Genomic DNA, 115343 nt, shown 5'->3' with positions numbered 1-115343 from the left:
CGCCGCCTCGACGTCGGCGATCACCGGCACGGTGTTGATGAACAGGCCGATCATGGTGTCTGCGCCGTCGAGGTCGGCGGGTCGGCCCGACACGGTCTCGCCGAAGACGACGCGCTGTTCACCGGTGAGCCGTGACAGGACGATCGCCCATGCGGCGTGCAGGACGGTGCCCATGGTGCTGCCGAGTTCCCGGACCCGTCGCTCCAGTGCATCGCGGGTGGCGGCATCGATTTGGATGATGGTCTCGTGGGGCCGGCGCTCCCCCGGTTCGGCACGTGCCGAGTGGTGGGGTGCGACGAGTGTGGGTGAGACGTCGGCGAGTTCGGCGCGCCACGCGGCGTGTGCGGCGTCTCGGTCGCGGGCGTCGAGCCACGCGAGGTAGGACTCCATGTCCGAGGCGGGCGTGATCGCCGGTCGACCGAGGTGGGCGGCGAGCAGGTCGGCGACGACGATCGGTCCGGACCATCCGTCGAGGATGATGTGGTGCGCCGTGATCACGAGGGTGTACGCGGGACCGTGGGCGCCGCGGTGGGAGACGGCGGTGAAGCGGATCTGTCGTGGCTGTGCCAGGTCGAAAGGCCTGGTCCGGTCCTGTTCGGCGAGTTCGGCGACCCGGTCGGCGGCGGCCTCGGGTCCCTCGCCCGTCAGATCGACACCGCGGAAGTCGGGATCGGCGACCGCCGGGTGATCGGCGGGCGGGATGACCACCACCGGCGTGCCGGACGCGGTGCGGGTGAAGGCCGACCGCAGGACCCGTTGGCGCACGAGGAGCTCCCGGACCGCGGGTAGCAGCGCCTCGGGGTCGTGGTCGCCGGCGAACTCGATGACCGACTGGGTGACATAGGGGTCACCTGCCGTGCTCGCGGCCGCACGTTCGGCTTCGTAGAACAGTCCCTGCTGCAGCGGTGTCGCGGGCCAGATCGTCACCGCCGGGCGCGGCCTCCCGGTGAGGTGTGCACAGTAACGGTCGACGAGGGTGTCGATCTCCGGCTGGGTCAGTCCGCCGCCGATGACGTCGGTCTCGCTGGGGCCGGGATCGCCGAGTGCGTCGACGAGCCCGACCAGTGCGGTGAGGGCGGTCTCCCACCGGACGGCGAGCGCGGCGAGATCGGCCCCCGACAGGATCGCCTCCGGTGCGGTGAGCCCGAGCCGCAGCCGGCGTCCGTGCGGCGTCGCCACGGTGCCGACGGTGACGGTGAGCGCGGCGGGCGCGACCATGTCGCCGCGCACCGAGGGCGGCAGGAACGGCGCATCGGCGACGGGCAGGAATTCGGTTGCGCCGTGGCCGGACTCATCACCGTGCGCCGTGAGTGCGCCGAGATAGTTGACGGTGACGGGCGGCAGCGGCACCCCGGCCAGCGGCGAGGAGTCCCGCATCCAGCGGAGGGGTCCGAAGGCGATGCCGTTGTCGGGCGTGCGCGCCTGTCGGTCCTTCAGCGCCTTCACGACACGGGTGAGTTCGCGTCCGTTCACCTCGCCCTCCGCGCTCACGTCGACGGCAACGGGAACGAACGAGGTGAACCATCCGACGGTCTCGCTGAGGTCGGCGCCCGGGGCGATGTGTTCCTCGCGTCCGTGGTTCTCCATGAGCAGCGAGACGGCGTCCGCGGTGAATCCGAGACGGTTGCGGCTCGGCCCGGCTGCGATGGCGGCGACGACCGCGGCGGCGAGGACGGTGTCGGCGCGGGCGCCGAAGGCCTCCGTGACGCGCCCGAGCACCGCCTCGGTGTGGGTGGCGCCGACCGTGTGGGTGTGCGACACCGTCGTCGCGAAGGTGTCGCGCCCGCGGTCCCGCACGTCCTCCCGGACGGCGCCGAGTTGTTCTCTCCACCAGTCGATCTCTTCTTCGCGACCGGCCAGTCCGGCGAGGACCCCGGCCCATCGGCGGAACGACGTTCCGGTGGCGGCCAGGCGCGGTTCGTCACCGCTGCGGTGTTGCCACCAGGCGCGCCCGAGGCCGGAGATGATCGTCGGCCACGACACCGCGTCCACACCCAGGTGATGGACGGCGAGGACCAGGCGTCCGACGGTGTGGGGCGAGGCGGTGTGCGGCCCGGACGTGAGGCGCACACCCACCGCGGCGACGAGGCGACCGTCGGCGGGAGACATCGCGGCGAGCGCACGGCGATGCGCATCGCGCACCGCGTCGTCGAGATCGGTGTCCGTGATCCCGGCGCTGAGGGTTCGTTCCACGATTGCGACCGTGACGTCGTCGGGATTCCCGTCGGCGGCGGTGACCGTGGCGTTGCCGTCCGCATCGACGCGCAGCGTGGCGGTGAGCATCGGGTGCGCGGCGGCGAGCGCGCGGATCACCGCGCGCAGGCCGCTCTCGTCGACGTCGGCGGGCAGGGTGAGCACCGTGGCCTGGGAGAAATCCGCGATGTGCTCGGGATCGTCGGCGAGGTCGAGCATCCACGAGACGCCCGGGGTGAGGGCGACTGCTCCGGTGCCGCCGCCGGGCATTTCATCTAGGACGGCGGCCGGTTCGTGGTGGGCAAGGGCGGCGAGGTCGCGGATCGACCCGGCGGCGAAGACGTCTCGCGGGGTGAGGGTGAACCCGGCGGCGCGCAGCATGGAGGTCAGCCGGATCGACGCGATGGAGTCGCCGCCGAGGGCGAAGAACGACTCGGTCATCGACACCTGCTCCGTGCCGAGGACCGCGGCCACGATCTCGGCGACCACGCGCTCGGCCTCGGTGGCCGGCGCGGCGTCGGCGTCGTGCGGTCCGAGCGTGTCGAAACGCGGTGCGGGCAGCGACCTCCGGTCGAGCTTGCCGGCGCTGCTCAGCGGCGCTTGCGTGAGGGTCACCCACAGCGAGGGGCGCATGTAGGCGGGCAGCGCGTCGGTCACCGCCTGCCGTGCACGCTCGAGTGCCTTCTCCGCGTCGGGTCCGATGAGGTAGCCGACGAGATGGTCGGCGCCGCCCGGCGCGCGGACCAGCGAGACGGCGGCCTGCCGGACGCCGTCCACCCCGGCGAGGACCGCCTCGATCTCACCGGGTTCGATCCGCTGGCCGCGCAGTTTGACCTGGAAGTCGCTGCGACCCCGGTACTCCAACTCGCCGTCCCGATTCCGGCGGACCAGATCGCCGGTGCGGTAGAGCCGGGTGCCGTGGCCGTACGGATCGGCGATGAACCGCTCCGCGGTGAGGTCGCTGCGCCCGGCGTACCCGCGCGCGACCTGCACGCCGCCGAGGTAGAGCTCGCCGACGACACCGGCCGGCACCGGACGCAACCGGGCATCGAGGACATGGGTCTCGGTGTTCCACACCGGACGTCCGATCGGCACGATGTCCCGACTCCCGTCAAGGGTGGCCGACGTGACCTCGACCGCCGCCTCGGTGGGGCCGAACAGGTTGTGTACCCGCACATGCGGCAGCGTCTCGCGCACGGCGTCGACCGTCGCCGGGGGCAATGCCTCGCCCGAGCAGTACAGGTGCCGCAGGCTCGGCAGCGCGCGACCGGCCGCCGGTGTGTCCCGGAGCGTCTCGACGAAGACGGCGAGCAGCGACGGGACGAAGTGCACCGTGGTCACGTGCTCGGCGTCGATGAGGTGCGCAAGCGCGTGCGGGTCGAGGTGCGCGTCGTCGTCCGCGACCACCAATCGCGCACCGGTGAGGAACGGGGTGAAGAGTTCGGGCACCGAGACGTCAAAGGTGACCGGGGTCTTGAGCATCACCGCGTCGTCGGGCCCGATTCCGAATTCGTCGATGCCCCAGCGCAATCGGTTGAGGACTGCGCGGTGACTCACGGTCACGCCCTTGGGACGTCCGGTCGAACCCGAGGTGAACAGCGTGTAGGCGGCGTTGTCGGGCCGCAGTGGCGCACGACGGTCGGAGTCGGTCACGGACGGTGTGTCGAGGTCGACCGGACCGGTGGAGTCCACGATCAGCACGCGGTCGACGAGGCCCGCGACCGAGTCGGCGACACCGCCTGCACCGGCGTCGGCGGCGACCATCCCGATCGTCGCGGCCGCGGTGTCGAGCATGTGCCGCACGCGGTCTGCCGGGGTCCCCGGGGCGACCGGGACGTACTGTGCGCCGGCGGCGACGACGGCGTGGATCGCGAGGACGAGCTCCACCGATCGCGGGATGCAGACGACGACGCCGTTCTCCGGACCGGCGCCGGCCGCCACGAGCGCGCGGGCGAGCACCGCGACGCGTGCGGCGAACTCCCGGTGGCTCAGCGACCGGTCCCCACTACGGATCGCGACGGCGTCCGGTGCGACCTGCCGTCCGGTGAGGATCGCGTCGGCCAGTGTCTCGGGGGGCAACTGCACGGACCGGCCGGTGGCGAGGCGGCGCTGGATCCCCGCCTCCGTGCCGGTGAGGATCGGGATGTCGGCGACCGGGATGTCGGGGTCGGCGGCGATGGCGGCCAGGATGGACACCAGCGCGGCGGCGAGGGTCTCGGCGGTGGCCGCCTCGAACAACGCCTCGGCGTAGGTGACCGTTCCCGTCAGCGCTCCGTCGGGTTCCTCCCGAACCCCGATGGTGAGGTCGAACTTCGCTGTGGTGTCGTCGAATTCGACGAACTCGGCACCGAGATCGCCCATCGCCGCGCGGGTGGTGAGCGAGGCGGCGCCGGTCGTGTGGACGAGCATCACCTGGGCCAGGGGTTCGGCGTTGTCCAACCGCGGCGGGTCGACGGCGTCGACGACGCGCTCGAACGGGACGTCGGCGTGGTCGAAGGCGGCGAGGTCGGCCGAGGTCACCCGGTCGAGGAGCGCGGCGGCGGTCAGGTGCGGGTCGATGTCGACGCGCAGGACGAGGGTGTTGACGAACATGCCGACGAGCTCGTCGAGTTCGGCTCGGCCGCGGCCTGCGACCGGCGTGGCGACGGCGATCTCGGCGGTCCCGGTCACTCTGGACAGGGTGGCGGCGACGGCGGCGTGGACGACCATGAACAGGGTCGCGCGCCGGTCTGCCGCGCGGCGGCGCAATTGACCCACCACCGGGGCGGGCAGCGACCATCGTGTGGTCGCGGCCCGTGAATCCGGGACCGGCCCGCGCGGGTGGTCGAACGGCAGCGGCAACACGTCCGGGAGACCCCGCAGGGTGTCTACCCAGTACGACAGCTGGCGCGCCATCTCCGACGACGGGTCGGCCGGCTCGCCGAGTCGGGCGCGTTGCCACAGGGCGTAGTCGGCGTATTGCAGTGGCAGCGGCGACCAGTCCGGCGCCCGCCCCGACCTTCGGGCACCGTATGCCTCGGCGAGTTCGCGGGCCAGGACCGGGGCGGATTCGCCGTCGGCGGCGATGTGGTGCAGTCCGATCACGAGGACGTGCTCGGTGTCGGAGGTGGTGAGCACCCGCGCGCGAATCGGGAGGTCGCGCGTGACGTCGAACGGCGTCGAGATGGTGGTGACGATCTCCTCGTCGAGCACGTCGTCGGGCATCCCGGCGATCGTGGTGTGCCCCAACGGGACCAGGTCGGGATGCGGGTCGAGGATGAGCTGGTACGGCTCGGCCGGACCGTCCTGCCCGGTATCGGCCGGATGAATCGTCCGCAACACCTCGTGCCGCTCGACGACGTCGTTGATCGCCGCGTGCATCGCGTCGACGTCGACCCGGCCGTGCAGGCGCACGACGATGGGGATCACGTAGGCGGCCGACTCCGGCTCGTACTGGTTGAGGAACCACATCCGACGCTGCGCGTACGACAGCGGGATGCGCGCGGGACGGTCCTGCGCGGCGAGCGCGGGACCCGCTGGGGTGGAGACGTTCCCGGCGGCGTCGAGCGCGTCCGCGAGGGCCTCGACCGTCGGGGCGTCGAACAGGGTCCGGACGCCGAGGTCCACACCGAGTCGCGCGCCGATCCTCGCTGCGACCCGGGTGGCCGACAGCGAGGTGCCGCCGAGGTCGAAGAACGAGTCGAGAGCCGAGACGCCGGGCCCGTCCCCGGTCAGGCCGAGGACCTCGGCGTAGACGGCGGCGACCGCGCGTTCGGTGTCGGTACGCGGTTCGACGTACTCGGCGCCGGTGAACTCGGGGCGGGGCAGGGCGGCGCGGTCGAGCTTCCCGGTCGCGGCGAGCGGGATCTCCTCGATCGGCACGATCGCCGTCGGCACCATGTGCGCCGGCAGATGCCGCGCCGCGTGGGCGGCGAGTTCTCGTGGGTCGGGCGCAGTTCCGTCGACGCCGCGCACCCAGGCGACGAGAACGGTCTCGCCCGACGTCGGGTGGGTGATCCCGGCGCTGGTCGCGAAGTCCACCGCGGGATGCCCGGTCAACACCGTGTCGATCTCGCCGAGTTCGATGCGGAAGCCGCGGATCTTGACCTGGAAGTCGGTGCGTCCGAGGAACTCGAGATCCCATCGTCCGTTGCACAGACGGGGCCGGGCCAGGTCTCCGGTGCGGTACATCCGCTCCCCCGGCGCTCCGAACGGCGCGGCCACGAATCGTTCGGCGGTCAGACCCGGTTGCCCGAGGTAGCCCACGGCGACGGCCGGCCCGAGCAGATACAGCTCACCGGCGACGCCGGGTGGAACCGGGTGCAGGCGCGGATCGAGCACGGCCACCGTGACACCGGCTATCGGGCCGCCGATGGTGACCGGCGCGTCCGGGCGCAACGGCTCGGATGCGGTCGACCAGATGGTCGCCTCGGTCGGGCCGTACAGGTTGAGCATCGTGCGCCCGGCCGCCCATGTGCGGACGAGCTCCGGCGAGCAGGTGTCTCCCGCCACGCAGACGACCTCGAGGTCGGGGTAGGCCGCGGCGGGGACGGTGGCCAGCGCGGTCGGGGTGATGGTGGCGTGCGTGACCGCCTCGTCGACGAGGATCGCCGCGAGCTCCTGTCCGCCGGTGATCCCGGGAGGCACCACGACGAGGGTGGAGGCCTCGGCCACCGCGACGAGCGTCTCGAAGACCGATGCGTCGAATCCCGGTGCGGCGAACCGGAGTACGCGAGACCGCGGGGATAGCCGGAACCTCGCACCTGCGTCGGTGACCAGGTCGGCGAGTCCGCGGTGCGTGACGGCCACCCCCTTCGGCAGTCCGGTGGATCCCGAGGTGAAGATGACGTAGGCGGTGTCGTCAACCCGGATCGAGGGTGAGCGCGCGCCGACCGTCGGTTCGGCCGACTCCGGTGGCGTGAGCAGGTCGTCGATCCCGAACCAGGAGACGGAATCCACCTCGGCCGGCGCGTCCTCCCGGGCGACTAGTCCGACGGTCGCGCCCAGTGTGTCGACCATGTACCGGATGCGTTCGGCCGGTTGGGCGGGATCGACGAGCCCGATCCCGGCACCCGTGCGCGCGATCGCCCAGAAACCGATCACCGCGTCGACCGAGCGCGGTGCAGCCAGGGCGACGACGCTGCCCGGCCCCGCCCCGCGCCGGCGCAGCGCGGCGGCCACCCGACTCGACGCCTCGTCGAGTTCGGCGTAGGTCAGGGCGCGCAGCCCGTCGGTCACCGCGGTGTTGTCGGGGTGCCGAGACACCGCATCCCGGAGCAGGTCCGGCAGGGTACGGGGGTCCCGCGCCAGTGCGGGTGCCGTCATGACCGCGTGTTCCGCGTCGGCCGGTCCGGTCGGCAGATCCCCGATCGGGGTGGCCGGCGCGTCCACGACGGCCCGCGCGATGCCCACCATCCGCTGCGCGAGGGCTTCGACCGTGGGGGTGTCGAACAGCGCTGTCGCATAGGTGATCACCACTGCGGTGTCGGCGTCGCGTGGGCGTCCCGGCGGGTCGATGACGGTCACCTGCAGGTCGGTCTTGGCGGTGGTGACCGGCGTCTCGAGTTCGGCGACGACGAGTCCCGGCAGTTCGACCGTCGGCCGGTCGGTGTTCTGGAAGGCCAGGGCGACCTGGAAGAGCGGCGGGTGTGCGGTGCTGCGGGCGGTGACGATCTCCTCGACGACCGTCTCGAAGGGGAGGTCGGCGTGGTCGAGGGCCTCGACGTCGACGTCCCGGCATGTCTCGAGGGCGGTGACGAACCCGGCGTCGCGCCGTAACCGGGTGCGGAGCGCGAGGGTGTTGACGAACATGCCGATGAGGCCGTCGAGGTCGCGTTCCCCCCGGCCGTCCACCGGCGTGCCGATGACGACGTCGTCGCCCGCTCCGGACCGCAGGAGCGTGACCGCGAGCAGCGCGTGGACGCACATGAACATCGTGGCGCCGTGCCGGTCGGCGAGGTCGCGCAGGCGCGCCCAGGTCTCCCCGTCGATCATCGTGGACAGTTCGGCACCGCGATCGTCGCGGACCGCGTCTCGCGGACGGTCGAGCGGTAGTTCGATCAGCTCCGGCGCACCGGCCAGTTGCGCCTTCCACCAGTCGATCTGGCGCGCGGCGAGCGTGTCCGGGTCGGCGGGATCGCCGAGGACCTCGTGATGCCGGACCGCGTAGTCGACGTACTGGACCGGCAGGGGCTCCCAGTCCGGTGCGTGCCCCTCCACCCGCGCCTGGTGGGCGCGCACGAAGTCGGTGATGAGGGGCCCGAGCGACCCGCCGTCGCCGATGATGTGGTGGATGACCATGACCAGGAGCCACTCGTCGTCGGCGATCCGGATCAGGCGGGCGCGGACCGGCGACTGTCGTTCGAGATCGAAACCGCGCGTGACGATGTCGGTGACGGCGCTCGCAACGGTGGACTCGCCGGACGCACGCAGGTCGACGGGCGGGTCCACCCGCACGTCGTGGCGCACGCCGCTGCCGGGCGGGTCGATGACCTGTTCGGGGACCCCGTCGTCGGCCACGAACCGGGTGCGGAGCGTCTCGTGGCGGGCGATCAGATCGTCGAGGGCCGTGGCGACGGCCCCGGGATCGAGTGCGCCGGGGGCGTCGGGCTTCTCACGCAGGCGCAGGACCGCCGGGATCAGGTAGGCCGCACCCCCGGGATCGAGCTTCTCGAGGAACCAGATGCGCCGCTGTGCCGGTGAGAGCGGCAGCGGTCCGTTGCGATCGACGGGGCGCAGCGGCGGCCGGCGCCGTGTCGCCTCCTCCGCGTCCGCCCCGGCGAGGCGTCGGTCGATGATCGCGGCGAGGCCGCGCACGGTCGGGTCGGAGAAGAGGTCGCGCGCGGAGACCGCGGTGTCGAAGATCTCCGCGGCGCGTGCGGCGACGCGGGCTGCGGTCAGCGAGTTGCCGCCGAGGTCGAACAGGGAGGCGGTGACCCCGATCTCGTCGATGCCGAGTATCTCGCCGACGATCCCGGCGAGGGTGGCCTCGGTGGGGGTCGCGGGCGGCACGTCCGCCGGGGCGTCCTCGACGACGTCCGGGACGGGCAGCCGGTCCCGGTCGAGCTTGCCGTTGACCGTCAGCGGCAGTGCGTCGAGGGTGACGAACAGCGTCGGGACCATGTACTCCGGCAGCGCTTGCGCGAGTCGCGAACGCAGGGTCGCATCGTCCGGGAGTCGGTGGGCCACGGTGGGCACGAGGTAGCCGACGAGGTGCTCGGTGTCGCCGCGCATGCGGATGGCCGCTCCGGCGGCGTCGACGCCGTCGAGGGCGGACATCGCGGACTCGACCTCGCCGAGTTCGATGCGGAATCCACGCAGCTTGACCTGCCCGTCCCGACGGCCGACGAACTCGATCGATCCGTTGCGGACGATGCCGATGTCGCCGGTGCGGTACATGCGGGAGCCGGGCGGGCCGAACGGGTCCGCCACATAGCGGGTGGCGGTCTGGCCATGCCGGTTGAGGAACCCTCGGGTGACCTGCAGGCCGGACACGTACAGTTCGCCGGGGACTCCGTCGGGCACCGGCGCGAGTCGTGCGTCGAGCACGTGCACCCGGGACCCGAGCAGCGGTGTGCCGATGTCGGATGCCGTTGCGGCATAGACGAATCCACGGGTGAGTTCACGCCGCGTCATGTAGACAGTCGTCTCCGTCGGCCCGTACATGTTGTTCAGCTGGGGCCCCGGGACGTCGGCGCCCGGGCGCGTCGGCGACCCGTCCGCTGCGCGGTCGGCCTGCCACTTCCGGACGTGCTCGTAGTCGAGCAGCTCGCCTGAGAAGTGCAGTCGCCGAAGGCGTTCCGGAAGCGCTCGACCGTGCGGCGGACGCACCGCGGCCGCGAACTGATAGAACGACGACGGTGTGAAATTGGCGATCGTGACACCCTCGCGAGCGAACACGTCGACCACGTCGTCGGGTGCGCGGGTGGTCGCGTGGTCGAGGACCACGAGTCGTCCACCGGCGACGAGCGCGGCCCAGATCTCCCCCACCGAGACGTCGAAGGCGTACGAGTGGAACATCGACCAGACGTCGTCGTAGGTGCTGTCGACGAGGATGTCGAGCGCGACGAGCAGCGACACCACGTTGTCGTGGGTGACCACGACGCCCTTGGGGACGCCCGTCGAGCCGGAGGTGTACATGACGTAGGCGGCGCCACGGGGATGGACCCGATCCGGGAGCGGAGGCGCCGGCCGGTCCTCGGCCCACGCGAGCAGGTCGTCGGCGGTCAGGGTGCGGGCGGAGATCTCCGACGACGCGGACCAGGTGTCCACCGTCTCGGCGTCGGCGAGGATGAGGACCGGCTCCGCGTCGTCGAGGATGGTACGCAGGCGCGTGACCGGGTGGGTGCGGTCCAGCGGCAGGTAGGACGCGCCGGTCTTGAGGACCGCGAGGAGCGCGACGACGAGGTCCGCGGTGCGCGGCATCGCCACGCCGACAAGTGTTTCCGGGGCGGCGCCGGCGGCGGCGAGCGCACGGGCGAGACGATCGGTGCGCGCGTCGAGGTCCCGATAGGAGATCGCGGTCCCGCCGAGGTCGGTCAGTGCGATCGCGTCCCCGCGACGGCGCGCCGCCACCCGGAACAGGCCCGGCAGCGACTCGAGGTCGCCGGTGCCGAGGATGTCGTCGATGCGTCGGTCGAGGTCGGTGAGGACGGTCCGCGCGGCGGCGGCGAGCGCGGCCGGAGCACCGCCGGTCCGCGGCAGCAGTGCGGTCACCGTCGCGCGCACCGCGGTACCGGGATCGACGCCCCGGTCCGCGAGGGTCGTCGCCGCGGCGGCGGCCCGGCGGTGGAGATCACGGAAGGTCACCGGTCCGGCGGCGCCCGTCATCGCCTCGGCCTCCGGGGCGTGCGCCGCCGCGAGGGCGAGGCGGCGGAGCGCGGACGGTTGGGAGATCGGTCCCGCCGAGGTGCGCCCCGGAACGTTGCGCGGAACCGAGGTACCCGACGTCACGCGGGTTCCACCCGGTTGCGTGTGCCGCCGTCGGCGGAGTCCGGGACCGGTGATTGCAGGACGCGCACGGCAGAGTCCCGGATACAGGCGAGAACCTCGTCGAGGGTCCGGTCGGCGTCGGCGAGCAGGGTCGTGACCGCCACCGCGAGCGCTTCCCCGGGATCCGCGTCGGGCATCGAGATCGCCATCGCGACCGAGGTCGCCTCCAGGTCGGCGAACGTGATCGCCGCGGCGCCCGGGATGCCTATCTCCGTCTCCGGGCTGCTCGCCGCCACCTGCGACACGAGTTCGTGCAGCGGTCGGTGGTCGGGTTCCGTCCCGGACGCCCCGGCGGACTCGTCGGCGGACCAGATCGTCAGGTCTCCCACCGGTGTGGACGGATGGGCGGCGATGTCGGAGAGCAGTGCCTCGTACCGGTGCGCGAGCCGCTCGGCCCCTGCGGCGTCGAACAGGTCGGTGTCGTAGGCGATCTGGCCGCCGAGCGCACCGTCCCGATCCACCCCGTCGAGATCCGTCGGGTAAACCATGATCTCGAGGTCGACCTTCGCCGGGAACGTGGCCGGCGGCCGCACCCGGACGGTGAGACCGTCGAGCCGCAGATCGGGGAGCTCGAGGTTCTGGTACGAGAGCATCACCGAGAACAAGGGATTCTGCTCTCCCCGGCGTGCAGGGCCGACGCCTGCTCGGGCGAGATGTTCGACGATCTGCTCGAACGCCACCTCGGCGTGCGCGAGGTCGGCGATGTCCTCGGTACGTACCCGACGCAGCAACTCGTCGAAGGGTTCGTCGATCCGGACGTGGGTGCGCAGCGGCACCGTGGTCACGAGCATGCCGACCATGTCGGACAGCGCCGGGTCGTCGCGCCCGGCATACGGGGTGCCGATCACGATGTCGTCCCGACCGGACAGGCGTGCGACGAGCACCGCGAGCGCCGCGTGCAGGACCACGAACTGGGTCGTGTTGTGCACGCGCGCCAGGTGATTCAGGACTCCGGCGGCCTCCGGCGGCACCGCCCACCCGGTGAGGCCGCCGACATGGCGCGGCTGGGCCGGGCGTGGCCGGTCGGTCGGGATCGACGCGGGTTCGCGGACGGTCCCGAGTCGCCGTTCCCAGTAGGTCAGCTGGTGCCGCTCCTCGGTGTTGCCGTCGGGGCGTCGGGCCGACAGCCGTTCGGCCCGCCAGAGCGCATAGTCGGCGAACTGCACCCGTGTCCGCTCGACCATCCGGGACCAGCGGCCGGTCTCCCCGGTGATCCGGGCACGGTAGGCGGTGGTGAGGTCGCGTGCCAGCGGCCACAGCGACCCCCCGTCGGCGTTGATGTGGTGCACCGCGAAGACCAGCACGTGCCGGTCGGCGGCGAGGCGCAGGATGGCGGCCCGGGTCGCCACGGATCCGGTCAGGTCGAATCCCGGTTCGACCACCTTGGCGATCTCGGCGTCGACGAGGTCTTCGGTGGTGTCGACGACCGGTACGTGGAAGTCGCGGACCGCCGTCGCCGGCGGCACGATGAGCTGCACCGGGGTCCCCTCGTGCAGCGGATACCGCGTGCGCAGCGACTCGTGCCGCACGATGACGTCCCCGAGTGCGCCGACGAGCGCCGGGATGTCCAGCGGACCGTCGAGTTCGAGGGTGAGACCCACGTTGTAGGCCGACGACGACGGATCGATCTGGTTGAGCGCCCACAACCCGCGCTGCGTGCCGGTCAGTTCGACGATCTGGGAGCGGTCGCGGGGCGTCAGCATCCGCCCGGTGCCGGTGGCGTCGACGCTGTTGAGGGCCGCGACGAAACTCGCCACCGTCGGGTTCTCGAAGAGCAGCGACAGCGGTACCCGCCGGTCGATGTGCTGCTCGAGGCGGTGCGTCACCTTGGTCGCCGACAACGAGCTGCCGCCGAGTTCGAAGAAGCCGTCGTGCACGCTGACGGTCCGGAGACCGAGGACCTCGGCGAAGATCTGCGCCACCGCGGCCTCGAGCCTGCTTCGGGGGGCCACATATTCGCGGGCCGGCGAGATGTCGACCGTCGGCAGGGCGCGCCGGTCGATCTTGCCGGTGCGGGTGACCGGCAGCTCGTCGAGCACTCGGACGGTGCTCGGGACCATGTGGGTCGGTAGATGAGCCACCGCGTGGTCGACGATCTGTTCGGGCGCCGGGGCGCGTCCCGGCACGCCGGTCACGTACGACACGAGCACGGTGTCTCCGTTGGGTGTCGACACCCCGACCGTGACCGCGTTCTCGACGTCGGGATGCTCGACGAGCACCGCGTCGACCTCACCCGGTTCGACCCGCATGCCGCGGATCTTGATCTGGAAGTCGTTGCGCCCGTGATAGATCAGCTCGCCGTTCGGAGTCACCGACACGAGATCGCCGGTGCGGTACATCCGCGCGCCGACGTCGAACGGATCGGCCACGAACCGGCTCGCGGACAGATCCGGCCGTCCGTGATAGCCACGTCCGAGCGCGCGGCCCGCCAGATACAGTTCGCCGACGACGCCCGCGGGAACCGGCCGCAGGTTCATGTCGAGCACCCTCGCGCCGATGCCGGAGATGGGTCGGCCGATGGTGACCGGCCGTCCGGCGCGCACAGGCTCCGACGCGGTGACCCACACCGTCGTCTCCGCGGGGCCGTAGCAGTTCACCAATGGGTGACCTACCTCGTCCCACCGGGCGGCGAGTTCTGCCGGGCACTCCTCACCGGCGGTCACCATCACCTCGAGGCCGGTGAGACGCTCGGGGTCGACGGTGGCCAGCGCGGTGGGCGTCGCGACCGCGTGGGTCACCCGGCGCCGGATCATGAGTGACTCCAGATCGGGGCCGGCGAACACGTCGGGCGGAGCCACCACGAGTTCGGCGCCCGCGCACACGGCGAGGAGGATCTCGTAGACCACCACGTCGAATCCCGGTGCGGCGAGCTGCAGGACGCGCGACCGCGGGGTGACCCCGAGGATCTCGTGCTGTTCGGCGACGAGTTCGGCAAGGCCCGCGTGGGTGACGACCACCGCCTTCGGACGACCGGTGGACCCGGAGGTGAATTGCAGGTAGGCGGCGTCGTCGACGAGCAGCGGACGGGTGCGGTCGGCGTCGGTGAGTGCATGGGCGCCGCTGCCGACGATGTTCAGTTCGACCTCGAGGTCGTCGAGCACCCACTGCTCGACCGAACCGTTCTCCCCCGCACCGGACACTGCCCCGTCGCCACCGGCGTCGCGGTCGTCGCCGATCACTGTTCCGACCGTGATCAGCAGTGCGGCATCGCAATCGGACAACATCGAGGCGCGTCGCGCCGCGGGCAGCCGCGGATCGAGCACGGCGAACGCGGCGCCACTCATCGCGATGCCGAGGATCGTCAGCACCATCAGCGACGAACGCGGCATGCACACCGCGACGACGTCGCCGGGGCCCAGACCGCGGGCGGCGACGGCGCGTGCGATCTGATTGGCCGCCGCCGCGAGGTCTGCCCAGGTCAGCACGTCCTCTTCGGTGCTCAGCGCGGTCGTGGTCGGGTCCGCGAGCGTGAAGCCCCGAGCGAGCAGTTCGGGCAGGGTCGCCTCCGGCACGCGACCGGTGCGGGGCACGGCGACCTCGCGGAGCACCTCCGGTTCGACGACGTCGATCGAGGCCAGCACCCGGTCGGGTCCGGACACCATCTGCGACAGCACCCTACGGAGCCGGTCGGCCATCGAGCGGACCGTATTCGGGTCGAACAGGTCGGTGGCGTAGGAGAATTCGACGGCGTAGTCGTCGGCGCGCTCGGTCACCGAAACGGTGACGTCGTACTTGGCGGCGGGTATCCGGGCGTCGAGGATCTCCGCCGATCCCGCCCAGCGTGAGAGCTCGGCGAGCTGATCGGGTTGCACGGTGAGCGCGACCTGGAACAGCGGCGAGTGCGACGGCGAGCGCTGGGGTGCGACGGCGTCGACCACGCGCTCGAAGGGGACGTCGGCGTGGCTCATCGCGCGGGCGCACCGGCGATGGGAGCCGGTGACGAGGTCGCGGACGGTCTCGGCCGGTCGCAGGCGGGTGCGCAGGACCACGGTGTTCACGAACATCCCGACGAGGTCGAGGACCGCCGGGTCGTCGCGTCCGGCGACCGCGGTGCCGATGCTGACGTCGTCGGTCGCGGCGAGCCGGCCGAGGGTCAGTGCCAGCGCGGACTGGAAGACCGCGAATGGCGTGACCCCCAGATCTGCGGCCAACGCGCGGATTCCGGCGGTGAGCTGTGGATCAAGGTCGATGTCGAGATGGTCTCCCGCACTGGAGATCACGCGGGGCCGGGGCCGGTCGGTGGGCAACTGCAGGGCTTCGGGCGCACCCTCGAGTTCGGTGCGCCAGAAGTCGAGCCCCTCTTCCAGTGCCGGTGACGGATGGTCCGGCGGGCCCAGGGTATCCGCCCGTTCGAGCGCGACGTCGGCGTACTGCAGGGGCAGCGGCGGCAGCTGCGGATCGCGGCCGGCGCGGCGGCTGTCATACGCCGTCATGAGGTCGTGCAGGAGCGGGCGCAACGACTGGCCGTCGGCGGCGATGTGGTGCAGCACGAGGACCACCACGTCTCCGCCGCGATCCCCGGTGATGAGGCGGTATCGGAACGGGATCTCCTCGGTGAGGTCGAAGCCCGCTCCGGTGATCGCCTCGATCGCCGCGTCGAGCGGGCCGAAGAGGCGGAGCGGCTCGGCCGCGAGCCGGTCGGCGGCCGTCACGGTATCGAGGATGCGCTGCTCGGGTTCGCCGTCGGCGCCGGGGAAGACGGTGCGCAGGATCTCGTGACGGTCGAGGACGTCGACCACCGCGCGGTGCAGGACCCCGGGATCGACCGGGTGGTTCATCCGCAGTGCGCCCGACATGTTGTAGCTGGGATCCTCCGGCGCCATCCGGTTGATGAACCACAGCCGGGTCTGGGCCTGCGACAACGGGATTCGTTCCGGCCTCGGACGTGTCGCGAGGCGTGCGGCGCCGGTCGCGTCGCCGACGAGGGTCGCGCGGGACGCGAGATCGGCGAGGTCACGGCTGTCGAAGACATCGGTGAGCGCGATGGACAGGCCGTGGTCGACGCGCGCGCGGGACACCAGGCGGGCGGCCAGCAACGAGTCGGCGCCGAGTGAGAACAGGTTGTCGGCGATACTCACCTCATCGCGTCCGAGGGCCTCCGCGACCAGTCCGGCGAGGATCTTCTCCGCCGGCGTGCGGGCCCGGCGGAACTCCACCCGATCAGCGGACAGGTCCGGGACCGGCAGTGCCGCGGTGTCGAGTTTGCCTGAGCGGGTGGTCGGGAACGACTCGACGAACACCACCCCGACCGGCACCATGTGTCCGGGCAGGCGGCGCCGGCAGAACGCGCGGACGGTCTCGGCGTCGATCCGGCGCTCGGCGGCGTCTGCTGATTCTCCGGTGACCGAACGGGTTCGGAGATAGGCCACCAGCACCGGACCCGGCCCCAGATCACGTCGCGCGAGCACCGCCACGGCCTCGACGCCGGGCATCGATGCGAGAGTCGACTCCACCTCACCCAGCTCGACCCGCTGGCCGCGGATCTTGACCTGGTGGTCGGTGCGACCGAGGTATTCGAGTTCGCCGTCGGCGGTCCACCGCACCAGGTCCCCGGTGCGGTACATCCGGGCACCGTCCGCACCGAGCGGATCGGCGACGAAGCGGGACGCGGTCTGGACGGGCGCCGCGTGGTAGCCGATCGCGAGCTGCGGTCCGACGAGGCACAGTTCGCCGGCGACGCCGACCGGCACCGGACGCAGATGGCGGTCGAGAACGCGCACCGAGGTGCCGGCGACCGGACGGCCGATGGGGACGACGTCCTCGTCTGCCGTCACCCGGTGTGAGGTGACGTCGATCGCCGCCTCGGTGGGGCCGTAGAGGTTCACCAGTTCCGCGCTCGACCCACGCAGCAGTCGTCGGGCGAGCTGCGCGGACAGCGCCTCCCCGGAGGTGAACACGCGGCGCACGGAATCGGGCAGCGCGGTCGCGGTCTCGTCGCCGGACCGGGTCACGACGTCGAGGTAGGCGTCGAGCATCGACGGCACGAAGTGCAGCACCGTGACACCGGCGGAGGCGATCAGCACGCGTAGGTACTCGGGGTCCCGGTGGCCACCGGGTTCGGCGATCACCATGCGGGCGCCGGTCCGCAAGGGCCACAACAGCTCCCACACGGAGACGTCGAAGGTGGCCGGGGTCTTGTACAGCACCGCGTCGGAGTCGGTGAGGGGGTGGTCGCGCTGCATCCACGCCAGGCGGTGGCCGAGGGCGGCGTGATCGATCTCGACCCCCTTGGGCACGCCCGTCGATCCCGACGTGAAGATGATGTACGCGGGCTGGTGCGGCAGGAGCGCACCCCCCGACATCCGATCGCCGAGGGCGGTCACCACGGCGCGCACGTCGTCCATGCCGGCCGGGCGGCCCGACCCGGCGCCGAGCGCCCCGGACGACCCCGCGCCGAGCGCCCCGGACGACCCCGCGCCGAGCGCCCCGGACGCCCCCGCGCGGTACGCCTCGACGAACTCCGCGTCTATCGCGAACCTCGGGGTCACGATCCCGGTCACCGCGGAGCGCCGGTGCTCGGGTTCGCTCGGGTCGACCGGGACGTACGCGGCGCCGAGCGCCATGACCGCGTGGATCGCGCACACCTGTTCCCACGAGCGGTCGAGCGCGACGACTACCCGGTCCCCGGTGGTGACACCCCGGGAGGCCAGCAGGTCAGCCATCCGCGCGATGGCGCGCGCGGTCTCGAAGTAGGTCATCGTCGTCTGCCCGGCCACCAGGGCCGGCGCGTCCGGCGTCGAGGCCACCCGGCGCAGGAAAGGTGCCAGCACGTGTTCGTCTGCGACACCGTGCGCCGGTCCGCCGTCCCCGAACTGCCGGAGTGTGCCCGACTCGCCGGGCAGCAGCAGATCCAGATCGGTCACCGGCCGGTCCGGATCGGTCACGAACTGGTCCAGCACGTGCAGCAGGCGCCGGCGGTGGGTTCGCAGCTCATGGTCGTCGTACAGCCCGTTGTTGGCGTGCAGTGCGACCTCGAGGGGTGCGTGCGGACCGGCGGCGACGACGTTCAGTGCCAGGTCCTCGATGATCCCGGCGGACAGGACGTGGTAGTCGACCCGGGCGCCCTCGACCGTGATCGGCCGGTCGAAGAAGAGAAGGTTCACCAACGGGCCGAAGGCCGTGCCGGCGGTGTCGCCGAATCCGGCCGCGGCACGGATGTCCTCGGAGCGGTAGCGCTGATGTCGCAGGCCGGCCGTGATCTCGGCGGTGACGGCGCCGGCGACGTCGCGGCAGCTCGCGGTGCCCACGCCGTCGACCCGCAGCGGCAGCATGTTCGACACCATGCCGACGGAGTTCTTGATGCGCGCGGTGGTCCGCGCCGTGACCGGAAGACTCAGGACGATGTCGTCGCCGCCGGACATCCGGGCCAGAAATGCCGCGAAGGCCGCGGTCAGAACCGCGGCCGGCGAGGCGTCGAGCTCGCGGGCACATCGATGCAACCCGGCCGCGAGACCGGCGTCGAGCATCCCCGCCGCGACCACGGTGTCGTGGTTCATACCGGTCAGCGCCGGATGGGTTGCGAGCGTGACGCGTTCGGGAAGGCCGGCCGCACGCTCGGCCCAGAACTCGCGGTCCTTCTCGAAGCGGGTGCTCTGCCGGTACGCCGCGTCGTCGGCCACCACCTCGGCCAGAGTCGCCCGGCGCGGTGCCGAATGATCGACCCCGGAGACCGCCGCGTTGTAGCGCGCAACCGCCTCGTGCAGGCACATCAGGGCGCCATAGCCGTCGAATGCGATGTGATGCCCGCGCATGTACCAGAAGGTCCGGTTGTCGGCGACGCGGAGGAACGCGCCGATCGCGACGGGGCCCGCGCGGAGGTCGACCGGACGCCGGTGATCGGCGCGCATCCATGCGGTCGCCGCCGGGATCGGGTCGGGTTCACCGCGGAAGTCGACCTCGATGACGTCGAACGGCGCAGAGAAGTCCACGTACTGCATCGGGACGCCGTCCACCTCGGTGAACCGGGTGTAGGCGGTCTCGAAATCGCGCGCCCCTTCGATGACCCCGCGACGGAACAGCTCACGATCGAACGGGCGGCCGTCGTCGACGATGTCGAGATAGTGGGCGACCGTGATCGAGTGGGATTCGTCGAGGCTCTCGGCGAACCACATGGCTCGCTGGGCGGCGGTGAGTTCGAGCAGCTCGACATCCGTCGTGCCGCCGTGTTCTCCCCCGCGCCCTGACCCGTTCCCGACCGACGGGATGCCCGCTTCGTTGCGGGTTGCGTTGTCTACCATGCTTGGTCCGACAGTGGTTTCGGCGAAATATGCGTCCGACGACGCTGCTGACTCCACCCCCGAAGCGTTCGTCGAACAGCCACGAATCATACGCTTCACATCACTTTTGAGATCGGAAGTGTTACAGGCCATTCCGCAGGCCGAAGCCGATCCGAGATTCACAATGTCCGACTTGGGACCAGTGGGACCACATCAGTCACTCTGCTTGTCTCAGGTCACTGTGGTCCGTTCCAGATTGTTATCCGCGAGCCGGAATTAGGTCGTTCGACCGACACAGGGCCCGCAGGCGCCGACCCGGTCGCATCGGGCATCCCCGGCGGGGCAAGATTGGGGGATGACGAGCGTGCAGTTGGTCGAGGTCGGCCCCCGCGACGGCCTCCAGAACGAGCAGAAGATCCTGTCGACCGAGGACAAGGTCGAACTCATCGCCCGTGCCGTGGCAGCCGGCGCGAAGCGCATCGAGGCGGTCAGCTTCGTCAACCCCAAGCGGGTCCCGCAGATGGCGGGCGCCGAGGAGGTCATGGCGCAGGTTCCGCGCGCCGACGGGGTGTCCTACATCGGTCTCGTGCTCAACCGGCGTGGACTCGACCGGGCCCTGACCAGCGCGGTCGACGAGATCAACGCGGTCGTCCCGGCGACCGAGGAGTTCAGCCGCCGCAACCAGGGTTGCAGCGTCGAGGAGGGCATCGCCGCAGCCGTCGACGTCGTGCGCGACGCCAAGAAGGCCGGCATCTTCACCACGGTGACCATCGCGGTCTCGTTCGGGTGCCCGTTCGAGGGCGAGGTCTCCCCGGAGCGGATCGGCGACATCGTCGCCCGCCTGACCGACGGCGAGGCCCCCGACGAGATCGGGCTCGCCGACACGATCGGCGTCGGTGTGCCCACCCACGTCCGCACCCTGGCCGCGCTCACCGCCGACCGGGCTCCCGGCATCCCGCAACGCTGGCACTTCCACAACACCCGTAACACCGGATATGCCAACGCGCTCACCGCACTCGACACCGGGGCGAGCGCGCTCGACGCCTCCATCGGCGGTTTCGGTGGCTGCCCGTTCGCACCCGCCGCGACCGGCAACATCGCCTCCGAGGATCTGGTCTACGCCCTCGACCGATCCGGCGTCACCACCGGGGTCGACATGGTCACGCTGATCGAGGCCGCCGAATGGCTGGGACGGGCGCTGGAGAAGAACGTCCCCGCACTCCTCGGGCGCGCCGGGGGCTTCCCGGACGCCCGCTGAGGCGGGGACTCTGCACGATTCGTCGCGCGCGACTAGTCGGTGGTATGCACGATCAGCACGTCGCAGGAGGACTTGCGTGCGACGTCGGCGGGAACCGAGCCGAGCAGACGGCCCGCGATCGAGTTCAGGCCGCGGTTGCCGACGACGAGCAGGTCGGCCTTGACGTCGTTGACGAGCTGCAGCAGCGCGTCGACCGGGGCTCCCTTGACCGGACGCTGCACGACGGTGGCCGCACCGGCGCGGACAGCGCGCTCCTTGGCGGTACGCAGGATCTCCTCGGTCGGGTACGAGCCGGTCACCTGGTAGGCCTCGTCCTTGAGGATGTCGGCGGCCTCTCCGGCGCCGCGCTCGTTGGGGAAGTAGGCGCACGCGATCACCAGCTGCGCGCCCTCACCTGCGAGAGCCCCCGCACGGTCCACCGCCTTCAACGACGACTCCGAGCCGTCGGTACCGACGACGATGGTCTCGTATGCGCTCATCCCAACCTCCGACATGAATTCGCCTCGCTGCCCATCAGCGAGGCGTCACCGTACGTCCCCATACTTCAGGGATCTTCATCGGGACACTAGTTTGCCACGGCGTGTCTGTCCCCCGGATCGTGGCTTTCCGCACATGAACCGGCGTGTCCGACCGTCGACACATCGCCGTGCGCGCGTCGTGCGTGCGGTCATCGCGGTTATTTGATGCCCGCGGCGTCCATGCCGCGCAGTTCCTTCTTCAGCTCGGCGATCTCGTCACGCAACCGGCCGGCGAGTTCGAACTGGAGGTCGCGGGCTGCGCTCATCATCTGTTCGGTGAGCTGGGCGATGAGGTCGGCGAGTTCGGCGCGCGGCATCGTCGACACGTCGCGCTTCTCGATGACCCCGGCGCTGCCGCCCTTGGGCACCTCGCCCTGCGCCCGGCGTCCGCGGCTGGCGTTGCGACCGGAACCACCGACCGCGACGGCCTCGTCCTCGGCCTCGCGGTACACCTGGTCGAGGATGTCGGCGATCTTCTTGCGCAGCGGCTGCGGGTCGATCCCGTGTTCCTTGTTGTAGGCGATCTGCTTCTCACGGCGGCGTTCGGTCTCCTCGATGGCGTTGGCCATCGAGTCGGTGATCTTGTCGGCGTACATGTGTACCTCGCCCGACACGTTGCGGGCCGCACGGCCGATCGTCTGGATCAGCGACGTGGTGCTGCGGAGGAAGCCCTCCTTGTCGGCGTCGAGGATCGCGACCAGCGACACCTCCGGGAGGTCGAGACCCTCGCGGAGGAGGTTGATGCCGACCAACACGTCGTACTCGCCCGACCGCAGCTGGCGCAGCAGTTCCACGCGTCGAAGGGTGTCGACCTCGGAATGCAGGTAACGCACCCGGATCCCGAGTTCGAGGAGGTAGTCCGTCAGGTCCTCGGCCATCTTCTTGGTCAGGGTGGTGACGAGGACGCGTTCGTCCTTCTCGGTTCGCAACCGGATCTCGTGGACGAGGTCGTCGATCTGCCCCTTCGTCGGCTTGACCACGACCTTCGGGTCGACCAGGCCGGTCGGGCGGATCACCTGCTCCACGAACTCGCCGTTGGACTGGCCGAGTTCGTAGGGACCCGGGGTCGCCGACAGGTAGACGGTCTGGCCGATGCGCTCGACGAACTCGTCCCACGTCAGGGGCCGGTTGTCCATCGCCGACGGCAGTCGGAAGCCGTATTCGACGAGGTTGCGCTTGCGGGACATGTCGCCCTCGTACATGCCGCCGATCTGCGGCACGGTCACGTGCGACTCGTCGATGACGAGCAGGAAATCGTCCGGGAAGTAGTCGATCAGCGTCGCCGGCGCGCTGCCCGCGGCCCGGCCGTCGATGTGGCGTGAATAGTTCTCGATGCCCGAACAGAACCCGACCTGCCGCATCATCTCCAGGTCGTAGGTGGTCCGCATCCGCAGACGCTGCGCCTCGAGCAGCTTGCCCTTGGCCTCGAGTTCGGCCAGGCGCTCCTCGAGTTCCGCCTCGATGGACGCCATCGCGCGCTCCATGCGCTCGGGTCCCGCGACGTAGTGCGTGGCCGGGAAGATGCGCAGCGAGTCCACCTGCCGGACCACGTCTCCGGTCAGCGGGTGCAGGTAGTACAGCGACTCGATCTCGTCGCCGAAGAACTCGATGCGGACCGCGAGTTCCTCGTAGGACGGGATGATCTCGACGGTGTCGCCGCGGACCCGGAAGCTGCCGCGGGTGAAGGAGGTGTCGTTGCGGGTGTACTGCACGTCGACGAGCAGCCGGAGCAGTGCGTCTCGGTCGATCTCCTGGCCGACCTCGAGTTGCACCGACCGGTCCAGGTAGGACTGCGGCGTGCCGAGGCCGTAGATGCACGACACCGACGCGACCACCACCACGTCGCGTCGCGACAACAGGCTGGACGTCGCCGAATGGCGCAGGCGCTCGACGTCGTCGTTGATCGACGAATCCTTCTCGATGTAGGTGTCCGTCTGGGCGATGTACGCCTCGGGTTGGTAGTAGTCGTAGTACGAGACGAAGTACTCGACCGCGTTGTTGGGCAGCATCTCGCGCAGCTCGTTGGCGAGCTGCGCAGCGAGGGTCTTGTTCGGCGCCATCACCAGGGTGGGGCGCTGGACCTGCTCGATCAGCCACGCCGTGGTCGCCGACTTGCCGGTGCCCGTGGCGCCGAGGAGCACGATGTCCTTCTCCCCCGCCTTGATGCGCCTGGTCAGCTCGGCGATGGCGGCGGGCTGGTCACCTGCGGGTTCGTATTCGCTGACGACCTCGAACCGGCCGCCCGTCCGCTCGATCTCGCCGATCGGGCGGAACTCGGAATGAGCGAGCACGGGGCGTTCTGCTGCAAAGGCCATGGTGCCAGGGTAAACGCGTCCTACGACACGGGTGTTCCCGCTCGCCGGCGTCCGACGAGCGCCGCGACGAGCACCAGCGCCGACCAGATCGGGATCGGCTGCCCGAGCGTCGCGAACACGATGACGTCGCCGGCCAGGGCGACCGGCGCGGCCGCGATGATCCACGGGCCGGGCACCGGCGCCTTCGCACGGGTGCGACCGGGCACCCGCGGCCACGGTTTGGCGACCGACACCCAACCCTGGAAGGCGATCAGCGCCGCCATCACCGTCGTCGGGACGACGAGCGCCGGGGACACCGTAGGGTCACCGCCCGACGCGACCGTCTCGGCCGCCGCATCGAGCCGTGGGGACAACAGGCCGATCCCGACCCCCAACTGTCCGACGGTGATGACGAACTTCACCAGTACCCAGCGGTGGAGGAAGAAGCCCCAGGGCGTGGTGGACGACAACAAGAAGCCGGACATCGCCGATACGTTGGCGGAGATCACCAGGACCGTCGTGTCGAGCAGGTGCGCGGCGACCGCACCGTCGCCCCCGCCACGCAGCAACAGGACCAGCAACGCGAGGGCCTGACTCATCCAGCTCACCGACGACAGGATGTGAATCCACAACAGCGCCTGCCGCCCGCGTCTCGCGACCGTCGAAGAGCCGCGGCGGGGCCGGCTGTCGACGGCCCTGCGTCCGGCACGGTCGGGATGTCCGGTGCGCGCGGAGGTCATGTCCCGACGATGCACCCGGACCCGACGACCGTACATCGGGAAGAACTCTGGTTTTCACCCTGAGATCCGGGCGCGAGATGACTACATTCTTGTGACATGACGAGCAACAGCGGTCCCGCCGGTGGTCCGGCCACCGCGTCGCACTCGATGCATCCGCCGAAGCGCGAGGTGTTCGACGTCCCGGCGATGACGAACACCGACAACAAGGGCTTCGTGCGCGAGGTCGAGGAGTACCGGGTCACCGACTTCGGGCTCTACATGTCGCGACCCGCGCCCGGACATCCGAGGTTCGACCACCTCGAGTCCTGGTTGCTCCCATCCCTGGGCCTGCGCGCCAACATCTTTCACTACCAGGGTGGCTACCGGGCCGACCAGCGGCTCTACCTCGACATCGGCCGCTTCCACGGACCCGACGCGCAGGGCCGGTGGTACGCCGAGGACTGGTACCTCGATCTGGTCGACGTACCCGGCTCCCCCCTCGAGCTCATCGACGTCGACGAGGTCTTCGAGGCGCACCGCTGCGGGTTCCTCGACAACGAGCAGTGCGTCGAGGCCATCGAGATCGCCACGCGCGCACTCGTCGGGGCCGCCGCGCACGGCAACGTGCAGGCGTGGCTCGACGCCGAGGTCGGAGACGTCGTGTTCTTCTCCGATCACCGGGCCGAACCGGTGTCGTGAGGGTGGCGCAACCACTTTCGTCCACCGACCGTCCCCACGGGAGGGCCGCTCCTCCCGCTCGCGGGTAGCGCCCGCGGGACGGTCCCGCGAGTCCAACGCTGCCCTGGAATCGAGATTGCGCGGAGACGAGGTTGCACGGAGACGAGGTTGCACGGAGACGAGGTTGCACGGAGACGAGGTTGCACGGGAACCGATCTCAGGAGACCTGCGAGGGGGTTCCGCACGCACCTCACGCCTCGGACGGCGTGTTCCCTCAGTAGGCCGGCAGCACGAAGCAGGCCCCGTGCCGGATGAACCGCGGCATCTGGAAGCCGGTGCCGACGGTCACCGTCCTGGTCTTGACCACGCCGTCGAGCGTGGCGGTCAGGACGTGACGCCCGGGTGTCGCCGGCCGCCAGGTCGGCTTGACCTCCTCGGCCGTCGGCTTGCGGTTGTAGACCGTCACCGTCCTACCGTTCACGGTGTCGGTGATCTTCAGGTTCGAGGTCGCCGATCTCGGATCGCCGACCAGCACCGACAACTTATACGCACATCCGGTGCCGTAGGTGGCGTAGTTGGTCGACCCGTTCGACGACGAGCCGTAGCCGGGCAGGGTGTCGACCGCGATGCCCTCCAGCGCGGCGTGCGCCGGAGCGGTCGTCACCGCAGCGGTCACCAAGGCTGCGCCGACGGCTGTCACCCCGACGAGCGAGCGCATCCGATTTCGAAAACCGGCTCCCCACATGGCCGTACTCCTCACGCCTCGTTGCGAACGATCTTCATGTGCTTCGCAAACTAGCAAGGCGCGGCACAGACCGTACCCAATTTGGCAACATTCGTGATCAGATACCGGCAGGCCGGATGTCCGAGGGGTCAGGCCTTCTCGACGACGACCGTCGCCGGGCGCCCCGGGTCGCACGAACGGTGCAGCCCGGGCTCGACGGGTGCGAATCCGCCGACCGCGAGCAGATCGGTCAACTCACCCGCCGCCGCGTCGTCGCGCGCGGTGATCCTCAGTTCCACGGTCGCCACGGCGACGACGTCGACCGCGGTGGCGCGCTCACCGGCGATCGCCCAGAGGCGGTTGACCAGGCGCGCCGACGGACCGTCGGGATTCGGTTCGGCGGCAACCAGTTCGGGGTCGGGTTCGGCGGCCCGGCGGGCGCGGACGTTCGCCTCGAACGGCACCAACCGCCGGTCCCACACCTCCGCAGCCGCTGCCGCGAGGGCGTCGGGCGTGCCGGAGTTGTCCAGCCAGACATCGGCGACCGACCGGCGCTGCTCGTCGGTGGCCTGCGCCGCGATGCGCGCGCGGGCGTCGGCCTCGTCGAGCCCGCGCATCGTGGTGAGGCGGTGGAGCCGGACATCGGCGTCGGCGTGGACGATCACCACGAGGTGGAAGAACGGTGCGGTGTGGTTCTCCACCAACAACGGGATGTCCTGGACGACGATCGCATCCTCCGGAGCGGCGTCGAGGAGTTCCTGCGTGCGCGCGCCGATCCGCGGGTGGGTGATGCTGTTGAGCTTCTTGCGCGACTCGTCGTCGACGAATGCCTTCGCCGCCAGCGCGGGCCGATCGAGGCTGCCGTCGGCGGCCAGGATGTCCGTCCCGAACGCCTCCACCAGCTCGGCGAGGCCCTCGGTCCCCGGTTCCACGACCTCGCGCGCGATCTTGTCCGCGTCGATGATGTACGCGCCCCGCTCGACGAACGTCTTCGCCACTGTCGATTTGCCGGCTCCGATACCGCCGGTCAGCCCCAGCCTGATCACGCCCACCAGTCTGACAAACCTTCCTGGTACCAGGTCACACCGGCACGCGGATCCGGCCGGGGGCCACACATCGCCGGTCGCCGGGATCAGCCCGTGACGGCCGCCAGTTCGATGGTCTCGTGCGGCAGACCGGCCTCGGCGATCTTCTGTCGCGTGGTCAGGTCGACCGCGACGATCCGTTTCGCGCCCGGATCGCTGACATAGGCGATCTCGTCCTGCACGGCCACATTCGGCATCGGCGATTGCCACTCATCGGGTTCGGTCCACTCCCCGATCACCGGGATCCGGGCGGTGCGCTCACCGGTTTCGACGTCGACGAGGTGCAGCGCGCCGTCGGTGCCGAGGACGACCGCGGAACCGCCGGGCCCGCGCTCCAGGGAGCGGAAGCTGTAGGAGCTGCCGAGGTCCACGAGGCGGAGCCGGCCGGTGCGGGTGTCGGTCAGCGAGATCCGGGTGGGCCGTTCGACGTCGGCGTCCGGGTCGCTTTTATAGTCCCCGAGCACGATCGGTGAGGAGTCGTCTCCCGCCTGGTTTCCGATGCGCCCATAGGGATCCGGGCTGTCGACCTTCCGGATGTCGACGCCGTCGACGATGAGGATGCCGTTCTCACACCCGAAGGTCAGACGTCCGTCGGCGGCCGCGGCCTCGCCGTGCACGCCGGGGCATTCGTCGTTGCGTGCGATCTCGTTTCGGGAGGCGTCGAGGATCGCGATGCCGGTGCGCTTCTCCTCGTCACCACGGGTGACGACCACCGTGCCGTCGGCGCGGAAGACCGCGACGCCGTGGTGCGGTTGCGGAAGGGTGAATGCGGTCGAGACCGCCTTGCCGCGCATGAGTTCGGCGGGTTCGACGATGTCGACCCGTCCGGCGCCGTCACTGAACAGCGTGATCCGGGAGTCGTGGACCACGACGTGCCCGGGTTCGTCTGCGCCGAACCGCATCTCGGTGAGCGCGGGCTGTGCGGTCTGGTGATGCCCGTGGTCGCCGTGCCGGCGCGTCCAGGTGCCCATGTCGAGAACCCGGAACCCGCCGGATTCGGAGACCAGGACGTGCCGACCGTCGCCCGCACTGTTGAGTCGGACGAACCCGCCGACGGGGAGATCGGCGACCCGGTCCAGCGTCCGGGCGTCGAGCACGAGGATGCCACCGTCATAGCTGAGCGCGAGACGCGGTGTGGCGCTGGGCTGTTCGACCGGGCCGGACGAGGACGAGGCGACCTCGCGGTCGCGGGAGTCCGCGCCGGAACAGCCCGCCAGGACCACGATGGCCACGGAGACGGCGAGGGCGGATCGGATGAGTCTCGTCGGTGATGTGAACACCGGGACATCGAACCGCTTAATGACAATTATTGTCAACAACGCATCGATACAGAAGCGAGGCGGAGCCAGACGGGTGTGTCACTCCCCTAGAAGCGGCCTCAATCCGTCGAGAAGTCGCGCCAGCCCGAACTCGAACACATCGGCCGGCGCCCCCGGTGCCTGGTACAGTTCGCCGGCCGCGGACCCCACCCGGTTGGCCAGCGGATACACGCCGTCCGGGATCACCGCGTCCAGTTCCGGGGCGACGGCCTCCCACCACTCGGCATCGCTCATCCCGCTCCGCGACGGCGCCGTCCGCGCCGAGACGGCCTCGCGCGCGTTGCCGACCACGAACGACGTGAGGACGCTCAGGATTCGGTCCCGGTCGAGATCCGGGACGTCGGCGGGCTCGAGGGCCTCCAGCTGCCGATCGTACCGAGCCAGCCAGTTGGGGCCGAGCACGTGACGCCACGGCGGGGCGTCGAGCAGCCACGGGTGTGCGAGGAGTTCGTCACGGAGCGCGCGGGCGATGGCCGCCAGCGATGCCGTCGGCGTCGTGGCCGGGGCCGGCATCGGATGATCGGCGGCGACCCGGTCGATCATCAGGGCCACGAGGACATCCCGGGACGGGACGTAGGTGTAAAGGCTCATCGGGCCGATTCCGAGCGCGGTCGCGAGCGCTCGCATGGACACGGCGTCGAGGCCGTTGCGATCCGCGAGATCCACGGCGGTGTCGACGATCTCGTCGACCGAGACCCGCTGCTTCGGCCCGCGGCGCGGACGCGCGTCGGCCTCCGGGCCCGGACGCCACAGCAGCCGCACGAGCGTACGGGCGTCGTCGGCTGGTGACATCGGGACCTCATCTCGTACGGCGTACCGAGTAACGATCGCGCCCACCGTATCAGCACCCGCCCCGCAGAACGGGGCCATATACACACGAGAAGCCCTCCCGGTCTCCCGGGAGGGCTTCTCGTGTGTCCTACTGCGCTGCGGTCATGCAGCGAAGGTGTCAGGCGTTGCCCGACAGCTTCTCACGCAGAGCGGCGAGCTGCTCGTCGCTGGCGAGCGAACCGCCCGAGCTCGAGCTCGAGGAACGGCTCTCCGACGCCGACGAGTAGTCGCTCGGGGCATTGGCGGCCTCGGCCGCGGCAGCCGCGAACTTCTCGATCTGCGCGGTGTGCATCTTGTGACGACGCTCGGCCTCGGCGTAGCGGGCCTCCCATGCCTCACGCTGCTTCTCGTAACCCTCGAGCCACTCGTTGGTCTCGGGATCGAAGCCCTCGGGGAAGATGTAGTTGCCCTGCTCGTCGTAGCTGTCGGCCATGCCGTACTTCGAGGGGTCGAACTCCTCGGTGTAATCCTCGTTGGCCTGCTTGAGGCTCAGCGAGATACGACGACGCTCGAGGTCGATGTCGATGACCTTGACCATCGCGTCGTCGCCGACCGCGACGACCTGGTCCGGAACCTCGACGTGACGCTCGGCCAGCTCGGAGATGTGGACCAGACCCTCGATGCCCTCGTCGACGCGAACGAACGCACCGAACGGCACCAGCTTGGTGACCTTGCCCGGGACGATCTGGCCGATCGCATGGGTGCGGGCGAACTGACGCCACGGATCTTCCTGGGTGGCCTTGAGCGACAGCGACACGCGCTCGCGGTCCAGATCGACGTCGAGGACCTCGACGGTGACCTCGTCGCCCACGGCGACGACCTCGGACGGGTGATCGATGTGCTTCCAGGACAGCTCGGAGACGTGGACCAGGCCGTCGACGCCGCCGAGATCGACGAACGCACCGAAGTTGACGATCGAGGACACGACGCCCTTGCGGACCTGGCCCTTCTGCAGCTGGTGCAGGAACTCGCTGCGGACCTCGGACTGGGTCTGCTCGAGCCATGCGCGACGCGACAGGACCACGTTGTTGCGGTTCTTGTCGAGCTCGATGATCTTGGCCTCGATCTCCTTGCCGATGTACGGCTGGAGATCGCGGACGCGACGCATCTCCACGAGCGAGGCCGGGAGGAAACCGCGCAGGCCGATGTCCAGGATCAGGCCGCCCTTGACGACCTCGATGACGGTGCCCTTGACGGCCTCGTCCTTCTCCTTGAGCTCCTCGATGGTGCCCCACGCCCGCTCGTACTGCGCACGCTTCTTGGAGAGGATCAGACGGCCTTCTTTGTCCTCCTTGGTGAGGACCAGGGCCTCGACCTCGTCACCGACGCTGACGACCTCATGGGGATCGACGTCGTGCTTGATCGACAGTTCGCGGGAGGGAATGACGCCTTCGGTCTTGTAACCGATGTCGAGCAGAACCTCGTCCCGATCGACCTTGACGATGGTGCCTTCCACGATGTCGCCATCGTTGAAGTACTTGATCGTGGAGTCGATGGCGGCGAGGAAGTCCTCGGCCGTGCCGATGTCATTGACGGCTACTTGCGGCGAGGAGATCGTGGGGGACGACATATGTTGAGTTGCTCCGGACAGGTGTGTAGTAGGTACAGTTCTTGACGTATTTCACGGCACAAAACCCCTGATCAAGAGCTTTCCGACCGGGGTCTGAACCAGTCGCGCGCAGTAGAGCGCACGCGCGTTCACCAAGCCTACTCCACGCGCGTTGTCCTGGGCAAATGCCCTCGGAAGGCCGGTGGTGGGAGCACCGGGCCGCGGGTGACTGCCGGCGTCCGATCCGGGCGGTGCCGACGTCACACATGGTCCGGCACTCGTCACCGGGTGGATGCGGCCCCGGGGAGTCGCCGCTCCTCGTCGGGCCGAGCGACGACCCGCCGGGAGGGCCTCGTGCGCTCGGGCGAGACGGACAGACCGCCCGAACATGGTCCGGTCGCGACGGCACAGCACGGAATCACCGGCCACGGTCCGCGAGCGCCTCCGACCGGTGCGAGATCCACGTCCGGAGGGTGTCGACGGCCTCGGCCCTCTCCTGTTCCGGCAACTCGTCGGTCAGCGGAACCGTCGTCGCCAACTCGTCGAGCACCCCGGTGGCCAGGCCGTCGGCGTAGATCTGGGCGTAGAGCTCCCAATACGCCGAGTGATAGAGCCCGGTGAACGCACCCCCCGGCTCGGTCGCCTGTGCGAGGAAGCGGGTCTTGAGCGGGTTCTTGACGTCACGCATCCCCGGCGGGCCGCCCTGGCCGCCGGGACCACCGAACCCACCGGGACCGCCGAACCCACCGGGGTCACCGGTGGGGGGCTGCGCACCGCCGGCCGACTGCGGCGCACCACCCGCCGTGGGCCGGGGAGCGTCGGCCGCGGGTACCCGGCCATCGGCGGATTGCCGCGGACCACCGGGCACGCCCTCGCCCCCGGGTGCGCCCTGCGGCTGCCCCGCACGTCCGCGTGCCCGCATCGGACCGAAGGACACCTCGTCGTCCGGCCCGGCGCTCGTATCACCGATCATCGCGAGGTTGAGATCCCAGGAGACGACGGTGAATCTCTTCGTCTCGAGGTCGTACCAGAGGTAGTAGTTCTGGCCGGGGCCGCTCATGTCGTCGCCGTTTCCGAGCAGGTTCTGGGTCGCGACGTACTTTGCGAAGGCCTCGACGTCGACCCACTCGTGGAGGTCCCGGGCGAACTCCTCGTCGCTCGCCTCGTCGAGCCACCGCGCGAGGTCGATGACCGGCTGCAGGTTGCCGTTGTCGGCGGAGTTGATCTGCTTGAACTGGTCGGCGTACTCGGACTGGTCGTTGCCCACGTATTTCAGCCGCGAACTCGCATCTGCCTTGTACAGGTAGCCCCTCGAGCCGAACAGGCTCTCGGCGTAGCGCTCGTCCGGGTGCTCGAGCACGAGCTTCGTCGCCGTCGGGCTCCCGTTGATCGAGTACGAGACGTAGGCGTACCGCTGCGACGGCTGTCCGGTGCGGGCCGTGAGGGTCAACGCGGTCGCCTCGTTCAGCACCGGGCTTCCCGGACGGATCGACAATTCGGTCCTGCCCTGATAGGCGCGGCCCTCGAAGTTCTCGTCGAAGCTCAGCAACAGCGGTAACGAGGTCGGGTCGTTCTTGTCGACCTGCGTCATCATCTTCCGCATTCGTTCCATGTCCGCGGGATCGATCTGGAACGGGGGTTGCGGTCCGGGCTGTGCGTCGGGTCCCTGTGGCACTCCCCCGCCCGGCGCCCCCGGTGGTGCACCCGGCCCTCCCGGAGGACCGCCCGACGGGCGGCCGCGGTCCCCGCGCAGCCCCATCAGCGTCGAGTTGCCCTTGAGCCGTACCGCCACGTCGTCGAGTCGGGTGCCGTCGATGACGACCCGGGCCGACACCCATTCCTTGCTGCCGTCCTTCTCGTACGACGACAGCATCGAGCGGTACTCGGCGTCGCTCATCTCGATCGTGAGCTCGTGCGGAACCGACGGATCGAAGAGGTCGACCGTGCCCGCGATGTCGTGGGTGATCTCCGACGTGATGACGGCGGGGTCCCCGGTGATGAGCGGGCTGACCCTCCACCCGCCGAACACCACCGCCACCACGAGCACGAAGACCACGAGCGCCGCCGGCACCTTCCAGTGCTGACGAAGCGAGCGCGGAATGCGGTGACGGAGAAGCCGGCGCGGGGGCGTCGGCCGGGGATCGGCCACGGCGTCGCTGCCGGTGTCGGCGGATGTGACGTCGTCCGGATCGCTGTCGCCCATCGTCGTCTAGATGTCGGTCTGGTCGTAGCCGGTGAGAACGGTGACACGCTGCCCGGTGTTGACCGCGCTCAGCGCCGAGATGAGTTCGGCCGGTTTGACACCCTTCTTCAACTGCGCCGTGTAGTACAGCTCGTTGAGCGCCCCGGCCCGCACCGCCTCGGTCGACACGAGCTCGAACTCCTTGCACTTGTCGATCAGCACGTCCTCGACGCGTGCGGTGAACTCCTGCTCCGGCGGGACCTGCACCTTCACCACCTGGCGCTGGACGTCGAGCTTGAACCAGTTGAACTTGCTCATCAGCACGATGACGAGACAGATCGCGATGGTGGCCGCGACCGCGAGCACGTAGAACCGCGTGCCGGTCGTCATGCCGATGGCCATCACCAGGAAGATGAACCCTACGTCACGGGTCTCCTTGATGGCGTTGCGGAATCGCACGACCGACAGTGCGCCGACAAGGGCGAAGGCACGCGCGATGTTGGAGCCGACCACGAGCATGACCAGCGAGATGACCATGCCGACGATCACGAGCGTCTGCACGTAGGACTGGCTGTAGGAGACGTTCCGGTGTGTGAACTTGTAGACCCAGCCGATGATCGACGACAATACGAACGACAGCGACAGCGCCACGACGATGTCGAGGGTCGTGAACGTGCCGCTCAGGTCTTGGAAATCGAAATTCATTGTCTTCTTTCAGTATTCACTAACCGGCGGGAGTCGAGGACGTGCCGAAGACGTCGTCGGGGACGCGGTCGTCGACATCCGGCGGCATGATCAGTTCGGGCGCACCGAGAATCAACCGCGGGGCGAGGCCGAACGCCTCGACCGACTGGCAGTACTTGGAGATCCGGACGACCGACATGTTCATCCGGGCCGTGAGGTCGGTGGCCCAATAGGGCACGCGCTCATTGGCCTTGAGCTCGACGATGGCCAGCCGCGGCGGGATCGTGAAGCGGTTCTGTGACCTCGACCCGAAGTAGAAGTCGCGGTCTCGGCCGTGGACCTTGTGGTCGATCGTGACGCGGAGCCCGAGGTCGGCGTCACGCCCCACGAACGCCTCCCGCAGATAACCGGTGGTCACGGTGGGACGCAGGTCGAGGTTGCCGACGAGGGTGGTCACCTCGTCGATGAAGGGACTCTGCGAGTGGTCACAGTCGATCTCCTTGCGCTCGTCGAGCCAGTTGCGGGCGACGCCGTAGGGCAGGGCGGTGCGTCGCTTCTGGGTGACCCGGTTGACCCGCTGCTTGATCTCGATCTGCACCGGGGTCTCCTCGGTGCACTCCGCCGGGTCCCCGTAGAGCCGCATCCGCAGCTTGCGGCGGAACCTCAGGCCCTCGATCTTCTCCCAGTAGAAGCGCAGGTCCGGGGTGTCGTAGTACAGCGAGGTCACCGGGTATCCGCCGTGCGGCGAGAACGGGTCGGTGTCCATCCGGGCCGCGAGCTCACGACGCAACTCCGGCACCCTCATCTCGTCGACGAAGTACTTGATCTCGTAGCGATTGAATGCGTGGAGCCTGCTGGCCGTCTCCTGGAAGCCCTGAGGTCGCGGTGTCGTGGGCGCGGCGTCGGGCTCCTCCGGCTCCTCGGCACGATCCCGCCGGAACCAGCTGGTGATGCCCACGGCACTCCCTTCTTCTCTCGAGACCCACGCCCGGCGTATCCCGGGCACGCGCCGACCCGACGCGTCGATGGCCACTGCAAGTAGATGGCCACTGCAAGTAGAACGGGTGAAGCTTCGGAGACGCTTCGGTGAACCTGGGAGGTTCCTGTACGTCGTCGCCGCGGCGTTCAGCGCATCGGCGTGCAATGTACAGCCGACCCCCCGGTGGTGTGGATGAGGGCACCAGGACCGAGGTCACGGCGTGTGGAAACCCGCTCGGGATCGGCTGATCGGCCCGCGTGACGCGACGGGCTGGTTCACTGAAACCGTGGCTCATTCGATCGAACTGTTACCGGACGAGGACTCCGATGCCTGGCTGCGACAGCGCTGGGCCGCACTCGCCGACGTGGGACTTTCGAGCGCGCAACGAATCCGATCGGCCACCAATCGGCCGCACGTGACCCTGCTCGCCGCCCGCCACATCGCGGCGTCGGCCGACGCGGCTCTGGCCCCGACCGCGCAGCGGCTGCCGCTGAAGGCGCTCATCGGCGCCCCGATCGTGTTCGGTCACGGGTCGCGGCACGTGCTCGCGCTGCTCGTCGTGCCGAACACGGAGTTGCTGTCGATCCACGCGCAGGTCGCCCGCACCGTCCGCGGTCACACGGTGCACCCGGACGACATCGCCGACGGCCTCGACGCACCGAGCACGTTCGACCACGTCGACCCTGGGGCGTGGACACCGCACATCACCCTCGCCCGGCACCTCACCTACCACCAGGTCGGCGAGGCACTGGCGACTCTCGAGTCGCTCGGCCGGCCCGACAAGCAGTGCACGTTCACCGCGGTACGTCGCTGGGACCCCGACGCGAAGACCGAACACGTCGTCGCCGGCCGCGCCTGCTGAGTTCGATAACTCGGATGACCGCACGCGGCTCGACGTTCCAGGACAGCTGACTCGCTACATCAGTCCGCGTCGAGTTCAAGATTCACATCGACGCCTTGCGTCTCCCACTCGCCATATGAGATACCGCTCGATTGATCCACCCACTCTTTGCGGCCATTCGCTGCACGGCCCGCGATTATCGCAGCTGCCGCACTCGGGCTCGCAAAGACATGGTCACGCGTGAACACCATCTTTGTTTCGTCGGCCGACCGCGCGATTGTTCCGTCCTGCTCTAAGCGAGCTCTGAGACTTCGATAGGCATGGCTCTCCGCACTCTTCCACGCCGAGCGAGCCCTCGATCCCTGGAGCACGGTGAACTCACCGTCGATTTCTCGAGCTTGGGCCTCTATCCCTTCCGACTTCACGAACATGGTGAATATCGGAGAGTCTCTTCGCGCATCTGTGCCTTCCGCACTCGGTACCGCAACTGCGGCCTCAGGAATCCGGAAAATGTTGACACCCAACACAGGCATGACGATCTTCGACTGCTCAATGAAGTACTCCATGTCGGACACATCGGCTTCCGGAAGATTCGGCAACGGAGGTGTGGTGCTGTTCTCCAGCCGCGCTCGCCCGGCTGCCCGCGCCAGACCGATGAGACGGCTTTCCAGGTAGCGTGCGTGCGCCTTGGTGAGATTCATGTCCTTGCTGGTCAAGACGATCGCCCTATCCCAGAAGTCTTTGCCCCCCTGGTCCTGCGAGCGCGCGTGCTGCCGCAGTCGATTCCCGACGTCATCTGCCTCACCGATGTAGGCCAATTGACGCCCAGTCCCCTGCGGGTCGTCGCCGAGAAGAACGTATAGGCCAGTGCGCCTGACTTCGGGTCTCTTCAGCAGATGTGCAAGATCCGACCGGGGAGCCGCTACCAGATGCCCGGTCCAGTTCATGATCTCAGCGGTCAACAACCCACCCGGACTTCCGTCTGCAAGGAAAAGCCGAACCGTCTTACCCACTGTCTTGCGAAGTCCTCCTGCTCGAGTCAAGTGAACCTATCCGGCGTCCGTACCCTAGCCTCGTTCGCTCCCCACAGACCGACGCACTCAGTCAGTGCCCATCTGGTCAGCCCGGTCCATGCAGTCAGCCCGCTCGTCCGCAGCTCCCTCGTCACGGACGCCTATCATCACTCCCATGCCCGCCACCCCGGACGAACACTCCGACGACGCTCCGGTCCGGCCGCCGCGCCTGCTCGGCGACGTGGATTCCGCGACCAGCGACCGTGCCAGCCGATGGTGGTGGGATCACGACGCGCACGCCTATCACGAGGAACACGGCGAGTTCCTGGGAACATACACCGGCGGCGGGGATTTCGTGTGGTGCCCGGAGGGCGTCCGCGAGGTCGAGGCCGGACTGCTGGGAGACATCGAGGGCCGCGTGGTGCTCGAGGTCGGCTGTGGTTCGGCGCCATGCGCCCGCTGGCTCACCGCGCACGGCGCGCACGCCGTCGGCATCGACATCTCCCGCCGCATGCTCGGCATCGGGCTCGACGCCATGGCCGCCGACGAGGTGCGCACCCCGCTGATCCAGGCGACCGCCGAGGCGCTGCCCTTCGCCGACGGGTCCTTCGACATCGCCTGCTCCGCGTTCGGCGCGATCCCGTTCGTCGCCGACTCGGCAGGCGTCATGGCGGAGGTCGCCCGCGTCCTCAAGCCCGGTGGCCGTTGGGTTTTCGCGGTCAACCACCCGATGCGCTGGATGTTCCCCGACGACCCGGGACCCGCGGGCCTCACGGTGACGATCCCCTACTTCAACCGCACCCCGTACACCGAGACCGACGACGACGGGACCATCACCTACGTCGAACACCACCGCACCATCGGCGACCGGGTCCGCGAACTCCGGGCGGCGGGGTTCATCCTCGACGACATCGTCGAACCCGAGTGGCCCGACGACCACGACCGCGAGTGGGGCCAGTGGAGTCCGTTCCGCGGCAAGTACTTCCCCGGAACCGCGATCTTCTGCAGCCACAAGCCGGGTTAGCCCGAACCCGCACGGACCCGAGCCCCACCAAGATCGCAGGGTCGAACCTGAATCGCGAGTTGTGGCCCGCGACGCTGCAGGTGAACTCGCGACTGTGGCGGCGGCCTCAGAGCAGCTTCGACAGGAACGACCGGGTCCGCTCCTCGCGCGGATCGGCCAGCAGCTCGCGGGGATCACCCTTCTCGACGACGACGCCGCCGTCCATGAAGACCAGCTGGTCGGCAACCTCGCGGGCGAAGCCCATCTCGTGGGTCACGACCATCATCGTCATCCCCGAATCGGCGAGCTCGCGCATCACCTTGAGCACGTCGCCGACGAGCTCGGGGTCGAGCGCCGAGGTCGGCTCGTCGAACAGCATCAGCTTCGGGTCCATGGCGAGGGCACGAGCGATCGCGACGCGCTGCTGCTGACCACCGGACAGCTGCGCCGGGTATGCGTCGGCGCGGTTGGCGAGACCGACACGCTCGAGCAGGTATTCGGCCCGTTCGACGGCCTCGGCACGCGACTTCTTCTTCACCAGGATCGGCGCCTCGATCACGTTCTCGAGCGCGGTTCGATGCGGGAAGAGATTGAAGTGCTGGAACACCATGCCGATGTCGCGGCGCTGCGCGGCGGCGTCTTTCGGGCTCAGCTCGTACAGCTTGCCGTGACGTTCGCGGTAGCCGATGAGATCGCCGTCGACGTAGAGTCGTCCGGCGTTGACGACCTCGAGGTGGTTGATGCACCGCAGGAACGTCGACTTGCCCGACCCCGACGGGCCGATCAGGCACGTCACCGTCCCGCGCGGCACCTCCAGCGAGATGCCCTTGAGGACCTGCACCGAGCCGAAGCTCTTGCACACCCGGTCGGCGAGGACCATCGGGGTGTCGGACGTCGATTGCGCGGAGCTCATGCGTTCTCTCCCCCGGTCGGACGGCCGGCACCCGGGGCGTCGGGGATGCCGGCGTCGGCCTTGCCCGCCTCCTCGGCGGCCATCGCCTTGAGCTGACGCGCGGTCAGCGCGCGCGTCGCCCCCTTGGCGTAGTAGCGCTCCAGATAGAACTGACCGATCATCAGGATGCTGGTGACGATCAGGTACCACGTCGACGCGACCATCAGCAGCGGGATCGGCTCGAAGTTGACGCCGGAGATGTCGCGCACGCGACCGTAGAGATCGAGCGTCAGCGGCACGGCCGCCACGAGGCTGGTGGTCTTGAGCATGGAGATCAGCTCGTTGCCGGTGGGCGGGATGATCACCCGCATCGCCTGCGGCAGCACGGTGCGGCGCATGGTCTGCGACCACGACATGCCGAGCGCGATCGACGCCTCGACCTGCCCCTCGCCCACCGACGACACACCGGCACGCACGATCTCGGCCATGTACGCCGCCTCGTTGAGTCCGAGACCGATGACCGCGAACAGGAATGCGGCGTTGAGGGTCTGGACGTCGATGTGCGCGAACTGGTGCACGAACGGGATGCCGAGGTCGATCTTCTTGTAGATCGCGGGGAACAGTCCCCAGAACACCAGCTGCACGTACACCGGGGTGCCGCGGAAGATCCACAGGTACACCCAGGCCGTGGAACGCAGTACCGGGTTCGGTGACAAGCGCATGACGGCGAGGACCACGCCGAGGACGATCGCGATGACCATCGAGAGCACGGTCAGCGCGAGGGTGTATCCCACGCCGGACAGCACGCGCTGGTCGAAGAGGTAACGCGCGTAGGTGCCCCACGCGTAGGCCTCGTTGGTGGCGGCGCCGTAGATGAACAGGGCCGCCAGCACGACGATGACGACCGCGGCGATCCACTGCCCGGGGTGGCGCAGCGGGACCGCCTTGATCGGTTCGGGTTCGCCGGTGACGGTGTCGGGATTCGGTGAGGTCATCTCAGCTCACCGCCGCCCCGTTGATGACGGAGACATCGATCATGCCCTCCTGCAGCCCCCAGTTGGCCGCGATCTCTTCGTACTGTCCGTTGTCCATCAGATACTGCACGGCTTTCTGCAGCGCGGGAGCCAGCGGTGAGCCCTTGCGCACCGCCCACCCGTAGGGCGCGGAATCGAACACCCCGCCGGCCGGTGTCAGTTTCCCGTTGGTCCGCTTGATCGCGTAGGCCGTGACCGGCGAGTCGGCCGACATCGCGTCCACGCGACCGAGGATGAGCGCGTTGACCGCCTCGTCCTGGCTGTCGAACTTCACCTTGTCGATCGGCTTTTTGCCCTTGGCCTTGCACTCGGCGCTCTTCGCCGGGATCTCGTCGGTGTCTTCATAGGTGGTGGTCTGCACCGCGACCCGCTTGCCGCACGCGTTGTCGGGGTCGATGTCCTCGTCGGAGTCGGCGGACTGCGCCCACTGCACGCCGGCGCTGTAGTAGGTCACGAAGTCGACCTGCTTCTCACGTTCGAGGGTGTCGGTGAACGACGACATGCCCACCTGATATGTCCCGGCCTGAACGGACGGGATGATCGTGTCGAACTGCGATTCCTTGTACACCGGGGTGAGGCCGAGCACCTTGGCGACGGCGTTCATGAGATCGACGTCGTAGCCGATGATCTTGCCGTCGGGCCCCTTGAACTCGTTGGGCTGATACGGCGTGTTCACGCCGATCACGAGTCGCCCGGTCTTCGCGATCTGCGGCGGGACGAGTGCCGCGATCTCGGGCACATTCTTCACGTCGACGTCGATCGGGGTCACCTGATTGGCGCGCTCACGCTCCTCGTTGTCGACGCAACCGGTGAGCGCGAGTGCGATCGCGACGACGAGAATCCCCCACAGCCGGGCCCTGCGCGCGATCGCACGTCCCGGCCGGCGCGCATACCGGTAGCCCTGCGTCGAGGCCCGTGTCACAACACATCCCTTCGTCCTCGGATCACCAGGTCGGACCAACCCACTGTAGTGGTCCGGGGTCCGACCGGCCGGGCACTCGGTCGTTCACGCACGTGCGCTCGCGCGTCACACGGCTCCGGTCCACCGGCTACGCGGGGTTCACCCGCCCGACGACGGCGTCGGCGAACTCGGCGGTCGACGACGTGCCGCCGAGGTCGGCGGTGGCGACCGACGACGCGAAGGTCTCGGCGATCGCGGTGTCGATGCGGTCCGCAGCGCGGATGAGCGCGGCGTCCTCGGTCATGATCCCGTACCGGCGGAGCCCGAGGGCCACCGAGATGATCATGGCGGCCGGGTTGGCGATGCCGCGCCCGGCGATGTCCGGCGCGGCGCCGTGCGAGGCCTGCGCCATCACCTGGGTCCGCGAGCAGTTCACCGAACCGGCGATGCCCAGCGACCCGGCGAGCTCACCGGTCAGGTCCGAGAGGATGTCGCCGAAGAGGTTCTCGGTGACGACGACGTCGAACTCGGCGGGGCGACGCACCAGCAGCGCCGCCATGGCGTCGACGTGTTTGTCGTCGACCTCGACGTCGGGGAATTCCGCGGCGACCTCGAGGCAGGTGTCGCGGAACAGGCCGGTGGTCATCCGCAACACGTTGGCCTTGTGCACTATCGTCACCCGGCCGAGCCGGCCCGCCCCGGCTCTCCGGGACGCGGCCCGTTCGCGGGCGGCCTCGAACGCGACCCGCGCGATCCGCTCCGACGCGGCGCGGGTCACGAGACCCACGGAGAGTGCGACATCGGGGGTGGGCATGAACTCGCCGCTGCCCACGGCCATGTTGCGGTCGGCATAGAGCCCCTCGGAGTTCTCGCGCACGATCACCACGTCGATGTCGGGCCTGGTCGCGGCGACCCCCGAGAACGCCCTGGCCGGGCGGATGTTGGCGAACAGGTCGTACCTGCCACGCAGGACCGCACCCGGCGTCGGGCTGCGCAGCTCGGGCGGATACGACGCCGAGTCATGCGGGCCGACCACGAACAACCCGAGACCGTCGAGGACCGAAAGGGTATCGTCCGGGACGGGAACACCGTGCGAGTCGATCGCAGACGAACCGAAAGGCAGTTCCTGCCAATCGATCTCGATCCCCTCGGCACGGGCGGCCGTGTCGGCGACCGCGATCGCCGCGGGAATGATCTCCGGACCGATCCCATCGCCGGTCAGGACGCCGATGCGTTGCCCGGATCGCGGTGGCGTCGACACCATCAGTGCGCTGCGTCGTCCCAGGAGCGACCGAACCCTACCGACACCTCGAGCGGCACCGACAGCGTGATGGCGTTGCCCATCTCCTCGCGCACCAGCTTCTCCACGGTCTCGCGTTCGCCGGGGGCGACCTCGACGACGAGTTCGTCGTGGACCTGGAGCAGCATGCGGGAGGCCAGTTTCTCGGCGGCGAGGCGCTTCTGGACGTTGATCATCGCGACCTTGATGATGTCGGCGGCGGTGCCCTGGATCGGCGCGTTGAGCGCCATCCGCTCGGCGGCCTGCCGGCGCTGCCAGTTGTCGCTGTTGAGGTCGGGCAGGTAACGGCGCCGGCCGAACAGGGTCGCGGTGTACTCGTTGCGGCGGGCCTCGGCGACGACGTTCTGCAGGTAGTCGCGAACGCCGCCGAACCGCGCGAAGTAGGCGTCCATCTGTTCCTTGGCCTCCTCGCGGCTGATCTTCAGTTGCGCGGCGAGGCCGAAGGCGCTCAGGCCGTAGGCGAGTCCGTACGACATCGCCTTGACCCGGTGACGCATCTCGGTGGTCACCTCGTCGATCGGCACCCCGAACGCCCGGGACCCGACGAAGTTGTGGAGGTCCTCACCGGTGTTGAAGGCCTCGATCAGACCCTCGTCCTCCGACAGGTGTGCCATGATGCGCATCTCGATCTGGCTGTAGTCGGCGGTCATCAGGCACTCGAAGGCGGTGCCCGTGGCCGGGTCGGTGCCGACGACGAACCCGCGCCGGATCTCGCGGCCGGCCTGCGTACGCACCGGGATGTTCTGCAGGTTCGGCTCGGTCGACGACAGGCGTCCGGTGGCGGCGATGGTCTGGTTGAACGTGGTGTGGATGCGGCCGTCGTCGGCAACCGACTTGAGCAGGCCGTCGACGGTCACCTTCAGTCGCGTCGCGTCGCGATGCTCGAGCAGGTGTGCGAGGAACGGGTGTTCGGTCTTCTCGTACAGCGACTGCAGCGCGTCGGCGTCGGTGGTGTAGCCGGTCTTGGTCTTCTTCGTCTTCGGCATGTCGAGCTTGTCGAAGAGGACCGCCTGCAGCTGTTTGGGTGACCCGAGGTTGATCTGCTCGCCGATGACCTCGTAGGCCGCCTCGGCCGCGGCCTTGATGCGGTCGTTGAACATCTGGGCGAGCGCGTTGAAGTGGTCGACGTCGACGGCGATGCCGGCCGCCTCGAGATCGGCGAGCACGAACGACAGCGGCAGCTCCATGTCGGTGAGCAGCGGCTTGGAGTCGATGCGTTCGAGTTCGGTGTCGAGGGTGTCGGCGAGCTCCTGCACCGCGCGTGCCTCGAGCATGTGCTGTTCGGCGACCTTGCCCTCGGTGTCGTCGTCGAGAAGCGACATCTGGCCGTCCCCGGCGCCGGTGTCGGCACGCAGCTCGCGACGCAGGTATCGCAGCGCGAGGTCGTCGAGATTGAAGGTCCGCTGGCCGGGACGCACGAGATACGCGGCGAGCGAGGTGTCGCTGGTGACGCCGTCGAGTTGCCAACCGCGCGAACGCAATGCGTGCACGGCCCACTTCGCCTCGTGGACCGCCTTGAGCGCTGTCGGATCGGCGAGCCAGTTCGCGAGCGCGGCGTCGTCCTCCGGGTCGAGCGTCGTGACGTCGATGTACGCCGACGCGCCGTCGGCCGCGGCGATGGCCAGACCGGCGGGGTCGGAGCCGACGACCACGTGCGGTGCCGTCACCGCCAGCCCGCTGCGTCCGGTACGGGCGTGCTCGTTCAGCCACGACGCCACTTCGCCGGCACCCAGGATCGAGCCGTCGAGATCGAAGCCCGCCTCGGCCTCGGGTTCGACGGAACTCAGCGTCGAGAACAAGCGGTCGCGCAGGACGCGGAACTCGAGGTCGTCGAAGAGCTGATGGATGCGGTCGCGGTCCCAGCCGACCATCGCCAGGTCGTCCGGACCGACGGGCAGGGACATGTCGCGGACGAGTTCGGTCAGCTGCCGGTTGGTCTGCACCGACGCCAGATGTGCGCGCAGCGCGTCGCCGACCTTGCCCTTGACCTCGTCGACGTGGTCGACGAGTGCGGCCAGCGAGCCGTACTCGCGGATCCACTTCGAGGCGGTCTTCTCCCCCACACCCGGGATGCCCGGCAGGTTGTCGCTGGGGTCGCCGCGCAGGGCGGCGTAGTCGGGGTACTGCGTCGGGGTGAGGCCGTACTTCTTCTCGACCTCCTCCGGGGTGAACCGGGTGAGGTCGGAGACGCCCTTGCGCGGGTAGAGCACGGTCGTCGACTCGTCGACGAGCTGCAGCGAGTCACGGTCGCCGGTCACGATGAGGACCTTGTAACCCTGTTCGCGGGCCTGGGTGGCCAGGGTCGCGATGATGTCGTCGGCCTCGTAGCCCTCCATCGCCAGCACGGTCACGCCGAGGGCGTCGAGGACCTCCTTGGTCAGGTCGACCTGCCCGTTGAACTCGTCCGGCGACTTGGACCGCTGCGCCTTGTACTCGGGGTACATCTCCGAGCGGAAGGTCTTGCGGGAGACGTCGAAGGCCGCCGCGATGTGGGTCGGCTCCTCGTCGCGCAACAGGTTGATGAGCATCGATGTGAAGCCGTAGACCGCGTTGGTGGTCTGGCCGGTGTGCGTCTTGAAGTTCTCGGCCGGAAGCGCGAAGAACGCCCGGTATGCGAGGGAATGCCCGTCGAGGAGCATGAGGACCGGTTGCCTGGCCTTGCCCTTGCTGCCGGTTCGGGTTGCTGCCGGGGAACTCTGCGCTGGACTCACGTCGCAGAGTCTAGTGATGTGTGCCGACAGCCGGACCCGCCCGCCCGAACCGCCAGGTGACCTGCGGACCGACGCCTCGTCCGCGCGATCTGCGGCTCAGCGCATCGGCCGGTACATCGTCCAGACCCTCGGCCCGTCGTCGGGCAGTTCGAACTCCTCGGTGACCTCGAAGCCGAACCGCTCGTACAGCGGTACGTTGCGGATGTTCGACGACTCGAGGTACGCCGAGCCGTCGATCTTCTCCAGGCGGTGCCGCAGCAGCGCCGAGCCGATGCCGGCCCCCTGGATCGGCGTGCCGACCTGCCCGAGGTACCAGTGCGGCTCCTTCGGGCGCCGCTTGGCGAATTCCTCCTCGAGCTTCTTGCCGAGGATGGCGCGCGACCCGAGCGCCCGGATGAACCCGACCGTCGACATGACCTGCGCCCATCCCGAGATCTTGTGGCCGGGCGGGTCCCAGGCCGATGCGCCGACCGGCTGACCGTCGCGGAGCGCGAGGTCGAAGGTCGCGTTCTCGCCGTGGCCACGACGGACCAGCGTGCGGAACATCGGCAGATGCCGCGACCGGTCCGGTTGCAGCCACACCACGACCGGGTCGTCGGCGAAGGCCTGTGCGAGAAGCGCACTGACCAGTTCGAGATCTCGTGTCTCGTTGATGACGACGGGGATCATGCGTCCAGCCTAAGGTCCGGTCCCCGTCCGTGACCGACATTCTCCGTTCGCCCCGCATCGACGCGGCGGGAACTGTAACTTCCGGGAAACGTCGTTGTCGCCACGTGGCGACACAGCTGCGGTTAAGGTCCCGCAAGGTGAACTCGCAGCGGCCTTTTCGGCCATCGCGGCGGGCTCACGCGCCGAGGACTTCATCCGTCCGGGTCGAAAGGGAGGTACCACCCTCGATGACTGAGCCTGACCAGCAGGCCCCGCCCGTGTCCGATGACCGCATCGACCCGTCGACCGTGTGTCGTCCCGACCAGCGCCCTGCTCGCCAGACCCGCTCCCCGGCACATCGAGTCGCGTCCGTCTCCCCCGCCCGCGCGGTCGGCGTCGCCGTGTTGTTGTTCCTCGTGACGACCCTCCTCGGCGGCCTGATCGGCGCCGCCGCCGAGGCGGCTCCCGACGAAGTGCGAGTCTTCGGCGTGTTGCGCAACGGCGACGAGAAGGTCGCGGATGTGAAGCTCGAGGCCAAGGACGCATCCGGGAACGTCGTCGGCACCGCGACCTCGTCGTCGACCGGCGCGTGGTCGATCAACGTACCGCCGGGGAAGTACACCATCGTCCTGGACACCGGGTCCCTCCCCGACGACGTCGAGGTGCAGAAGAACGAACTGCCCGTGGACATCAGCGGCGGAACGGCACGGCCGGTGATCTTCTCGTTCGGCGCCGTCCGCACGGGCAACGAGGTGTCGGCCGTCGCCGAACTCACCCGCTTGGCCATCGACGGCATCCGGTTCGGCCTGATCATCGCGATCACCGGCGTCGGGCTCAGCCTGATCTTCGGCACGACGGGCCTGACCAACTTCGCGCACGGCGAGCTCGTCACCCTGGGTGCGGTCATCGCGTGGGTGTTCAACGTGAAGGTCGGGTTGCACCTGATCCCCGCGACACTCCTGGCGATCGTGGTCGGCATCGGCATCGGCATGGCCAACGAGCTGGGACTGTGGAGACCGCTGCGGCGGCGCCGAACCGGCCTGATCGCCATGCTCGTCGTCTCCATCGGGCTCGCGCTGGTGATCCGCTACCTGATCCTGATCTTCTTCTCCGACCGGTCCGAGCCGTTCGACGACTACCAGGCGCAGAAGCAGATCGGCTCGGGGCCGTTCGCGATCACCCCGATCAACCTCGCATGCATCGCCATCTGCATCGTGGTGTTGGTCGGGGTCGCAGTGATGTTGCAGCGCACCAGGATCGGCAAGGCGATGCGCGCCGTCGCCGACAACAAGGACCTCGCCGAGTCGTCGGGCATCGACGTCGACCGGGTGATCCTGTTCGTCTGGGCGCTCGCCGGCGGTCTCGCGACCCTCGGCGGCGTCATGTTCGCGCTGTCCGAGCTCGGCGGGCGCGTGCAGTGGGAGATGGGCTTCAAGCTCCTGCTGTTGATGTTCGCCGGCATCACCCTGGGCGGTCTCGGCACCGCCTACGGCGCGCTGCTGGGCTGCCTCATCGTCGGTCTGCTGGTCCAGCTGTCGACCTACGTCCTCAGCCCCGACCTGAAATACATCGGCGGCCTGTTGATTCTGATCATCATCCTGACCATCCGGCCTCAGGGCATTCTCGGATCGCGAGCGAGGATCGGCTGACCCATGGACATCGTCTCGGCATTGCAGATCGCGGTGGCCCAGCTCATCGGACCGTCGGCGATCTTCTACGCACTCCTGGCCATCGGCCTCAACCTGCACTTCGGTTACGCCGGCCTGCTCAACTTCGGGCAGATCGCCTTCGCGCTTCTCGGCGGCTACGGCGTCGGCATCATGGCCGTCAACTACGACCAGCCGCTGTGGCTCGGCGCGATCGTCGGCGTCGCGGCGGCCGGCATGCTCGCGGTGGTGCTCGGTATCCCGACGCTCCGTCTGCGCGCGGACTACCTGGCGATCGTCACGATCGCCGCGTCGGAGATCCTGCGCCTGGTGTTCCGCTCGACGTCGACCGACGACTTCACCCACTCCACCAACGGCATCTACGGCTACGCGAGCGGGTTCTTCTCGATCAGCCCCTTCGACAACGGCAAACAATACTCGTTCCTCGGGGTGAAATTCCTCGGCGGCGACCTGTGGTCGATGGTGATCGGCTGGTCGGTCGTCCTCGTGCTGTGCCTCATGGTCTACCTGCTCGTGCACTCCCCCTGGGGCCGCGTGCTCAAGGCGGTGCGCGAGGACGAGGACGCGGCACGGTCGCTCGGCAAGAACGCCTACTTCTTCAAGATGCAGGCGCTGGTCCTCGGCGGGTGCATCGGCGGTCTCGCCGGCGTGTTCAACGCCCTTGCGACGCAGTCGATCAACCCGGACTTCTACTCCACGGCGCAGACCTTCTTCGCCTATGGCGCGCTGATCCTCGGCGGCGCCGCCACGGTGTTCGGACCGGTCGTCGGCGCGATGCTGTTCTGGTTCCTGCTGGCCATTCCCGACGCCCTGCTGCGTCAGGCGACGTCCGGCGACAACCCCATGCTGGACCTGTCGGCACAGCAGGTCGGCGCGATCCGCTACGTCCTGCTCGGTCTGGCGATCATCCTGATGATGGTGTTCCGACCTCAAGGACTCCTCGGCAACAAGAGGGAGGTGCAGCTCGATGCCTGACGACGGACGTCACTCCGCACACGACGACGAGTACCCGGCGCCTTCGTGCGGGACCACCGTCGACGAGACCGGCCCCGACATCGCCGGCACCCGGGCGACGCGCCGCGAGCTCACCTCGCTGTCGGCGAACGACCGGTCGACACTGTTCGCCGGCGTCGACCCGATCCCCGGCTCGGCCAAGCCCGATCCGATCATCGTGGTGGACAGCATCTCTCGCACGTTCGGCGGCATCAAGGCGGTGCAGGTCGACCACCTGGAGATCCAGCGCGGCGCCATCACCGGCCTGATCGGCCCCAACGGCGCCGGAAAGACGACGTTCTTCAACCTGATCACCGGCTTCGACAGGCCGGACTCGGGGACGTGGTCGCTCAACGGCGAGCCGCTGGGCCGCATGGTGCCCCATCAGGTCGCGCGATGCGGCATGGTGCGCACCTTCCAGCTGACCAAGGCGCTGTCGAAGATGACGGTGCTCGACAACGTGAGGCTCGGGGCGACCGGGCAGCGCGGCGAGCACTTCCTGTCCGCCGTGGCGCCGTGGACGTGGCGCAGGCAGGAGGCCGAGATCACCGAGCGCGCACACGAGCTGCTACGCCGGTTCAAGCTCGACGCCAAGGCCGACGATTTCGCGGGATCACTCTCCGGAGGCCAGCGCAAGCTGCTCGAGATGGCGCGGGCGCTCATGACCGATCCCGAGATCGTGATGCTCGACGAGCCGATGGCCGGCGTGAATCCCGCGCTCACCCAGAGCCTGCTCGAGCACATCAAGTCATTGCGTGACGAGGGCGTCACCGTCGTGTTCGTCGAGCACGACATGGACGTCATCCGCGACATCAGCGACTGGGTCGTCGTGATGGCACAGGGCCAGATCATCGCCGAGTCGCTGCCGGAGAACCTCGGTGACAACGAGGCCGTCGTCGACGCCTACCTCGGCGGTCACCACGACATGGCGCTGGAATTCGACGACCGGGGCCGACCCGTCGGCGCCACCGCGGTGCTCGCCGAACAGGTCGAGGCGGCGATCGAGCAGACCATCGAGGAGGGCGGCGACCTCTCGGAGCCGGTCATCGACCTGCCGCCGGTCACCGATGACGCTTCCGGCGGCATGAACCCCGAGAAGATCGACACCGAGAAGATCGACACCGCGAAGATCGACACCGCGAAGATCGACACCGAGAAGAAGGGCGAGCGATGAGCACTGGACCGAGCGCCGAGTCGCTGACGCCCGCGCAGCTCGCGGCAACCCCGGAGGAGCACCGGAAGCGCGCCGTCGACGCGCTCATGCGCGCCGACGACATCACCGCCGGCTACCTGCCCGGCATCAACATCCTCACCGAGTGCAACTTCTACCTCGACGAGGGCGAGATCGTCGGCATCATCGGCCCCAACGGCGCCGGGAAGTCGACCCTGCTGAAGACCCTGTTCGGGTTGATCCCGGTGCGCACGGGCAAGGTCACCCTCCGCGGCGACGACATCACCGCGGCCAAGGCCCACGTCCTCGTCGACAAAGGCGTGGGATACGTGCCACAGACGCAGAACGTGTTCCAGGCGTTGACCATCGAGGAGAACCTCGAGATGGGCGTGTACCTGCGCCCGAAGACCTTCGCCCAGCGGTTCGAGTTCGTCTCCGAGCTCTTCCCGCTGCTGGCCGAGCGCCGAAAGGTCAAGGCCGGGGCACTGTCCGGAGGCGAGCGGCAGATGGTCGCGATGGGCCGGGCGCTGATGATGGACCCGGCGGTGCTGCTGCTCGACGAGCCGTCGGCGGGACTGTCCCCGATGTTCCAGGACGAGGTGTTCATCCGCTGCAAGGCGATCAACGCCGCCGGCGTCTCGATCATCATGGTCGAGCAGAACGCGCGCCGCTGCCTCCAGATCTGCGATCGCGGTTACGTTCTCGACCAGGGCCGCAACGCCTACACCGACACGGGCGCCAACCTCGCGAAGGACCCGAAGATCGTCGAACTCTACCTCGGCACGCTCGCGGGCAGATCCGAGAAGAACAGGTAGTCGCACACCGATCCCGTCACCGCTCGCCCGGAATCGGTGAGCCCGAGCAGACCGGGTGTGCGCGACCCGGGACACGAAGAGACCCCGACCCTCTCCGGGCCGGGGTCTCTCACTGTGGCGCTCTACTGCGCGGCCACCGACACGTACTTGCGGGTCGGGGTCAGCAGCGTGTTGCTGTCGTCGAACTCGAGGATGCCGTACGAGCCGACGCTGGGTTCACCGGCGGCATTGAACGCCAGGTTCCCGGTCTTGCCGACGTAGGCGATCGTCTTGCCGCTCTTCAGCAGATCCAGGCACTTCCGGTAGGAGTCGCACTCCTCGTCACCGTTGGTGACGCCGATGATGTTCGCGGCGATGGCACGTCCGTCGGTCGACTTCGCGGCCTCGGCGGCGAGCGCACTCAGAACGGTGGCGTCGTAACTCTCACCGGAGTAGTTGTAGTCGATCAGGTCCGGATCGAGTTCCTTGAGCGCGGATTGGAACTCACCGCTGGTCTGGGTGAGCGGCGTGGTGCCCTTCATGCCCTTGAGCAGGCCGTCGCCCACGGCCTCGCCGAGTGCGTTGCCCATGTTGCCGTCTACGCCGTAGACGAGCTTGCCGTCGCTCGGGCCGATGCCGACCTCGTGCATGCGGGTGATGATCTTGGCGCTCTCCTCGAAGCCGATCACCGCGATCCCGTCCGGGTTGAAGTTCTTCACCTGATCGACCTCGGCGTTGAACGACTGGGCGTTCGGGTCGTAGATGATCTTCTGGATCTGGTCGGCCGGGATGCCCGCGGCCTCGAGGTCCTTGACGGTGTTGTCGGCCAGGCCCGTTCCGTACGGGTCGTTGAGCGCGAGGATGGACACACGCTGCACGCCGTCCTCGGCCATGGTCTGCGAGAGCGCCTGCGCCTGCAGCACATCGGCCGGCGCGGTGCGGAAGTACTGGCCCTTGTCCTGGTAGCAGGTGAACTCGTCGGAGGTGTTGGCCGGCGAGAACATGACGACGCCCGCGTTGGCGATCTTGTCGATGACCTTCAGCGACACCGACGACGACGCGGCGCCGATGATCACCTGGACACCGCCGCTGAGCTCGCGGTCCACGGTGGCGTTCGCGGTGTCGGTGGTGGTGTCGCCGGAGTCACCCGTGATCAGCTCGACCTTCTTTTCGAGGACGCCGCCCGCGTCGTTGATGTCCTTGATCGCGAGGTTCACGCCCGCGACCATCGGCGGACCCAGGAACGCGAGGGAGCCGGTCTCGGGGAGCAGCGTTCCGATCTTCAGCGGCGCGGTGCTCACGGGGCCGGGGGTGGCCTTCGGCGGGTTACATGCAAGCTTCTGTGCGAGACCGAGACCGGGCGGGGCGGGCGTCGATTCGACGGTGACGCTCTCCGACGCCGCCGAGCCTCCGTCCGAACCAGAGTCAGAGCTGCTGCAGCCGGCGACGACGAGCGCGGCCGCCGCCGTCATGACCACTGCCCCGCTCGTCAAAAAGCGAAAGGACATCAATGCTCTCCTTGCGATTCTGTCGTCACGAAGGCGGCGCATCGAGCTGACGCATCCAACCGCACCTCGTGGGAGAAAAGCTAGCGAGATGTTGTTGCCCCCGCGTAAAGAGCGTGAAACTGCTTTGCGCTCAGCGACATTGCGGGAAAGATGTCTCTCCGGGCGTCAGTTGGACCCAAGGGTCTCCACGACCACCTGGGCCACCGCCTTCATCGTGGTGCGGCGGTCCATCGCGGCACGCTGGATCCACTTGAACGCCTCGGGCTCGGACAACCCCTGCTTCTCCATCAGCAGACCCTTGGCGCGTTCGACGAGCTTGCGGGTCTCCAGCCGCTCGTTCATGGTCGCGACCTCGCGCTCGAGTTGCTTGAGCTCGTGATAGCGACTGACAGCCACCTCGATCGCCGGCACGAGGTCGGCCTTGGTGAACGGCTTCACCAGGTAGGCCATCGCCCCCGCGTCGCGCGCCTTCTCGATGAAGTCACGCTGGCTGAACGCCGTGAGCATGACGACCGGCGCGAGTCGCTTCTCGGCGATCTCGGTGGCCGCGTCGATGCCGTCCCGCACGGGCATCTTGATGTCCATGATGACCAGATCGGGCTGCAGCGTCTCGGTCAGCTCCACCGCGACCTGCCCGTTCGGCGCCTCGCCCACGACGTCGTAGCCCTCTTCGCGGAGCATCTCGATCAGATCCATACGGATCAGCGAGTCGTCCTCGGCCACGAGAACGCGGTGTGTCTTGGTGCTCTCACCGGCGGTTGCGGTCGCACTGTCGGTCACCGTCACCATCCCTCCTCCACGACATAGATGTTCCGAAGAGTACCGGTTGGAAGCGCACTCGGCCGATCATCTAGAGTTGGCTCCTGCACGGGCAAACCCGCGCACCGGCCCCCGTAGCCCAATTGGCAGAGGCAACGGATTCAAAACCCGTCCAGTGTGAGTTCGAGTCTCACCGGGGGCACAGCATCTGTGCTGGTCAGGACAGATTACCGCGGAGTCGGCAGGTCCGCAGGGCGCCCGATCGAACCGCATCCACCGGTGTGCACGACCTCTTCACGATGCGCACTCGCCCGGGTCGGTGGTCCCGGTCACGCGGTCACGACCGCGCCGTCGGACGTCGCATACGGCCTACCGCCGGAACAGCTTGTTCCCCAGCCACACGATCGGGTCGTACTTGCGGTCGACGACCCGCTCCTTCATCGGGATGAGCGCGTTGTCGGTGATCTTGATGTTCTCCGGGCACACCTCGGTGCAGCACTTGGTGATGTTGCAGTAGCCCAGGCCGTGCTCGTTCTGCGCCGTGTCGCGGCGTTCGGCGACGTCGAGCGGGTGCATGTCCAGCTCGGCGATCCGCATCAGATGGCGGGGGCCTGCGAACGCCTGCTTGTTCTCCTCGTGGTCGCGGATCACGTGACAGGTGTTCTGGCACAGGAAGCATTCGATGCACTTACGGAACTCCTGCGACCGCTGGACGTCGACCTGTTTCATCCGGTACTCCCCCGGCTTCAGGTCGGGAGGGGGCATGAACGCCTGGATCTCGCGGGCCTTCTCGTAGTTGAACGACACGTCGGTGACGAGGTCGCGGATCACCGGGAACGTGCGCATCGGGGTCACCGTGATGACCTCGTCCTCGGCAAACGTCGACATCCGGGTCATGCACATCAGCCGCGGCCGGCCGTTGACCTCCGCCGAACACGATCCGCATTTGCCCGCCTTGCAGTTCCAGCGCACCGCCAGGTCGGGTGCCTGGGTGGCCTGGAGTCGGTGGATGATGTCGAGCACCACCTCGCCCTCGTTGACGAGCACCGTGTAGTCCTCGAGCCCTCCGCCGCCGTCGTCGCCGCGCCAGACCCGGAACCTCGCGTCGTAACCCATGTCAATTCGCCTCCCTGGCCGGTGCGTCGGGATGGCCGGCGATCTCGGCGGGCGTGTAGTACTTCTCGATCTCGGAGTAGTCGAACAGTTCCAGCAGATCCGGCCGCATCGGGACCTGTTCCTCCTTGACGACGCCGACCTCCGGCACCGGGGAGTCGTCACTCGTGTCGGCGGTGCACACCAGCAGGGTGTTGCGCCAGTTCGGGTCCATCGAGGGATGATCGTCGCGGGTGTGCCCACCCCTGCTCTCGGTGCGCAAGAGCGCCGCCTTGGCGACACATTCGCTGACCAGCAGCATGTTCCGCAGGTCGATGGCGAGGTGCCAGCCCGGGTTGAACTGCCGGTGCCCCTCGACCTGCATGTCGCCCAGCCGCTCCCGGAGCTCGGCGAGCCCCTCGATCGCCTGGCGGATCTCGTGTTCCTTCCGGATGATGCCGACCAGGTCGTTCATCGTCTGCTGCAGCTCCATGTGCAGGGTGTATGGGTTCTCGGGCTTGCCGTGGGCAGGCGGATCGAACGGCGACAGCGCGTGGCGTGCCGCGCGTTCGATGTCGTCCTGGGAGATCCGCGGCCGGGCGTCGAGCGACTCGACGTACGATGCCGCGCCGAGTCCGGCCCGTCGGCCGAACACCAGCAGATCCGACAACGAGTTGCCGCCCAACCGGTTCGAGCCGTGCATTCCGCCCGAACACTCTCCTGCGGCGAACAGGCCGGGCACCCGCGACGCGGCGGTGTCGGGGTCGACCTCGATGCCGCCCATCACGTAGTGGCAGGTCGGCCCGACCTCCATGGGCTCCTTGGTGATGTCCACGTCGGCGAGCTCTTTGAACTGATGGTGCATCGAGGGCAGCCGCCGGATGATCTCCTCCGCCGGCAGCCGTGACGCGATGTCGAGATACACGCCGCCGTGTTCGGTGCCCCGACCGGCCTTGACCTCCTCGTTGATCGCGCGGGCCACCTCGTCACGCGGCAGTAGATCCGGTGTGCGACGGGCGGAGTCGTTGTCCGCCAGCCACCGGTCGGCCTCTTCCTCGGTCTCGGCATACTGGCCCTTGAACACCGGCGGGATGTAGTCGAACATGAACCGCTTGCCATCGGTGTTCTTCAGGACACCGCCGTCGCCGCGCACGCCCTCGGTGACGAGGATGCCCTTCACGCTGGGCGGCCAGACCATCCCGGTCGGGTGGAACTGGATGAACTCCATGTTGATCAGGCTCGCCCCGGCCCGCAACGCGAGTGCGTGGCCGTCGCCGGTGTACTCCCAGGAGTTGGACGTGACCTTGAACGACTTGCCGATCCCGCCGGTCGCGATGACGACCGCCGGCGCTTCGAAGACGACGAAGCGTCCCGATTCCCGCCAGTAGCCGAACGCCCCGGCGATCCGGTCGCCGTCCTTGAGCAGTTCGGTGATGGTGCACTCGGCGAACACCTTGATCCGCGCCTCGTAGTCACCGGTCTGCGCGTGATCCTCCTGCTGCAACGACACGATCTTCTGCTGCATCGTCCGGATCAACTCGAGGCCGGTGCGGTCACCGACGTGCGCGAGGCGCGGGTAGGTGTGACCCCCGAAGTTGCGCTGGGCGATCCGACCATCCGGCGTCCGGTCGAAGAGCGCGCCGTAGGTCTCGAGTTCCCACACCCGGTCGGGAGCCTCCTTGGCGTGCAGTTCGGCCATGCGCCAGTTGTTGAGGAACTTGCCGCCGCGCATGGTGTCCTTGAAATGGGTCTGCCAGTTGTCCTTCTCGTTGGCATTGCCCATCGACGCGGCGCACCCGCCCTCGGCCATCACGGTGTGCGCCTTGCCGAACAGAGACTTGCACACCACCGCAACCGAATAGCCCTTCTCCCTGGCCTCGATGACCGCCCGGAGCCCGGCCCCTCCCGCACCGATCACAACGACGTCGTAGTGGTAGCGTTCCGGTTCGGTCATCTGGCGGCGGCTCCCTCGTTCGGTCTTGCTCGGTCAGATCGGTCGCGACAGGGTCCGGACATCAGGTCGGCATCGGATCAACCCACGAACCTCAGGTCGGGGATGGTGCCGCCGGCCACCAGCATGATGTAGAAGTCGGTGAGGACCAGTGTTCCCAGAGTGATCCATGCGTACTGCATGTGCCTGGTGTTGAGCCTGGACACCTGCGTCCAGATCCAGTAGCGGACAGGGTGTTTCGAGAAGTGCTTCAGTCGGCCTCCGGTGACGTGCCGGCATGAGTGACAGGACAGGGTGTAGACCCAGAGCAGTATCACGTTGCCCACGAGGATCACGTTGCCCAATCCGATACCGAACCCGTTCTCCCCGTCGAAAGCGGCCACGGCGTCATAGGTGTTGATCACCGAGATGACCACCGCGGCGTAGAAGAAGTAGCGGTGCGAATTCTGGATGATCAGCGGGAGCCGCGTCTCACCCGTGTAGCGGCCGTGCGGCTCGGCGACGGCGCACGCCGGAGGCGAGAGCCAGATCGAGCGGTAGTAGGCCTTGCGGTAGTAGTAGCAGGTCAGACGGAACCCCAGGAGGAACGGAAGGGAGAGGAACGCGAGCGGGACCCACATCGGCAGTTCCGGGAACGGGGTGCCGAAGTGGCCGGCCCCCTCGACGCACGACTTGCTCAGGCACGGCGAGTAGAACGGCGTCAGGTAGTTGTACTCCGCGACGTAGTAGGCGCTCCTCACGAAAGAGCGCACCGTCGCGTAGACGACGAAGATCCCCAGACCGAGAACGGTCAGCAGCGGCGACAGCCACCATCTGTCCGTCCTCAGGGTCCGCGCCGCCAGCCGCGCCCGTCCCGGGGAGAAGACCCCGAGTGAATCCCGCTCGGCCGCGGGCGAGCTCACTTGGTCCGCTCACGCGAATGGAAGCCCAGCCCTTCATCTTGCGCGCCGAGCCACGCGGACTCGTCGGACTTGCTGTCCGGGACGTAGATGACGTCGTCCTTCTTGTGAGCCGCCTCCGTCCTGGGCTGCGGGTGCGAGTGTTCGAAGTCATGGAGGTCGATGTCGAGGCGATCGACGTCGTTGAACATCCGGCGGACGCTGTCGATGTCGCCGTAGTGATGTTTGAGGGTGACGAGCTGATGGCGCAGTGCCTGGATACTGTGATGGAGTGCGTTGACCTCGGCCGGTATCATGACCATCCCTCCGATTCCTATGTGATGTTCACCACAGTACCGGCCGGGTCGGTCTGGTCAACGGTTTTCCGGCGAAGTGTCGCCGCCCGGGCGAGGCGGCTGCGAGGGGCGTCCGCCCCGCGGTCCGGGGGAGCGACGCCTGCGCGAGTGAGCGGCGGTCGAACTAGACCGATTCCCGGATCACCCCGAAGTGGCGGACCGTCCCGGACAGGCGCGGCAACTCCTTCGCCGCCGACCACGAGAACAGGTCGGGGCTGTCGCTGTAGAAGTACCGCTTCTGCTTGTATGCGTCGAAGTACATGCGCCACTTGCCGTTCGGGAGCCTCGCGAGCGCCATGCCCTCGACGAAGCGTCCGAAGTCGCGGATCGGGACGAACCGGTAGGGGCCGGTGAGCGACCGCGCGACCGCATGTTCGATGGTCTTCTTCGTCTCGTTCTTGGTGAACGCGTGATAGGTCGCCCCGACCTTCACGACGGTGGTGTCGATGTGGTCGGCGCCGATGCTGAGGATCGGGACCGGCGGGCTCCAGAGCCGCAGGCCGGGGTCGAGCGCGGTCATCACGTAGGGGACGAAACCGCCGCCGGTGGACATCGACAGGATGATGTTCACACGTCCCCCCTCGACGAAGAACTCCGGCGCCCAGGCCTTGGTGGTGAACGGCGACAACGACGGCCCGTCGCTCGAACCGGCCGACCCGAACGACAACGACCCCGCAGACGAGCCGAATACACCCCTGCCGTCGCCGGTCCCGGGCAGGAAGGCGCAGCACAGCGGCACCGGATAGTTGTGCGTGAAGGTCCAGTTCACACGGTCACGGCTGCGCGCGAACCCGATCGTGTTCTGGCCCGTCGTGTAGGTGACGTGGTACCAACCGTCCGCGCTGCGGAAGATGCTCGGGTCACGCACCACGCCCGACGGCGGACGGAACGCCGACAACCGCACCGGACGGAACGTGGCGCCGTCGTCGGACTGGTAGACGTCCATGTGCCGCGCGCTGGTGTTGGAGAACCCGACCATCGTGTAGCGGAAGCCCGCGGCGGCGCCCGGGCCCGGTGCGGCGACGAGCAGACCCGCTGCCGCGAGCACCGCGACCACGAGCACACCCGGGTGGAGACGAGAGCGGTTACGACGAGCGCTGATTCGCTGGATCAACACCATGCGAGCCAGTATCGGCGAAATCCGTCGCGATCGGCGATCGTTTCCGGAAGTACTCCACACGCGTCCGCGCCCACCGGTCCGATGATCGGATCGAGCCGCTCCAGATCGTTCGCGCCTCGGCCGGACCCGGGGCACCCGCTCCGACCGTCGGGACACGACCGGCGCCCCAAACCGGGTCCCGGTGCCCTCCAGGCTCCCGGAACACGATCGGCACCGTCGCGGTGCGACCGACGAGGCCGCGTGGTCGTCCGACCTCGCCGACCTCGCCTACGTCGCCGTCGTCAGGCGCCGGTCTGGCCCGCGGCCGGCGCCCCGGTGGCCGACGACATGGCGTTCTTCCGCGCTCCGACACCGAACAGCACCAGCCCGACGGCCACCCAGGTGGCCAGCGTCAGGCCGGCGGTCAGGCCGCCCGCGCCGTGGAAGTAGGCGGCCGCGCGGACCAGCGTGCCGTCCGCACCCGGCGGCAGGATCTGACCGACGACGGCGGCCCAGGACGGCAGCCACGCGGCGGTCGCGGCGATGCCGGCGAACGGGTTGCCCAGGAACATCATCACCATCGCGCCGAGGGTGAATCCCTTGGCGCCGAACACGCTCTGCAGGCCGGCCAGGGGAAAGGCCAGCGCCGCGATGCCGAGCGCGATCGACCCGGCGACGGCCCAGAACAGCGTCGACCACAGTCCGGCGTCGATGCTGCCGAACGCGAAGACGAGCATGCACGCGACGATGAGGCCCCCGACGAGCGAGAAACCGACCAGTCCGGCCAGGTACCAGCCCTCGCGGCGCGGGAAGATCTTCCGGAACGCGACAACGGGCACGATGCCGCCGAAGACGAGCGGGAACGCCAGGCCGCCGATGCCGATACCGGTCGGATCGCCCTTCGGCAGCGGCACGATGTCGTCGACGTTCACCTCGCGGCCGGCCATCTTGCCGATGGCCTGCGCGGACGCGGCGAGGTTGCCGCTGATCGTCGCCGACCCCGCGCCGGCGACGAGCGCGTTCACGTGCACGTCGTCGACCACGAAACCGCCGACCACGTCGCGGTTCTCGATCGCCGTGCGCAGCGCGGCCTCGGATTCGTAGACCTCCGGGTCATAGCCGTCGGGGTCGACCGCGGCCAGCGACTGCTCGAACGAGGTGACCGCCGACGGTGTTCCGACGATTCCCACGCGCAGGTCGTGCGCGCCGCTCTTGAGCGACGGGAGGATGAAGACCATCAGCAGCAGGACCAGGATCACGCCGAGCCCGACGGTCAGGCCCAGCAGCATCACCGCCGGGTGGGCCGGCCGCCGTGCACCCGCCTCGGCGCCGGTCTCCGACGCTCCGTTGTCCGCAGTGCTCTCCACCGCCGTCACCGACACACCGCCGTCATCGACTCTCCCCTATCCAGAAGTGGATGCTTTTTCTCCACTTATTTGTGGAGGATGATCCTCCGGTTAGACTGGACATGTCAAGTCGGCCGTGATCGACGGATCACCACGACCGATGACGAGACGAGAGGACGGGGCATGCGAGCCGACGCGGCACGACGACGCGAGGCGATTGTGCGAGAGGCACGCCGACTGTTCGCTGCCCACGGCGGCGGCGTGGCGCTCGAGGCCGTCGCCGAGGCCGCAGGAGTGGGCATCGCGACCCTCTACCGCAACTTCGAGTCGCGGCATGCCCTGGCCGACGAGGTGGCGCAGGTGATCCTCGACGACATCGGTCGCGCCGCCGACGAGGCAGCGGGTTGCATCACCGACTCCCCCGACGCCGCGTGGACGGCATTCGTCCACCGCCTCGTCGAGCTCGACCTGGGCGCGCTGTCGGCCGCGCTGGCCGAATACGTGACCGCGGGCGTGCGGGAAACGCAGGCGCTCACGCTCGAACGCGTCGAGGACCTGCTCGACGCGGCAAAGGACGCCGGCCTGGTCCGGTCCGACCTACGGGCCCTCGAACTGATCGTCGGCATCGGGTTGATCACCCGACCGCAACCGGAGCCGGTCAGCGCGGCCACGCCGGATCTCGTTCCGCGACTGGTGTCGATCCTGCTCGCGGGGATGCGGCCCTAGAACGACCCCACGAGACGCCGGCTGGGACATCGGCGCGGCCGATCCATCCAGTCGTCCGATCAAACCAATGGTTTTCGAGTTCGCCCGCGACGCATTCCGGCCGGTGCGACAATCACAGCGCCCGAAGCCCGACATACCTCGCAGTCGTGGATGACGGACCTTCGGACGTGATGTCCCCTTCACCCGACGACTGGAGTCACGCTGATGAAGCGTTTCCGCATTTTCGGTATCACCCTTCTCGCCATCGCGGTTCTCACGATCTCGTTCGGGACCGCACACGGAACCCCGGGCCCGGCAACCCCATCCCATCTGTCGACCGTCGCCCCGGACGGCACGACCATCTCGTCCGTCCTGCGCCACGCCACATTCGTGTCCGCAGGCGATCAACTCCTCGTGGTGGACAGCAACGGCCGCACCATCGAGCGCGTGCCGCTCCAGCTCCCGCTCAACGGGGTCATGGTGCCCCTGCGCGCCCAGGTCAGCGGCGACCACACGCGGGCCACATTCACGCCTCTCCTCACGCCCGAGCTGCAGGCCGCGATCGCAGCCGGCGTGCATCCGGCGTCGACGAAGAAGGATCAGGCCTTCGAGAAGATGGTCTGGCACATCAACAACGGCTGGAATCGCGGCGGCAACGTCACCACGGCGATCGGCGCGCTGGCCGGCCTCGTCATCGGCTGTGTCGTGATCGTCGGATGCATCTGGGGCGCCGGCGTCGGCGCGGCCATAGGTGCGGCCATCGGCATCAGCCAGGGCGATCCCGCGACCGCCCAGTCGATCATCAACTGGATCAACACACCGTGACGAAAGGGTAGATCCCTGCGGCCGGACGTGATGCCCCCACCGCATCCGGTTCTCACAGAAGATCCCTCGCGCCCTCCCCCGACAGAAAAGCGCGAGGGATCTTCTTTTCGGCAGTGTAGTTTACAAAACCCTCCTATTGTCTAGACAACATACATTGTCACTGTTACTGTCCAGTGCGACCAGTCACATCGACCACGAGAAGGGGCGTGCATGACATCCGCATCGCTCGACCCAGGCCCCGGGGCCGCACCCGTCGAGGGATGCGTGATCGGGGTGACCCTCTCGTGAAACACCAGCCCTGCGACCGCCGGCACGTTCGGGTGCCGCGCCGCGGTGACGGTCCGGCGGTGGTCATCGTCGGAACCGGAGTCGCGGGCATCACCGCGGCGGAAACCCTTCGCGCCAACGGATTCGACGGCACGATCACCTTGTTCGGCGACGAACCGCACCTTCCCTATCGCCGGACCGCGCTGAGCAAGGGCATCCTCGACGGCGATCTGTCCGACGACCGAATCCGGCTGCGTCCCTCCGGCTATTGGGATGAGCTCGGAATACAGATCATCCCGTCCACGCGCGTCGTCGCCGTCGAACCCCGCGCGAGGCTGATCCGGCTCGACGACGAGTTCGAACTCGGTTACCACGCATTGCTTCTCGCGACCGGCGGCAGGGCACGGCAACTGTCGACCGGGACAGGTGACCTGTTGACGCTGCGCACCCGCGCCGACGTCGACCGCATCCGCCGCGAGACCGCGTCTCGCCCGGTCGTGATCGTCGGCGGCGGTCTCCTCGGACTCGAGGTCGCGGCGGCGCTCGCGAATGCGCCGACCGCCGGCGGCCTGGACATCACGGTCGTCGAGGAGGCCCCGACCCTGATGCCCCGCGTGGTCCCGGCCGAGTTCGGCGAGGCGATCGCGGTACTGCATCGCGACCGCGGCATTCGAATCCTCACCGGGACGTCGGTTGCCTCGGCGACCCCCGACGCCGCGACACTGAGCGACGGAACCCGGCTCGAGGGCGCCGTGATCGCCGCCGTCGGCATGGAGCCCGACGTCGACCTCGCGATCGGCGCCGGCCTGGCGGTCGGCCCCGCAGGCATCCTCGTCGACGGTCAGCTGCGCACGTCGGAGCCGGGGATCTATGCGGCCGGCGACGTGGCCGCGCGTGCCCACCCGCTCACCGGTGCACCGATGCGGGCAGAGCAGTGGCTCACCGCCACCGAACACGGACGACTCGCGGCCATGACCATCGCCGCGGATCTGGGCACCCCGATCCCCGCGCCCGCTCCTATCCCGCGGGTCCCCCTGGCGTGGTCGATGCAATTCAGCGCCAACATCCAGATGGTGGGCTGGCCCGACCTCGCCAACGGGTTCACCATGGAGGTCCACACCGCCGACGGGTCGGGTACCTGTGCGGACGGGTTCGCGGCCACCGTACGCTGTTTCGACGACGACCGTCTCGTCGGTGCGGTCTGCCTGGGCCGCTCCGGCACGGGCCGGGCGTTGCGCGCGGAGATCGAGGCCACGTTGGAGTCCGTTTCGGCCGCCTGATCCCGCGCGTCAGACGACGTGTAGGAGAACAGCGGTCGGGGGACTGGCGGGGCGACATGAAGACTCGGAACTACGCCCAGGAGAGCAAGGCACTCCTCCGCAACTCGCTGCTGGACGGCCTGCACGACCTGCTCACGGAGCGCGACTGGTCGCAGATCCGCATGTCCGACGTCGCCGCCGCGACCGGGGTCAGCCGGCAAACCGTGTACAACGAGTTCGGCTCCCGATACGGACTCGCCCAGGGTTATGCAGTGCGTCTGGCGAGTCGCTTCGCCGGCCACGTCGCCGATTCCCTGTGCACACACGTCGACGACGTGACCGGAGCGCTGCGCACAGCCTTCAGCGAATACTTCACCGGGGTGGCCACCGACCCGCTGATCGCCTCCCTGCTGTCCGGAGAGGCGAAGCCGGACCTGATGAAACTGATCACCACCGACGCCGGGCCCGTGATCGCCGTCGCCAGTGACCGCCTGATCCAGGCGTTCCGGGAATCCACCTGGCTGAGGATGGGCGACGACGACATCGAACGCATCTCCCGGGCGATCACCCGTATGGCCCTGAGCTACGTGGCCATTCCGCCGGAGGGTGACCGTGACGTGGCCGCCGACCTCGCAGAGATCGTCGCGCCGGCGATCGAGACGGCGCGCAACCGACGCTGACGGCCACCGTCACCACGCACACCTCGTCCGATCCCCCGGTCCCATCTCCCACAGGATCGCGCTCGCGATGCGAGAACCGCGTACTCCTACGCGGTTCGGGGACGAATGTCGTTGCCGGTCAATCAAGTCACCCGGCCTCCGAACGCCGCTGCCCCGCCGCGGGCGGTGCCGTACCGCGCAACCAACTGTGCTGAAACGCTGCTGCACTCACCGATACCGTTCCCGCTCACCGAATCCGCTTGATCGAGCGGTAACGGATCAGGTGAGCGGGCCGGCGCTCATCCGCGGCGCGACCGGCCACCGGCGCGTCGGAGCACGCTGCGATAGAACCGCTCGAGTGGCGGGGTCCGGGCGTCCTCGGGGTCGACGAGCTCGTTCTCGGCGATGATCGAGTCCTCGTCCTCGATCACCTCGCGGTCGAAGAGCTCGAGCGTTCGGCCCGGGGTGCGGAGCGCGTCGACGGCGGCGACCAGCGAACCACGTTCACGTACAGCCTCGTCCACCTCGTCCCCGGTCACGCCGAGATGCTCGGACAACAGGCGGGTACGGAATCCGGTGATCGCCTCGCGCAACTCGGCATCGGCCGGATCGTCGGCGCGTGGCTCCGCCCTGTCGGCCTCGATCGCGATGTCGCACTCGCTGTCGAAGCCCAGCGATCGATTGTTGAGATTCGACGACCCGATGCGCAGCAGGATGTCGTCGACGACGAGCACCTTCGCGTGGACGTAGATCGGGTCGCCGTCCGCGGTCACCGGGTAGTAGGCCCGGAATCGGTCGTGGACGTCGGCGCGCCAGAGCATCTTCAGGAGTGTGTGACGCGCCCCGTCCATGGCGAGACGTTCCACCGGGCTGTCGGAGTGACGCGGGAGCACGAGCACGATCTCCGGACCGTCGTCCTCGCCGAGGCGAGCAGCCAGAGCATCGGCGATCTCCCGGGCCGCGAGGTACTGGCTCTCGATGTAGATGGTGTGGCGCGCGGCAGCGAAGGCCGCCAGGTAGAGCTTCCGGATCTCCTCGGTCTGCGGGCGGTCGCCGTAGTGCGGGATGGTGCGGGCGACGCCCACGTCGCAGGAGGTGAAGGTCGGCTCGAGGCCCTCCGGCCAGATGTCGGGCCCCGCGGTGTCGACGAGCGGGGCCAGACGCTCACCGGTGGCCGCCTCCCACCGATCTTGGGCCACCGTGGCGACGACCCGGGCGGCGTCGCCGTCGAGCGCGAGGGTCACGTCATGCCAGGGACCGTGCGGCTCCCCGTCGGGACCGCGACGGAACTCGTTGTGCGACAGGTGTTCCGAGGTGTCCCAACGGTCGACGGTCATGTCGATGCCGCCGCAGAACGCGAACTGGTCGTCGATGACCGCGATCTTCTGGTGGTGCGCGGCGGAGGCGGGATGGGCGGAGTCGATCCGGTAGTGCAACCGGCGCCCGGTCAGCAGGTCCTGCACGAAGGGCGGCGCGACGCCGCGCAACATGCCGGTGAACGCGCCGACGCTCCAGCGCAGAACGTAGATCTCCAATCCGGGCCGGTTGTCCACCAGCCACTTGAGAAAGTCCCCGAGTTCGTCGGGCACATCGCCCTCCGGCGAGCGCGGGTCGAGCCGGATACGGGTGTCGACGTCCCAACCGATCAACACCGCACGGCGCCTGGCCTGCAACAGCGCAGACCTCGCGTGCACGAAGTAGTCGGCGGCGTCGACGACGCACGCCACCCGGCCGGCCGTCGCGATCTCGCGGCACGTCTCGCCGGCACGCAGGATCGGCGCGTGCCCCGTCTGATCCACCATTGTCTCTCTCCACCCTCCCCGGCTCGGCCATTGTGCCAACCATCCGCGGGCTCGTCCGCGCCAACGGCGGGATTCGGCGTGGCCCCGTACACGGACGGTTTCCCTACACTCGGCGGGGTGAGACCCGAACGCGACGCCGCGACCCGCACCGGTGACGATCCCGCGACCGGAACCGATTCGCGTCCCCGACGACGTCACCGGCCGTTCGTCCTGACGGCGGTGGTCGTCGTGATGCTGGTCCTCGGGGTGGGGTGATCGCCTGGCGCTCGGTGCCCGAACGGTGGCTTCCGTGGGATACGGCAGGGTTCCCGCCGGTCGACGCGTCGCAGCTGTCACCGACGCAACACCGCATCGTCGAGCTGCTTCGCGCCGAGCACACCGCGCAGCGGCCGGGCGCGTTCTACTCCGAGGGCGCCGACGAGCCCTGGTGCGCGAACTTCGTCAGCTGGATCATGCGGGAGGCCGGGGTGCCGTTCCGCAATCCCCACTCCGGCCACTGGCGCATCTCGGGTGTATTCACGCTGCAGGAGTACTTCGAGGACTCCGGTCGGTTCGAGCCGGTCGGTGACCACGCACCCCGCGTCGGGGACGTCGTGCTCTACGACCGGTCGTCGGCACCGGGACAGCACACGAACATCGTGGTCGCGGTCGACGGAGACGAGGCGATCACGGTCGGGGGCAACGAGATGAGGAGGATCCGGGTGCACACACTGGACTGGGACTCCGACGGGGGCATCCTCGGGTTCGGGCGGCTCGAGGACTCCGGAGCGGCCCGATGACCCCGGCATACGCATCGCGACCGCCGCGGTACCTCAGGCCGGCGCTGGCCGTCGCGCGCCACTACACCGATGCGGCACACCGCGCGTCGCAGCAACCGTTCGACCAGTCGCTGAACCTGCTTCCCCACACCGAGTCGGGACGACGCCACGGCTGGAGCCACTACGGCCTCATGCTCCCTGACCTGCCCGGGCCGCACCGCTATCTGAGCCTGATGGTGATGAGCGGGATGACCGGGCTGCAGGCCTTCGACTTCCCGCACGAGGCGACACCCGACGACCCGCAGGACATCATCGTCGCGTCGGCGTCGAGCGGTGCCGACAACGCCTACGCGCGCCGCGTGATGTCGATCGACCGGGACGGACGGTTCGCGCCCGACCTCGCCGAGTTCGGTTCCCTTGCGCGCATCACGGGGACGCATCCGGATTTCGAGATCCGGCTGCATGCCGGCGACCTCGACGCGCGGGTGTCGATGACGTGTCGACCCGAGACGACGTGGTTCGTGAGATCGCCGGTGTGGCGACACATCGGGCACGTGGGACGCTACGAGGGCGAGGTCGTGCATCAGGGTGTGACGACGAAGATCTCGGGCGTCGGCAACCTCGAGTACGCACGCAGTGTGAGCCCGTACGTGGTGCTGCGGCGCGCCTCGCGCAGACAACTCCCGCTGCAGTGGTTCAGCTATCACGTGGTCGACGTGCCGGGTGAGCGCCAGATCCTGTTCACCCAGCTGGGGGCGTTCGGGGCGATCGTGGAGACCAACGTGATCCTCCGTTCGATGGACGGCACCCCCGACCGCAAGCTCCACGGCGGCCATCATCGGATCCTCGAGACCGACGACGACCCGGTGGTCGACGCCTACGGGAACGAACGTCACCTGCCGCGGGTGTTCGAATTCGGTTGCGCGGGGATGTCCGTCGTCGGCACCTATGATTGTCCGCAGCGGTTCGCCATCGGCCGCGGCTACATCTCGGGGTACAGCGCGCAGGTGCGCCTCGACGGGGAGGAGTTCACCACCCGGGGCTACTCCGAGCACATCGACGAACGCGTGCCGCCGCACACGAGTCCGGGACGCCGGGTCGCACCGATACGGTGAGTGCATGAGCTTCACCGGTTTCCCCGAAGCTGCCCTCGACTTCTACGACGACCTCGAGATCGACAACTCGAAGTACTTCTGGGAGCAGCACAAAGAGACCTACACGACGGCGGTCGCCGAGCCGATGACCGCGCTCACCGAGGAACTCGCCGACGAGTTCGGGCCGGCCAAGTTGTTCCGCCCGTACCGGGACGTACGGTTCTCCAAGGACAAGACGCCGTACAAGACCCATCAGGGCGCCTTCGTCCAGGTGGCCCCCGCCACGGGCTACTACATCCAGATCGGGGCGCCCGGCGTCCGTGTCGCGGTCGGTTTCTACGATGCCACCTCGGAACGGCTCGCCGCGATCCGTCGCGCCGTCGACGACGACCGGCACGGTCCCGAGCTGGTGCGGATCGTGCGCAAGCTCACCCGGGCGGGCTGGGAGCTCGACGGCGAACGCCTCAAGACGTCCCCTCGCGGCTACGACATCGACCATCCGCGTATCGAACTCCTGCGACACAAGACGCTGTCGGTCGGCAAGGACTACGGGTTCGACGAGGTCATCCACTCCCCTGCGCTCGTCGACCGGGTCCGCAAGGACTGGCGATCGGCCAAGCCGCTCATCGACTGGATCACCACGCACGGCGTTGTTTGACCCCGACCCCGGGCGCCGTCCGCCCCGGTGAACCGCGCCACCGATCGGCGCCGGCCTGCGCGTCGGCGGAGGCCGTGACATCCTTTCCCGGTGCGTGTCCCATCTCGCGACGCCCCGCGGGTGATGTGTAGGAGCCGACGATGACCGATCACATCCACTACGGCCACGTCTTCCACCTGTCCGGAAGCCCCCTGATCACCGAGGCAGACGACGCCCTCGTGTCGATCCCTGACGGTGCACTGGTGGTGGGCGACGACGGCCGCATCGTGTATTGCGGCGAACGGTCCGGCGTCCCAACGGAATTCGCATCGGCCGAACAGCACGAGCATCCCGGCGGATTCCTGCTGCCCGGCTTCGTCGACACGCACATCCACTTCCCGCAGACCTTCGCCGGCGCCTCGTACGGCGGCGGTCAACTCCTCGAGTGGCTCGACCGCTGCATCTTCCCGGCGGAGGCGCGCCTCGCCGACCCGGGGTTTGCGCGCACGGCGGCCGTCGAGTTCACGCGCCGGCGCATCGCCGCCGGCACCACGGCGATGATGGCCTTCGGTTCCGCGTTCCCCGCCGCGCAGGACGCGTTGTTCGAGGAGACGCTGAGTGCCGGACTGCGCATCGTGTCCGGCCGGGGCATCCAGACCGTCGGCGACGAATCCGCCCGGCCGCTGCTCACCTCCGAGGAGGAGGCCATCCGGCTCACGCGGGAGGAGATCGAGAAGTGGCATGCCGCCGACACCGGCGACCCGGCCACCGCGCTCGTCCACGTGGCGATCGTGCCCCGCTTCTCGCTGTCGGTCACCGCCGAGACCCTCCGCAACCTCGGCGAACTCTACGACGAGTACCGCGATCGGGGTGTGTACGTGCACACACATCTCAACGAGAACAACCGGCCGGGCACCGGCGAGATCGACATCACGAAGAAGCTCTACCGCTGCGACTCGTACCTCGACACCTACGACGGCAGGTTCCTGCCGTGGTCGGAGGTCGGCGGCAAGAGCCTGCTCGGGCGACGCACGATCCTGGCGCATGCGGTGCACTGCCAGGACGCCGAGCTCGCGCGGATGGCCGAGACCGGCACCTCGATCGCGCACTGCCCCATTTCGCAGCTGTTCCTGGGCTCGGGCACGATGCCGTGGAAGCGGACCGTCGCGTCGGGCGTGAACATCGCGGCCGGCACCGACGTCGGCGGAGGCGACGAGTGGCTGATCCCGCGGGTGCTGGGTGACGCGTTCAAGCAGCACATCTCCGAGCCCGGTGACGCGGGTGTCTCCATGCATCCGGCGGAGATGCTGTTCCTCGGCACACTCGGCGGCGCCCGCGCCCTCGACATGGAGGATCGGTTCGGCAATCTCGACGCCGGGAAGGAGGCCGATTTCGTCGTCATCGAGCCCGACGCCCCGCTCGCCGCCGTGTTGGCGAACGCGGTCCGCTCCGACGACCCGCTCCTCGCGCGCGATCAGACGTTGTTCACGTTGCTCATGGGTATCCGGGAATCGTCGATCGCCGAGGTCTACGTGCAGGGACGGCGGATCACCGCTCCCTGACCGGGGCGACTCGCCACCCGCCGGGTACGGTGCGGCAGCTCGGGGCTGACCTCAGGCGATGACCTCAGGCGATGACACCGTCCACGTAGACCCATTGTCCGCGGTACTTGGTGAACCGGCTGCGCTCGTGCAGCGAACCCTTCTCCGATCCGATGCGGTAGTGGGCGGTGAAGGTGACCTCGCCGTCGGTGTCGAACGGCGTGCCGCCGCTGGTCGACTCCACATCGAGGCGGTACCAGCGCATCTCGTCGTCGAGTGCCAGATCGGCGGGACGGGTGCGAGGGTGCCAGCTGCGCAGCACATGGTCACGGTCCCCGACCGCGAACGCGGTGAACCGTGAGCGCATCAACGCCTCCGCGGTCGGGGCGGGGCGAGTGCCGTCGAGGACCGGGCCGCAGCACTCACCGAACTGCAGGCCGGACAGGCACGGACATCTCGCGGCAGGGTCGCGGTTTGCCGATTCGAGGTTCATCCACCGCATCTTAGGGGTAGACAGAGACGAGGTCATCCACGGCCCGGCCCCGTCGACCGCATCGCCGACGGGCCGGGTCCGCACCGATGCGACGAAGGGAGAAACCTTGTCCGACAACGTCTATCGGGTCATCGAGGTGGTCGGATCGTCGACGTCCGGCACCGACGACGCGATCCGCAACGCGATCGCGCGTGCTTCGCAGACGGTCAACCACCTCGACTGGTTCGAGGTCACCGAGACCCGCGGCCACATCGAGGACGGCCAGATCGCCCACTTCCAGGTAACGCTGAAGGTGGGCTTCAAGATCGAATCGCCGTCCTGATCACTTCCGGCGTGCCGCAGACCCGGTGAGGAACCCGCCGATCTCGCGCGCCACCGCTTCCGGGTCGTCGAGCATGGACAGCACCGCGGCCCCACGGATACCCACGTAGCGACCATGCGGCAGGAGCCCGGCGAGCCGGGGTCCGTGTTCGGGCGGCATGACCCGGTTGTCGGGTGACCACAGCACCAGCGCGTCACCCTCGAAACCCCTGAGCGCCTCGGTCTTCCGGATGAGATCGGCGTCGTCCAGCACCGACTTCGCGTACTTGACGAGGTCACGCCGGATACGTGCGTCGGCGAGCACCGGTTCGGTCCACGCGCGCATCCGCCGATCCAGGCGCGGATCACCGGGGCGCGTCACCATCCACCCCCACAGCATCGGCAGTCTCCGTAACCGGGCGATCCGCAACTGGCGCGCCGCGAGCGAGACACCGCCGGGAATCCTCACGGCGAGGGTCGCCATCTTCCCGGGCAGGCCGGGCGGGAAGTTCTCGAACGCCTCACACGGCAGGATGACCAGTCGGGCCACCCGCCGGTCCCGGCCGAGCGCGGTGAGGAACAGCCCGCCACCCCAGTCGGAGTGGACGAGAGTCACGTCGTCGAGGTCGAGGACGTCGAGGAGGTCCGCGACCAGTCCGGCCATGCCGTCCAGCGTCAAATCGGCGCTCTCGCGCATCGGGATGCGGTGCGACCCGAGCGGCAGCACCGGACGGATATAGCGAAAGCCCTTCGGCAGCAACGGGATGACGTCGTCCCACACGGTGTGGTCCATGAGCAGGCCGTGGAGCAGGACGACCGGCGGACCGGAACCCTCGTCGACGTATTCGAGAGCGCCGGCCGGGACCTCGACACGGCTGGGCTTCGTCTCGGTTCGTTCGGCGTGATCCCGGGTCCTGTTGTCGACCATGGCGCCCTCCCCTACTGGAACGACTGCTCTAGAACATTCACTCTAGAACAACTGCTCTAGAATGACCAGGGTGAAGACCGAGGAACGCATCGTGGTCGGCATGATCGAGCTGCTGCGGCGCCAGGGCTACGCCGCGACCGGGATGAAGCAGATCGTCGAGGCCGGCCGAGCGCCGGTCGGTTCGATCTATCACCACTTCCCCGGCGGGAAGCGCGACGTCGCGGCGGCCGCCCTGCGACAGTCCGGCCAGGCCTACGCCGAGCTCATCACGATGCTGCTCGCGCCGTTCGATGACCCGGCGGCAGGGGTCGAGTCGGCCTTCGCCACGGCCGCGGAGACGATCGAGGAGGGCGGGTGGCTCAACATGTGCCCGGTGTCCACGGTCGCCGGGGAGATCGCCGACGCCGAGCCCGCACTGCGCGAGGTTGCCGACGAGGTGATGACGTCGTGGATCGATGCCGGAACGGCACTCTTCGTCGAGCGGGGAATCGACGAGTCCGACGCCAGGTCACTGACGTTCGCACTCGTCTCCGCCCTCGAGGGCGCGTTCGTCCTGGCCCGGACGACGCGTTCGCCGGAGCCGATCCTGGCCGCGGGCCGGGCGATGGGCGCCTACGCGCGGTCGCTGGCGAACACCTCGGTCACCGGTTCCGAGGACTCGACGACGAATCCGTCAGAGAAGCGCCAGGTACCGGGGTAGCGCATCGGGCACGACCAGCGACTGCAGCGCGAACCGCAACTGCGCCGACACGTAGCGGTCCAGGTCATATTCCGGCGCGAAATGCCAGTGCTTGAGCGCCCATCCGTGCGCCAGCATCATCAGGTCGAACACGACGAGGTCGGCATCGACCTCGACCATCAGTCCGGCCTCCACACCCGCGGCCACCGCCTCGCGCATCGGCGCCGAGGTCTCTACCTCGAGTTCCTTGATCCGGTCCCGCCCGGCGGCGTCGAGGGTTCGGCTCTCCCGGTAGGTCAGGACCACCGCGTCGCGATTCTCGTCGACGATCGTCGCGTACTGGCGGAAGCCGGCGATCAACCGTTCGACGGGGTCGTCGCCGGCCCGGTCCATGGCCGGCTGCAGCTGGTCGCGGAAGGCCTCGAGAATGTCCACGATGGCGGCGAGCAGGATCTCCTCCTTGCCGCCGAAATACTTGTAGAACAGACCGACGCTGACCTGCGCCTCCTCGGCGAGCGCCTGCATCGACATCTGATGAAAACCGGTGCGCTCCATGACCTTCACCGCGGCATCGAGGAGCTGACGACGTCGCGTGGAGACGCGCGCGGCGCGCACCGCCTCCTCGACGGCGAGGTCGGCATCGGACCGCGCCGTGGCCGGTTTCGCCATCGCCGTCCCCTTTCGTCACCGGACCCGCCGAACCCTGGCCGTGCGGCCACCCGCGGGTGAATCGCTGTTCACACACAGTACAAGCCGCAGCCGGTCATCTATATACCAAGATCCTTGGCGATGATCGTCTTCATGATCTCGGTGGTGCCGCCGTAGATCGTCTGGATCCGGGCGTCGACGAACGCCCGGGCCACCGGGTACTCGCGCATGTAGCCGTACCCGCCGTGCAGCTGAAGACACCGGTCGGCGGTGCGAACCTGCAGCTCGGTGGCCCACCACTTCAGTTTCGCGGCGCGCGCCGGGGTGAGCTCGCCCGCGACGTGAGCGGCGATGCAGTCGTCGAGGAAGGTGCGGGCGACGTCGAGTTCGGTGGCGAGCTCGGCGGCGATGAACTGGGTGTTCTGGAACGATGAGATCGCCGAGCCGAAGGCGGTGCGCTCGCGGATGTGGTCGAGGGTCCGCGCGAATGTCCCCTCCGCCGCGGCGACCGCACCGATCGCCAGGGACAGCCTCTCCTGCGGGAGGTTGCGCACCAGCTGGTAGAATCCCTCCCCCTCCTCGCCGAGCCGGTTGGCCACCGGCACTCGCATCTCCTCGAAGCCCAGCTCGCTCGTGTCCTGCGCATGCAGGCCGATCTTGTCGAGTTTGCGGCCGCGGACGAACCCGGGTGTGTCGGCATCGACGACGAACAGCGTGAGCCCCTTGTGCCTGTCGGGCCCGGTGCGCGTGGCGACGACGAACAGGTCGCCGTTGCGCCCGTTGGAGATGAACGTCTTCGAGCCGTTGATGACGTAGTGGTCGCCGTCGCGGACGGCCGAGGTACGAATACCGGTGAGGTCGCTGCCGGCGCCGGGTTCGGTCATCGCGATGCCGAGCACGGTGTCGCCGGTGACCACGCCCGGCAGCCAGCGAGATCTCTGCTCGTCGGTGGTCAGGTCGGTGAGGTACGGCAGCACCACGTCGTTCTGCAGCGAGAAGGCGATCGCCTCGGCGGCGGCGCCGGTCCGCGCGACCTCGTCGATGACGATGGCGTTGTAGCGGAAATCGTCGACCCCGGGACCGCCGAACTCCTCGGGCACCTCGAAGCCGAGCAGGCCGTTCTTGCCCGCCTCGACGAACAGTGCACGGTCCCACTGGCCTGCGGCCTCCCAGTCGGTGTGCGTGGGCGTGATCTGTTCGGCGACGAACCGCCGTACGGTATCGCGGAACTGCTTGTGCTCGAGGTCGTGGGTGAGCGAGGACATGGGGGGTTCCCTTCTGTCTCAGGGGCCGACGTGGGTGGTTGCCGGAACCCGGAAGGCCCCTTCGGCCATCTCCCGCGCCGCGGCTTCGGTCGCCTTGTAGTGCAGCTTCTTTCCGGTCGCCGACACGGGCAGCGAATCGACGATGCGGTACGCGCGTGGGCGTTTGAACGTCGACAGCATCGGGTGGGCGCGGCAGTACGCATCGAGGTCCTCGGCTGTCGGCGGCTCGCCGTCCGGGACGATGTAGGCGACCACGAGGCTTCCCCATCGATCGTCGGGAACCCCTACGACCAGCGAATCGGCCACGGCCGGATGACCGTTCAGCGCCTCCTCCACCTGGACGGGATGGACGTTCTCGCCGCCGGAGATCAGCATGTCGTCCTTGCGTCCGACGATCGTGACGTACTCGTCGGCGTCCCAGGTCGCGAGGTCCCCGATGTACAACCAGCTGCCGTTGTACTTCGCCTTCTCCTGCTGTGGCGAGTCATGATAGGCGGCAGCGCATTTCGGCGAGCGGATGATGACCTCACCGACCTCCTCGCCGTCACGGGCCACGACGTCGTCGGGATCGGCGAGCCGGCCGTCCTCGCGCACGCGGACCACGCGCACCTCGTCGTCGATACAGGCACGTCCGGCGGTTCCGGCGTGGTCGGGCAGGTCGCCGGGCCGCAGAAAGGTGTTCCAGAACCCCTCGGTGCTGCCGTACCCGTTGTAGATGCGGGGAGTGAGCACCTCCTGATACCGCAGCGCCGCTTCGCGTTCGAGCGGGGCGCCCATGGTGACGATGCCGCGCAGGCTCGACAGGTCCCGCGGATTCGCCGACTGAGCGGCGGCCAGCATCGCGAGGTTGGTCGGGGCCCCGATGAGGAAGGTGAGCCGGTACTTCTCGACCCAGTCCAGGGTGAGCGCGGGATCGAAGGTCCGCATCGGGACCACCGACGATCCCAGGTAGAAGGACGGATTCGGGCCCGCGCAGTAGAGACCGCCGCGGTGGAACCACGGGGTCATGTTGAGGGTGCGGTCGTCCGGGGCCAGCGGGAAGTGCATGATCACGTCGTGCGCCGAGAAGATCTCGATGGCCGAGTTCATGGGCACCGCCTTCGGCATGCCGGTGGTGCCCGAGGTGTACAGCCGGGTGGTCTCGTCGAAGATCGTCCTCGTGACCTCCGGCGGGTTCCCGTCCGCGACGGGCAGGTCGGCAAAGCGGATCGAGGCCGCGCCGTCGCCCTGGGCGAGGTCGCCGTCACCCACGCCCACCAGCAGTTCCGGCGTGTGGCCGGCGAGCCGAACCGCCTCGGTGACCATCGGGGTGAAGGCGGTGTCGTAGATGTAGACCTTCGGCGTGCTGATGTCGAGGATGACGGCGCTCTCCCCCGCCGCGAGCCGGAAGTTCATCGGCGATCCGACCGCTCCGGCGGCCTGGGTGGCGAGGTAGAGCCGGGCGAACTCCGGCCCGTTCATCAGCTGGTAGGCGACGACGTCGCCCGGGCTGACGCCGCGGGCGGCGAGACCTGCGGCGAGGGCGTCGACGTCACGGCCGAGCTCGGCATAGGTCCACTGCCGGTCGGTGGTCGGGTCGATCATCGCGACGACGCCGGCGTAGCGGGTGACGTTACGCCGGAAGCCGTTGAGATAGGTGAACTCGTGCTCGAAGAATCTGCGGTACGCGTGGGCGTCGTATGCGTGGGTCATGTGAGTTCCCTGAGGTTCGAGAGTTACCGGGATGGGGCCGGTCACCCGGCCATGGTGAGTCCGCCGCTGACGCTGAGCACCTGACCGGTGATGAACGACGCCGCGGGCGAGGCGAAGAACAGCACGGGGGCGGCGACCTCTTCTGGTGTGGCGAGGCGCCGGAACGGGATCGCTTTGACGAGAGCCTCTTTCAGCTTGTCGGGCTGGGCCTGGAACAGGGGTGTGTCGGTGGGTCCCGGGCAGACGGCGTTTACCGTGATCCGATGGCGCGCCATCTCACGGGCCAGCGACTTGGAGAGCGCGATGACGCCGCCCTTGGCGCCGGCGTAGATGGTCTCGCCGGCCGAGCCGACGCGACCTGCGTCGGAGGCGAGGTTGATGACGCGACCACCCTGCCAATCGTCGTTCTTCGACGCCTCCACCATGCCCGGCAGGAATGCACTGGCCATGTGCACCGGTCCGAGGTAGTTGATCGCGACGACCTTCTCGGCGAATTCGGCGGTGGCTTCGAGGAACCGGTCGGTGCGATCCCAACCGGCGGCGTTGACGAGGATGTCCGGGACCCCGACCTCGGCGCCGACGGCGTCGCGCAGCTCGTCGACCGTGGCGCGATCGGCGACGTCGACGGCCATCGGGATGATCGACGGGGACTGTTCCGCGGTGCGCTTGGCGGCATCGAGGTCGAGGTCGGCGGCGACGACGGTGGTGCCCTGCGTGGCGAAGCCGAGGGCGATGGCCTTGCCGATACCGGAACCGGCGCCGGTCACGACGGCGATGTGCTTGTCGGTCATGGGTTTTTCCTCAGCGGGTTCCGGGGCGCTCAGGCGCCGACGTACTGGTTGAACTGCGGGGCGCGCTTCTCGGCGAAGGCGTTGGCACCCTCGAGGCCCTCGGGGGAATGGGTGAACAGGTCGAGCGCGCTCATCGCCAGGTTGGACAGTCCCGCCTGGTGGTCGGTGTCGGCATTGAAGCTCTGCTTGAGGAAACGCAGCGCGGTGGGCGACTTCTCGGCGATCTCGGCGGCCACCTTCTTGGCCTCGTCGAGGAGGTCGGCGGCGGGGACGACCCAGTTGACCAGACCCCACCGTTCGGCGGTCGCGGCATCGTACTGGCGGCACAGGAACCAGATCTCGCGGGCTCGCTTCTCCCCGACCACGCGGGCGAGGTAGGCCGAGCCGAACCCGGCGTCGAAAGAGCCGACCTTGGGACCGGACTGGCCGAAACGTGCCGTGTCGGCGGCGATGGTGAGGTCACACAGGACGTGCAGGACGTGTCCGCCGCCGATGGCGAGGCCGTTGACGGCGGCGATGACCGGCTTGGGGATGTCGCGGATCGTCTTGTGCAGGTTGCCGATCTCGAACATGCCGCTCTCGCTCGGACCGTAGTCGCCGGTCTCGGCACGCTGCTTCACGTCACCGCCGGTGCAGAACGCCTTGTCGCCGGCCCCGGTGAGGATGACGGCCTGTACCCCGTTGTCGGCCCAGGCACGACGGAACGCGTGGATCATCTCCTCCACGGTCTTGGCCCGAAAGGCGTTGTACCGGTGAGGTCGGTTCATCGTGATGATCGCGGTGTGGCCCTCGACGGTGTAGTCGATGTCTTCGTAGTCCATCCTGCGCACTCCTCTGGGTGGATCGGGTCTGGGTGGATCGGGACTGGGTGACCGGGCATGCCGAGTGCCGTGCCGTGCGATGCCAGACGCGGTCCGCCGACCGGCTCGGCCGTGAACACACCCGGCGCATGATGCTGAACGGACGACATACCCGCAGGTGAATCGCGGTCGCAGCGCCCGGAGCGGCGCGTTGTGAATAATGCGTTCGGTACGAGTGAACGTACATTCATCGCCTCCGATGTGTCAAGGGTCACTCCCCGGAAGGTTCTGAAGAGGGTTCGGCGCAGGGTTCGGAGCAGGAGCGGACACGCATGTGAGGTCGGTCGTTCGTCATGCGACCCGAAGGTGCCGAACCTAGACTTCGGGACACCATGACAAGCCGTGAGGACCTTCGATGAGGTACACGCAGACGATCTCCGGGACGACGTATGAGTTCGACGGCCTCGTCGAACTCATGGCAAAGGCCACACCGCGACGGTCGGGCGACGAACTCGCGGGCTGCGCCGCCTCATCCGACGCCGAACGTGCGGCTGCCGCATGGCGGTTGGCGGACGTCCCGCTGTCGACGTTCCTCGAGGACCTGCTCGTTCCGTACGAGTCGGACGAGGTGACGCGACTGATCGTCGACACGCACGACCGGCAGGCGTTCACCGAGATCTCACACCTCACCGTCGGCGGGTTCCGCGACTGGCTGCTGGAGACCTCGACCAGGCCCGACGCGGCGGAGCGGATCGCCCGCATCTCCCCTGCGGTGACGCCGGAGATGGCCGCCGCGACATCGAAGATCATGCGCAACCAGGACCTGATCCTGGTCGCCGCGGCGATCCGGGTGACCTCCGCCTTCCGCACGACGATCGGCCTCCCGGGCCGGATCGCCACGCGTCTGCAGCCGAACCATCCGACCGACGATCCGCGCGGGATCGCGGCCGCCACACTCGACGGCCTGCTCATGGGATGCGGCGACGCGGTCATCGGGATCAACCCGGCGTCGGACTCGCCGCGCACGACGGCCGACCTGCTGCACATGCTCGACGACATCCGCCGGCGCTACGAGATCCCGATGCAGTCATGCGTGTTGTCGCATGTCACGACGACCGTCGACCTCATCGGACAGGGTGTTCCGGTCGATCTCGTCTTCCAGTCGATCGCCGGTACCGAGGGCGCCAACGCCGCGTTCGGCGTGACGCTGTCGATCCTGCAGGAGGCCAACGAGGCTGGCCGCTCGTTGCAGCGCGGCACCGTCGGCGACAACGTCATGTACCTGGAAACCGGCCAGGGGTCGGCACTGTCGGCGGGTGCACACCTAGGCACCGACGGCAAGCCGGTCGACCAGCAGACCCTCGAGGCGCGGGCATACGCGGTGGCACGTGCACTCGATCCACTGCTGGTCAACACCGTCGTCGGGTTCATCGGTCCCGAGTACCTCTACGACGGCAAACAGATCATCCGCGCCGGACTCGAAGATCACTTCTGCGGCAAGCTGCTCGGGCTGCCCATGGGCGTCGACGTCTGCTACACCAATCATGCCGAGGCCGACCAGGACGACATGGACACTCTCCTCACCCTGCTCGGCGTCGCGGGCGCGGCCTTCGTCATCGCGGTCCCGGGCGCCGACGACGTGATGCTCGGCTACCAGAGTCTTGCGTTCCACGACGCGCTGTACGTGCGCCAGGCGCTCGGCCTGCGTCCGGCGCCGGAGTTCGAGGAATGGCTGGCAAGACTCGGCATGGCCGACGCCGACGGCCGGATTCTCCCGGTCGACCCGGCGGCCTCTCCCCTGCTACCCCTGGCGGCCGGACGATGAGCGACCGAACGATGACCGACCCGGAACACGTTCCGGCAGAGCATGATCCGACCATCGATGTGTGGGCGCCGCTGCGACGGACCACCCAGGCCCGCATCGGATTGGGCCGGGCCGGGAACTCGTTGCCGACGCGACGGGTCCTCGAATTCCAGGCCGCGCATGCGGCGGCTCGCGACGCGGTGCACGACCCCCTCGACGCAGAGGCGTTCGCCGCGACCCTCGCAGATCTCGGGCTCGACGACCCGGTGATCGTCACGAGCCGGGCATCGACGCGAAGCGAGTACCTGCGCCGGCCGGACCTGGGGCGCACGCCGGCGGACCTGTCGCGAATTCCTCGCTCCGATGCCGAGATCGGGATCGTCATCGCCGACGGACTCTCGCCGCGAGCCGTCGTCGACCATGCGCACGGACTGCTTGGCGCACTGCTCGACGCGTTCGCCGGCCGCTACACCATCGCGCCACCGGTCGTCGCCACCCAGGCGCGGGTCGCGCTCGGCGACCACATCGGCGAGACCCTCGGCGTGACCACTCTGCTGGTGATCATCGGGGAACGACCGGGGCTCTCGGTCGCCGACAGCCTGGGCATCTATCTCACGCACCTGCCCAGACCCGGCCGCACCGACGCCGACCGCAACTGCATCTCCAACATCCACCCGCCCGACGGCCTGCAGTACGAGGTGGCCGCACGGGTTGCGGCGTCGCTCGTCGACGGAGCCCGAAAGCTGGGACGCTCGGGTGTCGACCTGAAGGACACGTCGCGTCAGGACTCGCTCACGGTCGACGACCGGGGTGCGATCACCTCCGATTGAGAACGGTCACGAACGCAGGTCGACCACAGATGCGTTCGGCCCGGGCGCATACAGCGCGCCGATCTCGGCGGCGTACTTCGTCGCGATCGGGTTGCGGCGCAACTTCATCGTGGGTGTCAGTTCGTCGCCGCCGGGATCCCATGCGGTGGGCACGATGGTGAACCGCTTCACCTGCTCGACCCGCGAGAGCCTGGTGTTGCCCTCCCGGATCGCCCCGGTGATCTCCTCGACGATCGCCGGATGGGACGACAATTCGGCGAAGCCACCCTGCCCCAGGTTCAGGCGTTTGGCATAGGCCTCGACGGCCTCGGGATCGAGCACCACCAGCGCCGACACATAGGGCTTGCCGTCGCCGATCGCCACGACCTGAGCGATGAGCGACGACACCGCCTTCATCGTGTTCTCGATGTTGGTGGGCGACATGTTCTTTCCGGACTCGTTGATGATCAGTTCTTTCTTGCGGTCGACGATCGTGACGTGCCCGTCGGCGTCGATGGTGGCGATGTCGCCGGTGGCCAGCCAACCGTCGGTGTCGATGGTCTCGGCCGTCTTGTCCGGCTGCTTTCGATAGCCCTTCATCACGACCGGACCGCGGACCAGCAGTTCGCCGTCGGCCGCGAGTCTCACCTCGATACCGCGGATGGGCTTGCCCACCGTGCCGATCTTCAGGTCGTCCGGGGTGGTCATCGTAGAGACGCCCGTCGTCTCCGACATGCCCCAGACCTCGAGCACCGGAAGACCCAGGCCCAGGAAGAACTTCAGCACCTCGGGCGGGATCGCCGCAGCACCCGACCCGGCGAAGTCCACCTCGTCGAGGCCGAGCGCGGCGCGCACCTTGTGCAGGATCAGCCTGTCGGCCAGTTCGTGTCCGATGCGGTCCAGCACACCGAGTTCGCGGCCGGCGAGTCGGGCGTCGGCGGCCTTGGTCCCCATCCCGAGGGCCCACCCCGCGAGGGCCTTCTTGACGGGGCTGGTCTCCTCGCCGAGTTTCGCCTCGATGCCGGCCCGGATCTTCTGCCACACCCGCGGCACCCCGAAGAAGAAGGTCGGGCGCACCTCGGGCAGCGCTGCGGCGATCTCCCGCGGGTCGGGCACGGTGGTGAGCTGGATGCCGCGCACCATGTTCGCCGCGTGCGAGGACACCCGGTCGGCGATGTGGGCGGCCGGCAGATACGAGATCGCCCGGTCGTCGAACCCGGCGTCGACGATGTCGGCGAGCGACGCGAGCTCGGCGATGATGTTGCGGTGGGTGATCTCGACGCCCTTCGGCGGGCCGGTGGTCCCGGAGGTGTAGATGAGCGTCGCGAGATCGTCGGGCTCGACCGCCTGCCATGACGCTACGAAGTCGAACCCCGCGGGCGAAGCGAGTCGCTCGACCTCCTCGAGGGAGAGCGTGGCGTCGGTGTCACCGTCGACCAGGATGATCTTCTCGACGCCGGAGGCCGCGGAGGTGATCACCGGGAGGAACGCCTGCTCGGTGATGACGACCTTGTTCCCGGCGTTGCCGAACAGGTACTCGACCTGGTCCGGCGAACTGGTGTTGTAGATCGAGAACGGGATCGCCCCGAGGTGGAGCGCGGCGGTGTCGACGAGGTGGAACTCCGGCCGGTTGGTGAGCATGATGCCGATCGTGTCGCCGCGCGAGATCCCCAGCGCGGCAAGACCACCGGCGATCGCCTCGACCCGGGTCCCGTACTCCGACCAGGTGATCTGCCGTGTGCCGCCGACGGTACGGATCGCCACCGCGTCGGGTCGCACAGTGATCGTCTGCTGGAACGCGGCGGGAAGGGTCGCGACGTCGACCCCGGTCTCGTGGGGAAAGGTGATCAGGTCCGTTGCGGTCATGGCCCCTCGACTCACGAAGTGGATGTGGTGTGCGCCACATTAGCGAGTCGAGGGGGCCGAGACGGTCGGATCACATCAAACGTCACCCGAACGCAAAATTGCAGGTCACAACTATTTGTCGAGCGACGGAGTCGCACCGACCGGCGACACGGTCCACTTCCCGCCACCGGTCAGCTCCAGCACCTGGGTGTGGTGTTGGTCCGTGGTACTGCGGTGGCTGACAGACACGATGATCGTGTCCGGCAGCTCGGTCCGGATCAGCTGGTACAGCGCGTATTCGAGTCCCTCGTCGACCGCCGAGGTGGCCTCGTCCATGAACACCGCCTCCGGCCTGGTGAGCAGGATGCGGGCGAACGCGACGCGCTGCTGCTCACCCGGCGACAGCACCTTGGACCAGTCCTCCTCGTCATAGAGACGGTCGACGAGGTGCGGTAGGAACACCTTCTGCAGGGCCTCGCGGATCGCGTCGTCACCGACCTCGTCGGGCAGCGCCGGGTAGGCGACGGCGGTCCGCAGGTCACCGAGCGGGATGTAGGGCATCTGCGACAGGAACAGCGTCTTGTTGCCCGCCGGACGCGCGAACTCGCCGTCGATGTACGGCCACAGGCCGGCCAGGCCGCGCAACAGCGTCGTCTTGCCCGCCCCGGACCGTCCCTTGACGACGAGGGCATCGCCCGCGCCGAGCTCCAGGTTCAGGCCGCGGATCAGTTCGTCACCGCTGGGCGTCTTCACGTCGACGTCGGCCAGACGCACCGCACGGTCACGGTCGACGGTCTTGATCTCGGACATCTTGCGGGACCTGGAATCCGCATCGGCGAGACCGTCGAGACGGATGATCGAGGCCCGGAGCCCGGTGAAGTCGTCGTACGACTCCCGGAAGAACGAGAGCGCGTCGTGCATCTCGCCGAACGCCGACGACGTCTGCTGCATCTCGCCAAGATTGATCTGGCCGTCGAAGAACCGCGGCGCCTGCACCAGGTACGGGAACACCACGGCGGTTTGGCTGACGATGAAATTCCAGCCGACGAAGACGATCCGGACGTAGACGATCTGCCAATAGTTCTTGATGACCTCGGCGAAGCGTGCCATCAAGCCCTGGTGCTCGACCTTCTCGCCCCGGTAGAAGGCGATGTTCTCGGCGCCGTCGCGCACGCGGACCAGTGCGTAGCGGAAGTTCGCGGTGAGGCGTTCCTGCCAGAAGTTGAGTCGGATGAGCGGACGGCCGACCAGGAAGGCGATCACCGAGGTCACCAGGACGTAGGTCAGGACCAGCCACATCATCATGCGCGGGATCTCCACGCCGAAGATCGTCACCGGCCCGGACAGCTCCCACAGGATCTGGGTGAACGACACGATCGAGGCCAGTGCGGTGATCACACCGTTGGTCGACGACCCTCCGCCGCCCCACAAGAGTCCCGAGCCCACCGACGCGACATTCGTGATGTCGGCCTGGATGCGTTGGTCCGGGTTGTCCACACCGGGGTGGATGTCGGTGACCTTGCGAGACGGGGTCCGGCGGCGGAACGGGAGGATGCTGCGTGCCAACACGCCGCCGAGGTCGACGAAGCGGTTCCGATAGAACGCGCGGCCTTCCATCCAGTCCGCGGCGGCACCGGCGGTCATCCACTTGCGCAGGTCGATCTCGAAGGCGGCACCGACGTAGATCTCCACCATCGTCCGCACCACGTGGATCGCGGCCAGGATGCCGAACAGGGCCATCGAATGCCAGAACATCTCCTTGCCCTGCTCCAGCACCTGGGACCCCTGGTCCCCGGACAGGGAGAACGACTCGGCTGCGGTCTGCAGGCCGTTGAACAGGTCCCGGCTGAAGTACGAGAACAGCACCGTGACCCGCACACCCGCCAGTGCCAGCGCCGTCAGGAGCACGACGAAGACCCAGGATCGGACGCGGGTGGCGTGCTCGGTGAAGTAGCCCCCGATGATCCGCCACAACGGCCTGCCCCACCGGCTGAACCTGGCGAGCAGGAAGCCAATGACCAGGATCGCCGCCAGCGCGATTCCGGTGGCGATGCCGAGCCACTCAAGGCTCTCCCAGATCTCGTTGCCCCAGTCTCTGCTGTACTCCACGTACGCTCCCTACCGTCGCACGCCGCGACCGGCGGACCGGCTCGCGACGCGACCCGGATGCAGATGTTGAAGTCGAACTTCGGGTCGACACAACGGATCCGGGCCCAACACTGATCCGGCGAAGTCTAACCCGACCCACACCTGCTGTCCGGTCAACCGACCCGCAACGTCCCTGACGGTTCATACGTCAGGACCGGATGTGGTGGGACTCATCAGCGAATGTGTTCTGGCGGGAGATCCGGCGGTGGCCGCACCGGTGTCGGTCCGGTTGCCGGAGCCCGCCGGCGGCGACCGGCCACCGGAGAAGGCCGCGATCTCCCGTGGGACGACGCGGGCCCGCAGCCCTAGGGACGCAGGACCACACCCTGCTGCAACGCGGCCGCCGATGCCGTCTGGGTGAACCGGTCGCCGACGCGGACGACGTACCCGGCGTCCGCATACTCGACGCCGTCCACCTCGAAGGTCAGCTCGCAGCCCACATCGCTTCGGACGAACTCGGTCAGCGAGGTCTTGGCCACCTCGCCACCGGTGGCGTCGTAGATGACGACCCGGGTGCCGCGGGCGATCGGGCTACCGCCGGGGATCTCCGCGGTCTGCGATGCACAGTCGACGACCACCCCGCCCTTCGCGGTGAGGGTCGGGGTGGACACCGCACCGACGACCAGGGCACCGATCGCCAGGACGGCGAGCAGGCTCATCGCGAGGACCGTGCCGATGATGACCGGCACCCTCGTCTTGCGTTGCCAGCTGCGCCGCGGCAACCGTGGTCCCGGATCGAGCCACATCTCGTGCGTCGGCGCCCCGTGCCGGGTGACCGGGTGCGCCGGATGGTCCTGTCCCGTCATGGGAGTCGCTTCACTTCCGCGGCGGGAAGTACTTGATCAGCGCCTCCTGCACGACCGACGTCGCGAGCGTGCCGTCGCGCATCCAGAATCGGCCCGACGCCAGGCCGCGCGAGCCGGTGGCCACCGGCGACCGGGTCGCGTAGAGAAGCCAGTCGTCGAACCGGAACTCGCGGTGGAACCACATCGAATGGTTGACCGTCGCGGCGAACAGCCGGTCGAGGCCCCACGACAGGCCGTGGGTGGTGATGATCGAGTCGAGAACCGTGGTGTCCGACGCGTAACACATTGCGGCGACGTGCATCACGGGGTCGTCGGGCATCACGCCGTCGGCCTTCATCCAGACCCGGTTGTCGGTGAGCTTCTTGCCCGCCTCCTTCGCCTTCCACGACGGCTCGTTGGCGAAGCGGATGTCGATGGGGTGCAAGGCGTTCACGAATGTCGCGATCTGATCCTCGTATCCCTTGAAATGCTCACCGAGAGGCGGCAGTTCCTCGGGGTAGGGCACCTGCGGGATCTCGACCGCATGCTCGAGGCCTGCGCTGTTGTCCTGGAAGGCCACCAGCATCGTGAAGATCTCTTCGCCGTCCTGTTTGGCGGTCACCTGCCGGTTGGCGAAGGACTTGCCGTCGCGGAACCGGTCGACGTGGTACTCCATCGGCTTGCTGACGTCGCCGCCACGGATGAAGTGCGCGTGCAGCGCGTGGATGGGCGGGTTGCCGCGGGTGAGGGTGCGCGACGCCGCGACCACGCCCTGGCCCAGGAGCTGTCCCCCGAACGTGCGCGCGGTGACCTGCTCGGGGTGGTGCCCGATGAACAGGTCGTCGTCCTGCCTGTCGACGTCGAGCAGTTCGAGCAGCTTGCCGAGATCCCCGGTCTGTTCCACGGTCATGCCACACACCCTAGTGACCGGTCGCGGTCCGCGGATGCACCGACCCGAGCGGCCCGGTTCCGGCGGCTCGGGTCGAGGTGGTCAGTGATCCTGTTCGCCGATGCGGTGGACGTGGATCATGTTGGTCGAACCCACCGTGCCGGGCGGGGCGCCGGCGACGATGACCACGACGTCGCCCCTCTCCAGGCGGCCGATCTCCAGCAACTGGTGGTCGACCTGGTCGATCATGTGGTCGGTGGTGTCCACGTGGTCGACGATGAAGGTCTCGGTGCCCCAACTCAGCGCGAGCTGGCTGCGAACCTCCTGGGTCGGGGTGAATGCCAACAGCGGCAGCCGCGAGTGCAGACGCGCCAGACGCCGGACGGTGTCGCCGGACTGGGTGAACGCGACGAGGGCCTTGACCTCCAGTCGCTCGCCGATGTCGCGGGCGGCGTAGGAGATCACGCCGCGCTTGGTGCGGGGCACGTGCGACAGCGGCGGCACGTCGCGCGGGCCGGTCTCGACCGCGCGACAGATCCGGTCCATGGTCTGGACGGTCTCGAGCGGGTATTTGCCGACCGAGGTCTCGCCGGACAGCATGACCGCGTCCGCACCATCGAGCACCGCGTTCGCGACGTCGGACGCCTCCGCACGGGTCGGGCGCGAGTTCTCGATCATCGAGTCGAGCATCTGGGTGGCGACGATGACCGGCTTGGCGTTCTCGCGGGCCATCTGGATGGCGCGCTTCTGGACGAGCGGCACCTCCTCCAGCGGCAGCTCCACGCCGAGGTCGCCGCGGGCGACCATGATCGCGTCGAAAGCGAGGACGATCGCCTCGAGATTCTCGATGGCCTCGGGCTTCTCCAGCTTCGCGATGACCGGCACGCGACGGCCGACGCGGTCCATGACCTCGTGGACGAGTTCGATGTCCGACGGGCTGCGCACGAACGACAGCGCCACCAGGTCGACGCCCAGTTCGAGGGCGAACTCGAGGTCGTCGATGTCCTTCTCGCTCAGCGCGGGGACCGAGACGCTCATGCCCGGCAGGGACAGGCCCTTGTTGTTGCTGACCGGCCCGCCCTCGGTGACGGTGCAGACCACGTCGTCGCCCTCGATCGCGGCGACCTTCAGGCCGACCTTGCCGTCGTCGACGAGCAGCCGGTCGCCGGGCTTGGCGTCCCGGGAGAGCTGCTTGTAGGTGGTCGAGACGCGGTCGTGGTCGCCGGTCACGTCCTCGACGGTGATCCGGACCTGCTCACCGGTCTCCCAGACCGTGGCGCCGTCGCAGCCGTCGAAACGGCCCAGCCGGATCTTGGGGCCCTGCAGGTCGGCGAGGATGCCGACCGCCTTTCCCGCCTCGTCGGATGCCTTGCGCACCCGGGCATACACGGCAGCATGGTCCTCGTGTTTGCCGTGGCTGAAGTTCATCCGGGCCACGTCCATACCCGCAGCGACGAGCTCCTTGAGGCGCTCGTCGCTGGAAGTCGCAGGACCCAGGGTGCAGACAATCTTGGTTCGCCGTGTCACAACATCACCTTAGTCCCGTCGAAGGTGCATCTCCACGTGCCGACCGGCCCGCCGCCGCGGGGCCGTCCGGTGTCCGTGCAGGTGACACACGGCTACTTGCCGGTACGGCTTTCGCGTCACATTTTCTCCCGCGCGTGTCCTCCCCGACGAGGGAGAACACGCGCGACGGGAGTCAGCGCACCGCCAGCGGAAGAGTCGCCGGCCGGACCGGCGAGGGCAGATCGGAGGAGCCGACGAGGAATTCGTCGACGGCGCGCGCCGCCGACCGTCCCTCGGCGATCGCCCACACCACGAGCGACGCACCGCGGTGGGCGTCACCGCACACGAAAACGCCGGGGGCATCGGTCTGCCAGTCACTGCCGCAGGAGATCGCACCGCGCCTGTTCGGCTCGATCCCGAGGTCGTCGAGCAGCTCGGTCCGTCGGACGCCGGTGAAGCCGATCGCGAAAAGCGCGAGCTCGCAAGGTATCTCGAACTCCTCGCTGATCGGGATGATCTCCCGGTTGCCGTCGGCGTCGCGCTGCACCTTCACCTCGGCGAGCACCATCTTGGTGACGTTGCCCGCTTCGTCGCCGATGAAGCGCTGCACCGCAACCTGATAGCGGCGCTCACCGCCCTCGGCGTGCGCGCTGGAGGTGCGCATGATCAGCGGCCAGGTCGGCCACGGCGAGCGGCTGTCGTCGCGTTCACCGGGCAGCTCGGGGTTGTAGTCGAGCTGCACCACCGACGCCGCACCCTGACGGTGCGCGGTGCCGAGACAGTCCGCGCCGGTGTCACCGCCGCCGATGATGACCACGTGCTTACCGGCCGCGGTGATCGGCGACGGGCCGTCGCCCTCGCACTCGCGGTTGGCCGCGACGAGGTGCTCCATCGCGAGATGAACGCCGTTGAGATCACGCCCGGGAACCGGGTTGTCGCGCGCCTCCATGGCGCCGATGGCGAGCACCACCGCGTCGTGTCTGGCCCTCAGGTCCTCCACCGACAGGTCGGTGCCGACGTCGCAGTTGACGACGAACTCGGTGCCCTCGGCGCGCATCTGGGCGATGCGGCGGTCGATGTCGCTCTTCTGCAGCTTGTACTCGGGGATGCCGTAGCGCAGCAGGCCACCGAGCCGGTCGTCGCGCTCGTACACGGTCACGTCGTGCCCGGCGCGTGTGAGCTGCTGTGCCGCGGCCAGACCCGCCGGGCCGGAACCGACGACGCCCACCGACTTGCCGGTCTTCGCCGCGGGCGGCTCGGGACCGATGAGCCCCTCGGCCCACGACTCGTAGGCGATGGTCTTCTCGATGCGTTTTATGGTCACACTGCCGCCGGTGACCTTCTCGTTGATCGACAGCACGCACGCCGCCTCACACGGTGCGGGACACACCATGCCGGTGAACTCCGGGAAGTTGTTCGTGGCGTGCAGGCGGGCGCTCGCCGCGTCCCAGCGGCCGCGGCGGACCAGGTCGTTCCACTCCGGGATCAGGTTGCCCAACGGGCAGCCGGCGGTTCCCGAGTGGCAGAACGGGATTCCGCAGTCCATGCACCGGCGTGCCTGGGTGCTGACCTCCGCCAACTCCTTGGCCGGGTCGTCGGGGTGTGCGTAGACGTCGTCCCAGTCCTGGATCCGTTCGGCGACGGGACGGTACTTCGCCTCCTTCTTCGGGACTTCCAGGAACCCGCGCGGATCAGCCACGTGCCGCCTCCATGATCGCTGAATCGACATCGCGCCCTTCGGCTTCGGCCATGCGGGCCGCGTCGAGGACACGCTTGTAATCGGTGGGCATGACCTTGGTGAAGGCCAGGCAGCGGCGCGGCCAGTCGGCCAGGATCGACGCGCCGATCGCCGAACCGGTGAGCTCGGTGTGCTTGGCGATGATGGCCTTCAGCCACTCGAGGTCGTCGGGGTCGGGCTTCATCAGCTCGACCATCGCCGTGTTGACCTTCGACTCATCGAGGTCGTGGACGTAGGCGATGCCGCCGGACATGCCCGCGGCCAGGTTGCGGCCGGTCGGGCCCAGCACCACCACACGGCCGCCGGTCATGTACTCGCAGGCGTGGTCTCCCACTCCCTCGACGACGGCGGTCGCACCCGAGTTGCGGACCGAGAACCGCTCCCCCACACGGCCTCTCAGGAACACCTCGCCGGAGGTCGCGCCGTAGAGGATCGTGTTGCCCGCGATGACCTGATCCTCGGCCACGAAGAGCGAGTCCGGGTGCGGTGCGACGACGATCTTGCCGCCGCACAGGCCCTTGCCGACATAGTCGTTGGTGTCGCCGGTGAGCTTGATCGTGATGCCCGGCGGCAGGAACGCGCCCAGCGATTGACCTGCCGACCCCTCCAGTTTCACCACGATCGTGTCCTCGGGCAGCCCCTCGGCGCCGTAGCGCTTGGTCACCTCGGAACCGAGGAGCGTTCCGACGGTGCGGTTGACGTTGCGCACCGGCAGTTCCAGCGTGACGGGGTGGGCGTCCTCGAGGGCGCCCTCGGCGAGCTGGATGAGCGTCTGGTCGAGCGCGCGCTCGAGCCCGTGCTCCTGGCCGCGCACCCGCCGGCTCGGGCCCTTGCCCTCGACCTTGCGGAAGATCGGGGTCAAATCGAGGCCCTTGGACTTCCAGTGCGCGAGGGCGGCGTCCATGTGCAGACGGTGCGACTGGCCGATCGCCTCGTCGAGCGTGCGATAGCCGAGCTGCGCCAGGTACTTCCGCACGTCCTCGGCGATGAACCGGAAGAAGTTCACCAGGTGCTCGGCCCGTCCGGTGAACCGCGCTCGGAGCTCCGGGTTCTGTGTGGCGACCCCGACCGGACATGTGTCGAGATGGCACACGCGCATCATGATGCAGCCCTCGACGATCAGCGGCGCGGTGGAGAAGCCGTACTCCTCCGCGCCGAGCAGCGCCGCCATGATCACGTCGCGGCCGGTGCGCAGCGCACCGTCGCACTGGACGGTGATGCGGTCGCGGAGGCCGTTGAGCATCAGCGTCTGCTGGGCGTCGGCCAGGCCGATCTCCCACGGGGTGCCCGCGTGCTTGAGCGAGGTGAGCGGCGAGGCACCGGTACCGCCGTCGTGCCCGGAGATGAGCACGACGTCGGCGTGCGCCTTCGAGACGCCGGTCGCGACCGTGCCGACACCGACCGCGCTGACGAGCTTCACGTGGATGCGCGCCTGCGGGTTGGCGTTCTTCAGGTCGTGGATCAGCTGCGCCAGGTCCTCGATCGAGTAGATGTCGTGGTGCGGCGGCGGCGAGATCAGGGCGACGCCCGGCGTCGAGTGCCGCGTCTTGGCGATCCACGGGTACACCTTGTACGCCGGAAGCTGGCCGCCCTCACCGGGTTTCGCGCCCTGCGCCATCTTGATCTGGATGTCGGTGGCGTTGATGAGGTAGTCGCTCGTCACGCCGAACCGGCCGGACGCGACCTGCTTGACCGCGCTGCGCCGTTCCGGGTCGTAGAGGCGGTCGACGTCCTCGCCGCCCTCGCCGGAGTTCGATCGGCCGCCGATGCGGTTCATCGCGATCGCGATCGTCTCGTGGGCCTCCGCGGAGATCGAACCGTAGCTCATGGCGCCGGTGTTGAAACGCTTCATGATCTCCTCGACCGGCTCCACCTCCTCGAGCGGGACCGGTTCGCGCTCGGCGAGATCGAACTCGAACAGCCCGCGCAGCGTGCCACCCTCGCGCTGCAGGCGGTTCACCTCGTCGGAGTACTTCTGGAAGATGTCGTCCCGGCCGGTCTTGGTGGCGTGCTGCAGCAGGAAGATCGTCTCCGGGGTGAACACGTGCAGTTCGCCCTCGCAGCGGAACTGGTACTCGCCGCCCACCTCGAGCCGGCGGTAGACCTGTTCGGTCGGGTTCTCCGGGAACGCCCGGCGGTGCCGGATCGCGACCTCCTCGGCGATCTCGTCGAGCCCGACGCCACCGATCTGGGTGACGGTGCGGGTGAAGTACTCCTGCACCACCTCCGCCGACAGGCCGACGGCCTCGAACGCCTGCGACGCGGTGTAGGAGCCGATGGTCGAGATGCCCATCTTGCTCATCACCTTGAGCACGCCCTTGCCGAGCGCCTCGATGTAGTTGCGGAACGCCTTGGACGGCGTGACACCGGTCAGCTCGCCCTCGGCGATCAGGTCCTCGATGGTCTCGAGCGCCAGATATGGATTGACCGCGGCGGCGCCGAAACCGATGAGGGTCGCGATGTGATGGACCTCGCGGGCGTCGCCCGATTCGACGACCAGCGCCACGCGTGTGCGCTCCTTGGTCCGCACCAGGTGGTGGTGGACCGCCGAGACCGCGAGCAACGACGGGATCGGAGCATGGTCCTTGTCGCTGCGGCGGTCGGAGATCACCAGGGTGCTGTGTCCCTCGGCGATCGCCTGGCTCGCGCGATGGCGCAGGTCCTCCAGCGCCGCGCGGAGACCTTCGCCGCCCTTGTCGACCTCGTAGAGTGCGCGCAGCACCTTGGCCGACAGACCGGGGTGGTCGCCGTCGTCGTTGATGTGGACGAGCTTGGCGAGGTCGGCGTTGTCGAGCACCGGCCAGTGCAGCAGGATCTGCCGGCACGACGCCGCGGTCGGGTTGAGCAGGTTCTGCTCGGGCCCCATGACGCGCTCCATCGAGGTGACGATCTCCTCGCGGATCGCGTCCAGCGGCGGGTTGGTCACCTGCGCGAACAGCTCGACGAAGTAGTCGTAGAGGAGCCGTGACCGGCGCGAGAGCACCGCGATCGGGGTGTCGGTGCCCATCGAGCCGAGGGGCTCGTAACCCGATGCCGCCATCGGGGTGAGGAGCACCCGGAGGTCCTCCTCGGTGTAGCCGAAGGACACCTGGCGCCGCACGACGGTGTCGTGGTTGGGCTTGTAGACCGGGCGCTCGGGCAGCGTCCGGATGTCGAGCAGGCCGGCGTAGAGCCACTCGTCATACGCCTCGGCGTTCATCAGCTCGCCCTTGATCTCCTCGTCCGGGATGATCCGCCCCCGGGCCGTGTCGACGAGGAACATCCGGCCCGGTTCGAGCCGGCCCTTGCTGATCACGTCGCCCACCGGGACGTCGAGCACGCCCGCCTCCGAGGCGAGGATGATGCGTCCGTCGCGCGTCTGCCACCAACGTCCGGGCCGCAGGCCGTTGCGGTCGAGGACCGCGCCGACGACCGTGCCGTCGGTGAAGGTGACGCATGCCGGGCCGTCCCACGCCTCCATCAGCGACGCGTGGAACTGCAAGAACGCGCGACGCTTGGGGTCCATGTCGGGGACGTTCTCCCACGCCTCCGGGACCATCATCATCACCGCGTGCGGCACGCTCCGGCCGCCGAGATGCAACAGCTCGAGCACCTCGTCGAGCGACGCCGAGTCGGACGCGTGCGGGGTGCAGATGGGGAACGCACGCTTGAGATCGCCCGGGATGAGGTCGGTCTCGAGCAGCGCCTCCCGGGCCCGCATGCGGTTGCGGTTGCCACGGACGGTGTTGATCTCGCCGTTGTGGGCGACGAACCGGAACGGGTGCGCCAGCGGCCACGACGGGAAGGTGTTGGTGGAAAAGCGCGAGTGGACGATCGCGATCGCGCTCGTGCACCGCTCGTCGCGCAGGTCCGCGTAGAACAGCGGCAGCTGCATCGTGGTCAGCATGCCCTTGTAGACCATCGTGCGGCTCGACAGCGACGGGAAGTACAGCCCGGTGCCCGCCTCCTCGATCTCCGGCGTGACCCGCTCGGCCTGCTTGCGGAACGGATAGATGTGGCGGTCGAGGTCGAGGCCGCCGATCCGCTCGGCGCCCGGTTCGGGGTCGACGGTCACGAAGAGCTGCCTCATGTACGGCATGCACTCGACGGCGGTCTTGCCGATGTCGGCGTGCTCGTGGTCGACCGGGACGTCGCGCCAGCCGAGGATGGTGACGCCCTCCGCCGCGGCCAGCGACTCGACACGTTCGATCGCCTTCTCCCGCAACCCCGGGTCCATCGGCAGGAAGCAGATACCGGCCGCGTAGGTGTGGTCCCCGTTCGCGTTGGGTGCGGGCAGCTCGAAGTCCACGGTCGCGCGCAACAACTCGTCGGGCAGCTGGATGAGGATGCCGGCGCCGTCGCCGCTGTTGGCCTCGGCGCCGGCGGCACCGCGGTGTTCGAGGTTCTCCAGGGCCAGCAGCCCGTCGGAGACGATCGAATGCGAACGGCGACCATGAATGTCGGTCACCATGGCGACGCCACACGAATCGGACTCGAGCACGGGGTCGTACAGCCCCTGCTTGGCCGGGAGTGCAGAAAACAGCATCACTACCTCCTCGATCCGAGAAATCGGATCGCTGCTGAGTGTCCACTGGGACAGCGCTGGCCCGAGGAGTAATTGCGCGGCGAGCGAGTGACCGTGCCGAGATCGGTACCGGGCTGAGTCGAAACCGTCGCGACGGGCGTGGCTGCGGACATCATGACCATCGCTGCGAGCGTCGAGGCGGGCGGTACCGGGCGGAGGGAGATCGCGCGTCGGTGATTTCCGATCCTATCCGAACGCCACCCCGAACGCCGGTGTTCGTCGGCTGTGAGAATCGCGACCGGAGTCAACTTCGTCACCTCCGTTCCGTCGTGACGAATACCACGACACCACGTGAACGACTCGCCGACAAGCGGTCTTTTGTTAGTTTTCAGCGATGCTGCTCGACGACGGCCGGGGAGACGCACGGCGCCGGCTGGTGGCCAATACCCGTCTGGCACAAGCGGGTACCGCGATCGGATCGGTGGTGACCGTCTATCTCCTCGTGTTCGCGGAGGGGATCGTCGACTCGCTGCGCCACGCCGGGCGATCGGGGACCGTCGCCGAGCTCTCGGCATCGGTTGCGACATCCGTCACGTGGTTCGTGTGGACGATTCTCGGCGTCTCCTGCGTCCTCGCGGCGTTGCGGGTGCGTCGCCCGCGGTGGCCTTCGCCGGGACGGTGGCCGTGGTCGTCGACCCGGGCACCCACGGAGACCGTCCTCGGCGCCGCGGGGATCGTGGCGCTCGCCTTCTTCGTCGAGGGGGTCGTGACGATTCCCCTCGTCAACCGGCTCGGACTCCTCAACTGGTTCGACACACCGGATGCCACCGTGACGACCGACGTCATCGATTCCCTGGCCGCCGGGATCGGCGAGGAGATCCTCGCCGTGGCGGCCCCGGTCACGGTCATGCGCTTCTACCGCGTCCCGGGACGCGTCGCGATCCCCGTCCTGGTCGCGGCCCGCATGGCCTACCACCTCTATTACGGGTACGCGGGCGTGTGGTGGCTCGCTCCCTGGGCGCTCTGCGTCGCGGTCGTCTACTGGCGCTGGCCCGACATCCGTCTGCTGGGCGCGCTCATCGCGCTGCACGTCGCGTGGAATCTGCAGGGCATCGTCTTCGGCGGCGACCTGATGACCGACCTCGTGATGATCGGGGTCGCCCTGGCATTGTTCGCGGTGGCGTTCGCGATGGACCCGCGGTGGTATCGCAGCCCGGCCCTGCCCATGACCCCGACGACCTCGCTGCGGACGCTGTGGCTCGCACTCCATCCCGATCCGGCCGACACGTCGCGACGGGATCCCCTCGCGACGGCCCACCTCTGGTGGGTGGCCCTCGCGGCGCGCGACCGGTTCCCGCGGGCCCTCGCCGAGCTGACCGTGAACCCGTCGACCTGGGATTTCGATGCAGTCGCGCGGGAGTTGCGCGGCCTGCCGCCGGCGCGCTCGTTGAGCGTGGCCGACGGATACCGTGCGGGTGAGCCGGGCGCCGAGGAGTCCGACGGCGAAGGCTCAGGCGCCGAGGGGCCCGGCACAGCAGGGTCCGGCACAGCAGGGTCCGGCACAGCGGAATCCGACGCAGCGGGGTCCGCCGCCGGATTCGTCGGCGTCGACGTGTTGGGGCCCGAGGGCCCGGGGCGAGCGGAGGTCGTGCGTCGGTTGACCCTGCAGCGGGGGTCGGACGGTCGCTGGAGGGTTCTCGGTCTCGACCACGTTCGGGACCGCTCGTCCGCCGACGATTGATTACGACGACGACTGATTCCGACGACGACTGATTCCGACGACGACCGACCACGACGCCGACTGGCCACGACGCCGGCGAAAGGGGTGCACCGCCCCGAGGAGTCGCCGGTCAGTCCTTGTCGGGTTCGCTCCCCACAGATCCTCTCGCCGCAGATCCCTCGGTCGGGTCGCCGTCGTCCGCGATGCTGCTGTCCGCGATGCTGCCGTCCGGGGTGCTGCCATCCGGGGTGTCGCCGTCCGGGGTGTCGCCGGTTGCGGAGGCCTCCTCGCCGAGGGCGTCTTCGTCACGGGCTTCGTCCGCGGACTCCGTGCCGGCATCCGGTGACGCGGCCGGTTCGGCGTCGCCGTGCTCCGCCTCGGATTCCGCAACGGAAGAGGTCTGGGTAGCCTCGGCGTCTCCCCCGTCCTCGACCATCTCGGCCCCCGACGCATCGGCCCCCGACGCATCGGCCTCCGTCAGATCGGCGTCCGGCGCGAGGGCCTCGGGTTCGGTGGACTTCGGTTCGGCGGCTCCAGAACCGGTCGCCTCGGACCCCGTCGCCTCGGACCCCGTCGCTTCAGACCCCGTCGCCCCGGACTCCGTCGCCTCGGACCCCGTCGCCTCGGATTTCGTCGCCTCAGCCTCGGCGGAGGGCTCCGACACGGCGACCTCCGCTTCACCGGCCTCCGATTCGGTGGCCTCGATGCCGGACACGACCTCGACAGTCTCGTCGTCGGCACCCTCGGGTTCGATCTCGACCGTCTCCGCAGCGTGCACGTCCTCGGGGCCGGCGGCCGTCGGTTCGAGGCCGGCGCTGTCGACCACCTCGGTGTCGGCGTCGAGATCCTCGGCGTCCCAGCTCTCCTCGTACCAGTCGTCGACGTAGCCGGCGACGCCCTGCTCCTCGAGTTCGGCGGCCCGTTCGGGGTGGTACATCTCCAAACCCTGTTCGCGACCCTTCGGCGCCACGACGAAGTAGACGACAGCGCATGCGAACACGATCGCGGCGGTGAACAGATTGGGCCGGATGCCTGCGATGTAGTTGGCGACGGCGGCGCGGTCGTCGCGCAGCATCTCGATGAAGAAGCGGCCCAGGCAGTAGCCGGCGATGTAGAGCGCGAACAGGCGGCCGTGGCCGATGCGGAAGCGCCGGTCGATGAGCACCAGCGCGATCACGACCAGGACGTTCCACAGCAGTTCGTAGAGGAAGGTCGGCTGCACGACCGCGACGACGACGCCGTTCGAGACCCCGTCGATCAGGCCGGGATCGGCGTACCCGGAGTCGTTGACGCGCTCGTAGATCTTCAGGCCCCACGGCAATGTGGTCTCGCGGCCGTACAGCTCCTGGTTGAAGTAGTTGCCGAGGCGACCGATGGCCTGGGCGAGCAGGATCGGCGGCGCGATCGCGTCGCCGAAGGCGGGCAGGCGGATCCCGTTCCGGCGCGCTCCGATCCAGGCGCCGACCGCGCCGAGTGCCACCGCACCCCAGATTCCGAGACCACCGTCCCAGATCCGGATCGCGTCTATCGGGTCCTTCGGGGCGTCGGCGCCGAAGTAGGTCCGCCAGTCGGTGATCAGGTGGTAGAGGCGCCCGCCGAGGAGACCGAACGGCACGGCCCAGATGGCGACGTCGAGGACCTCGCCCTCCTGACCGCCGCGCGCGACCCAGCGTCGGTTGCCCCACCAGACCGCGACGATGATCCCCACGATGATGCAGAGCGCGTACGCGCGCAGCGGGAACGGTCCGAGATTCCACACGCCCTGGGGCGGACTGGGAATGTAGGCCAGCATCGTCGAAGTCGGCGCCATCACGGTGTCACCCTAACCGACGTCGGCGTCAGGACGGTCGGGTCAGCAGCGTGTCAGACCGCGGCGTGACGCGAGCGCACGCCCTCGGCGAGTTCTGCGGTCAGCGCGGCCAGGCGATCCTGACCGGCCTTGGCCGCCGTGACCAGCGCCGAACCGACGATGACGCCGTCGGAGTACGAGGCGATCTGCGCGGCCTGCGCACGGTTGCGGACGCCGAGGCCGACGCCGATCGGGATGTCGGAGTACGCGCGCACCCGGGCGCACAGCTCGGGCGCCATGTCCGACACCGCGTCACGGGCGCCGGTGACACCCATCGTCGACGCCGCGTAGACGAAGCCGCGGGAGGCGTCGACGGTGAGCGCGATGCGTTCGTTGGTCGACGAGGGAGCGACCAGGTAGATGCGGTCGAGGTCGTGTTGGTCCGACGCCTCGTGCCACGCGCCGCCCTCCTCGGGGATGAGGTTGGGCGTGATGACCCCGGAACCACCGGCGTTCGCCAGGTCGCGGGCGAAGTTGTCGACGCCGTACTGCAGCACCGGGTTCCAGTAGCTCATGACGACGGCGTTGCCGCCGGCGGAGGCGATCGCCTCCACGGCCTTGAACACGTCGCGGACCCGCACCCCGTTGGTGAGCGCGATGTCGGCGGCCTCCTGGATGGTCGGGCCGTCCATCACCGGGTCGGAGTAGGGCACGCCGACCTCGATGATGTCGCAGCCCGCCTCGACCATCGTCTTGAACGAGGTCAGCGACTCGTCGACGGTCGGGAAGCCGACGGGCAGGTAGCCGATGAGGGCGGCGCGGTTCTCCTCGCGGCACTTCGCGAAGATCGGTCCCGTCTTGGACGCGAAGACGTCCGCACTCATGCCTGTCCTCCCTGCTGTCCGCCGGTCACGCCGGCCTCGTTCTGCGACGGCGGCGGATCGAAGAGCCCGAACCAGCGTGCGGCGGTGTCGACGTCCTTGTCGCCGCGGCCGGAGAGGCTGACGACGATGATCGAGCCCTCGCCGAGTTCCTCGCCCAGCTTCAGCGCGCCGGCCACAGCGTGCGCCGACTCGATGGCCGGGATGATGCCCTCGCGACGGCTCAGCAGCGCGAGCGCGTCCATCGCCTCGGTGTCGGTGATCGGCCGGTACTCGGCGCGGCCGATGTCCTTGAGGTGAGCATGCTCGGGACCGACGCCCGGGTAGTCGAGACCCGCCGAGATCGAATGGGATTCGATCGTCTGGCCGTCCTCGTCCTGCAGCAGGTACGAGTACGCGCCCTGGAAGGCACCGGGGGTGCCGCCGGTGAATGTCGCCGCGTGACGGCCGGTTTCGACGCCGTCGCCTGCTGCCTCGAAACCGACGAGGCGGACACCCTCGTCGTCGATGAACGGGTGGAAGATGCCGATGGCATTGGAACCGCCACCGACGCAAGCGGTCACGGCATCGGGCAGGCGTCCCGTCTTGTCGAGGATCTGCGCCCGCGCCTCGAGGCCGACGACGCGCTGCAGGTCGCGGACCATGACCGGGAACGGGTGCGGTCCGGCGGCGGTGCCGAAACAGTAATAGGTGTTGTGCGCGTTGGTGACCCAGTCGCGCATGGCCTCGTTGATCGCGTCCTTGAGGGTGGCCGAGCCGTTGTCGACGGCGACGACCTCCGCGCCGAGCAGGCGCATCCGGGCGACGTTGAGGGCCTGGCGGTCGGTGTCGACTCGCCCCATGTAGATCACGCACTCCATGCCCAGCAGCGCGCAGGCGGTCGCCGTGGCGACGCCGTGCTGACCGGCGCCGGTCTCGGCGATGACGCGGGTCTTGCCCATGCGCTTGGCGAGAAGCGCCTGTCCGAGAACGTTGTTGATCTTGTGCGAGCCGGTGTGGTTGAGGTCCTCACGCTTGAGGAAGATGCGCGCTCCCCCGGCGTACTCTGCGAGTCGCGTGGCCTCGTACAGCGGCGACGGACGGCCGGCGTAGTCGCGCTGCAGCCGGTCGAGTTCGGCGAGGAAGTCGTCGTCGTTGCGGACCTTGAAGTAGGTCGTGGTGACCTCGTCGATGACGGCCATCAGGGCCTCCGGCACATGCCGGCCGCCGTAGACGCCGAAGTGGCCGCCCTCGTCGGGCTCGATCGACGTACGGGTCGTCAACCCGGTCGACGCCGGGGGCAGAACGGTGGTTTCGGGGGAATCAGGGTGGGCGGTCACAACATCTCACAGTCGATCGGGCCGACGACGACATGGACCGAACACGGCCCCGGATCGTTTGTCAGCGAACAGGTTTCGGGCACGACGGGTGGGTGCCGGCGGTGACGAGCTCACGCACCGCGGCGCGCGGGTCACCACTGGTGACCAGCCCCTCCCCGACCAGGACGGCGTCGGCGCCGGCGCCGGCGTAGGCCAGCAGGTCGGCGGTGCCACGCACACCGGACTCCGCGACCCGGATGACCTCGGTCGGCAGACCGGGGGCGATGCGGGCGAAGGTGTCGCGGTCGACCTCGAGGGTCTTGAGGTTGCGGGCGTTCACGCCGATCACCGATGCACCGGCCTCGAGGGCGCGGTCGGCTTCCTCCTCGGTATGGACCTCCACGAGAGCGGTCATCCCGAGGCTCTCGGTGCGGTCGAGCAGCGACGCCAGCACGTTCTGCTCGAGGGCGGCGACGATCAGCAGGATGACGTCGGCGCCGTGGGCGCGGGCCTCGTGGATCTGGTACGGACCCACGATGAAGTCCTTACGCAGGACCGGGATGTCCACGGCCGCGCGAACGGCGTCGAGATCGGCGAGCGATCCGTGGAAGCGGCGCTCCTCGGTCAGCACGCTGATGATGCGGGCGCCGCCCTCCTCGTAGGCCTTGGCCAGCTCGGCGGGATCACCGATGGAGGCCAATTCACCCTTCGATGGGCTGGCGCGTTTGACCTCGGCGATCACCCCGATACCCGGCTGGCGCAGCGCCGCCATGACATCCCGGGGAGCGGGGGCCTTGGCGGAGGCAGCCTTTACCGCGTCGAAGTCGACGACCGATTCGCGCGCGGCGACGTCGGCCTTGACTCCCTCGATGATCGACTCGAGAACGTTGGGCATGCTCACAGCGACTCCGCTCCCTTTCGCTAGTCGTGTGCTCTCAGGGTAGACCGGGCGACCTCTCGACCCACGGCCGGGTTCGCCGATCCGAGACGACACCGCAGCGGCGACGACGCCGTGTCGGGTGTTACCTGCATCTCACACCGCCTGCCGCACGATTCCCACCCGTCGCGCGCTCAGCGGGCGTCGGGGTCGGTCGGATCGGTGGGGTCGATGCCGGTGTCGAGAGCGTCCCACATCATGCGCTCGTTCGCCCCTGTCGATCCCTGGTCGTCGGTGCTGCCCTTCGCGGCGTCGTCGCCGGACCCGGAGCCGGTCTTCTCCGCGGCCTCGGCCCGCTTGCGACGCTCGTGCTCGGCGAAGATCTCCTTCTCGAGTTTCTCGCGTCGCGCCGCGGGGGTCGTGTACTTCGACGTCGACGCCGCGCCGCGCGCCACCCGCAGCAGCATCACCGCGGCGGCGACGGCGCATGCGGTGCCCAGGAGCACGAGCAGGGCGGGCGGCGTCCTGGCGTCCACGAAGAGCACGACGTACCGGTCGGGGATGTCGCCGGCCTCCGCGGCGTAGTCCGAGTCTCCGCCGCTGGTGAGCAGCGAGACCGCCGGGAACGCGGCGAGCACGCCGCCGACTGCGACCAGGATCGCTACGACGCGTAACGCCCAGCCCCGCACCGCGAGCACCGCGACGATCCCTGCGAGGTAGACCAGTGCCAGCGGGGTCAGCCAGGGGCTCCAGTCGGCACCCGTGACGTCGAACGCGCGCTGCGGCGACAGGCCGTCCTCGGCGGAGACGGTCGCCCAGGTGAGCCGGCTCGCACCCCAGAACGCCGCCGCGGTCGCCGCCATCAGGATCGCGGCGACCAATTGCGGCCGCCGTGACGGCCTGGCCGCGGTGTCGGCGCCCGACTTCGCGGTGGGCTGGTCGGCGGGTTGTCCGGCCGGTTGTTCGGCAGGGGTCACGACTGCTCCTCCGCCGGGTTCTCGCCCACCCGGCGCATCGTCGACGCCGCGGCCACCGCGTTGAGGACCGCGGTGGCCTTGTTGCGGGCCTCGTTGTATTCGTACTCGGGCCGGCTGTCGGCGACCACGCCGCCACCGGCCTGGACGTAGGCCTTGCCGCGCGCGAGCAGTGCGGTGCGGATGGCGATCGCGGTGTCGGCGTTGCCGGCGAAGTCGAGGTAGCCGACGATGCCGCCGTACAGGCCTCGCCGCGTCTTCTCGTGCTCGTCGATCAGTTCCATCGCGCGCACCTTCGGCGCGCCGGTGAGGGTCCCCGCCGGGAAGCACGCGGTCACCGCGTCGAGGGCGTGCTTGTCCTCGCGCAAGGTACCCGACACGGTCGAGACCAGGTGCATGACGTGGCTGTAGCGCTCGATGTGCCGGTAGTCGCTGACCTTCACCGTGCCCGGCACGCAGACGCGGCCGAGGTCGTTGCGACCGAGGTCGACCAGCATGAGGTGCTCGGCGTTCTCCTTCTCGTCCTCGAGCAGGCCCTTGCCGAGCAGCTGATCCTCCTCCTCGGTCGCCCCGCGCCAGCGCGTGCCGGCGATCGGATGGGTCGTCGCGACCCGGTCGGCGACGGTGACGAGCGCCTCGGGACTGCTGCCGACGATGGTGAACGGCTTGCGCGCGATCGCGTCGGGTGCGGCGGTGTCGCTCTCGGCCTCGGTGCCCGGCATCCGCAGCAGGTACATGTACGGGCTCGGGTTGGAGGCCCGCAGCACGCGGTAGACGTCGAGCGGATCGGCCTCGGTGTCCATCTCGAAGCGCATCGACGGCACCACCTGGAACGCCTCGCCGGCCTCGATCTCACCGACCAGGCTGGTGACGATCTCGCTGTACTCCTCCAGCGTGCGCTGCGCGGTGTAGTCCGGCTCGGGCCGGTCGAACACCGACACGGTCGACGGCGCGGGCGCGGCGAGCGCCTCGGTCATCCGGTCCAGGCGTGCCACCGCGTCGGCGTAGGCCTGCTCGACCCGCTCGTCGGAGCCGTCCCAGTTCACCGCGTTGGCGATCAGGGTGATCGTGCCCTCGTGGTGGTCGACGGCGGCCAGGTCGGTGGCCAGCACCATCATCAGGTCCGGCAGGCCGAGGTCGTCCACGGTCGTCTCCGGGAGACGCTCGAGGCGGCGCACCATGTCGTAGGCCATGAACCCGACAAATCCGCCGGTCAGCGGCGGCATCCCGGGCAGCGGATCGGTCTTGAGGATGCGCAACGACTCGGCGAGCACCGCCAGCGCGTCGCCGCCCTCGGGGGCGCCGACCGGCACCGACCCCCACCAATGCGCCTGTCCGTCGACGACGGTCAGGGCCGACGGCGCACCCGCACCGATGAAGGACCAGCGCGACCAGGAGCGGCCGTTCTCCGCCGATTCGAGCAGGAAGGTGCCCGGACGGTCGCCGGCGAGCTTCCGGTACGCCGACAGCGGTGTCTCCGAGTCGGCGAGGACCTTGCGCGTCACCGGCACCACGCGGTGGTCGCGGGCGAGGTCGAGGAACTCCTCGAGGCTCGTCGTGTGAGCTCCGGTCGCGGACGTCACGCCGGTCATCCGAGCGGCTCGCCGCCGACGCCCCACTGGGTACGGGGTACCTCGGTGATCGTCACCCAGACCGAGTCCGGGTTCTTGCCGGTGGCCTTGGCGTACGCCTCGGTCACCGCCGCGATCGTCTCGCGCTTGACGCGGTCGGAGAGTCCGGGTGTCTGCGAGATCTGGATGAGGGGCATACAGCGTCACCGCCTTTCGGGTGTGATCACGATGAAGACTATTGTGCGGAGTCCGGTCGGGCCTCGACCCCGAAGGGCAGCGACTCGGTGTCGAAGCAGCTGTGATTGCCGGTGTGGCAGGCCGCGCCGACCTGGTCGACGACGAGCAGGACGGTGTCGCCGTCGCAGTCGAGGCGGGCGTCGTGCACGTACTGGGTGTGGCCGCTGGTCTCGCCCTTCACCCAGTACTCCTGCCGGGACCGGGAGTAGTACGTCGCCTTGCGGGTGGCGAGGGTGCGCTCGAGCGCGGTGTCGTCCATCCACGCGACCATCAGCACCTCGCCGGTGCCGCGTTCCTGCGCGACCGCGCAGAACAGCCCGTCGGCGTTGCGCTTGAGGCGCGCCGCGAGATCGGGATCGAGTGCCATCAGAGTTCTCCTGCCTGTGCGCGCCCGGTGGTGTATGGGGGTGTCATCGGACGGTGATGCCCGCGTCCCGCATGGCGGCCTTCACCTCGGCGATGGTCAGTTCGCCGAAGTGGAACACCGACGCGGCGAGCACGGCGTCGGCGCCGGCCTTCACCGCCGGGGCGAAGTCGTCGACCTTGCCCGCGCCGCCGCTGGCGATCACCGGAACGGTGACGGCCTCGCGCACCGCCCTCAGCATGCGCAGGTCGAACCCCTGCTTGGTGCCGTCGGCGTCCATCGAGTTCAACAGGATCTCACCGACGCCGAGGTCCTGGCCGCGCCGCGCCCACTCGATCGCGTCGATGCCGGTGCCCTTGCGGCCGCCGTGGGTGGTGACCTCCCAGCCCGACGGGGTCGGCTCCGAGCCCTCCGGCACGGTGCGGGCGTCGACCGACAGCACGATGCACTGGGAGCCGAACCGGCGGCTCATCTCGGCGAGCACCTCGGGCCGGGCGATGGCCGCGGTGTTGACGCTCACCTTGTCCGCGCCGGCCCGCAGCATCGCGTCGACGTCCTCCACCGTGCGGATTCCGCCGCCGACGGTCAGCGGGATGAACACCTGGTCGGCGGTGCGCTTGACGACGTCGATCATGGTGGAGCGGCCGGAGCTCGACGCGGTGACGTCGAGGAAGGTCAGCTCGTCGGCGCCCTCGCGGTCGTAGCGCTCCGCCAGCTCGACCGGATCGCCGGCGTCGCGCAGATTCTCGAAGTTGACGCCCTTCACGACGCGGCCGGCGTCGACGTCGAGGCACGGGATGACCCGGGTCGCCAGCGTCATCGTCGTGTCTCCTTCGCGTGCTCGTTGTTCATTCGATGTTCTCGTGCCTGTCTGATCTGTGACGGGGCCGGTCACTCCGACCACTCCCCGACCGTTTCCTGGATGACCCTCATCAACCCGGCGTGGACGCTGGGCCGGCCCGCGACCAGTGAGGGAGATGCGACCGTCCACCGCTCGCCCGCGATGTCGGTCGCCACGCCGCCGGCCGCCCGGACCAGTGCGGCGCCGGCCGCGTTGTCCCAGGGGTGTCGTCCGAAGGCGACCGCCCCGCCGAACACGCCCGACGCGGTGAAGGCCATGTCGACGCCGGTGCTCCCGGTCATCCGGATGCGGGCCACGCGGGAGCTCAGCGCCCGCAGGAGGTCGGCTCGCCGGTCACCGGCATAGCGCCCGCGGCCCTTGGCGTTGAACGGGCCGAACGCGATCGCGGCCTCCTCGAGCGGCAGGTCCGGCGGCGGTTCGACGGCCTCCCCGTCGACCAGCAGCGGGCCGTCGGCATGTGCGGCGTACCTGCGACCGAGCAGCGGCAGCCAGGTGAGCCCGAGCGTGGCCTCTCCGTCGACGACGAGACCGAGCAGGATGCCGGTCAGCGGCATGCCCGCGGAGTAGTTGAAGGTGCCGTCCACCGGATCGAGCACCCACACCGGGCCGTCGACGGGGTCGGCGCCGCCGAATTCCTCGCCGTGGACCGGGATCTGGGTACGGTCCTCGAGTTCAGCGGTGACCCGCCGCTCGATGTCGAGGTCGACCTGGGTGGCGAAGTCGGTGCCGCCCTTGTGTACGGCGCTCGGCGCACCGAGACCGTCGACAAAGGTCTCGACGACGTCGTCGAGCACCGCTCCCGCGGTGTGCAGCAACCGCGGGAGGTCGAGCGAGTTCTCGGTTCCGCTCATCAGACCCCGGCGACTGCCGACAGGGCCTCGGGCAGGGTGAACCGGCCGGCGTAGAGCGCCTTGCCGACGATCGCGCCCTCGACGCCCTCGTCGACCAGGCCGGCGATCGCGACCAGGTCGTCGATCGCCGAGACACCGCCGGAGGCGACGATCGGCGAATCGGTGGCGGCGGCCACCTCGCGCAGCAGGTCGAGGTTCGGGCCCTTCAGCGTGCCGTCCTTGGAGACGTCGGTGACGACGTAGCGGGCACAGCCGTCGCGGTTGAGGCGCTCGAGGACCTCCCACAGGTCACCGCCGTCGGTGACCCAACCGCGGCCGCGCAGCCGGTACGAGTCGCCCTCGCGGATGACGTCGAGGCCGACGGCGATCCGGTCGCCGTACTCGGCGATGGCGCGGGCGCACCACTCGGGGTTCTCCAGGGCTGCGGTGCCCAGGTTGACGCGGGTGCAACCGGTGGCCAGGGCGGCGGCGAGCGACTCGTCGTCGCGGATGCCGCCGGACAACTCGACCTTCACGTCGAGTTCGCGGACGACGCCGGCGAGCAGTTCGCGGTTGTCGCCGCGGCCGAATGCGGCGTCGAGGTCGACGAGGTGGATCCACTCCGCACCGTCGTTCTGCCAGGCCAGCGCCGCGTCGCGCGGGGAGCCGTAGGACGTCTCGGTGCCGGCCGCGCCCTGGACGAGGCGGACCGCCTGCCCGTCGGCGACGTCGACGGCGGGAAGGAGTTCGAGGGTGCTACCCATGGGTGAATCTGTTCCTGTCTTCTCGGATCGGGATCGTGTGTCGGCTGTGGGCTCGGGCGGTGTCGGGTCGGCGGGTTGCGGGTCAGGGGGCCTCGGGTCGGTGCAGCGGTTGCGCGGCGAGCAGTTCCGCCCGCGCGCGGTTGACCATGCGGTTCGCCACCGTACCGATCGCGGCGATCATGGCGACCACCGCCGCGAGCGCGGCGACCAGACCGGCAATCGGCGACCAGTTCGCACACACGACGACGATCGGGACGCACACCGCCAGGACGAGCACACCGGCGCCGAGAGCGTAGAACGCGAGCTTGGCGATCGAGAAACCGCCGCCGGGCCTCGGAGTGTCCGCCGCACCCCCGCCCGCCCCGTCCCGGCCCGGCGTGCCGTCGGTCATGAGAGTCCCCGCACCCAGTTCTCCAGCAGGTGGGCTCCGGCGTCGCCGGACTTCTCCGGGTGGAACTGCGTGGCGGACAGCGCACCGTTCTCGACCGCCGCGAGGAACCGGCCGCCGTGCTCGGCCCAGGTCAGCTTCGGCGCGGCCAGTGGCGATCCCACGTTGTCCATCTCCCACTTCTGCGCGGCGTAGGAGTGCACGAAGTAGAACCGGGTGTCGGCGTCGAGTCCGGCGAACAGCCTCGAGTCCTCGGGCGCCTCGACCGTGTTCCAGCCCATGTGCGGCAGCACCTGCGCCGGGAGTTGGGTGACCTCGCCGGGCCACTCGCCGCAGCCTTCGGCCTCCACGCCGAACTCGACGCCGCGCTCGAACAGGATCTGCATGCCCACGCAGATACCGAGGACCGGGCGTCCACCGGCGAGGCGGCGGCCGATGATCCGGTCGCCCTTCACCGCGCGCAGGCCCTCCATGCACGCGGCGAACGCGCCGACGCCGGGGACGACGAGTCCGGTCGCCTCGAGGGCGGTGTCGAAGTCGGAGGTGACGGTGACCTCGGCTCCGGTGCGCTCGAGCGCGCGCTGCGCCGACCGCAGGTTGCCGGAACCGTAGTCGAGGATGGTGACGTCGGGCTTCACAGCGCTCCCTTCGTCGACGGCACGCCGGTCACGCGGGAGTCGTACTCGGTCGCCGCACGGAGGGCGCGCGCGACGGCCTTGAACTCGGCCTCGGTGATGTGGTGCTGGTCGCGGCCGTACAGCACGCGCACGTGCAGGGCGATGCGTGCGTTGAGGGCGAGCGACTCGAAGACGTGCCGGTTGATCACGGTCGAGTACGGCACTCCCGGGTGGCCGCCGATCACCGCCGTCAGCAAGTGCTCGGGTTCGCCGGTGTGCACGCAGTACGGACGGCCGGACACGTCGACGACGGCCTGCGCGAGGGTCTCGTCCATCGGGATCCAGGCGTCGCCGAAGCGGCGGATGCCCCGTTTGTCGCCGAGCGCCTGCCCCAGAGCCTGACCGAGGACGATGGCGGTGTCCTCGATGGTGTGGTGTCCCTCGACCTCGATGTCTCCCTCGGCCTTGACGGTCAGGTCGAAGCTGCCGTGCTGGCCGAACGCGGTGAGCATGTGGTCGTAGAACGCGATGCCGGTCGAGATGTCGGTCCGGCCGGTCCCGTCGAGGTTGAGTTCGACGGAGATCGAGGATTCCCTGGTGGTGCGTTCGACCTTCGCGATGCGAGGCGCGGGGCTGCTCACTGAGTGTTCTCCAGATCTGTTGAGGCGAGCGTGCGGCTGACGTCGAGGAAGGCGTCGTTCTCGTGCGGGAGCCCGATGGTCACGCGCAGATGACCGGCGATCCCGACGTCCCGGATGAGGACACCGGCATCGAGGTAACGCTGCCACGACGCCGGAGCATCCCGGAACCGCCCGAACAGCACGAAGTTGGCGTCGGAGTCGACGACGCGGTAGCCGGCGTCGGTCAGCGCGGCAACGACGCGCTCGCGTTCGGCGACGATCTTCGCGACCCCGGCGAGCGTGTCGTCGGCGTGCCGCAAGGCGGCCCGCGCGGCGGCCTGGGTGAGCACGGACAGGTGGTACGGGAGGCGCACCAGTTGGATGGCGTCGACGATGGCGGGGGCCGCCGCGAGGTAGCCGAGGCGTCCGCCGGCGAAGGCGAATGCCTTGGACATGGTGCGGCTGACGACGACCTTGGCCGGGAACTCGTCGATCAACTCGACGGCGCTGGGTGCCGACGAGAACTCGGCGTACGCCTCGTCGACGATGACGATGCCCTTGGCCGCCTCGACGATGCGCCGGAGGTCGGCGAGCGGGATCGAGCCCCCGGTCGGGTTGTTGGGCGAGGTCACGAAGACCACGTCGGGCTCGCGGTTGGCGACCTCGGCGACGGCGTAGTCGATGTCGAGTCCGAAGTCGGGCGAGCGCGCGGCGACGAGCCAGGTGGTGTCGGTGCCGTCGGCGATGATCGGGTGCATGGAGTACGACGGCACGAAGCCCAGCGCGCTGCGTCCCGGCCCGCCGAACGCCTGCAGCAGCTGCTGCAGGATCTCGTTGGAACCATTTGCTGCCCAAAGGTTTTCGACGCCAAGCTGCACACCCGTCGCGCAGCTCAGGTAGCCCGCGAGGTCGGCCCGCAGGGCGATCGCGTCGCGGTCCGGGTAGCGGTGCAACTCCGCAGCCGCCTCGCGGACGGAGGTCGCGACGTCGTCGATGAGCGCCTGCGACGGCGGGTGCGGGTTCTCGTTGGTGTTGAGGATGACCGGCACCTTCAGCTGGGGTGCGCCGTACGCCGACTTGCCGCGCAGGTTGTCGCGCAGCGGGAGGTCGTCGACGGTGACGTGTGAGCCGGGAAGCCCGCCGGTCCGTTCGGTCACGGCGTCGGATGCGGTCACCGGCGCGACCCCGCGAAACGCTGCTTGATCGCGTCGCCGTGACCGGGCAGGTCCTCGGCGTCGGCGAGCGTGACGACCTTGTCGGCGACCTCGCGCAGCGCGGCCTCGTCGTAGTCGATGACGTGGACGCCCTTGAGGAAGGTCTGCACCGACAGGCCCGACGCGAATCGTGCGGAACCCGAGGTCGGGAGGACGTGGTTGGAGCCCGCGCAGTAGTCGCCGAGGCTCACCGGCGCGTACGGGCCGACGAAGATCGCGCCGGCGTTGTGGACGCGGTCGGCGACGGCAGCGGCGTCGCGGGTCTGGATCTCGAGGTGCTCGGCGGCGTAGGCGTCGACCACGGCCAGGCCGGCCTCGATGTCGTCGACGAGGACGATCCCGGACTGCTCCCCCGACAGCGCGGTGACGACGCGCTCGCGGTGCTTGGTGGTCGCGGCCTGCTGCTCGACGGCGGCGTCGACGGCGTCGGCGAGTTCGACGCTGTCGGTGACGAGCACCGATGCGGCCAGCACGTCGTGTTCGGCCTGGCTGATCAGATCGGACGCGAGGATGCCGGGATCGGCCGAGTCGTCGGCGAGGATGGCGATCTCGGTGGGCCCGGCCTCCGAGTCGATGCCCACGACGCTGCGGCAGAGTCGTTTGGCGGCGGTCACGTAGATGTTGCCCGGGCCGGTGATCAGGTCGACCGGGTCGAGGACCGCGTTCGGCTCGTCGGCCTGGTCGGTGTCGGTGCCGCCGTAGGCCAACAGCGCGATGCCCTGGGCGCCACCGACGGCCCACACCTCGTCGACCCCCAGGAGCGCGCACGCGGCGAGGATGGTCGGGTGCGGCCAGCCGCCGAAGTCCTTCTGCGGGGGCGAGGCGACGACGAGCGATCCGACGCCGGCCTCCTGCGCCGGGACGACGTTCATGACGACCGACGACGGGTAGACCGCGTTGCCGCCCGGGACGTAGAGGCCGACGCGGCGGACCGGGATCCACTTCTCGCTGACCACGCCGCCGTCGACGACCTGGGTGCGGGTGGTCTCAGGGCGCTGGTCGGCGTGGACCTTGCGGGCGCGGGTGATCGACTCGCGCAGCGCGTCGGCGACCTGGGGATCGAGCGCGGCCAGCGCGTCGGCGATGACTGTCGCGGGGACGCGCACCGAGAGGGGCTTGACGCCGTCGAACTCCTCCCCGAACCCCAGTGCCGCGGACGTGCCCTGGTCGGCCACCGCATGCACCACCGGCGTCACCGTGTCGAGTACGGCATTGACGTCGGTACCCCCACGGGGAAGCGCGCGACGCAGTTCGGCGAGCGTCGGCGTGCTACCGCGCAGGTCAATTCGGGCGAGCATGATCTCTCCTGGTCGGTGCGGGAATTTACCCATCCAGGATACGGGTCGGCGGCCAGTGGGTTTTCCGTGCGGGTGACAACGGTGGTCTGGGACACGCCGGACCCACCCTTCTCGACCGACGAGCACACCGCCAGACGGAAAGCGCCCCCGATTTCGCCCCTCCGGCCGGCAGCGGATCGCACCAAGTCGGACTCGCTGCGGCGGGCATGGGACGGGGCGGTTCTCAGACGCCCGGAGATCTCTTCCTCCACATGTCTCCGAAGGTCCCGGGAGACGTTCCGTCCTTGTTCCCCGGGGAATGCGGGCCCTTCGTCCTCAATGGTCCCGGAGTTGCTGCGGGCGCAAGAGTTCGACAGTAACGTCACCGACATGCCTGCTTACTGGGTCATGTTCGTGGTCGCACTCGTCTCCTGCCTGATCATCGGTATCGGGTTCTTCCTGGGAATCCCCGGCCCCAAGGACTGAGCGCGTCCCCCTCTCACGGCCGTACGCAGAGTGCGCGCCGGGGTAGCCGTGTGGTCCGGGCGGTGCCCACCTCCCCCCGGGACCTGTCGTGGTCCGCGCGTCACTCTCGACGTCCTCTGTGTACGGCCTCTTGGCGTCCTGAGTCGCCGTCCGGCCGGTGACGTCGGGTGGCCTTCGCCACCAGCTCGACGACCAGGCCGGTGAACTGCGTCGACGGTTGACGACGCTCATCCAAGGGTGTTCTGACTCACATCCGCCTGTTACTCTCCCGATACTTCAGGTCATATGACCTGAACATGTGGTCGATAGCCTCGCGCCACACGAGAGATCGGGGGATCACATGACCGGTCATCTGACTCGCCGGCGGTTCCTGGGCGGATCCCTGGCCGCCGTCGGCGCCCTGGCCGGGGCTTCTCCGGCCGGCGCCGGACGGTCGTCGGCACTGCCGTCCGGGGTCGTCGACGTGGTGGTCGTCGGCGCGGGGCTCTCCGGGCTGGCCGCTGCCAAGACACTCGTCGCCGCCGGGGCGTCGGTGACCGTGCTCGAGGCCCGGGAGCGCGCGGGTGGTCGCGTGCACAACATCTCCTCGCCGAAGGTCGGGGCGGTGCTCGACGCCGGCGCCGAGTTCATCGGACCGACGCAGAACCACATCGGCGCCCTCGCCCGCGAGTACGACGTCCGGACGATCCGCACCTACAACGCGGGCGACAGCATATTCGTCGGCCGGACCGGCAAGACCCGTGTCCCGGCGGCCGCGCCGATCCCCGCCATCGCCGAACTCGGCGAGGCGGGCGCTGCACTCGCACGCGCCCAGGCCGACGCACTGGCCGGGTTCCCGGTCGGCGAGCCGTGGAAACACCCGAACGCCGACTACCTCGACTCCCTCACCTGGGGTGAGTACACCCATCAGATCGCGCACACGCAGACCGCGCGCGACCTGGTGCAGATCGCGATGGCGGCGCCGATCTCGGTGCGGCCCGACGAGGTCTCCGCACTGTTCTTCCTCAACTACATCGCGGCAGCGGGCGACGAGCAGAACCCGGGAAACCTGGTGCGCCTGTTGAGCACCGACAGCGGCGCACAGGAACGGCTGTTCGAGGGCGGCGCCGCGCTCATCCCGTTGCGCATGGCGCGGCACCTCGACAAGCACATGGTCTACAACGCGCCGGTCCGGTCGATCTCCTGGTCCGACGGCCTCGCGACCGTCACCGGCGACACGGGGGTGTATCGCGCGCGCAAGGTCATCGTCGCCATGTCCCCCGCCATCGCCGGCCGGATCGAGTACCGGCCCGCTCTCCCGGCGGCACGCACCGGCATCCATCGCGGCTTCCACATGGGTGCGGTCAGCAAATTCGCAGCGGTCTACCGCCGCCCGTTCTGGCGCGAGAAGGGCCTGTCCTGCCAGGCGTACGGCGCGGGACGCCCCATCGACGTCACCTTCGAGAGCCACGCCGACGGCCGCCACATCCTCATGGGCTTCATCTCCGCCGACGCGATGCGCCGACTCGACCACGCCCCCGGAGAGCCAACTCGTGAAGGAGTGCATCGGCAACTTCGTCGACCTGTTCGGCCCGGAGGCCGACGACCACCTCGATCACGGCGTCTTCAAGTGGGACCTCGAGCCGTGGTCGCGCGGCGGCCCGACCGGCGTCGCCGCACCCGGCGTGCTCACGAAGTACGGGCCCGCGCTGCGGGAGCCGGTCGGTCCCATCCACTGGGCCGGCACCGAGACCGCCGACCACTGGACCGGGTACATGGACGGAGCGGTGCGCGCGGGCAAGCGCGCCGCCCGCGAGATCCTCTCGGACCTGAGGTGAGCCGGACGCGGATGAGAGCGACACCGATGAGAGCGACACCGATGCGAGCGACACCGATGCGAGCGACACAGATGCGAGCGACACGACCATGAGGATGCCCGTCGAGGAGCGGCGAGAACTGTTGCTGGAGTCCGCCTTCCGCGTCATCGCCCGGCGCGGGGTCGACGGCGCGACCACACGCGCCATCTGCGCCGAGGCCGGCGTGACGCTGTCGACGTTCCACTACGTGTACGCCACCCGTGACGAACTACTCGCCGCGCTCGTGGAACGCGGCACCGAGAAGGAACTCGCAGCGGTCGCGGCAGCGCTCGGCGAGGGCACACAGGAGATCTCGCAGGGCCGGGACGGCCTGATCGCCGTCCTGCGAACGGCGCTCGCCGCGTACATCGACGGGGTCGTGGCCGATCCCGACCGCGAGCAGGCCATGATCTCGCTCAACCAGTACGCCCGCCAGACCGACGGGCTCAGCGATCTCGGCACACAGATGTACCTGCGGTACTACGCCGCGATCGGCGAGGCACTCGACGCCGTTGCGGCGGCGACCGGGACCTCGTGGGACAGGCCGACCTCCGAGCTCGCCCCACTCGTTCTCGCCGCCACCGACGGGATCACGTTGTCATACCTGAACATCCGCGACCGGGCGGTGTGCGACCTCATCGCCGACGCCGCGGTCGCCACCCTGGCCTCCCACCTCGTCGACGGCCCGGGCCCGGGCCGCTGCGACACCGATCGATGATCCGGCCCGGCAACCCGGCGTCGGACTCCCCGACGAAGACCCATTCCGAACACGCCTGAAAGGGACACCACGTGGACGTCACACGGAGACAACTCATCGCCGGCGCCGCGGTGGCCGCGGCCGGCGCGGGACTCGCGGCGAACGCCGTGAGTCCCGGACGCGCATCGGCGGCCCCGAACGACTCGACCGACTACCTCGTCGGCTGCGGCATGGCCGACATGACCGGCGCGGTCGCGGGTCAGGGCATGATGGGTTACTCGAATCCCGAACAGGTGGCGGCCGGTCTGCTGCAACGATGGTGGGCGCGTGCGTACATCGTCGTCGACCGTGCCACGGGCAGGCGCGTCGTCTTCGCCACCGCCGACATCGCGTGCCTCTTCCAGTCCCATCACATGGGCGTGATGGCCAAGCTGCGCAAGCGATTCGGCTCGCTGTACACCGAGGAGAACGTCAACCTCAACGCGCAGCACTCGCACGCCTCGTGCGGCGGCACGGCATGGGACTTCGCGTACTCCCTGGCGGCCTTCGGGTTCAAGAAGAACTCCTACGACGCCGAGGTCGACGGCCTGTACAACGCGATCGTCCGCGCGCACGAGAACCTCGCGCCCGGCACGATCACGATCGGCCACGAGGAGCTGCACGATGCCAGCGCCAACCGGTCGAAGGTCGCCTTCGACGCCAACCCGGCGTCGGACCGAAAGCATTTCCCGTCCGCGATCGACCCGAAGGTGACCGTGCTGCGGTTTCGCCAGGGCGAGACCGATGTCGGCGCCATCACGTGGTTCTCGACCCACGGCACGTCGCTGACCGACCACAACGTCCTCATCGCCGGCGACAACAAGGGTTACGCCAGCTACCTGTGGGAGCGCACCCGGCCCGGCTTCGTCGCGGCCTTCCCACAGACCAACTCCGGTGACATGACCCCGAACCTCGCACTCAAGTGGTTCAAGCCGAGCGGACCCACCACCGACAACAAGCGCAACTGTGAGCTGATCGGGGAACGCCAGTACGTCGCCGGTCGCCGCGCCTTCGACTCCGCGCGCCCGATGACCCGCGGCGGCGTCGACTCGATCACGCGCTACGTCGACATGTCGGCGGTCAAGGTGTCCGGAACCTACACGCCCGACGGCAAACCGGCGTCGACGACGCCGGCGATGATGGGCGCGGCCGCGGCGGCCACGAGCAGCGAGGACAACTACGAACAGCCGCTCCCCCTGCTCGTCGAGGGCATGCGGAACCCCTTGTTCGATCTGCTGGGCGGCGACAAGAAGCCGCCGATCGCGCCGTGGATCCGGGACATGCAGGCACCCAAGCTGATCGCGTTCCCGCTCGGTCTGATGCCGCCGTCGGGCTGGATTCCGTCGGTGGTCCCGTTGCAGATCATGCGGATCGGCGAGCTCGTGCTGGTCGCGGTGCCGGCCGAGGTGACCATCGTGTCGGGACTGCGTCTGCGTCAGGTCGTCGCCGACGAGCTGCGCACGAACGTCGACAACGTCCTGGTGCAGGGCTACTCCAACGCTTACACCCAGTACGTCACCACGCCCGAGGAGTACGACCTCCAGCAGTACGAGGGCGGCGAAACCCAGTACGGCCGTTACACGTTGCCCGCGTACATGCAGGAGTTCGCGAAGCTCGCCGGGGCGCTGGCGGCCGGACGCTCCCTGGACCGCGGACCGGCGCCGCTCGACAAGTCGGGCTTCCAGCCGGACCTGCTGCCGCCCGTTCCAGCCGACCGCCCGATCCCCGGTCACGCCTACGGCGATGTGCTGCGGCAGCCCGGAGGTCCGTACCGCCCGGGACAGACCGTCGTGGTCGAGTTCGTCGGGGCGCATCCGAACAACGACTTCCGCACGGGCGGAACATATCTCGAGGTCCAGAAGCGTTCCGGCGACGAGTGGGGGACGGTCGCGGACGACAACGACTGGTCGACCGAGTTCCGCTGGGCGCGTCCGGCGGGCAGCCTCGACACCTCGAAGATCACGATCACCTGGACCGTGCCGAAGGGGACGTCGGGATCATTCCGGATCGTCTATCACGGCAACAGCCGCGACGGTTCCGGAAAGGTGGGCGCGTTCAGCGGGACGTCGAAGGCGTTCGAGGTGAGGTGAGTTCCGCGGCGCGGGGGGGGGGCCCCCCCCCCCCGCCCGCATCAGCGACACGTTGTAGTCCGTCCACGTCGACATCGTGAAGTACAGGTCCTCGCCCTTCGACCACGGGTGCATGAACCCGCCGTAGAGCTGGGCGTACCTCGACGATCTGACCAGCTCGCTCGGCTCGGACCACAGGCCCTGCGGTTCGCGTGCCCTGCGCAGGACTATCGCCCCGCGGACGGCATCGAGATAGGTCATCTGCCAGCGGTCGGTCGAGGCATCGTAACGAGCGTTCACCTCTCCGGCTGGACCGGCGAAGATCACCGATGCCACGTTGCCGTCGCGCGCGGGCACCCACTTGCCGTCGCGCCAGTACTGGTAGGCGGTCTTGTTCAGGATGTGGTCGCGGTGCACACGCGCCAGGCCCACCGACCCGATGCGGCCGTTGGGCGTGCCGAACATGTACACGTACTCACCCTTCGGCACCATCGACGACACCTGGAACTGGCTGACGCCGAAGATGTTGTCCCAGCGGGCGTACGGGTCCTTCACCCAGGTCGAGCCGCCGTCGTCGGAATAGGCCAGGCCGCCGTGGTTCGTCAGCCACAGGCCGGGGATCTTGCCCCAGGTCCGCACCGACATGTAGCTCATGTACTGCCGGTCCCCGACGGCGAAGCCCGACGTCGGGATGACGGTGATCTCGTAGTGGTTGATGCGGCGGGCGCTGAGCAACTCGGCCGCGTGGCACCGGCTGTCCTGGACCATCGTGTCGATGAACAGTCCGTCGGCGAGCTCGTCGTCCGACGAGAACCCCAGCACGTTGCTGCGCCAGTCCCCGCCGTTGGCGCCCGGCGGCCGGAAGCCCTTGCCGAAGGTGTCGCCGAAGACGATGGCGACCTTGCCCGGCTCCGCCTCCCACATGATGCCGAGGTCGGTGCCGTTGATCTGCCACCGCTTGTCGGTGCGGCTCGTCGATCCACGCCCGGTCACCGTCCCGACCCACTTCAGCCCGGAGACCCGCGGCGGCGTCGGCTTCGGCGCCACCGGCCCGTGGTCGACCCCCGGGTTCACCTTCGCCGGCCGCGGCGGCAGCTTCGGAGGGTTCGGGTTGGGCACCGGAACGGGGATGTCCTTGGGCGCCGGGTCGAAGGTGATCTTCGGGAACTCGATGCTCAGGGCCGGCCCACCCGCGTCCGGTTTCGGCTTCGGCGGGTCGGTGATGTCCGGGCACGGATCGGTGCACGGGTCCTTCGGCGGCGGTTCGGACGGGATGCGGACCACCGGCTTCTCCGGCGCCGGCTCGGGCACCGGCAGGATCCTCGGGTACGGCAGCGGGATGGACAGGCGGTCCGGGAGCCGAGGGAGGAGATCACGCGGATCGTGTGGTCCGGGCTTCGGCTCAGGCGGGAGGTCGGCCTCGCATCCAGAGCTCGGCAGCGGACGGTCCGGTGCGGCGTGGGCGACCGCTGTCGTGCCGCCCACCACGGTGCCGGCCATCACCGCCGCGCAGACCGGCGCGAGCCAACGAACCCCGGCGGAACGTCGAGTCAACCGGTCCATGGCGGTCAAGACCTGTCGGCGTTGCCCTTGCGCCACTGCTCCCACGGGATGTTCCAGTCACCGAGCCCGTCGGTGCCGGACAGCGTGCCGCCCGAGGTGTTCTTCACGATCACCGGGTCGCCGCGCAGCGTGTTGTTCATCACCCACAGCGCGTTGTCCGGGCTGAGGTTGAGGCAGCCGTGGCTGGTGTTGGTGTTGCCCTGCGCCCACATCGACCAGGGAGCCGAGTGGAAGAAGATGCCGCTGTAGGACATGCGCGTCGCATAGTCGACCGGGGTCCGGTAGCCGTTCGGCGAGTTGATCGGTACGCCGTAGGTCGACGAGTCCATGATGATGTGGTCGTGCTTGTCGGCGACGAGGTAGATGCCGTTGTCGGTCTCGTCACCCGGCTTGCCCATCGACGTCGGCATGGTCTTGATGACCTTCCCGTCGCGCTCGAAGACCACCTGCTTGGTGTTGTCGTCGGCGGTGATGATCATCTTGCGGCCGATGGTGAAATTCGTCCGCACGTTCTCCTGGCCGTAGAGACCGTCACCGAGGTCGATGCCGTAGGTGTTGACCGCGACCCGCACCTTGGTACCGGGCTTCCAGAACTCCTTCGGACGCCAGCGCACCTCGCTGTCGCTGATCCAGTAGAAGGCACCCTCCACCGGCGGGTCGGTGGTGACCTTGATCGCGCGCTGGGCGGCACGACGGTTCGGGATCGGCTCGTCGAACTTCACCGCGACCGGCTGGCCGACGCCGACGGTCTCGCCCGGGCCGGGCGTGAGGTAGGCCTGGGTCAGGTTGTTGGGGCTGCTGGTGGTGAACGTGACCTTCTTGTTCACCGCGCCGCCGATGCCGATGGCCTCGGTGTCGAGCGTGTAGGTGCGGTTGTAGCCGAGCGCCTCGGTGCTCGTCCAGACCGTGTCGTTGTCGGCGAAACGACCCTTGAGCGGGGTGCCGTCGGACTTGGTGATGAGGACGCGCTTGAGCGTGCCCTCGGTGGTCTTGACGGTGATGGGTGCGCCCGGGAGCACGCCGACCGAGTTGTCGGTGAGCGGC

84 protein-coding genes, 1 tRNA gene and 2 pseudogenes (2 of these 87 cut by a window edge) are annotated in these 115343 nt (G+C 68.9%); 26 read left to right on the top strand and 61 right to left on the bottom strand.

All coding sequences use genetic code 11. The features are described from left to right. Both ABFT43_RS19425 and ABFT43_RS19420 read right to left on the bottom strand, forming a co-directional pair. On the bottom strand, positions 1–11124 hold part of the coding region annotated (locus tag ABFT43_RS19425; RefSeq protein WP_347961926.1) for an amino acid adenylation domain-containing protein (this coding region is incomplete at its 3' end). Its footprint begins 551 nt before the window's first position; 11124 of 11675 annotated nt are visible. Next, entirely contained in the window at positions 11121–19400 is an 8280-nt protein-coding gene (locus ABFT43_RS19420) for an amino acid adenylation domain-containing protein (protein ID WP_347961925.1), read from the bottom strand. The genes ABFT43_RS19425 and ABFT43_RS19420, both read right to left, overlap by 4 nt. Positions 19401–19734: 334 nt before the next feature. On the opposite strand from ABFT43_RS19420, the gene ABFT43_RS19415 reads away from it, so the two are divergent. After that, positions 19735–20637, top strand: a complete 903-nt coding sequence (locus tag ABFT43_RS19415; protein WP_347961924.1) for a hydroxymethylglutaryl-CoA lyase — start codon at positions 19735–19737, stop codon at positions 20635–20637. Between the two features lie 32 nt (positions 20638–20669). On the opposite strand, the gene ABFT43_RS19410 is transcribed toward ABFT43_RS19415, so the two are convergent. The 3 genes from ABFT43_RS19410 to ABFT43_RS19400 form a co-directional block, all read right to left on the bottom strand. Further along, positions 20670–21116: a universal stress protein gene (locus ABFT43_RS19410; protein ID WP_347961923.1), complete on the bottom strand. Its 447-nt coding sequence runs from the start codon at positions 21114–21116 to the stop codon at positions 20670–20672. Positions 21117–21313: 197 nt separating this feature from the next. After that, the gene (uvrB, locus tag ABFT43_RS19405) at positions 21314–23470 is read right to left on the bottom strand and encodes an excinuclease ABC subunit UvrB (protein ID WP_347961922.1); all 2157 of its coding nucleotides are present in this window, start codon (positions 23468–23470) and stop codon (positions 21314–21316) included. Between the two features lie 20 nt (positions 23471–23490). Further along, positions 23491–24189, bottom strand: a complete 699-nt coding sequence (locus tag ABFT43_RS19400; protein ID WP_347961921.1) for a hypothetical protein — start codon at positions 24187–24189, stop codon at positions 23491–23493. 96 nt (positions 24190–24285) lie between these two features. Here ABFT43_RS19400 and ABFT43_RS19395 point away from each other — a divergent pair, with 96 nt between their 5' ends. Further along, positions 24286–24867: a DUF402 domain-containing protein gene (locus ABFT43_RS19395; RefSeq protein ID WP_347961920.1), complete on the top strand. Its 582-nt coding sequence runs from the start codon at positions 24286–24288 to the stop codon at positions 24865–24867. A 253-nt stretch (positions 24868–25120) separates the two neighbouring features. Here ABFT43_RS19395 and ABFT43_RS19390 read toward each other — a convergent pair whose 3' ends face one another. From ABFT43_RS19390 to ABFT43_RS19355, 8 genes are all read right to left on the bottom strand, one after another. After that, positions 25121–25510 carry a hypothetical protein gene (locus ABFT43_RS19390; protein WP_347961919.1) on the bottom strand — a complete coding sequence of 130 codons (390 nt, stop codon included), beginning with the start codon at positions 25508–25510 and terminating at the stop codon, positions 25121–25123. Positions 25511–25719: 209 nt separating this feature from the next. Beyond that, positions 25720–26616, bottom strand: a complete 897-nt coding sequence (coaE, locus tag ABFT43_RS19385; protein ID WP_347961918.1) for a dephospho-CoA kinase — start codon at positions 26614–26616, stop codon at positions 25720–25722. A gap of 86 nt (positions 26617–26702) precedes the next feature. Then, positions 26703–27887, bottom strand: coding sequence for a zinc metallochaperone AztD (gene aztD / locus ABFT43_RS19380; protein ID WP_457590190.1), 1185 nt, complete (start codon positions 27885–27887; stop codon positions 26703–26705). A gap of 126 nt (positions 27888–28013) precedes the next feature. Further along, positions 28014–28766, bottom strand: a complete 753-nt coding sequence (locus tag ABFT43_RS19375) for a TetR/AcrR family transcriptional regulator (RefSeq protein ID WP_347961917.1) — start codon at positions 28764–28766, stop codon at positions 28014–28016. A gap of 157 nt (positions 28767–28923) precedes the next feature. Further along, the gene (gene rpsA / locus ABFT43_RS19370) at positions 28924–30375 is read right to left on the bottom strand and encodes a 30S ribosomal protein S1 (protein ID WP_006902488.1); all 1452 of its coding nucleotides are present in this window, start codon (positions 30373–30375) and stop codon (positions 28924–28926) included. A 397-nt stretch (positions 30376–30772) separates the two neighbouring features. Next, positions 30773–32557: a CotH kinase family protein gene (locus ABFT43_RS19365; protein ID WP_347961916.1), complete on the bottom strand. Its 1785-nt coding sequence runs from the start codon at positions 32555–32557 to the stop codon at positions 30773–30775. 6 nt (positions 32558–32563) lie between these two features. Beyond that, the gene (locus ABFT43_RS19360) at positions 32564–33241 is read right to left on the bottom strand and encodes a DUF4956 domain-containing protein (protein WP_109239250.1); all 678 of its coding nucleotides are present in this window, start codon (positions 33239–33241) and stop codon (positions 32564–32566) included. 19 nt (positions 33242–33260) lie between these two features. After that, on the bottom strand, positions 33261–34178 hold the full coding sequence (locus tag ABFT43_RS19355; RefSeq protein ID WP_457590187.1) for a VTC domain-containing protein: 918 nt from the start codon (positions 34176–34178) through the stop codon (positions 33261–33263). Positions 34179–34485: 307 nt separating this feature from the next. Between ABFT43_RS19355 and ABFT43_RS19350 the strand changes: the two genes are divergently transcribed. Then, positions 34486–35061: a 2'-5' RNA ligase family protein gene (locus ABFT43_RS19350; protein ID WP_347961915.1), complete on the top strand. Its 576-nt coding sequence runs from the start codon at positions 34486–34488 to the stop codon at positions 35059–35061. 59 nt (positions 35062–35120) lie between these two features. Here the strand turns inward: ABFT43_RS19350 and ABFT43_RS19345 are convergent, their stop codons facing one another. Beyond that, positions 35121–36002, bottom strand: a complete 882-nt coding sequence (locus ABFT43_RS19345) for a GIY-YIG nuclease family protein (protein ID WP_347961914.1) — start codon at positions 36000–36002, stop codon at positions 35121–35123. Between the two features lie 226 nt (positions 36003–36228). Here ABFT43_RS19345 and ABFT43_RS19340 point away from each other — a divergent pair, with 226 nt between their 5' ends. Then, on the top strand, positions 36229–37077 hold the full coding sequence (locus ABFT43_RS19340; protein WP_347961913.1) for a class I SAM-dependent methyltransferase: 849 nt from the start codon (positions 36229–36231) through the stop codon (positions 37075–37077). 106 nt (positions 37078–37183) lie between these two features. Here ABFT43_RS19340 and ABFT43_RS19335 read toward each other — a convergent pair whose 3' ends face one another. The 6 genes from ABFT43_RS19335 to ABFT43_RS19310 form a co-directional block, all read right to left on the bottom strand. Further along, the gene (locus ABFT43_RS19335; protein ID WP_457590189.1) at positions 37184–37936 is read right to left on the bottom strand and encodes an amino acid ABC transporter ATP-binding protein; all 753 of its coding nucleotides are present in this window, start codon (positions 37934–37936) and stop codon (positions 37184–37186) included. Between the two features lie 29 nt (positions 37937–37965). After that, a complete protein-coding gene (locus ABFT43_RS19330; protein ID WP_347961911.1) occupies positions 37966–38943 on the bottom strand; it encodes an amino acid ABC transporter permease in 978 nt (325 codons plus the stop codon). Position 38944: 1 nt separating this feature from the next. Next, a complete protein-coding gene (locus ABFT43_RS19325; RefSeq protein ID WP_457590186.1) occupies positions 38945–39904 on the bottom strand; it encodes an ABC transporter substrate-binding protein in 960 nt (319 codons plus the stop codon). Between the two features lie 127 nt (positions 39905–40031). Further along, positions 40032–41147: an isocitrate/isopropylmalate dehydrogenase family protein gene (locus tag ABFT43_RS19320; protein WP_347961910.1), complete on the bottom strand. Its 1116-nt coding sequence runs from the start codon at positions 41145–41147 to the stop codon at positions 40032–40034. Beyond that, positions 41147–43894: a DNA polymerase I gene (polA, locus tag ABFT43_RS19315; RefSeq protein WP_347961909.1), complete on the bottom strand. Its 2748-nt coding sequence runs from the start codon at positions 43892–43894 to the stop codon at positions 41147–41149. Before polA ends, ABFT43_RS19320 begins: the two co-directional genes overlap by 1 nt. A 96-nt stretch (positions 43895–43990) precedes the next feature. Beyond that, on the bottom strand, positions 43991–44563 hold the full coding sequence (locus ABFT43_RS19310) for a GNAT family N-acetyltransferase (protein ID WP_347961908.1): 573 nt from the start codon (positions 44561–44563) through the stop codon (positions 43991–43993). Between the two features lie 227 nt (positions 44564–44790). On the opposite strand from ABFT43_RS19310, the gene ABFT43_RS19305 reads away from it, so the two are divergent. From ABFT43_RS19305 to ABFT43_RS19290, 4 genes are read left to right on the top strand one after another with little or no spacing between them, the layout of a single operon-like run. After that, positions 44791–46191 (top strand): branched-chain amino acid ABC transporter permease, encoded by a 1401-nt coding sequence (locus tag ABFT43_RS19305; protein WP_347961907.1) that lies wholly within the window; start codon positions 44791–44793, stop codon positions 46189–46191. A gap of 3 nt (positions 46192–46194) precedes the next feature. Continuing rightward, on the top strand, positions 46195–47184 hold the full coding sequence (locus ABFT43_RS19300) for a branched-chain amino acid ABC transporter permease (RefSeq protein ID WP_347961906.1): 990 nt from the start codon (positions 46195–46197) through the stop codon (positions 47182–47184). After that, positions 47177–48376 (top strand): ABC transporter ATP-binding protein, encoded by a 1200-nt coding sequence (locus ABFT43_RS19295; protein ID WP_347961905.1) that lies wholly within the window; start codon positions 47177–47179, stop codon positions 48374–48376. The genes ABFT43_RS19300 and ABFT43_RS19295 overlap by 8 nt, the downstream gene beginning before the upstream one ends. Further along, positions 48373–49188, top strand: coding sequence for an ABC transporter ATP-binding protein (locus tag ABFT43_RS19290; protein ID WP_347961904.1), 816 nt, complete (start codon positions 48373–48375; stop codon positions 49186–49188). The genes ABFT43_RS19295 and ABFT43_RS19290 overlap by 4 nt, the downstream gene beginning before the upstream one ends. 122 nt (positions 49189–49310) lie before the next feature. Here the strand turns inward: ABFT43_RS19290 and ABFT43_RS19285 are convergent, their stop codons facing one another. Both ABFT43_RS19285 and ABFT43_RS19280 read right to left on the bottom strand, forming a co-directional pair. Further along, the gene (locus ABFT43_RS19285) at positions 49311–50675 is read right to left on the bottom strand and encodes an ABC transporter substrate-binding protein (RefSeq protein ID WP_347961903.1); all 1365 of its coding nucleotides are present in this window, start codon (positions 50673–50675) and stop codon (positions 49311–49313) included. Positions 50676–50840: 165 nt separating this feature from the next. Continuing rightward, entirely contained in the window at positions 50841–51464 is a 624-nt protein-coding gene (locus ABFT43_RS19280) for an ANTAR domain-containing response regulator (RefSeq protein ID WP_347961902.1), read from the bottom strand. Between the two features lie 98 nt (positions 51465–51562). On the opposite strand from ABFT43_RS19280, the gene ABFT43_RS19275 reads away from it, so the two are divergent. After that, positions 51563–51636 (top strand) — tRNA-Leu (locus ABFT43_RS19275). A 167-nt stretch (positions 51637–51803) separates the two neighbouring features. Here the strand turns inward: ABFT43_RS19275 and ABFT43_RS19270 are convergent. The 6 genes from ABFT43_RS19270 to ABFT43_RS19245 form a co-directional block, all read right to left on the bottom strand. Then, positions 51804–52550 (bottom strand): succinate dehydrogenase/fumarate reductase iron-sulfur subunit, encoded by a 747-nt coding sequence (locus tag ABFT43_RS19270; RefSeq protein ID WP_347961901.1) that lies wholly within the window; start codon positions 52548–52550, stop codon positions 51804–51806. A 1-nt stretch (position 52551) separates the two neighbouring features. Continuing rightward, on the bottom strand, positions 52552–54480 hold the full coding sequence (locus ABFT43_RS19265; RefSeq protein ID WP_347961900.1) for a fumarate reductase/succinate dehydrogenase flavoprotein subunit: 1929 nt from the start codon (positions 54478–54480) through the stop codon (positions 52552–52554). A 77-nt stretch (positions 54481–54557) separates the two neighbouring features. Further along, positions 54558–55379 carry a hypothetical protein gene (locus ABFT43_RS19260; RefSeq protein ID WP_347961899.1) on the bottom strand — a complete coding sequence of 274 codons (822 nt, stop codon included), beginning with the start codon at positions 55377–55379 and terminating at the stop codon, positions 54558–54560. After that, entirely contained in the window at positions 55376–55672 is a 297-nt protein-coding gene (locus ABFT43_RS19255; protein ID WP_347961934.1) for a hypothetical protein, read from the bottom strand. Before ABFT43_RS19255 ends, ABFT43_RS19260 begins: the two co-directional genes overlap by 4 nt. Before the next feature lie 163 nt (positions 55673–55835). Further along, entirely contained in the window at positions 55836–56831 is a 996-nt protein-coding gene (locus ABFT43_RS19250) for a glycoside hydrolase family protein (RefSeq protein WP_347961898.1), read from the bottom strand. Positions 56832–57112: 281 nt separating this feature from the next. After that, the gene (locus ABFT43_RS19245) at positions 57113–58177 is read right to left on the bottom strand and encodes an ABC transporter permease (protein WP_347961897.1); all 1065 of its coding nucleotides are present in this window, start codon (positions 58175–58177) and stop codon (positions 57113–57115) included. 162 nt (positions 58178–58339) lie between these two features. On the opposite strand from ABFT43_RS19245, the gene ABFT43_RS19240 reads away from it, so the two are divergent. From ABFT43_RS19240 to ABFT43_RS19225, 4 genes are all read left to right on the top strand, one after another. Beyond that, a complete protein-coding gene (locus ABFT43_RS19240) occupies positions 58340–58882 on the top strand; it encodes an SbtR family transcriptional regulator (protein ID WP_347961896.1) in 543 nt (180 codons plus the stop codon). 204 nt (positions 58883–59086) lie between these two features. Continuing rightward, positions 59087–59686, top strand: a complete 600-nt coding sequence (locus ABFT43_RS19235) for a hypothetical protein (protein WP_347961895.1) — start codon at positions 59087–59089, stop codon at positions 59684–59686. Between the two features lie 284 nt (positions 59687–59970). Continuing rightward, positions 59971–61233, top strand: a complete 1263-nt coding sequence (locus ABFT43_RS19230; protein ID WP_347961894.1) for an NAD(P)/FAD-dependent oxidoreductase — start codon at positions 59971–59973, stop codon at positions 61231–61233. A gap of 56 nt (positions 61234–61289) precedes the next feature. Next, complete coding sequence (locus tag ABFT43_RS19225) at positions 61290–61892, top strand: TetR family transcriptional regulator (RefSeq protein WP_347961893.1); 603 nt, start codon at positions 61290–61292, stop codon at positions 61890–61892. A 278-nt stretch (positions 61893–62170) separates the two neighbouring features. Here ABFT43_RS19225 and ABFT43_RS19220 read toward each other — a convergent pair whose 3' ends face one another. Beyond that, a complete protein-coding gene (locus tag ABFT43_RS19220; protein WP_347961892.1) occupies positions 62171–63673 on the bottom strand; it encodes a phospholipase D-like domain-containing protein in 1503 nt (500 codons plus the stop codon). A 231-nt stretch (positions 63674–63904) separates the two neighbouring features. Here ABFT43_RS19220 and ABFT43_RS19215 point away from each other — a divergent pair. The 4 genes and pseudogenes from ABFT43_RS19215 (at position 63905) to ABFT43_RS19200 (ending at position 67724) form a co-directional block, all read left to right on the top strand. Beyond that, a pseudogene (locus tag ABFT43_RS19215) lies at positions 63905–64452 on the top strand (DUF2272 domain-containing protein). After that, positions 64449–65546: a DUF6670 family protein gene (locus ABFT43_RS19210; protein ID WP_347961891.1), complete on the top strand. Its 1098-nt coding sequence runs from the start codon at positions 64449–64451 to the stop codon at positions 65544–65546. Before ABFT43_RS19215 ends, ABFT43_RS19210 begins: the two are co-directional and overlap by 4 nt. A gap of 4 nt (positions 65547–65550) precedes the next feature. After that, the gene (locus ABFT43_RS19205; protein WP_347961890.1) at positions 65551–66183 is read left to right on the top strand and encodes a DUF2461 domain-containing protein; all 633 of its coding nucleotides are present in this window, start codon (positions 65551–65553) and stop codon (positions 66181–66183) included. Between the two features lie 140 nt (positions 66184–66323). Then, positions 66324–67724: an amidohydrolase family protein gene (locus tag ABFT43_RS19200; protein WP_347961889.1), complete on the top strand. Its 1401-nt coding sequence runs from the start codon at positions 66324–66326 to the stop codon at positions 67722–67724. A gap of 64 nt (positions 67725–67788) precedes the next feature. On the opposite strand, the gene ABFT43_RS19195 is transcribed toward ABFT43_RS19200, so the two are convergent. Continuing rightward, positions 67789–68196 (bottom strand): YchJ family protein, encoded by a 408-nt coding sequence (locus tag ABFT43_RS19195; RefSeq protein WP_347961888.1) that lies wholly within the window; start codon positions 68194–68196, stop codon positions 67789–67791. A 106-nt stretch (positions 68197–68302) separates the two neighbouring features. On the opposite strand from ABFT43_RS19195, the gene ABFT43_RS19190 reads away from it, so the two are divergent. Continuing rightward, positions 68303–68518, top strand: coding sequence for a dodecin (locus ABFT43_RS19190; RefSeq protein WP_006899599.1), 216 nt, complete (start codon positions 68303–68305; stop codon positions 68516–68518). Here the strand turns inward: ABFT43_RS19190 and ABFT43_RS19185 are convergent, their stop codons facing one another. Further along, positions 68519–69424, bottom strand: coding sequence for an alpha/beta fold hydrolase (locus ABFT43_RS19185; protein ID WP_347961887.1), 906 nt, complete (start codon positions 69422–69424; stop codon positions 68519–68521). 61 nt (positions 69425–69485) lie between these two features. Between ABFT43_RS19185 and ABFT43_RS19180 the strand changes: the two genes are divergently transcribed. After that, on the top strand, positions 69486–70124 hold the full coding sequence (locus tag ABFT43_RS19180) for a TetR/AcrR family transcriptional regulator (RefSeq protein WP_347961886.1): 639 nt from the start codon (positions 69486–69488) through the stop codon (positions 70122–70124). Here the strand turns inward: ABFT43_RS19180 and ABFT43_RS19175 are convergent. From ABFT43_RS19175 to ABFT43_RS19155, 5 genes are all read right to left on the bottom strand, one after another. Next, on the bottom strand, positions 70098–70772 hold the full coding sequence (locus tag ABFT43_RS19175; RefSeq protein WP_006899595.1) for a TetR/AcrR family transcriptional regulator: 675 nt from the start codon (positions 70770–70772) through the stop codon (positions 70098–70100). The two genes, ABFT43_RS19180 and ABFT43_RS19175, sit on opposite strands and share 27 nt — an antisense overlap. A gap of 98 nt (positions 70773–70870) precedes the next feature. Continuing rightward, a complete protein-coding gene (locus ABFT43_RS19170) occupies positions 70871–72016 on the bottom strand; it encodes an acyl-CoA dehydrogenase family protein (RefSeq protein WP_347961885.1) in 1146 nt (381 codons plus the stop codon). A gap of 18 nt (positions 72017–72034) precedes the next feature. After that, entirely contained in the window at positions 72035–73708 is a 1674-nt protein-coding gene (locus ABFT43_RS19165) for a class I adenylate-forming enzyme family protein (RefSeq protein WP_347961884.1), read from the bottom strand. Between the two features lie 41 nt (positions 73709–73749). Beyond that, positions 73750–74499: an SDR family NAD(P)-dependent oxidoreductase gene (locus ABFT43_RS19160; protein ID WP_347961883.1), complete on the bottom strand. Its 750-nt coding sequence runs from the start codon at positions 74497–74499 to the stop codon at positions 73750–73752. A 29-nt stretch (positions 74500–74528) separates the two neighbouring features. Next, on the bottom strand, positions 74529–75320 hold the full coding sequence (locus tag ABFT43_RS19155) for an enoyl-CoA hydratase-related protein (protein ID WP_347961882.1): 792 nt from the start codon (positions 75318–75320) through the stop codon (positions 74529–74531). Positions 75321–75714: 394 nt separating this feature from the next. On the opposite strand from ABFT43_RS19155, the gene ABFT43_RS19150 reads away from it, so the two are divergent. Next, entirely contained in the window at positions 75715–77124 is a 1410-nt protein-coding gene (locus tag ABFT43_RS19150) for an ethanolamine ammonia-lyase subunit EutB (RefSeq protein ID WP_347961881.1), read from the top strand. Between the two features lie 11 nt (positions 77125–77135). Continuing rightward, positions 77136–77933 (top strand): ethanolamine ammonia-lyase subunit EutC, encoded by a 798-nt coding sequence (eutC, locus tag ABFT43_RS19145; RefSeq protein WP_006899589.1) that lies wholly within the window; start codon positions 77136–77138, stop codon positions 77931–77933. A 6-nt stretch (positions 77934–77939) separates the two neighbouring features. Here eutC and ABFT43_RS19140 read toward each other — a convergent pair whose 3' ends face one another. From ABFT43_RS19140 to gltB, 7 genes are all read right to left on the bottom strand, one after another. Continuing rightward, the gene (locus tag ABFT43_RS19140) at positions 77940–79778 is read right to left on the bottom strand and encodes an AMP-dependent synthetase/ligase (RefSeq protein WP_347961880.1); all 1839 of its coding nucleotides are present in this window, start codon (positions 79776–79778) and stop codon (positions 77940–77942) included. 111 nt (positions 79779–79889) lie between these two features. Then, on the bottom strand, positions 79890–81866 hold the full coding sequence (locus ABFT43_RS19135) for an ABC transporter ATP-binding protein/permease (RefSeq protein ID WP_347961879.1): 1977 nt from the start codon (positions 81864–81866) through the stop codon (positions 79890–79892). 344 nt (positions 81867–82210) lie between these two features. Further along, on the bottom strand, positions 82211–82711 hold the full coding sequence (locus tag ABFT43_RS19130; RefSeq protein ID WP_347961878.1) for a hypothetical protein: 501 nt from the start codon (positions 82709–82711) through the stop codon (positions 82211–82213). 10 nt (positions 82712–82721) lie between these two features. Continuing rightward, on the bottom strand, positions 82722–83600 hold the full coding sequence (locus ABFT43_RS19125) for an acyl-CoA thioesterase (RefSeq protein WP_347961877.1): 879 nt from the start codon (positions 83598–83600) through the stop codon (positions 82722–82724). Between the two features lie 81 nt (positions 83601–83681). After that, positions 83682–85106, bottom strand: coding sequence for a pyruvate kinase (gene pyk / locus ABFT43_RS19120; RefSeq protein ID WP_347961876.1), 1425 nt, complete (start codon positions 85104–85106; stop codon positions 83682–83684). Between the two features lie 172 nt (positions 85107–85278). Next, complete coding sequence (locus tag ABFT43_RS19115) at positions 85279–86784, bottom strand: glutamate synthase subunit beta (RefSeq protein WP_347961875.1); 1506 nt, start codon at positions 86782–86784, stop codon at positions 85279–85281. Next, on the bottom strand, positions 86777–91348 hold the full coding sequence (gene gltB, locus ABFT43_RS19110) for a glutamate synthase large subunit (protein ID WP_347961874.1): 4572 nt from the start codon (positions 91346–91348) through the stop codon (positions 86777–86779). The genes ABFT43_RS19115 and gltB overlap by 8 nt, the downstream gene beginning before the upstream one ends. A 373-nt stretch (positions 91349–91721) precedes the next feature. Between gltB and ABFT43_RS19105 the strand changes: the two genes are divergently transcribed. Next, a complete protein-coding gene (locus ABFT43_RS19105; RefSeq protein WP_347961873.1) occupies positions 91722–93068 on the top strand; it encodes a CPBP family intramembrane glutamic endopeptidase in 1347 nt (448 codons plus the stop codon). A gap of 109 nt (positions 93069–93177) precedes the next feature. On the opposite strand, the gene lgt is transcribed toward ABFT43_RS19105, so the two are convergent. From lgt to hisD, 16 genes are all read right to left on the bottom strand, one after another. After that, a complete protein-coding gene (lgt, locus tag ABFT43_RS19100; RefSeq protein ID WP_347961872.1) occupies positions 93178–94860 on the bottom strand; it encodes a prolipoprotein diacylglyceryl transferase in 1683 nt (560 codons plus the stop codon). 50 nt (positions 94861–94910) lie between these two features. Beyond that, on the bottom strand, positions 94911–95720 hold the full coding sequence (gene trpA, locus ABFT43_RS19095) for a tryptophan synthase subunit alpha (RefSeq protein ID WP_347961871.1): 810 nt from the start codon (positions 95718–95720) through the stop codon (positions 94911–94913). Then, entirely contained in the window at positions 95717–97036 is a 1320-nt protein-coding gene (gene trpB / locus ABFT43_RS19090; RefSeq protein ID WP_347961870.1) for a tryptophan synthase subunit beta, read from the bottom strand. Before trpB ends, trpA begins: the two co-directional genes overlap by 4 nt. Positions 97037–97097: 61 nt before the next feature. Next, the gene (gene trpC, locus ABFT43_RS19085) at positions 97098–97916 is read right to left on the bottom strand and encodes an indole-3-glycerol phosphate synthase TrpC (protein ID WP_347961869.1); all 819 of its coding nucleotides are present in this window, start codon (positions 97914–97916) and stop codon (positions 97098–97100) included. A 170-nt stretch (positions 97917–98086) separates the two neighbouring features. Further along, the gene (locus tag ABFT43_RS19080) at positions 98087–98869 is read right to left on the bottom strand and encodes a TIGR02234 family membrane protein (protein ID WP_457590185.1); all 783 of its coding nucleotides are present in this window, start codon (positions 98867–98869) and stop codon (positions 98087–98089) included. Beyond that, a complete protein-coding gene (locus ABFT43_RS19075; protein WP_347961868.1) occupies positions 98866–100458 on the bottom strand; it encodes an anthranilate synthase component I in 1593 nt (530 codons plus the stop codon). The genes ABFT43_RS19080 and ABFT43_RS19075 overlap by 4 nt, the downstream gene beginning before the upstream one ends. After that, a complete protein-coding gene (locus tag ABFT43_RS19070) occupies positions 100455–100634 on the bottom strand; it encodes a tautomerase family protein (RefSeq protein ID WP_005196179.1) in 180 nt (59 codons plus the stop codon). Before ABFT43_RS19070 ends, ABFT43_RS19075 begins: the two co-directional genes overlap by 4 nt. Before the next feature lie 38 nt (positions 100635–100672). Then, a complete protein-coding gene (gene hisI / locus ABFT43_RS19065; RefSeq protein ID WP_347961867.1) occupies positions 100673–101041 on the bottom strand; it encodes a phosphoribosyl-AMP cyclohydrolase in 369 nt (122 codons plus the stop codon). Between the two features lie 43 nt (positions 101042–101084). Beyond that, the gene (gene hisF / locus ABFT43_RS19060) at positions 101085–101858 is read right to left on the bottom strand and encodes an imidazole glycerol phosphate synthase subunit HisF (RefSeq protein WP_347961866.1); all 774 of its coding nucleotides are present in this window, start codon (positions 101856–101858) and stop codon (positions 101085–101087) included. Between the two features lie 71 nt (positions 101859–101929). Further along, positions 101930–102751, bottom strand: a complete 822-nt coding sequence (locus ABFT43_RS19055) for an inositol monophosphatase family protein (RefSeq protein ID WP_347961865.1) — start codon at positions 102749–102751, stop codon at positions 101930–101932. After that, positions 102751–103494, bottom strand: a complete 744-nt coding sequence (gene priA, locus ABFT43_RS19050) for a bifunctional 1-(5-phosphoribosyl)-5-((5-phosphoribosylamino)methylideneamino)imidazole-4-carboxamide isomerase/phosphoribosylanthranilate isomerase PriA (protein ID WP_347961864.1) — start codon at positions 103492–103494, stop codon at positions 102751–102753. The genes ABFT43_RS19055 and priA overlap by 1 nt, the downstream gene beginning before the upstream one ends. 82 nt (positions 103495–103576) lie before the next feature. After that, entirely contained in the window at positions 103577–103885 is a 309-nt protein-coding gene (locus ABFT43_RS19045) for a hypothetical protein (RefSeq protein WP_347961863.1), read from the bottom strand. Next, on the bottom strand, positions 103882–104520 hold the full coding sequence (hisH, locus tag ABFT43_RS19040) for an imidazole glycerol phosphate synthase subunit HisH (protein WP_347961862.1): 639 nt from the start codon (positions 104518–104520) through the stop codon (positions 103882–103884). Before hisH ends, ABFT43_RS19045 begins: the two co-directional genes overlap by 4 nt. Beyond that, positions 104517–105140 carry an imidazoleglycerol-phosphate dehydratase HisB gene (hisB, locus tag ABFT43_RS19035; protein ID WP_347961861.1) on the bottom strand — a complete coding sequence of 208 codons (624 nt, stop codon included), beginning with the start codon at positions 105138–105140 and terminating at the stop codon, positions 104517–104519. The genes hisH and hisB overlap by 4 nt, the downstream gene beginning before the upstream one ends. Continuing rightward, the gene (locus ABFT43_RS19030; RefSeq protein ID WP_347961860.1) at positions 105137–106294 is read right to left on the bottom strand and encodes a histidinol-phosphate transaminase; all 1158 of its coding nucleotides are present in this window, start codon (positions 106292–106294) and stop codon (positions 105137–105139) included. The genes hisB and ABFT43_RS19030 overlap by 4 nt, the downstream gene beginning before the upstream one ends. Further along, positions 106291–107631 (bottom strand): histidinol dehydrogenase, encoded by a 1341-nt coding sequence (hisD, locus tag ABFT43_RS19025; RefSeq protein WP_347961859.1) that lies wholly within the window; start codon positions 107629–107631, stop codon positions 106291–106293. Before hisD ends, ABFT43_RS19030 begins: the two co-directional genes overlap by 4 nt. A gap of 805 nt (positions 107632–108436) precedes the next feature. On the opposite strand from hisD, the pseudogene ABFT43_RS19020 reads away from it, so the two are divergent. The 4 genes and pseudogenes from ABFT43_RS19020 to ABFT43_RS19010 form a co-directional block, all read left to right on the top strand. Further along, a pseudogene (locus ABFT43_RS19020) lies at positions 108437–109597 on the top strand (flavin monoamine oxidase family protein); the annotation flags it as partial. 31 nt (positions 109598–109628) lie between these two features. After that, entirely contained in the window at positions 109629–109913 is a 285-nt protein-coding gene (locus tag ABFT43_RS22715; RefSeq protein ID WP_457590188.1) for an FAD-dependent oxidoreductase, read from the top strand. A 94-nt stretch (positions 109914–110007) separates the two neighbouring features. Then, entirely contained in the window at positions 110008–110649 is a 642-nt protein-coding gene (locus ABFT43_RS19015) for a TetR/AcrR family transcriptional regulator (RefSeq protein WP_347961932.1), read from the top strand. Positions 110650–110720: 71 nt separating this feature from the next. Next, positions 110721–112757 carry a neutral/alkaline ceramidase gene (locus tag ABFT43_RS19010; protein WP_347961857.1) on the top strand — a complete coding sequence of 679 codons (2037 nt, stop codon included), beginning with the start codon at positions 110721–110723 and terminating at the stop codon, positions 112755–112757. Here ABFT43_RS19010 and ABFT43_RS19005 read toward each other — a convergent pair. Together ABFT43_RS19005 and ABFT43_RS19000 are read right to left on the bottom strand one after the other, a co-directional pair. After that, entirely contained in the window at positions 112665–114299 is a 1635-nt protein-coding gene (locus ABFT43_RS19005) for a DUF4185 domain-containing protein (RefSeq protein ID WP_457590184.1), read from the bottom strand. The genes ABFT43_RS19010 and ABFT43_RS19005 overlap by 93 nt on opposite strands. A gap of 5 nt (positions 114300–114304) precedes the next feature. Then, positions 114305–115343, bottom strand: partial view of a L,D-transpeptidase gene (locus ABFT43_RS19000; RefSeq protein ID WP_347961930.1) — the 3' portion only. It continues 167 nt past the right edge of the window; 1039 of the gene's 1206 nt are visible here — the last part of the coding sequence; its start codon lies beyond the right edge, outside the window; the stop codon is at positions 114305–114307.

It is taken from the genome of Gordonia aurantiaca, assembly GCF_039939235.1.
Lineage (GTDB): Bacteria > Actinomycetota > Actinomycetes > Mycobacteriales > Mycobacteriaceae > Gordonia.
The sequence above is the reverse complement of the archived record's forward strand: the minus strand, read 5'-3'. Positions and strand labels throughout refer to the sequence as shown.

What these genes read in the sequence shown, in the direction of transcription:
- ABFT43_RS19210 (WP_347961891.1), top strand. Translation starts at nt 64,449, where the DNA reads ATGACCCCGGCATACGCATCGCGACCGCCGCGGTACCTCAGGCCGGCG.
- ABFT43_RS19155 (WP_347961882.1), bottom strand. Translation starts at nt 75,320, where the DNA reads ATGGACTACGAAGACATCGACTACACCGTCGAGGGCCACACCGCGATC.
- hisF (WP_347961866.1), bottom strand. Translation starts at nt 101,858, where the DNA reads ATGACGCTGGCGACCCGGGTCATCCCGTGCCTCGACGTCGACGCCGGC.
- ABFT43_RS19175 (WP_006899595.1), bottom strand. Translation starts at nt 70,772, where the DNA reads ATGGCGAAACCGGCCACGGCGCGGTCCGATGCCGACCTCGCCGTCGAG.
- ABFT43_RS19255 (WP_347961934.1), bottom strand. Translation starts at nt 55,672, where the DNA reads ATGATACCGGCCGAGGTCAACGCACTCCATCACAGTATCCAGGCACTG.
- ABFT43_RS19340 (WP_347961913.1), top strand. Translation starts at nt 36,229, where the DNA reads ATGCCCGCCACCCCGGACGAACACTCCGACGACGCTCCGGTCCGGCCG.
- ABFT43_RS19180 (WP_347961886.1), top strand. Translation starts at nt 69,486, where the DNA reads ATGACCAGGGTGAAGACCGAGGAACGCATCGTGGTCGGCATGATCGAG.
- gltB (WP_347961874.1), bottom strand. Translation starts at nt 91,348, where the DNA reads ATGCTGTTTTCTGCACTCCCGGCCAAGCAGGGGCTGTACGACCCCGTG.
- ABFT43_RS19200 (WP_347961889.1), top strand. Translation starts at nt 66,324, where the DNA reads ATGACCGATCACATCCACTACGGCCACGTCTTCCACCTGTCCGGAAGC.
- ABFT43_RS19220 (WP_347961892.1), bottom strand. Translation starts at nt 63,673, where the DNA reads ATGGTGGATCAGACGGGGCACGCGCCGATCCTGCGTGCCGGCGAGACG.
- ABFT43_RS19185 (WP_347961887.1), bottom strand. Translation starts at nt 69,424, where the DNA reads ATGGTCGACAACAGGACCCGGGATCACGCCGAACGAACCGAGACGAAG.
- ABFT43_RS19295 (WP_347961905.1), top strand. Translation starts at nt 47,177, where the DNA reads ATGCCTGACGACGGACGTCACTCCGCACACGACGACGAGTACCCGGCG.
- ABFT43_RS19205 (WP_347961890.1), top strand. Translation starts at nt 65,551, where the DNA reads ATGAGCTTCACCGGTTTCCCCGAAGCTGCCCTCGACTTCTACGACGAC.
- eutC (WP_006899589.1), top strand. Translation starts at nt 77,136, where the DNA reads ATGACCGACCCGGAACACGTTCCGGCAGAGCATGATCCGACCATCGAT.
- ABFT43_RS19420 (WP_347961925.1), bottom strand. Translation starts at nt 19,400, where the DNA reads ATGGTAGACAACGCAACCCGCAACGAAGCGGGCATCCCGTCGGTCGGG.
- ABFT43_RS19365 (WP_347961916.1), bottom strand. Translation starts at nt 32,557, where the DNA reads ATGGGCGACAGCGATCCGGACGACGTCACATCCGCCGACACCGGCAGC.
- ABFT43_RS19105 (WP_347961873.1), top strand. Translation starts at nt 91,722, where the DNA reads ATGCTGCTCGACGACGGCCGGGGAGACGCACGGCGCCGGCTGGTGGCC.
- ABFT43_RS19070 (WP_005196179.1), bottom strand. Translation starts at nt 100,634, where the DNA reads ATGCCCCTCATCCAGATCTCGCAGACACCCGGACTCTCCGACCGCGTC.
- ABFT43_RS19045 (WP_347961863.1), bottom strand. Translation starts at nt 103,885, where the DNA reads ATGACCGACGGCACGCCGGGCCGGGACGGGGCGGGCGGGGGTGCGGCG.
- ABFT43_RS19415 (WP_347961924.1), top strand. Translation starts at nt 19,735, where the DNA reads ATGACGAGCGTGCAGTTGGTCGAGGTCGGCCCCCGCGACGGCCTCCAG.
- ABFT43_RS19170 (WP_347961885.1), bottom strand. Translation starts at nt 72,016, where the DNA reads ATGTCCTCGCTCACCCACGACCTCGAGCACAAGCAGTTCCGCGATACC.
- hisD (WP_347961859.1), bottom strand. Translation starts at nt 107,631, where the DNA reads ATGCTCGCCCGAATTGACCTGCGCGGTAGCACGCCGACGCTCGCCGAA.
- ABFT43_RS19160 (WP_347961883.1), bottom strand. Translation starts at nt 74,499, where the DNA reads ATGACCGACAAGCACATCGCCGTCGTGACCGGCGCCGGTTCCGGTATC.
- ABFT43_RS19305 (WP_347961907.1), top strand. Translation starts at nt 44,791, where the DNA reads ATGACTGAGCCTGACCAGCAGGCCCCGCCCGTGTCCGATGACCGCATC.
- ABFT43_RS19400 (WP_347961921.1), bottom strand. Translation starts at nt 24,189, where the DNA reads ATGACCTCCGCGCGCACCGGACATCCCGACCGTGCCGGACGCAGGGCC.
- ABFT43_RS19075 (WP_347961868.1), bottom strand. Translation starts at nt 100,458, where the DNA reads ATGACCGGCGTGACGTCCGCGACCGGAGCTCACACGACGAGCCTCGAG.
- ABFT43_RS19240 (WP_347961896.1), top strand. Translation starts at nt 58,340, where the DNA reads ATGCGAGCCGACGCGGCACGACGACGCGAGGCGATTGTGCGAGAGGCA.
- ABFT43_RS19055 (WP_347961865.1), bottom strand. Translation starts at nt 102,751, where the DNA reads ATGAGCGGAACCGAGAACTCGCTCGACCTCCCGCGGTTGCTGCACACC.
- ABFT43_RS19130 (WP_347961878.1), bottom strand. Translation starts at nt 82,711, where the DNA reads ATGACGGGACAGGACCATCCGGCGCACCCGGTCACCCGGCACGGGGCG.
- ABFT43_RS19330 (WP_347961911.1), bottom strand. Translation starts at nt 38,943, where the DNA reads ATGACCTCACCGAATCCCGACACCGTCACCGGCGAACCCGAACCGATC.
- ABFT43_RS19150 (WP_347961881.1), top strand. Translation starts at nt 75,715, where the DNA reads ATGAGGTACACGCAGACGATCTCCGGGACGACGTATGAGTTCGACGGC.
- ABFT43_RS19290 (WP_347961904.1), top strand. Translation starts at nt 48,373, where the DNA reads ATGAGCACTGGACCGAGCGCCGAGTCGCTGACGCCCGCGCAGCTCGCG.
- ABFT43_RS19360 (WP_109239250.1), bottom strand. Translation starts at nt 33,241, where the DNA reads ATGAATTTCGATTTCCAAGACCTGAGCGGCACGTTCACGACCCTCGAC.
- priA (WP_347961864.1), bottom strand. Translation starts at nt 103,494, where the DNA reads ATGGGTAGCACCCTCGAACTCCTTCCCGCCGTCGACGTCGCCGACGGG.
- ABFT43_RS19235 (WP_347961895.1), top strand. Translation starts at nt 59,087, where the DNA reads ATGAAGCGTTTCCGCATTTTCGGTATCACCCTTCTCGCCATCGCGGTT.
- uvrB (WP_347961922.1), bottom strand. Translation starts at nt 23,470, where the DNA reads ATGGCCTTTGCAGCAGAACGCCCCGTGCTCGCTCATTCCGAGTTCCGC.
- ABFT43_RS19195 (WP_347961888.1), bottom strand. Translation starts at nt 68,196, where the DNA reads ATGAACCTCGAATCGGCAAACCGCGACCCTGCCGCGAGATGTCCGTGC.
- ABFT43_RS19285 (WP_347961903.1), bottom strand. Translation starts at nt 50,675, where the DNA reads ATGTCCTTTCGCTTTTTGACGAGCGGGGCAGTGGTCATGACGGCGGCG.
- ABFT43_RS19125 (WP_347961877.1), bottom strand. Translation starts at nt 83,600, where the DNA reads ATGACCGTGGAACAGACCGGGGATCTCGGCAAGCTGCTCGAACTGCTC.
- ABFT43_RS19015 (WP_347961932.1), top strand. Translation starts at nt 110,008, where the DNA reads ATGCCCGTCGAGGAGCGGCGAGAACTGTTGCTGGAGTCCGCCTTCCGC.
- ABFT43_RS19335 (WP_457590189.1), bottom strand. Translation starts at nt 37,936, where the DNA reads ATGGTCCTCGCCGACCGGGTGTGCAAGAGCTTCGGCTCGGTGCAGGTC.
- ABFT43_RS19410 (WP_347961923.1), bottom strand. Translation starts at nt 21,116, where the DNA reads ATGAGCGCATACGAGACCATCGTCGTCGGTACCGACGGCTCGGAGTCG.
- ABFT43_RS19165 (WP_347961884.1), bottom strand. Translation starts at nt 73,708, where the DNA reads ATGACCCACGCATACGACGCCCACGCGTACCGCAGATTCTTCGAGCAC.
- ABFT43_RS19300 (WP_347961906.1), top strand. Translation starts at nt 46,195, where the DNA reads ATGGACATCGTCTCGGCATTGCAGATCGCGGTGGCCCAGCTCATCGGA.
- ABFT43_RS19270 (WP_347961901.1), bottom strand. Translation starts at nt 52,550, where the DNA reads ATGGGTTACGACGCGAGGTTCCGGGTCTGGCGCGGCGACGACGGCGGC.
- ABFT43_RS19005 (WP_457590184.1), bottom strand. Translation starts at nt 114,299, where the DNA reads ATGGACCGGTTGACTCGACGTTCCGCCGGGGTTCGTTGGCTCGCGCCG.
- ABFT43_RS19280 (WP_347961902.1), bottom strand. Translation starts at nt 51,464, where the DNA reads ATGGTGACGGTGACCGACAGTGCGACCGCAACCGCCGGTGAGAGCACC.
- ABFT43_RS19310 (WP_347961908.1), bottom strand. Translation starts at nt 44,563, where the DNA reads ATGATCCCCGTCGTCATCAACGAGACACGAGATCTCGAACTGGTCAGT.
- ABFT43_RS19375 (WP_347961917.1), bottom strand. Translation starts at nt 28,766, where the DNA reads ATGTCACCAGCCGACGACGCCCGTACGCTCGTGCGGCTGCTGTGGCGT.
- ABFT43_RS19250 (WP_347961898.1), bottom strand. Translation starts at nt 56,831, where the DNA reads ATGGTGTTGATCCAGCGAATCAGCGCTCGTCGTAACCGCTCTCGTCTC.
- ABFT43_RS19320 (WP_347961910.1), bottom strand. Translation starts at nt 41,147, where the DNA reads ATGGTGTCGACGCCACCGCGATCCGGGCAACGCATCGGCGTCCTGACC.
- trpA (WP_347961871.1), bottom strand. Translation starts at nt 95,720, where the DNA reads ATGAGTGCGGACGTCTTCGCGTCCAAGACGGGACCGATCTTCGCGAAG.
- ABFT43_RS19395 (WP_347961920.1), top strand. Translation starts at nt 24,286, where the DNA reads ATGACGAGCAACAGCGGTCCCGCCGGTGGTCCGGCCACCGCGTCGCAC.
- ABFT43_RS19225 (WP_347961893.1), top strand. Translation starts at nt 61,290, where the DNA reads ATGAAGACTCGGAACTACGCCCAGGAGAGCAAGGCACTCCTCCGCAAC.
- ABFT43_RS19265 (WP_347961900.1), bottom strand. Translation starts at nt 54,480, where the DNA reads ATGACCGAACCGGAACGCTACCACTACGACGTCGTTGTGATCGGTGCG.
- rpsA (WP_006902488.1), bottom strand. Translation starts at nt 30,375, where the DNA reads ATGTCGTCCCCCACGATCTCCTCGCCGCAAGTAGCCGTCAATGACATC.
- ABFT43_RS19140 (WP_347961880.1), bottom strand. Translation starts at nt 79,778, where the DNA reads ATGACCGCAACGGACCTGATCACCTTTCCCCACGAGACCGGGGTCGAC.
- hisI (WP_347961867.1), bottom strand. Translation starts at nt 101,041, where the DNA reads ATGGCACTCGATCCCGATCTCGCGGCGCGCCTCAAGCGCAACGCCGAC.